Origin of the sequence: Flavobacterium sp. ACN2, assembly GCF_002303885.1 — a bacterium.
In the GTDB taxonomy this organism is placed as follows: Bacteria; Bacteroidota; Bacteroidia; order Flavobacteriales; family Flavobacteriaceae; genus Flavobacterium.
This window is the reverse complement of sequence record NZ_MRCM01000005.1, coordinates 1-115,343: the sequence shown is the minus strand read 5'-3', so window position 1 is coordinate 115,343 and position 115,343 is coordinate 1. Positions and strand designations below refer to the sequence as shown.

At 33.7% G+C, this 115,343-nt stretch carries 100 protein-coding genes and 9 tRNA genes; 42 read left to right on the top strand and 67 right to left on the bottom strand.

The genetic code is table 11. The features are described from left to right. Positions 1-343 precede the first annotated feature (343 nt). The 8 genes from BSF41_RS23655 to BSF41_RS07635 all read left to right on the top strand — a co-directional run bounded on the left by BSF41_RS23655 (position 344) and on the right by BSF41_RS07635 (position 10,851). Positions 344-460: transfer RNA gene (locus BSF41_RS23655), tRNA-OTHER, on the top strand. A gap of 241 nt (positions 461-701) precedes the next feature. Continuing rightward, positions 702-2,942 carry a hypothetical protein gene (locus BSF41_RS07665; RefSeq protein WP_095928907.1) on the top strand — a complete coding sequence of 747 codons (2,241 nt, stop codon included), beginning with the start codon at positions 702-704 and terminating at the stop codon, positions 2,940-2,942. Positions 2,943-3,356: 414 nt separating this feature from the next. After that, positions 3,357-4,778, top strand: a complete 1,422-nt coding sequence (locus tag BSF41_RS07660; protein ID WP_095928906.1) for an RtcB family protein — start codon at positions 3,357-3,359, stop codon at positions 4,776-4,778. A 420-nt stretch (positions 4,779-5,198) separates the two neighbouring features. Beyond that, complete coding sequence (locus tag BSF41_RS07655; protein ID WP_095928905.1) at positions 5,199-5,996, top strand: TatD family hydrolase; 798 nt, start codon at positions 5,199-5,201, stop codon at positions 5,994-5,996. A 197-nt stretch (positions 5,997-6,193) separates the two neighbouring features. Further along, positions 6,194-7,981 carry an ATP-dependent endonuclease gene (locus BSF41_RS07650; RefSeq protein WP_095928904.1) on the top strand — a complete coding sequence of 596 codons (1,788 nt, stop codon included), beginning with the start codon at positions 6,194-6,196 and terminating at the stop codon, positions 7,979-7,981. Then, the gene (locus BSF41_RS07645; RefSeq protein ID WP_172426865.1) at positions 7,971-10,043 is read left to right on the top strand and encodes a UvrD-helicase domain-containing protein; all 2,073 of its coding nucleotides are present in this window, start codon (positions 7,971-7,973) and stop codon (positions 10,041-10,043) included. The genes BSF41_RS07650 and BSF41_RS07645 overlap by 11 nt, the downstream gene beginning before the upstream one ends. Before the next feature lie 4 nt (positions 10,044-10,047). Next, positions 10,048-10,269 (top strand): hypothetical protein, encoded by a 222-nt coding sequence (locus BSF41_RS07640; RefSeq protein ID WP_095928902.1) that lies wholly within the window; start codon positions 10,048-10,050, stop codon positions 10,267-10,269. Between the two features lie 303 nt (positions 10,270-10,572). Further along, the gene (locus BSF41_RS07635) at positions 10,573-10,851 is read left to right on the top strand and encodes a hypothetical protein (RefSeq protein WP_095928901.1); all 279 of its coding nucleotides are present in this window, start codon (positions 10,573-10,575) and stop codon (positions 10,849-10,851) included. A 600-nt stretch (positions 10,852-11,451) separates the two neighbouring features. Here the strand turns inward: BSF41_RS07635 and BSF41_RS07630 are convergent. From BSF41_RS07630 to BSF41_RS07615, 5 genes are all read right to left on the bottom strand, one after another. Beyond that, the gene (locus BSF41_RS07630) at positions 11,452-11,838 is read right to left on the bottom strand and encodes a hypothetical protein (protein ID WP_141248128.1); all 387 of its coding nucleotides are present in this window, start codon (positions 11,836-11,838) and stop codon (positions 11,452-11,454) included. A gap of 209 nt (positions 11,839-12,047) precedes the next feature. Further along, positions 12,048-13,421, bottom strand: coding sequence for a DUF2235 domain-containing protein (locus BSF41_RS07625; RefSeq protein ID WP_095928899.1), 1,374 nt, complete (start codon positions 13,419-13,421; stop codon positions 12,048-12,050). Positions 13,422-13,423: 2 nt separating this feature from the next. Beyond that, on the bottom strand, positions 13,424-14,470 hold the full coding sequence (locus tag BSF41_RS07620) for a DUF2931 family protein (RefSeq protein ID WP_095928898.1): 1,047 nt from the start codon (positions 14,468-14,470) through the stop codon (positions 13,424-13,426). A gap of 127 nt (positions 14,471-14,597) precedes the next feature. Then, entirely contained in the window at positions 14,598-14,747 is a 150-nt protein-coding gene (locus tag BSF41_RS23700; RefSeq protein WP_172426864.1) for a hypothetical protein, read from the bottom strand. A gap of 11 nt (positions 14,748-14,758) precedes the next feature. Further along, entirely contained in the window at positions 14,759-16,561 is a 1,803-nt protein-coding gene (locus BSF41_RS07615; protein ID WP_095928897.1) for a type VI secretion system Vgr family protein, read from the bottom strand. 567 nt (positions 16,562-17,128) lie between these two features. On the opposite strand from BSF41_RS07615, the gene BSF41_RS07610 reads away from it, so the two are divergent. From BSF41_RS07610 to BSF41_RS07510, 23 genes are all read left to right on the top strand, one after another. After that, positions 17,129-17,563, top strand: a complete 435-nt coding sequence (locus tag BSF41_RS07610) for a hypothetical protein (protein ID WP_095928896.1) — start codon at positions 17,129-17,131, stop codon at positions 17,561-17,563. Positions 17,564-17,676: 113 nt separating this feature from the next. Beyond that, positions 17,677-22,743, top strand: a complete 5,067-nt coding sequence (locus BSF41_RS07605) for a DUF4132 domain-containing protein (protein ID WP_095928895.1) — start codon at positions 17,677-17,679, stop codon at positions 22,741-22,743. A 146-nt stretch (positions 22,744-22,889) separates the two neighbouring features. Next, positions 22,890-23,606 carry a DUF434 domain-containing protein gene (locus BSF41_RS07600; protein ID WP_095928894.1) on the top strand — a complete coding sequence of 239 codons (717 nt, stop codon included), beginning with the start codon at positions 22,890-22,892 and terminating at the stop codon, positions 23,604-23,606. A gap of 54 nt (positions 23,607-23,660) precedes the next feature. Further along, on the top strand, positions 23,661-25,040 hold the full coding sequence (locus BSF41_RS07595; protein ID WP_095928893.1) for an SDR family NAD(P)-dependent oxidoreductase: 1,380 nt from the start codon (positions 23,661-23,663) through the stop codon (positions 25,038-25,040). A gap of 77 nt (positions 25,041-25,117) precedes the next feature. Beyond that, positions 25,118-25,190, top strand: a tRNA-Trp gene (locus BSF41_RS07590). Positions 25,191-25,312: 122 nt separating this feature from the next. Beyond that, positions 25,313-25,386: transfer RNA gene (locus tag BSF41_RS07585), tRNA-Ala, on the top strand. 109 nt (positions 25,387-25,495) lie between these two features. After that, positions 25,496-25,566, top strand: a tRNA-Ser gene (locus BSF41_RS07580). 893 nt (positions 25,567-26,459) lie between these two features. Further along, a tRNA-Arg gene (locus BSF41_RS07575) sits at positions 26,460-26,533 on the top strand. Positions 26,534-26,553: 20 nt separating this feature from the next. Then, a tRNA-Asp gene (locus BSF41_RS23650) sits at positions 26,554-26,626 on the top strand. Positions 26,627-26,683: 57 nt separating this feature from the next. After that, positions 26,684-26,755 (top strand) — tRNA-Pro (locus BSF41_RS07570). Positions 26,756-26,877: 122 nt separating this feature from the next. Further along, a tRNA-Leu gene (locus BSF41_RS23645) sits at positions 26,878-26,963 on the top strand. Positions 26,964-26,990: 27 nt separating this feature from the next. Continuing rightward, positions 26,991-27,563, top strand: a complete 573-nt coding sequence (locus tag BSF41_RS07565) for a hypothetical protein (protein WP_095928892.1) — start codon at positions 26,991-26,993, stop codon at positions 27,561-27,563. Between the two features lie 56 nt (positions 27,564-27,619). Further along, positions 27,620-28,246: a 3'-5' exonuclease gene (locus BSF41_RS07560; RefSeq protein ID WP_095928891.1), complete on the top strand. Its 627-nt coding sequence runs from the start codon at positions 27,620-27,622 to the stop codon at positions 28,244-28,246. Between the two features lie 12 nt (positions 28,247-28,258). Then, on the top strand, positions 28,259-29,044 hold the full coding sequence (locus BSF41_RS07555) for a hypothetical protein (protein WP_095928890.1): 786 nt from the start codon (positions 28,259-28,261) through the stop codon (positions 29,042-29,044). A gap of 767 nt (positions 29,045-29,811) precedes the next feature. After that, a complete protein-coding gene (locus BSF41_RS07550; protein WP_095928889.1) occupies positions 29,812-30,909 on the top strand; it encodes a slipin family protein in 1,098 nt (365 codons plus the stop codon). A 322-nt stretch (positions 30,910-31,231) separates the two neighbouring features. Then, positions 31,232-31,735: a hypothetical protein gene (locus BSF41_RS07545; protein ID WP_095928888.1), complete on the top strand. Its 504-nt coding sequence runs from the start codon at positions 31,232-31,234 to the stop codon at positions 31,733-31,735. A gap of 65 nt (positions 31,736-31,800) precedes the next feature. Further along, positions 31,801-32,367, top strand: a complete 567-nt coding sequence (locus BSF41_RS07540; RefSeq protein WP_095928887.1) for a metallophosphoesterase — start codon at positions 31,801-31,803, stop codon at positions 32,365-32,367. A gap of 22 nt (positions 32,368-32,389) precedes the next feature. Further along, a complete protein-coding gene (locus BSF41_RS07535) occupies positions 32,390-32,935 on the top strand; it encodes a 3'-5' exonuclease (RefSeq protein ID WP_095928886.1) in 546 nt (181 codons plus the stop codon). A gap of 239 nt (positions 32,936-33,174) precedes the next feature. Continuing rightward, positions 33,175-33,801 carry a hypothetical protein gene (locus BSF41_RS07530; RefSeq protein ID WP_095928885.1) on the top strand — a complete coding sequence of 209 codons (627 nt, stop codon included), beginning with the start codon at positions 33,175-33,177 and terminating at the stop codon, positions 33,799-33,801. Positions 33,802-33,836: 35 nt separating this feature from the next. Beyond that, a complete protein-coding gene (locus tag BSF41_RS07525; protein ID WP_095928884.1) occupies positions 33,837-34,967 on the top strand; it encodes an AAA family ATPase in 1,131 nt (376 codons plus the stop codon). 1 nt (position 34,968) lies between these two features. Continuing rightward, positions 34,969-35,667 (top strand): hypothetical protein, encoded by a 699-nt coding sequence (locus BSF41_RS07520; RefSeq protein ID WP_095928883.1) that lies wholly within the window; start codon positions 34,969-34,971, stop codon positions 35,665-35,667. 7 nt (positions 35,668-35,674) lie between these two features. Then, positions 35,675-38,215: a ribosomal protein L7/L12 gene (locus BSF41_RS07515; protein ID WP_095928882.1), complete on the top strand. Its 2,541-nt coding sequence runs from the start codon at positions 35,675-35,677 to the stop codon at positions 38,213-38,215. Next, entirely contained in the window at positions 38,205-40,010 is a 1,806-nt protein-coding gene (locus BSF41_RS07510; protein WP_095928881.1) for a hypothetical protein, read from the top strand. Before BSF41_RS07515 ends, BSF41_RS07510 begins: the two co-directional genes overlap by 11 nt. 58 nt (positions 40,011-40,068) lie before the next feature. Here BSF41_RS07510 and BSF41_RS07505 read toward each other — a convergent pair whose 3' ends face one another. The 6 genes from BSF41_RS07505 to BSF41_RS07480 form a co-directional block, all read right to left on the bottom strand. Beyond that, positions 40,069-40,983 carry a phytanoyl-CoA dioxygenase family protein gene (locus BSF41_RS07505; RefSeq protein ID WP_095928880.1) on the bottom strand — a complete coding sequence of 305 codons (915 nt, stop codon included), beginning with the start codon at positions 40,981-40,983 and terminating at the stop codon, positions 40,069-40,071. A 143-nt stretch (positions 40,984-41,126) separates the two neighbouring features. Then, positions 41,127-42,905: a long-chain fatty acid--CoA ligase gene (locus tag BSF41_RS07500; protein ID WP_095928879.1), complete on the bottom strand. Its 1,779-nt coding sequence runs from the start codon at positions 42,903-42,905 to the stop codon at positions 41,127-41,129. Between the two features lie 177 nt (positions 42,906-43,082). Then, on the bottom strand, positions 43,083-43,514 hold the full coding sequence (locus BSF41_RS07495; RefSeq protein WP_095928878.1) for a hypothetical protein: 432 nt from the start codon (positions 43,512-43,514) through the stop codon (positions 43,083-43,085). 143 nt (positions 43,515-43,657) lie between these two features. Beyond that, positions 43,658-46,066, bottom strand: a complete 2,409-nt coding sequence (locus BSF41_RS07490; protein WP_095928877.1) for a TonB-dependent receptor domain-containing protein — start codon at positions 46,064-46,066, stop codon at positions 43,658-43,660. A 329-nt stretch (positions 46,067-46,395) separates the two neighbouring features. Further along, positions 46,396-50,049, bottom strand: coding sequence for a phosphoribosylformylglycinamidine synthase (gene purL, locus BSF41_RS07485; RefSeq protein WP_095928876.1), 3,654 nt, complete (start codon positions 50,047-50,049; stop codon positions 46,396-46,398). 568 nt (positions 50,050-50,617) lie between these two features. Next, the gene (locus BSF41_RS07480; protein ID WP_095929095.1) at positions 50,618-52,129 is read right to left on the bottom strand and encodes a hypothetical protein; all 1,512 of its coding nucleotides are present in this window, start codon (positions 52,127-52,129) and stop codon (positions 50,618-50,620) included. 263 nt (positions 52,130-52,392) lie between these two features. Between BSF41_RS07480 and BSF41_RS07475 the strand changes: the two genes are divergently transcribed. The 4 genes from BSF41_RS07475 to BSF41_RS07460 all read left to right on the top strand — a co-directional run bounded on the left by BSF41_RS07475 (position 52,393) and on the right by BSF41_RS07460 (position 54,850). Then, complete coding sequence (locus BSF41_RS07475) at positions 52,393-52,824, top strand: PaaI family thioesterase (RefSeq protein ID WP_095928875.1); 432 nt, start codon at positions 52,393-52,395, stop codon at positions 52,822-52,824. Between the two features lie 2 nt (positions 52,825-52,826). After that, positions 52,827-53,891: a chorismate-binding protein gene (locus BSF41_RS07470; RefSeq protein WP_095928874.1), complete on the top strand. Its 1,065-nt coding sequence runs from the start codon at positions 52,827-52,829 to the stop codon at positions 53,889-53,891. 89 nt (positions 53,892-53,980) lie between these two features. Continuing rightward, positions 53,981-54,697 carry a bacillithiol biosynthesis deacetylase BshB1 gene (gene bshB1 / locus BSF41_RS07465; RefSeq protein ID WP_095928873.1) on the top strand — a complete coding sequence of 239 codons (717 nt, stop codon included), beginning with the start codon at positions 53,981-53,983 and terminating at the stop codon, positions 54,695-54,697. Positions 54,698-54,776: 79 nt separating this feature from the next. Next, a tRNA-His gene (locus BSF41_RS07460) sits at positions 54,777-54,850 on the top strand. 191 nt (positions 54,851-55,041) lie between these two features. On the opposite strand, the gene BSF41_RS07455 is transcribed toward BSF41_RS07460, so the two are convergent. From BSF41_RS07455 to BSF41_RS07425, 7 genes are all read right to left on the bottom strand, one after another. Beyond that, a complete protein-coding gene (locus tag BSF41_RS07455; protein WP_095928872.1) occupies positions 55,042-55,896 on the bottom strand; it encodes a neutral zinc metallopeptidase in 855 nt (284 codons plus the stop codon). A gap of 140 nt (positions 55,897-56,036) precedes the next feature. Then, entirely contained in the window at positions 56,037-60,089 is a 4,053-nt protein-coding gene (locus BSF41_RS07450; RefSeq protein WP_095928871.1) for a PAS domain S-box protein, read from the bottom strand. A gap of 90 nt (positions 60,090-60,179) precedes the next feature. Continuing rightward, complete coding sequence (locus BSF41_RS07445; protein WP_095928870.1) at positions 60,180-60,977, bottom strand: hypothetical protein; 798 nt, start codon at positions 60,975-60,977, stop codon at positions 60,180-60,182. A 121-nt stretch (positions 60,978-61,098) separates the two neighbouring features. Beyond that, positions 61,099-62,427: an aldehyde dehydrogenase gene (locus BSF41_RS07440; protein WP_095928869.1), complete on the bottom strand. Its 1,329-nt coding sequence runs from the start codon at positions 62,425-62,427 to the stop codon at positions 61,099-61,101. 77 nt (positions 62,428-62,504) lie between these two features. Then, a complete protein-coding gene (locus tag BSF41_RS07435; protein ID WP_095928868.1) occupies positions 62,505-63,194 on the bottom strand; it encodes an RluA family pseudouridine synthase in 690 nt (229 codons plus the stop codon). Positions 63,195-63,370: 176 nt separating this feature from the next. Continuing rightward, complete coding sequence (gene panB / locus BSF41_RS07430; protein ID WP_095928867.1) at positions 63,371-64,189, bottom strand: 3-methyl-2-oxobutanoate hydroxymethyltransferase; 819 nt, start codon at positions 64,187-64,189, stop codon at positions 63,371-63,373. Between the two features lie 247 nt (positions 64,190-64,436). After that, complete coding sequence (locus tag BSF41_RS07425; protein ID WP_095928866.1) at positions 64,437-65,864, bottom strand: L-serine ammonia-lyase; 1,428 nt, start codon at positions 65,862-65,864, stop codon at positions 64,437-64,439. A gap of 292 nt (positions 65,865-66,156) precedes the next feature. On the opposite strand from BSF41_RS07425, the gene BSF41_RS07420 reads away from it, so the two are divergent. From BSF41_RS07420 to BSF41_RS07405, 4 genes are read left to right on the top strand one after another with little or no spacing between them, the layout of a single operon-like run. Continuing rightward, positions 66,157-68,304: a cation:proton antiporter gene (locus BSF41_RS07420; protein WP_095928865.1), complete on the top strand. Its 2,148-nt coding sequence runs from the start codon at positions 66,157-66,159 to the stop codon at positions 68,302-68,304. A 12-nt stretch (positions 68,305-68,316) separates the two neighbouring features. After that, a complete protein-coding gene (locus BSF41_RS07415) occupies positions 68,317-68,775 on the top strand; it encodes a DUF4348 domain-containing protein (RefSeq protein WP_095928864.1) in 459 nt (152 codons plus the stop codon). Between the two features lie 47 nt (positions 68,776-68,822). Continuing rightward, the gene (locus tag BSF41_RS07410; RefSeq protein WP_095928863.1) at positions 68,823-69,698 is read left to right on the top strand and encodes a hypothetical protein; all 876 of its coding nucleotides are present in this window, start codon (positions 68,823-68,825) and stop codon (positions 69,696-69,698) included. Between the two features lie 57 nt (positions 69,699-69,755). After that, complete coding sequence (locus BSF41_RS07405) at positions 69,756-70,121, top strand: glyoxalase (protein WP_095928862.1); 366 nt, start codon at positions 69,756-69,758, stop codon at positions 70,119-70,121. On the opposite strand, the gene BSF41_RS07400 is transcribed toward BSF41_RS07405, so the two are convergent. The 38 genes from BSF41_RS07400 to truA all read right to left on the bottom strand — a co-directional run bounded on the left by BSF41_RS07400 (position 70,092) and on the right by truA (position 99,232). Beyond that, positions 70,092-71,228 carry an acyltransferase gene (locus BSF41_RS07400; RefSeq protein WP_095928861.1) on the bottom strand — a complete coding sequence of 379 codons (1,137 nt, stop codon included), beginning with the start codon at positions 71,226-71,228 and terminating at the stop codon, positions 70,092-70,094. The genes BSF41_RS07405 and BSF41_RS07400 overlap by 30 nt on opposite strands. Positions 71,229-71,344: 116 nt before the next feature. Beyond that, positions 71,345-72,028, bottom strand: a complete 684-nt coding sequence (locus BSF41_RS07395) for a 2'-5' RNA ligase family protein (protein ID WP_095929094.1) — start codon at positions 72,026-72,028, stop codon at positions 71,345-71,347. 7 nt (positions 72,029-72,035) lie between these two features. Further along, positions 72,036-72,935, bottom strand: a complete 900-nt coding sequence (locus BSF41_RS07390; RefSeq protein WP_095928860.1) for a TlpA disulfide reductase family protein — start codon at positions 72,933-72,935, stop codon at positions 72,036-72,038. 40 nt (positions 72,936-72,975) lie between these two features. After that, the gene (locus tag BSF41_RS07385; RefSeq protein ID WP_095928859.1) at positions 72,976-73,344 is read right to left on the bottom strand and encodes an iron chaperone; all 369 of its coding nucleotides are present in this window, start codon (positions 73,342-73,344) and stop codon (positions 72,976-72,978) included. A gap of 230 nt (positions 73,345-73,574) precedes the next feature. Then, the gene (locus BSF41_RS07380; RefSeq protein WP_095928858.1) at positions 73,575-74,042 is read right to left on the bottom strand and encodes an SRPBCC family protein; all 468 of its coding nucleotides are present in this window, start codon (positions 74,040-74,042) and stop codon (positions 73,575-73,577) included. Positions 74,043-74,148: 106 nt separating this feature from the next. Next, positions 74,149-74,730: a TIGR00730 family Rossman fold protein gene (locus BSF41_RS07375; protein WP_095928857.1), complete on the bottom strand. Its 582-nt coding sequence runs from the start codon at positions 74,728-74,730 to the stop codon at positions 74,149-74,151. 129 nt (positions 74,731-74,859) lie between these two features. Further along, complete coding sequence (locus BSF41_RS07370) at positions 74,860-75,324, bottom strand: GNAT family N-acetyltransferase (protein WP_371610956.1); 465 nt, start codon at positions 75,322-75,324, stop codon at positions 74,860-74,862. A gap of 138 nt (positions 75,325-75,462) precedes the next feature. Then, positions 75,463-76,587, bottom strand: coding sequence for a lactonase family protein (locus BSF41_RS07365; protein WP_095928856.1), 1,125 nt, complete (start codon positions 76,585-76,587; stop codon positions 75,463-75,465). A 156-nt stretch (positions 76,588-76,743) separates the two neighbouring features. Then, positions 76,744-77,847: an MBL fold metallo-hydrolase gene (locus BSF41_RS07360; protein WP_095928855.1), complete on the bottom strand. Its 1,104-nt coding sequence runs from the start codon at positions 77,845-77,847 to the stop codon at positions 76,744-76,746. Position 77,848: 1 nt separating this feature from the next. Beyond that, positions 77,849-78,271 (bottom strand): DUF1801 domain-containing protein, encoded by a 423-nt coding sequence (locus tag BSF41_RS07355; protein ID WP_095928854.1) that lies wholly within the window; start codon positions 78,269-78,271, stop codon positions 77,849-77,851. A 5-nt stretch (positions 78,272-78,276) separates the two neighbouring features. After that, positions 78,277-79,317, bottom strand: coding sequence for a serine hydrolase (locus BSF41_RS07350; RefSeq protein WP_095928853.1), 1,041 nt, complete (start codon positions 79,315-79,317; stop codon positions 78,277-78,279). A gap of 110 nt (positions 79,318-79,427) precedes the next feature. Continuing rightward, complete coding sequence (locus BSF41_RS07345) at positions 79,428-79,796, bottom strand: nuclear transport factor 2 family protein (RefSeq protein WP_095928852.1); 369 nt, start codon at positions 79,794-79,796, stop codon at positions 79,428-79,430. 79 nt (positions 79,797-79,875) lie between these two features. After that, complete coding sequence (locus BSF41_RS07340; protein WP_095928851.1) at positions 79,876-80,088, bottom strand: ArsR family transcriptional regulator; 213 nt, start codon at positions 80,086-80,088, stop codon at positions 79,876-79,878. Between the two features lie 4 nt (positions 80,089-80,092). Beyond that, positions 80,093-80,503, bottom strand: a complete 411-nt coding sequence (locus tag BSF41_RS07335) for a hypothetical protein (RefSeq protein ID WP_095928850.1) — start codon at positions 80,501-80,503, stop codon at positions 80,093-80,095. Positions 80,504-80,546: 43 nt separating this feature from the next. Next, positions 80,547-81,461 (bottom strand): AraC family transcriptional regulator, encoded by a 915-nt coding sequence (locus tag BSF41_RS07330; RefSeq protein WP_095928849.1) that lies wholly within the window; start codon positions 81,459-81,461, stop codon positions 80,547-80,549. Positions 81,462-81,473: 12 nt separating this feature from the next. Then, positions 81,474-82,370, bottom strand: a complete 897-nt coding sequence (locus BSF41_RS07325) for an NAD(P)H-binding protein (RefSeq protein WP_095928848.1) — start codon at positions 82,368-82,370, stop codon at positions 81,474-81,476. Between the two features lie 102 nt (positions 82,371-82,472). Beyond that, positions 82,473-82,958 carry an SRPBCC domain-containing protein gene (locus BSF41_RS07320; RefSeq protein ID WP_095928847.1) on the bottom strand — a complete coding sequence of 162 codons (486 nt, stop codon included), beginning with the start codon at positions 82,956-82,958 and terminating at the stop codon, positions 82,473-82,475. A 105-nt stretch (positions 82,959-83,063) separates the two neighbouring features. After that, positions 83,064-83,504 (bottom strand): hypothetical protein, encoded by a 441-nt coding sequence (locus tag BSF41_RS07315; protein WP_095928846.1) that lies wholly within the window; start codon positions 83,502-83,504, stop codon positions 83,064-83,066. Positions 83,505-83,528: 24 nt separating this feature from the next. Next, on the bottom strand, positions 83,529-84,122 hold the full coding sequence (locus BSF41_RS07310) for an NAD(P)H-dependent oxidoreductase (protein ID WP_095928845.1): 594 nt from the start codon (positions 84,120-84,122) through the stop codon (positions 83,529-83,531). Positions 84,123-84,201: 79 nt separating this feature from the next. Continuing rightward, positions 84,202-84,408, bottom strand: coding sequence for a helix-turn-helix transcriptional regulator (locus BSF41_RS07305; RefSeq protein ID WP_057116634.1), 207 nt, complete (start codon positions 84,406-84,408; stop codon positions 84,202-84,204). Between the two features lie 10 nt (positions 84,409-84,418). Continuing rightward, complete coding sequence (locus BSF41_RS07300; RefSeq protein ID WP_095928844.1) at positions 84,419-84,961, bottom strand: DUF2975 domain-containing protein; 543 nt, start codon at positions 84,959-84,961, stop codon at positions 84,419-84,421. A 135-nt stretch (positions 84,962-85,096) separates the two neighbouring features. Beyond that, entirely contained in the window at positions 85,097-85,777 is a 681-nt protein-coding gene (locus BSF41_RS07295) for a DUF4919 domain-containing protein (RefSeq protein ID WP_095928843.1), read from the bottom strand. Between the two features lie 220 nt (positions 85,778-85,997). After that, positions 85,998-86,372 carry a YdeI family protein gene (locus BSF41_RS07290; RefSeq protein WP_095928842.1) on the bottom strand — a complete coding sequence of 125 codons (375 nt, stop codon included), beginning with the start codon at positions 86,370-86,372 and terminating at the stop codon, positions 85,998-86,000. Positions 86,373-86,472: 100 nt separating this feature from the next. After that, on the bottom strand, positions 86,473-86,865 hold the full coding sequence (locus tag BSF41_RS07285; protein ID WP_095928841.1) for a DUF1801 domain-containing protein: 393 nt from the start codon (positions 86,863-86,865) through the stop codon (positions 86,473-86,475). 40 nt (positions 86,866-86,905) lie between these two features. Beyond that, positions 86,906-87,319, bottom strand: a complete 414-nt coding sequence (locus BSF41_RS07280; protein WP_253251776.1) for a GNAT family N-acetyltransferase — start codon at positions 87,317-87,319, stop codon at positions 86,906-86,908. 14 nt (positions 87,320-87,333) lie between these two features. Beyond that, entirely contained in the window at positions 87,334-87,672 is a 339-nt protein-coding gene (locus BSF41_RS07275) for a n-acetylglutamate synthase (protein WP_095928840.1), read from the bottom strand. Positions 87,673-87,685: 13 nt separating this feature from the next. Beyond that, positions 87,686-88,333, bottom strand: a complete 648-nt coding sequence (locus BSF41_RS07270) for a suppressor of fused domain protein (RefSeq protein ID WP_095928839.1) — start codon at positions 88,331-88,333, stop codon at positions 87,686-87,688. Between the two features lie 108 nt (positions 88,334-88,441). After that, the gene (locus BSF41_RS07265) at positions 88,442-88,948 is read right to left on the bottom strand and encodes a YgcG family protein (protein ID WP_095928838.1); all 507 of its coding nucleotides are present in this window, start codon (positions 88,946-88,948) and stop codon (positions 88,442-88,444) included. 166 nt (positions 88,949-89,114) lie between these two features. Continuing rightward, positions 89,115-89,864, bottom strand: a complete 750-nt coding sequence (locus BSF41_RS07260) for a DUF2314 domain-containing protein (RefSeq protein ID WP_095928837.1) — start codon at positions 89,862-89,864, stop codon at positions 89,115-89,117. Between the two features lie 323 nt (positions 89,865-90,187). Then, entirely contained in the window at positions 90,188-90,778 is a 591-nt protein-coding gene (locus BSF41_RS07255) for a hypothetical protein (RefSeq protein ID WP_095928836.1), read from the bottom strand. A 164-nt stretch (positions 90,779-90,942) separates the two neighbouring features. Further along, positions 90,943-91,326, bottom strand: coding sequence for a DUF5367 family protein (locus BSF41_RS07250; RefSeq protein ID WP_095928835.1), 384 nt, complete (start codon positions 91,324-91,326; stop codon positions 90,943-90,945). Then, positions 91,323-92,165 carry an SDR family oxidoreductase gene (locus BSF41_RS07245; RefSeq protein ID WP_095928834.1) on the bottom strand — a complete coding sequence of 281 codons (843 nt, stop codon included), beginning with the start codon at positions 92,163-92,165 and terminating at the stop codon, positions 91,323-91,325. Before BSF41_RS07245 ends, BSF41_RS07250 begins: the two co-directional genes overlap by 4 nt. A gap of 70 nt (positions 92,166-92,235) precedes the next feature. Next, entirely contained in the window at positions 92,236-93,114 is an 879-nt protein-coding gene (locus BSF41_RS07240) for an AraC family transcriptional regulator (RefSeq protein WP_095928833.1), read from the bottom strand. A 192-nt stretch (positions 93,115-93,306) separates the two neighbouring features. Continuing rightward, positions 93,307-94,695, bottom strand: a complete 1,389-nt coding sequence (lpdA, locus tag BSF41_RS07235; protein WP_073416603.1) for a dihydrolipoyl dehydrogenase — start codon at positions 94,693-94,695, stop codon at positions 93,307-93,309. Between the two features lie 396 nt (positions 94,696-95,091). Then, entirely contained in the window at positions 95,092-95,676 is a 585-nt protein-coding gene (locus BSF41_RS07230; RefSeq protein ID WP_095928832.1) for an NUMOD4 domain-containing protein, read from the bottom strand. A gap of 444 nt (positions 95,677-96,120) precedes the next feature. Continuing rightward, complete coding sequence (locus BSF41_RS07225) at positions 96,121-96,411, bottom strand: ubiquitin-like protein (RefSeq protein WP_253251775.1); 291 nt, start codon at positions 96,409-96,411, stop codon at positions 96,121-96,123. 180 nt (positions 96,412-96,591) lie between these two features. Then, positions 96,592-98,346, bottom strand: a complete 1,755-nt coding sequence (locus BSF41_RS07220; RefSeq protein ID WP_095928831.1) for an ABC transporter ATP-binding protein — start codon at positions 98,344-98,346, stop codon at positions 96,592-96,594. A 151-nt stretch (positions 98,347-98,497) separates the two neighbouring features. Beyond that, on the bottom strand, positions 98,498-99,232 hold the full coding sequence (truA, locus tag BSF41_RS07215; RefSeq protein ID WP_095928830.1) for a tRNA pseudouridine(38-40) synthase TruA: 735 nt from the start codon (positions 99,230-99,232) through the stop codon (positions 98,498-98,500). A 217-nt stretch (positions 99,233-99,449) separates the two neighbouring features. Here truA and BSF41_RS07210 point away from each other — a divergent pair, with 217 nt between their 5' ends. After that, complete coding sequence (locus tag BSF41_RS07210; RefSeq protein WP_095928829.1) at positions 99,450-99,944, top strand: metallophosphoesterase; 495 nt, start codon at positions 99,450-99,452, stop codon at positions 99,942-99,944. On the opposite strand, the gene BSF41_RS07205 is transcribed toward BSF41_RS07210, so the two are convergent. The 3 genes from BSF41_RS07205 to BSF41_RS07195 form a co-directional block, all read right to left on the bottom strand. Continuing rightward, positions 99,945-100,850 (bottom strand): sensor histidine kinase, encoded by a 906-nt coding sequence (locus tag BSF41_RS07205; protein WP_095928828.1) that lies wholly within the window; start codon positions 100,848-100,850, stop codon positions 99,945-99,947. Between the two features lie 11 nt (positions 100,851-100,861). Next, positions 100,862-101,521 (bottom strand): response regulator transcription factor, encoded by a 660-nt coding sequence (locus tag BSF41_RS07200; protein WP_095928827.1) that lies wholly within the window; start codon positions 101,519-101,521, stop codon positions 100,862-100,864. Between the two features lie 150 nt (positions 101,522-101,671). Further along, positions 101,672-102,082 carry a DUF4293 domain-containing protein gene (locus BSF41_RS07195; RefSeq protein ID WP_008468670.1) on the bottom strand — a complete coding sequence of 137 codons (411 nt, stop codon included), beginning with the start codon at positions 102,080-102,082 and terminating at the stop codon, positions 101,672-101,674. 181 nt (positions 102,083-102,263) lie between these two features. On the opposite strand from BSF41_RS07195, the gene rho reads away from it, so the two are divergent. After that, entirely contained in the window at positions 102,264-104,120 is a 1,857-nt protein-coding gene (gene rho, locus BSF41_RS07190) for a transcription termination factor Rho (RefSeq protein ID WP_095928826.1), read from the top strand. Between the two features lie 181 nt (positions 104,121-104,301). Here rho and BSF41_RS07185 read toward each other — a convergent pair whose 3' ends face one another. The 4 genes from BSF41_RS07185 to BSF41_RS07170 all read right to left on the bottom strand — a co-directional run bounded on the left by BSF41_RS07185 (position 104,302) and on the right by BSF41_RS07170 (position 107,687). After that, entirely contained in the window at positions 104,302-105,318 is a 1,017-nt protein-coding gene (locus BSF41_RS07185) for a M28 family peptidase (RefSeq protein ID WP_095928825.1), read from the bottom strand. Positions 105,319-105,323: 5 nt separating this feature from the next. Continuing rightward, positions 105,324-106,298 (bottom strand): DUF3667 domain-containing protein, encoded by a 975-nt coding sequence (locus BSF41_RS07180; RefSeq protein ID WP_095928824.1) that lies wholly within the window; start codon positions 106,296-106,298, stop codon positions 105,324-105,326. A gap of 54 nt (positions 106,299-106,352) precedes the next feature. Further along, positions 106,353-107,126, bottom strand: a complete 774-nt coding sequence (locus tag BSF41_RS07175; protein WP_095929092.1) for a dienelactone hydrolase family protein — start codon at positions 107,124-107,126, stop codon at positions 106,353-106,355. Positions 107,127-107,234: 108 nt separating this feature from the next. Next, a complete protein-coding gene (locus BSF41_RS07170; protein ID WP_095928823.1) occupies positions 107,235-107,687 on the bottom strand; it encodes an Lrp/AsnC family transcriptional regulator in 453 nt (150 codons plus the stop codon). 224 nt (positions 107,688-107,911) lie between these two features. On the opposite strand from BSF41_RS07170, the gene rocD reads away from it, so the two are divergent. After that, on the top strand, positions 107,912-109,165 hold the full coding sequence (gene rocD / locus BSF41_RS07165; RefSeq protein WP_095928822.1) for an ornithine--oxo-acid transaminase: 1,254 nt from the start codon (positions 107,912-107,914) through the stop codon (positions 109,163-109,165). A gap of 139 nt (positions 109,166-109,304) precedes the next feature. Here the strand turns inward: rocD and BSF41_RS07160 are convergent, their stop codons facing one another. The 4 genes from BSF41_RS07160 to BSF41_RS07145 form a co-directional block, all read right to left on the bottom strand. Continuing rightward, entirely contained in the window at positions 109,305-111,236 is a 1,932-nt protein-coding gene (locus BSF41_RS07160) for a family 2A encapsulin nanocompartment cargo protein cysteine desulfurase (RefSeq protein ID WP_095928821.1), read from the bottom strand. Then, entirely contained in the window at positions 111,220-112,140 is a 921-nt protein-coding gene (locus tag BSF41_RS07155) for a family 2A encapsulin nanocompartment shell protein (RefSeq protein ID WP_095928820.1), read from the bottom strand. Before BSF41_RS07155 ends, BSF41_RS07160 begins: the two co-directional genes overlap by 17 nt. Positions 112,141-112,202: 62 nt before the next feature. After that, positions 112,203-113,087, bottom strand: a complete 885-nt coding sequence (locus tag BSF41_RS07150; RefSeq protein WP_095929091.1) for a serine O-acetyltransferase — start codon at positions 113,085-113,087, stop codon at positions 112,203-112,205. A 579-nt stretch (positions 113,088-113,666) separates the two neighbouring features. Next, positions 113,667-115,319, bottom strand: a complete 1,653-nt coding sequence (locus BSF41_RS07145) for an arylsulfatase (RefSeq protein ID WP_095928819.1) — start codon at positions 115,317-115,319, stop codon at positions 113,667-113,669. Between the last annotated feature and the right edge of the window lie 24 nt (positions 115,320-115,343).

Below are 115,343 nucleotides of genomic sequence, written 5' to 3'. Positions count from 1 at the left end.
CATCATCAAAGAGCTATAAATATTTCGTCCCGCTGGGACTTACGCGCTTTTTTCAAATTAATATTTACTCAAATTTAAAATTCTTTTTTTACTGCGCAAAATAATTGCGTAGTAGTTTTGAAATCTTTGCTCAGGAAATAAAACAAATAGTATTTCTAAAAAATGAAACAAAATTTTTACTACGCAAAATTACTGCGCACTAGTTTAGAAATCTTTGTTCAGAAATAAAAACAAACGTTCATAGAAATAAAAAAAAGAATAAAACAGGTCAAGTTTGAGTTACTTCGAAACACTTTCCACGTACACACTTACACCATTACCTTTTTATTTTATAATCATAATTGGGGCAGTAGCTCAGTGGTAGAGCAGGTAGTTTTGAAATTATCAATTAAAGGTCAATCAAAATTTACTTCTTACACTTTTAATGTCCGTGTCGTGGGTTCGAATCCCATCTGCTCCACAATTAATGGTCAATTGAAACTTACTTCAGAAAATTGGTACTACGGTTCGAATTCGGCAAGTTTTAAAATCATCATTAATAAAAAAACGAGGGTCAAGATTAACTTACTTCTCGGGGAAACCCACCAGATAAACTCAGTTAATCAATTATCGTCAAATTTCAGGTCAAGTGTTTCTTACTTCAAAAATCTTTTAGGTAGAACTCAGAAACACCATTATCTAAATTTTAAAAAATTGAAAAAATGAAAACAAGAGAATTATTAAAAATCAGTTTACGCCAAAATGCTATTTTCATTCCATCAGAAATGATTAAGAATGACGTTAAAAATTTATCAGGAACAACATCCGTTTTGTTAGCGAATGTTTCTAAACTTGGATTTACATTTTCTGAGTCATTATTACATGCTTTAAATAATGTCAACCCAAATTATAAAGTTGAGGTTTTAGAAGTTCTGAAAGCAATTTTAGGAACAGATAAAAACTGGACGCCATTGGTAAAAGAATGGAACGTTCCAACAGGCGAATCTGTTGTAGATCATATTATCACGTATTTCGGAAATGTTTTTAAAACTAAAAACGGAACAACTTTACAATGCGGTCATATTATCCCAGATAATACTTTTCCATTAGAAAGATACAACGGTTGTCCGTTCTGCGGAACTCCGTTTGAATTTGGAAAACTGGAAAATATCGGTCAAGGAAGCAAATTGAAAATGCTGGAATTATGGACAGAAAAAGATTTAAATGATTTCTATATCTCGTTATTGCAATCTAAAACCGCTTTAGACGCTACTCAGGTAGATAGTTTAAAAATGGCGATGCAATATTTGCCTTTACCAAAAACAGAAGTAGCAATGAAGGAAACTTTAATGCTGGTGATTGACCTTTTGATCGAAAACGGTAAAGAAGACGAAGCGTCTCAGTTTTTAAAAACGCCAACAGATATCTTGCGATACTTATGGTATAAAAACACAGGAATGCTTCAAATTATCGAGCCAAAAGCGATTATCAAAAGAACATCAAAAAATGCACAACATTTCCATAATGTTTTAGATACAAGCGTTCAGGCGAGAATTGCTTCTCAAAAAGATTTGAAACTAAAATATTCCCGAAAAGAATGTTTAATGGTAGCAAATTGGTTGAATAATATGAATATGGAAGTGGAGGCAATGTGCGAAACCATGCATCCAAAACGCGGAATGTGGGTTCGTTTTATCCGAGCGCTTCGTTTGGCAGAATACAGCAAAAGAAAAGGATTCGAGAAATTGAATTTTTTAATGGATGTATTTTACAACCAAGTGTATGATGTTTGGCAAAGCAAAGTAGATTCGTCAAGATTGAAATTTGATGCCGATAAAACATTTGCGTTATTAAAACAACGCCCAGGATTGTTTGCACGTTCGTTATTTTCGAATATGCTTTGGTTTGGTGCGGAAGAAACGATTGCCCATTTTGAAGAAATCATCGATAAAGTTCCGGCTCGATTGGTGTTTACTTTAAATATGTATGCTCAAAATTACTTTGATAAAAACATGCAGCGAAGTGTGAAACCTTTGGGCGGAACAAACAAAAGAATTGAACCAAACGGTTTATTGAAATTGTATGATGATGTGCAGTTGGAAGCGATGAAAAACCAAATCGAAGAATTGTGTCTTTTGGCCATGAAAAAACGATTTACAAAAATTGCGAACACCAATAAAACAATGTATATCGATCCGCAATTGTTTAACATTCCGGTTTCTATAGGAGATCGAAGCGAAACCGTTCAGGATTTGCCGGTTGCTTTAATGGGAACACGTTTCCCAGTTGAAGGTAACGAAGTGCGATTGTTTATGCAATGGGGTAAAGATTTGCCAGCGCAACATTTAGATATGGATTTAAGCTGTCATATCGCTTATGAAGATAAAGCCGATATTTGTTCTTTCAGCCGATTGACAACTACAGGTTGTCAGCATAGTGGAGATATCCGAAGCATTCCGAATAAAATTGGAACTGCCGAATATATCAACATCAACATCGACGAATTGGCGAAAGCCAAAGCGAAATTTGTAACTTTTACTTGCAATGCCTACAGCAACGGAAGTATTACGCCAAATCTAGTTGTAGGTTGGATGAACAGCAAACACCCGATGAAAATTTCAGAGAAAACTGGTGTAGCATACGATCCGTCGTGTGTAGATCATCAGGTTCGTGTGACGCAAAATGTTGCCAAAGGTTTGGTTTTTGGAGTGTTGGATGTAGCCAAAAGAGAAATCGTTTGGTTAGAGATGACTTTCGGAGGTCAGGTTGTAGGTGGATTGGATTTCAAAGGCGTTCAGGCGTTGTTGGCAAAACTAAACAGCAAATTGAATATTGGTAGTTTGTTACAGCTTAAAGCGGAAGCTCAAGGTTTAACGATTACTGAAAATGAAGTTGCCGATGAGGTGTATACAGCACAATGGGCGATGAATCCAGCGGTTGTGACGCAATTATTGGTGGATTAAGTTGCAAAGTGACAAAGTGACAAAGTGACAAAGTAATAAAGGTTTGTAGAGGCGCACTGCTGTGCGTCTCCGCAAAGATTGGTAAATTTAATCTCGCAAAGGCGCAGAGACGCAGAGTTTTTTTAAGTTTTTTATTAAACGTACTGTTTGTCATCCTGAGGAACGAAGGATCACACAAGAAACTCGACAAAGATTGGCGATTCTTTTTGAGGAATATTGGATGTGATCCTTCGTTCCTCAGGATGACAAAAAATGAAAAAAAAAATCATTTTAATCCTCATAATCTGTGGCTTAAAAAAGAAAAACCTTTTCGACTCTGCTCCCGATAGCTATCGGGATTGCGAGAAATAAAAAACTACGCAAAATAACTGCGCAGTAGCAATTAACCTTTGTACTATCAAAATAGAAAGACAAATGAAAACACAAATAAACGGTACAGATATATTAGAATTAGGATTTCCTGAAGGAAAAATAATTGGGATTGCCTTAAAAATAAACAGCAAAAGAAACGGATTCACAAGAGACGAAATGATCACAAATTTCAAAAACGTCTTAGAAACTCCGGAGAATTATATAGACGATAAAATCTTCAGCAAACTGGCTGTGGCTTTAATCGAAAAATCGAATGAAAAACCAGAAGATTTCATTGCGTTAAACGAAAATCCAAATGCATATTCGGCTTACGGATTGGATCATATCGAAGACGGAGCCAGAAAACAAATGGAAGTTGCCATGAAATTGCCTGTTACGGTTGCGGGAGCTTTAATGCCAGACGCACACCAAGGTTACGGATTACCGATTGGCGGGGTTTTAGCCACAAAAAATGCCATTATTCCGTATGGTGTTGGAGTTGATATTGGGTGTAGAATGGCGTTGTCGGTTTACGATATTCCAGAAGATTTTTACTTTGAAAACGAAGCCAAATTCAAAAAAGAATTAATTGCAAATTCGATTTTTGGAGCAGGTCACGGATTTCATGGTCAGTACAAATCAGATCATGCGGTTTTGGAGAACGAGACTTTTAATATGAATCCGTTTGTGAAGAATCTGAAAGATAAAGCCTGGTCGCAATTAGGATCTTCGGGTGGTGGAAATCACTTTGTGGAATTCGGGATCATGGAATTTGCACAAGACGATGCGGTTTTGAATATTCCAAAAGGAAAATACGTCGCTTTGTTAACGCATTCTGGTTCACGTGGAATGGGTGCAACCATTGCAGGACATTATACTAAAATCGCCAAAGATGAATGCAGACTTCCAGAAGTTGCCAAAAACTTAGCGTATTTAGATATGAATTCACAATTAGGACAGGAATACTGGTTAGCGATGAATTTGGCGGGAGATTACGCTTCGGCTTGTCACGAAATTATCCATAACAAAATGGAACGCGCTCTAGGGGCGACGATTTTAGCCAAAGTCGAAAACCATCATAATTTCGCTTGGAAAGAAATCTGGAACGGCGAAGAAGTGATCGTACATAGAAAAGGAGCAACTCCAGCCGGAAAAGGCGTTATGGGAATCATTCCGGGAAGTATGACCGCACCGGGATTTTTGGTGAGAGGAAAAGGCGAGGAGAACGCCATTAATTCGGCTTCGCATGGAGCAGGAAGACAAATGAGCAGAACCCAAGCCATCAAAAACATCACACAATCCGAAATGAAATCGATCCTGAGAGATCATGGCGTTACGCTTATCGGAGCGGGTCTAGACGAAGCCCCAATGGCGTATAAAGATATCAATCAGGTGATGGAAGCGCAACAGGATTTGGTTGATGTTGTTGCGAAATTTACTCCGAAATTAGTGAGAATGGCAGATGATGGAAGTAAGGAGGATTAAGTTTTTTAGTTTTTAGTGTTCAGTCGCGGTCGCAGTTTTCAGTGTAGAGGCGAACTGCAGTGCGTCTAACGCCCAGTTTGTCATCCTGAGGAACGAAGGATCATACAAGAGACTCTACAAAGATTGGCGATTCTCTTTGAGGAATATTGGATGTGATCCTTCGTTCCTCAGGATGACAAACTGTGTGATTAAAGATTTTTTCGCGCAGATTTCGCAGATTGTGCAGATTTTTTTTTAATCCTTTTAATCTTAATAATCTGTGGCTAAAAAAAACTTAGCGACTCTGCGACTTTGCGAGATTAAAAACAAAAAACTTTGCGCCCTAGCGCCTTCGTGGCAAAAAAATAAATAATTTAAGGCAACAGAGAGGAAAAAACCTTAGCACCTTAGCCTCTCAGAACCTTAGCAACTTTAAAAAAAATGAATTATATAGACATAGGAATTAACCTAACAAACAAACAATTCCAAAACGACATAGACGATGTCGTACAAGACGCGCTCGATGCCGATGTATCGCAAATGATACTCACAGGCACCAGCGTACGAAATAGTGAAGAATCGGCGAAGATTGCGAGGCAATATCCGGGCGTGTTGTATGCAACGGCGGGAATACATCCGCATGATGCGAAGAGTTTCGATGCGCAGAGTATTTCGAAACTGAAGAAATTATTAGAACTGAAACATGTAGTTTCGGTTGGCGAATGCGGACTCGATTTTGATCGTGACTTTTCGCCCAGAAACAAACAGGAAGAATGTTATAAAGCCCAATTAGAATTGGCGATTGAAGTTCAGAAAACTTTGTTTTTGCACGAAAGAAGCGCTTTTATTTCGTTTATGAATATTACCAAAGACTATTTACCGCAATTGCCAAAAGCCGTTGTACATTGTTTTACAGGAACGTTGCAGGAAGCTAAAACCTATCTCGATAACGGTTTTTATCTGGGTTTTACGGGAGCGATTTCAGATGCCAAGCGTTTCAGTCATTTAAAAGAAGTCATTCAGTACGTACCGCTCGACCGAATGATGATTGAAACCGATGCGCCGTTTATGCTTCCTAAAAATGTCCCGAACAGCCTTTTAAAGAAATACCACGAACGCCGTTGCGAACCTGCTTTTCTGCCGTATGTTGCCGGAACAATTGCACAGTTTAAAGGAATTACTTTGGATAAGGTTGCGGAGGAAACGACGAGGAATGCTAAAAGCTTTTTTGGGATTTAAAATATTAATTAGAAGATTATTTGTTGGCTTTTAAATTAGGTGTTTGTACTTGGTTTGAAGGCTTTTTGTTTGTATATATTTGAACATAAGGGTGTATTAAAGATTTTATATTGATTTATGGAAATCCGTAAAAATATTTGTAAGATATGATGCACCTTTGAATTAAGGTATATTTAAAAATTTAATAAAGTAAAATTATGTATTTATCTGAATTAAGGCTTTGGAATTTTAGAAAATATGGTTCTGAAAACCCATTTGATTTGAATAAACCAAATTTAATTGTTTCATTTAATAAAGGTCTAAATGTTTTAATTGGGGAGAATGATTCAGGTAAAACGGCCATTATAGATGCAATTAAATTAGTTTTAAAAACTCATGCCTACGAATGGATTAAAGTTGAAGAATCTGATTTTTATAAAAATTCTGACAAATTAAGAATTGAACTAGAATTTAAAGGCTTAAAGCCAAACGAAGCTAAAAATTTTATTGAATGGCTTGGATGGGAAGGTATTGGTAAAGAGGCGGAACCTATTTTAAGATTGATTTATCAAGTTGAAATTAAAGACGATAGAATTCAAGTAACAGATGTTAAAGCTGGTATGGATGAAACAGGTTATCCGTTAAATGCAGAAGCAAGAGAATATTTGAAAACTACTTATTTAAAAGCGTTACGAGATGCGGATAATGATTTAACAGCTAAAAAAAACTCAAGATTATCTCAAATTCTTAGAGAACACGAATCTTTTAAAAAGAAATCTAAAAGTGATGTACATCCTTTTGAATCTGAATTTAAGGAATTGAATTTAAAAATTGAAAAATGGTTTAAAACTGATGGAAATGAGAAACTTAAAAAAATTATTGACGATTTTTTAGTTTCATTCACTCATAAAGATAAAACATCGCGTATATCACTTGGAGACAGTGATATTAAAAGTATTTTAGAAAAAGTTTCTCTAGGAATATTAAACCAACAAAATCTTGGTCTAGGAACAATGAATCGATTATATATGTCGGCTGAATTGCTACACTTAAAAAAAGATAATTGGAACGGTTTAAGATTGTGTATGATTGAAGAATTAGAAGCACATTTACATCCACAAGCACAAATGAAAATTATTGAAGCACTCCAACAAGAAACGGAAGTTCAATTCATATTATCTACTCATAGTCCAAATTTAGCTTCAAAAGTTAAGTTGCATAATTTAATATTTTGTAATAACAATCAAGCTTTACCTTTAGGAGAAGTACCTAATGAAGAAAACGAAAGAACTAAAAAAGATAAGTATACCAAATTGGAGAAAAATGATTATAAATTTTTAGAACGATTTCTAGATGTGACGAAAGCTAATTTGTTTTTTGCCAAAGGAGTCATCTTAGTTGAAGGTTGGTCAGAAGAAATAATTTTACCTGTTATTGCTAGAAGATTGGGATATGACTTGACAGAGAAGGAAATCTCGATTGTTAATGTTGGTTCTACAGCTTACTTAAAATTCGCAAGAATATTTTTAAGGCAAAATCCAATCGAAAAATTAAATATTCCTGTCGCAATAATAACGGATTTGGATAATAGGCCAGATAGTAAAGACAATTCATTTTGCGCAATTAAAAAAGAAGAAAAAGAAAAGAAAATAGCTGAATTAGCGGATAGTTTCAAAAATACAAATGTGTTATTATCCTCTACAAGTGATTGGACTTTAGAATGGTGTTTATATAAATCAGAAACACTTTCTAAATTTTTTAAAGAATCTGTTTCTGAGATTCATTCTGGTACAGATGAGTTTAAAGATGGAAAATTCGAAGAGACTAAGTTTATATCTAAATTAAGAAAGGATAAAGGACATAGTCCGATAGATAAGGTTGAAGTTGCTTCTTTGTTAGCAGAAAAAATCGAAAAAGATTTGTCGCTAACAAAAGAGAATTTATCTAAAGATAAAAAAATGGAGTATATTATTAATGCAATAAAACATGTTTGTAATGAAAGTTGAAATAAATGATATACATATTAGAGAAGCGGAACATATCTTTATTGATGGAAATGAATTTGATAAAAAAGAAAGGATTCCATTTATTAAAAATCTACAAACTAGTGATCTTTTAGCTGTTCCAGGCAGTGGGAAAACAACTGCTTTAATGGCAAAACTTTATTGTCTTTCTAAACAACTTCCATTTAATGATGGTTCAGGTATTTTAGTTTTGGCTCACACTAATTCAACCGTTAATGAAATTGAAAAAGAATTAAAAAAGCATTGTCCTAATTTATTTCAGTATCCAAATTTTATAGGAACTGTTCAAAGTTTTGTAAATAAATTTTTGGCTAACCCTGCAAATTTTTTAAAATATGATTCCTATATAGCTAAAAACGATGATGATATATATAAAAAAGAAGTTGCGGATTTTTTTAATTATAAACTTAAATGGAAGCAGAATGGAGATACTTTTCCAAAACTAAAGAATCTCTTGTATGGTAAAGCAAATCACAATAGGACAAATCTTTCTCCAAATGAGAAGAATGAAAATACTATTGATTTTATTTTTTATTTAAAATTCGATTTAATTAGTAGAAAAATATTGTATGGTGAAAAAAGCAAAACCCTATATAAATTTGACGGAACTGCAAAAGATCATTATTTAGAAATTGAAAATTGGAAAGAAAGTTTGTTTAGAAATGGAATTCTGTCATATAGAGATTCCTTTTCATTGGCAAATTGGTATTTACATAATTTTCCTAATGTTAGAGAACAACTTCAGCATCGTTTTAAATATGTTTTCATTGATGAAATGCAGGATTTAGAAGAATATCAAATAGATATAATTGATAATATTTTTTTTACTGAAAAATCTAAAACTATAATTCAAAGAATTGGTGATCCAAATCAGTCAATTTACAATAGAGTTAAAGATGAGTGTGATTGGAAGCCAAGAAACGCTAGCTATTTAAATGGTTCAAACCGCTTAAGTTCTAAAAATGCTGAATTAGTAAATTATTTTACTTTTAGAAATGAAGAAGAAAAATTCAATGTTGTGGGAGAAAGAAAGCTTTTACAAAATGAAAAAGAGATTAATCCTCACTTAGTTTTATTTACTAAAGAAACCAAAGAACGTTTAAAAATTAAGTTTGAAGAAATAATAAAAAGCCATAATCTCCATAACATTGAAGAAAAGAAAAAAGGGTTTAAAATTATTGGTTGGACAGGAGAAAGAACAAACGAGAGTGATGGTAATTTATGTCTTCATACAGTTTTTGGCTACAATAAATTGAGTAAATCAAAAAAAGAAGATTTTGATTCACTGAGTAAATATCTTCAACTTTTTGATCAAGAGAAAGAAACGTTAGAAGGAGTTAGAAAATCAATACTAAATGCTCTAATTACTATATTGAGATTTGAAGATAAAAAATTAGTAAAGATAATTAGAGGTAGAACCGTTGAGCGTTTTTATACAAAAAGTGATCTAATTGAATACATTAAAGCATGCTCTAATAATGGGATTTATGAAGATTTTAAAGCTAAATTATTTGATTGGTGTTTTGATTTAGTTTCTACAAAAAACTATAGGCTTGTTTTTAATTCGGTTAAAAAATTCATTGAAAATGAATTTAAGGAATGGTTTGATTTAGAATTAAATCGTAAAACGCAGTTTTTTATTTTTGAATTTAATGATGAAATGAGAATTAAGAATAAAAAAATAGTTGAAGATAATTTAGGAATTGAAGTGACAACAGTTCATGCTGTAAAAGGCCAAACACATTGCGCTACAATGTATGTCGAGACGGCATATAAAAAGCCTATTTATGAAACTTTAAAGTTAAAAGAGGCTAGTTTAAATACATCAATAAAAAAACAAAAGTTAAAAACAATTCCATTGTACAAGCAAAAACAAAGTTGTGAAACCCCGACTGGTATAGAAGCTTTAAAAATGATGTATGTAGGTTTTTCTCGCCCAACTCATTTGTTATGTTTTGCAGTATTAGAGGAAAATGTAAAAGACGATTTAGATAAGTATAGAAATTCTGATTGGATTATTAATTCTGATTTAGTAAAAAAATAAAACTATGATAACAAGAAAGCAAATTGAAGAGTTAAGATTTGTATATAAACAAAGACTTATCAGTGGACAACTAGAGTTTGTAAATGATGAAATAAAAACAATGATAACTTTATCATTAGAGGGAACTGTTGGTGTTATTTGTAGAAATTATAAAAAAAGTTGGGGGAATATTAATTCAATTAATGAGGTCGAAAAGATTATTGAAAGTATTAAAAATAAAATTTAAGAAAACAGGTATTACTCAAATTAAAAATTACATCCATCAACAATAATTTTATCTTTGCTTTCAATCTTTACATTTGGCATTAAAATTTAAAAAAAAAATAAAAAGTAAGTCATTTCTTTCTTTTTGAAATAAAAGAATATCTTTGTAATGCAAAACAATCAAAGGAGTAATCCTTAAACTTTTTAAAAGTTAACATAAACGAATACCTCGTCACGGTGAAGGAACAGGAAACTGTCCTAAATCATTCCTTTGAATGTTTTGCACACCTAAAGCGAGGTATTCGCGCATCTAAAATTTTCTATTATGCAAAAAGAAAATCAAAAACCAACACATCGTGATGTAGTGCCATCCGTACTTAATTTCCTTTCAGACGAATTGTTTGAGGGAGATTACAAAGAACAGCCCCTGTATTTGCAGGAAATCTTCGAGCTTTTAATGCATACAGAGTTTGGCGACGATATCAATTTAAGGCAAAAAATCCTGAGCTGTTTAAGAACCAGCCGAAATCTGGCAGAAACTTTATCGCCATTTTCAGAAAAGCAGATTTATAAGGCTTGCGCCAGTTTAAAAGTAAATCAATAAAAATAGAAAGCCCTGCAGATATTTATTTGCAGGGTTTAAATTTTTAGATTTCCAACGTTGGCGCTTTAAGCTTAATTTAATTCCGGCGCGAAACTTAGTGTTCTCGAGCGGGACACTCGCGTTAGCAGGGGATAAATTAATAATAAATAAATAGTCCCATTTTTATAATAAAAAGAATAAAAAATATTAAGAAGAAAAGCCAAAATATTTTTTTATTATTATAGATAGCTATAAAAAAGAGATAGGAACTTGAACCATTTCAAAATAAGATTCTAATAAATATACCAGATTAGATAAAACATTTAGATAATTAATATGTATGTTAATTAAATCTGATAATATTGGAATCATAAATAACATGAGTGTTAATATACTTATGAATAAATTTATTCTCCAAAATAACTTCATATGTTTTAATATTTTAGTTTTTCAAAAATGTCCTTTGTTTTTTCTATTAATTCTTCACTTTTTCTATATATTTTATTAGTTGTACTTTCTTCAGGATTAAGAGATTATTTCTTCATTACAAACAAGGATATTACACTTAAAGGCATTTTATAAGTTTTAAAGAATTTACTTTTTCCTGTATTGTTTTGTTTATTATTGAAAATACTCTGTTATCTTTTTTCCATTCTTTTTATTAATTATTATAAATTTACATGGACCGTTTGCTGGACAACCACTTCGAAACAGTAACTTATTTGAGTAATCTTTAATTAATTGATAGCCCAATCGATATGTATAGGGGTAGAGATTTACATCTACTTCATTAATTGTAATTTTAAATTTATTAGGTTTCTCTAGGGTTAACCATATTCTATCGCAATTAAATTGCCAATAAAGATTATAATTTTTCTTTAGTTTTATCGTATCACAGTTTATATTGCTTTCATTCATTAATTTATTTTCGTTACAAAAGCAATTTTTATTCTGTGCTGAACAACTACTAATTTGAAGTATTATTAAAAATAATATATTTTTTATCATTTGATATCTTCTTTAGGTTTTGAGATATTAACTTCTTTCCAAAATATAGTAAGGCCATATTGAGCTGTCGACTGTAATCTAATTTTGTTTTTATTTTTCATTCCTCCATAATTCCTTTGTTGGAGCGAGTACATAAACTTAGTGTTCACGAGCGGGACGCTCTCGCTAGCAGGGGGAAGACACAGGAGTTTAAAAGTGAAGAGAAAGACCTAAAATGTTTTACGTTTTCGATTTTTTGTTGGCTCCATTCCTAAAGAACCATTATCAGCTGACCAATGCAGGCACTTATTACGAAGCTCCCTTAAATCTTTTTGTTCTTGTATTTCCTGCTTATATGTTTCAAAGAGTATATTTCCATCTTTAATACCTTTATATTTTGCATGAATTTCATCATACCATTTAAAATCATAAGGGTTTGCATCACCAAAAACATATTTTCGCAAACGCTTTTTTACTCGCATAAGCAAAGCATCCTTAGAAATACTGTATTTTTTTATTTCTAATTTTTCCATGTTAAATGGTACTTTTTGTGCTATGGCCGATTCTGCCATAAAATGCAATGTAATATAGCTGTAAGTGTTTTTTAAGTTCCTTACGCCTTTTAATTCGTGTTTAGGGCCAAAGAAAGAAATTTGCAGCTGATCATCAAGATACCAAGATTCGGCAATCAGCTTTTCTGAAAGTTTATTAAGCACTTCTTTAAAATTTTTCTCAATGATTGCAACTGTTTCAACGCCATTATTATAACTGCCGCCGATGTCTGAGTGCACGCCAGGAAATTCTTTCTCTTTTCCTATAGTAGTTTTGGTAAGCGAAAAATTATTACGGTGTTCATCAGTTGCAATAAAATGCATTACAGTATTCGCTTTAGACAGATTATTTAAAGGTATCTCCGTTTTGTCATTCTCGAAATTAGGTTTTGCACTTGCCAGTGCTGAATAAGACGAAACCGTATCAAAAAGCCCCAAAAAACGTACTTTTATCAGACTTACTTTGATACCGTTTTGTGCCAGATAATATCCCAAATACCCTGCTTTGTTTTTTTGATTGACAGATAAAGGCATAGCTTTTTTGCTGATTTCATTTAGAAAGACTCTGGCAGCGGCTGCACCACGACTGAAACCAAAAACATCCAGATAAAGTACAGGCACTTCTTTGTTTTTACTTTCTTTGTCGATTGTTGCAGCCAACTTTTTACAGCCTTCTTGTACTTTAGCTAATATGCCTGTATCTCCAGTACCAAAACCAGCACCTAATAGTTCATCACTTTTTTCTTTTACGGTACCGATTCCGTCAACATATACCGCCAAATTATCTGGATATACGTCATGAAGTCGTGCTACATTAGACCAAGCATTATAATAACTGCTGCTTTCATGATCTCTGCCATATCTTCTATAAGCTTCTGCCGAAATTTCTTCTTCGGGCGTTAATTTTTCGCCTCTTGCTCTTTTATCATAATATTCCTTGGCTTTGGTATTGTTTTTATTGTTATTGGTTCCATCAAAAAAAACTCCTATAGTTAAATCTTGTGTTTCATCCTCTTTTTCAGGCGGCGTGTAATCTCCAAATATTATACTCATAATCAATTCAATTTACCTGTTCGCGTTACTCTTTCTCTTATAGGATATTGTTTGCCTCCTTGTTCAATATACAAATCAGTAACTCGTTCTGACTTATTTTCAAGATCAGGGTTAATTTTTATAACCATTTCTGCGGGTTTGTTTTTATCAATATGCTCCTTAAACAATTTCCTAATTTCGTTTTTATCAAAATCCATTGGGAATTCATCATATCCGCTTATTTCAAGGTATTTTGCCCAATAATACTTATCTTGGGTGAAAGCAATGCGGGATACAAACTCTTGTTCTTTTTTGCCGTTTGTAACAGACCAAAAAATTTGAAAAGCACAAGGAATTGCCCTATGCCTTTGGTCAGTTGGTCTGTCGAAAGGGTCTTCGAATTCTCCATTGGACATTTTAATGTACAATCTACTAATTTTCGAACCTTCTGGTAATATTACTTTTGGTCTCCATAGGTATTTTTCCCTATAGGCTTCGTAAACCTCTGCTGGCGGATATCCATTTTGGCTTATATATTCTCTTAATTCTTTGGAAATTGTGCCATCATATGTTAGCATATCCTTGGCATAGTTTTTTTCAAACATATACTTTTCCTCTTCGGTAATCAGTTTGGGATCTAAAATAGTTTCATGAGCTTGAAACCTCGCTACTTCTACCTGCTTGTCTGTTCCTGCAACCCAAACCACCACCATTCCTTTTGGACCTAATCCAATGTTTATGCAATTATAAGGTTTTGTTTCAGCTTCCGGACCTTTTTTAGAATAATAGCCTTCATCAAAAAGTTGCTGTATTTTTTCAACAGGAAGCTTCCATTCTCCTTTATAACATTTATCGTCTACATAAGACAGCCATGTCATATCTAGTCTATGAGGCACGGGAGCTTTGATGTCCGTGTCACTTATACTACGTCCCCATCCAGCATTACTAAAACCTCCCATTTGACTAAAAAAATAACCTCCTGCTGCTCCCGTATAGACTTCAACCGGATATTCTTTTGGGGCTGAAATATGTGCAGACCACTCATATTTTTTTTCTATATATGAACTCATTGTTATTATTACTACAGTTATTACTACTATGATTATGAAACCTAATAAAATGTTATATTTTCTGACACTATTTTTTCTCACCTCTAATGGTTGTTATTTTAAGATTGTTTTTCTTCGCCATGAGCTATTATTTTTTTCCACTTATTAAATTTAAATCTCCTTTTGTAGCTTCAAAATTTAATTTGTTGGAATCTTTTTCAAGTTTTCCTTTAACAACTAATTGATAGTCCTCTATAACTTTTATTTTAATATTTTTTGCTCGTTTAGTTATTCCCATAATTTAAAAAATTAAAAAAGATTAGATTTTTCAGCACTATTAATATGGACTTGTTTTCCACTTTGTATAGTCATATTTTCTTCATTACTATAGAGGCTTACTTCTGAAGCTATTTCATTTGAGATGTCTGAAGTGCGACTAAAATCCTTTTCAACAAGTTCAGTTCTATTATCTGAGCGCTCCAGAATAGTGCCTTCCGCATTTATAAAAATATCATTTCCTGCTTCTTGCGTCATATTGTTGCCTGCACTCATATCAATATCAGTTCCTGCTTTTACCGTAATGCTTTCGCTAGCCTCAAAAACAATATTTTTAGCGCGTATTGTAACTGTTTCAGGAGAGGTCACATTAATGCTTTTTGTTTCTTCATTCATATGCAATTCATTCCCGCTTGGGTCAGAAAGCCAGATGCCCACTTTTTCAATAAACTTGAAAAGCTGTCCAAAAGGGAGTTTCCATCCTTTTATTCGGTTTTCGGCATCAAAGAAATCGGGCATTTCTTTTCCGTTGTAATAGGTGCCAGAAACATACGGGCGTTCTGCATTGCCGGCTTCAAAGCTCACCTGAACTTCTTCGCCAATTTCGGGCCTGAAGTAAAGCCCTTTTCCAGAACCGGAGTAAGGCTGAACCACCCGCATCCAATCGCTTTTGCTTGTCCAGCCATTCCAGAAAAAATCCACTTTTATGCGTCCCATTTTTTCAGGGTCGTTATTGTCAATTACTATTGCGGGCTGGCTTTCGGCGGTAGCAAATACATTTACGTCTGTGTAGTGCGGCGCTGCCACATCGGAGGGAATTGCTTTAAATTTGCAGGTATAATTTCCGTTTACTTCAGAGCGGTGTACAATTTCAACAGCCAATAAATGGTGCTCTACGTTTTTGTTTTCAATAGAAAAAGTCTGTCCCAAACCTATAGGCAGATAAGAGGTGCCGCTGTAAAATATGCTGTTGGCATCGCGTGCAGCGGTCTGCATTTTCACCATTTCGTCAATTTCCTCTTTATTTTGGGCGTTGCTGGTATACGCGCCGTTTTCAAGTCCGGGTCTTACAATGTAAGGCTGCTTAAAGACGGCAAGCGATGCAAATCGGTCTTGGCTTCCTTCGGAGGTTTTTTCTGCACCATTTTTTATGCGTGAAGCGCTATTGTAGTCATAGCTGCTGAACGAGGTTTTATGCGAAATCAAGCTGGCCTCGATGCTAAAGTTATGGAGCGATGATTCGTTTATAAGCTTAATATCTGTGTTTTTAATCTGGCCAAACTGCATGCGCATTCCGTCAAAATAAAACCATTGGGCGTAGCGTGAAGAAAGGCGTTTAAGAAAATCAAAGCTTGTTTCGTTGTACTGGGTTTTAAAACTGAATTCCTTTGTATAAGTTGGAGTAATGGCTTCCCTCTGGTAAAATTCTCCTGAACTTTCTTCGGCAAAAATCTCCAGTCCGATCTGCTGGAGGCTTTTCTCGCGAAAGATTCTGGATTTTGGCATATCATCAAGAGCAATGGTATGGCTTATTCCTGTAACGTGCAGTCCGGCAGGGCTTCCGTTCTTATCGATAGAGCCCAATTTTGTAATTCTCCCTTTAGACATTAAGCGGATGCCTTTTACCTTAAAGGTAAAAATTACCTCGCTGCCAATGTAACTGCTAATAGCTTTTTCCTGATCCTGCGGAGCAATGATAGGTTTTCCGGTGTATTGCCAAAAGAAAGAAAAATGATGGTGGTCTGCCATTTTTTGGGAAAGCTCAAGATTGTAATAAATCACATTTTGGGTAAAGCCTTCTATGGTGATATTTACCTGTTCGGAGAATTTTGACATTTTTTAGAAATTTAAATAGTGTAGTGATTGGTTAAATTGAAATCTATTTTTTAAAGAACTTGGCATTGCCGAAAACCGATTCTTTGGCGGTCAGTTCTATGGATAAGAGCATTAGAATTTGCTCATGCTGTTACATTCTTCTTCGTTGATTTATAGTTTGCTAGAAAGCTCATGCTGTTAATTTTAAGGTTAATGAGATGCAGTAGTTTTGTGATCCTTTATTCTTATATAGAGAAGGATAGGGGGATTTCTAGATGTAATTGGGTTTACTGCTGGTATATTCGCAGTACTTTTAGTGTGGTATTTGGTAAATATATAGTGAAGGGATAAATAAAGAATGCCTCTAAAAGACAAAAGAATAGCAGAATAAGGTTTTTGTTATGTGATTTAAGGTCAAAACGCTACAAATAAAAACCCAAACCCTGCCAATACCAATTGGCAGGGTATTTTTTTACAATCAAATAGTACTTTTAATTCCTAGATTTTTTAACATTTAAAAGACATTATTTTAAGGCCAAATCACTCTAAAATTCTTACATTACCCTTTTAAAATAAAAGCCGATAAAGATGAATATAAACATCTCAGTTAAACAATTAGGAAAAAAACATCCGCTACTTCAGGAAAAGAATATAGATCTAGCAGTAGAAAATCCTATCATTACTACACAAAAACTCATAGAATCGATTGTTGACCATCAGGTACAATTGTTACGTTCTTCATCCTTTGAGTTTGAAGACGAAGACAAAATCCATCTTCCCAAAGAAAATTATTTACCCATTCTTACCGATACCGGAAAAGTAGGTTTTGGCGCGCTGTACAATCACAATCAAGTAGATTTGGCCAAAGCGCAGGAAAATGCCATTGTAGCTTTCGAAGACGGTTTGTATGCTATTTTCTACGGAGACGATCAGCTGGAAATGTTAACCGAACAAATCGATTTATCTCAAAACAAATCCATCACTTTTATCAGGCTGACTTTCTTGGCGGGAAGCTACTGGTAATTAAAATTCCAAAAAATAAATCCCAAATTCCAAAATTGTTTGGGGAAATCCTTCTACTTCGCTCAGAACGACAAAGTGAAGTAATCTAAAATCAGAAATCTAAAATAAACAATATGACAATTGAAGATTTATTAAAAAGTAAAGTAATCGAAAATCCAATTAAGAGATTTAAAAAAGAATTGGAAGAAATTGTAAACAGTAATCTGGTTACTAAATTATTTTCTAAAACAAAACTAAAAAAAGAAGTGGCGGAGTTTGGTCTAGAACTCGTAAAACTTCAGGACAATTATTACAGCAATTATATTTCGCTGGGTTCTACAGAAGCCGAAAAGTTTGCGACTTTGGTAAAAGAGAATATGTGGGAAGATCAAAATTACTACGATCTTTTGCTTTACTTTTTTGGCGAAGAAAACGCCGCCTACGTAAAAGAAGCTTGGAGCAGATTGCCTCAAAAAATGTATCAGACAGGTTATACGCGAAGAGCATTTAGGGCACCAAATCATAAAAGTTATTTGCTGGTCAATCAGATTAATTTTCTGCGTTCTTTGCTAAACGGACCTTACAAATACAATTATCAGGACAGCACCACTTTTTATTATGATTTTAGTATTGAAGATGAAATTCGTTACGATACCGAGATTTCAAATACCATTACTAAATTCATGGTTTGGTCTGCTGCATTGGATTCTGGTAAGGAAGGACTTTTCCAATTATTTGAAGACATTATTTTCAATAAAGATCCGTACGGAAAAGTGTCTAGAAATATCATCAAAGCCCTTTTAAACAGCGAAAAGCAGGGAAACTGGGAGTTGGTAGAAAAACTGCTTTTGGCGGCTCAACGTCAGGAAGGTTTGCGCCAGACGATTCTGGAAGCTTTAGACGAAACAAGCATTGGCGCTTTGCAATACATGATTAAAGTGCTTATTGATAATAAACTGACTCGTTTTTCATCGGTTGTAAGAGCGATTGATACGTGGACAGGTTTGGGTTGGGATTCTGAAAAAGAAACTACAGTTCGAAATATTATCGAGTTGGCTTCGGGTTATTTTTCAAAACCAGAAACGATTGCGACTGGCGTAAAAAGCAAAAATAATAACGAAGTCTATATGGCGCTTTGGGTTCAAGGTGTTTTGGATGTCGAGAAAACAGTTCCGTATCTGCACGAATTATTAGAAAAAAGTTCGGTCGAAAAGAAATCGCTGGCATTGAAATTTGCGGGAGAAACCAACGATCCTTATATCGAAATGCCTCTTTATTTTAAAGCGTTAGAAGATGAGAATCTGCAGGTTTTAGCGTTTGCCGTTCCGAGAATGAATGCTTTGTTGGAAGCCAATACAAAGTCGAAGTTTTATATCGAAAATGCAGATTATCCGAACTTCTTTGATAAAGTTTACAATCTTGCACAAAGCATTGCCGAAAAAGAAAAAACTTTTGAAGGAAAAGTATTTTCGTGGTTAAATGTAAAATTCGAAAGAGATACGCTTTATGCCGCAGCGATTAATTTGGTGGGCGATAATACCGAAAGATTAGAAGCGGTTTTGCAACATTTTGAAGGCTTCTCGATCAATTTAAGAGAGAAACTGACCAGAAATTTATTGGGAAGTTTTTACAGCTATTCGTATTACAGCAATCAAAACAATTCAACCAAAACAGAACCGACTGAATTTCAAAGAAATTTTGCTTTGCGAATTTTAAAAGACAGAGGAGAATCTCTTGTGGCTTCTGCGGTTAATGTTTTAAAAGATTTGAGTTTAACCGAAGAGGAATTGGCTGTTTTTCAGGAATTATTTAAACGTAAAAATTCTAATTTAAAAAAGAATCTAACAGCGATTCTGATTAAACAAGAAGATCAGAAAGTAGTCAAATTTGTTGATCAGACCGTAGAAAAAGGCGATTTGGAACAGCGTATGTCTATGTTGGACGTAATGCTGCAGCTTCAGAAAAACAATAAACTGACGGATAAGGTTAACGATTGGGTAAAAGATTATCTGCAAAGGCCAAAAATTACAGAGAAAGAAACCAAATTTATTGAGCAGTTAGAACCTTCAAAAAAGAAAGATCTTTTAAGCGCAGAAAACGGTTACGGATTTTTTACGCCAAACGAAATTTCAGTTTACGAATTGCCAAAACCAAAAGCAGATTCTGTGTATGCAAAAGCGGTAAAAGAACATCAGTACGGTTTTTCCAAATCGATGTCGCATATTAAAGACGAAATTGCGAAGCTTTATAAATTGTTTGAAGAAAACAGAAATTACGAATACGAAATTGAAAACTACGATAACAGCAAATCGACTGTTTTATTGGGGAATTCTTTTAGACCATTAAAAAATCTAAAAGACGATAAGAATTCAGAATTGGCTGCAACCAATTATCCGTTGTATGAAGTTTGGGAAGAATGGTTTAAAAATTCAGGTTTAGTAGAACGTGATTTGTTTTTGCTAACGTTTGTAAGCAATTGCGATCGAAAAATCTGGAGAGATTTTCTAGAAAAGCATGTTTTTTATTATAAAGAATTACTGCCACACCCAAACAAAAGAGGTTACGATTGGGATAATGCGATTCTGAATATTCTGAATGCGTTGCAAGTAAAATATGCTTTTGAAGAAAAAGTAGATTTCTTAATTGACGCTAGTAGCGCTTTGTATGCAGATCTTCCAGAGTCTGTAAAAGAGTTTGAATACGTGCCAGGTAAAAATGAATATTATTACAATAACAACAACGGAAACGGTTGGCAAAGCCAGAACTTTTTTGATGTTTATCTAAACAGAATCGACTTAAGAAATGTAACTACAGAACAAGAAATTAAGATATGGAATCTGTACAGATGGAGACAGTTAAACGGACTGGAAAAAAATATTTCGCACTGCAAACCTTTTGTTCAGTTATATAGTGCTGCATTTGAACAAAAGTTAATTACCGAAGGTGAATTGTACGAAGGTATTTTGGAACCAGAAAGAATTTCATTTTTAACGGGCGGAACCAGAAATTATAGAAATCAAGGAAGCGAAGACTTATTGGTTAGATTTCCGTTCCTAGTTTCGATGATAGATAAAATTCGCGAAACATTTTTGGATGTTGAGGTTAAGAGAGGAGATTCTAATACTTCGGTAACGCATTTGGTACAGAGTTTCCAGAAGATTTTTGGTGCCAACCGTTTGGTCGAATTGATTACAGCGCTTGGTAAAGCAAGTTTATACAAAGGGTATATTTATTCTTGGAGTTATACCGATTTAACGAAACAGAAATTATTTAGCTTCTTACTGAAAAGATGTTATCCGCTAGAGACAGATACACAAGAAAGCTTTAATGCTTTAATTAAAAAAGCTAAAATCTCTGAAGAAAGACTGATTCAGACTGCTATTTATGCGCCTCAATGGCAAAAGTTTATTAGCAGTTATTTAGATTGGAATGGTCTGGACGAAGGAATCTGGTGGTTTCATGCGCATACCAAAACAGCATCTTACAGTGCTACAAATTCGGAATTAGAAAGTGAAGCGGCGAGATTTTCGACTTTAGATTTGCAAGATTTTAAAGATGGTGCCGTAGATAAAGATTGGTTTACATCGGCTTACAAAAAACTTGGAAAAGCAAAATGGGAAATGCTGTACGAATCGGCTAAATATGTAACAGACGGAAACGGCCACCGTCGTGCGCGTTTATATGCAGACACGATTACAGGCGATTTGAAAATCAGGGAAGTTACGGCCAAAGTAAAAGACAAACGTGATCAAGATTATTTGCGCGTTTACGGATTGGTGCCTTTAAGTAAAGCAAGTCCAGAAAAAGATATTTTGGCGCGTTACGAGTATTTACAGCAGTTTAAAAAAGAAAGTAAAGAATTTGGATCGATGAAACAGGCGAGCGAAGCTTTGGCGATTCGTGTGGCATTGGAAAACTTAGCCAGAAATGCAGGTTATCCAGATCCAGTTCGTTTGACTTGGGCAATGGAAACCAAGCAAGTTCAAAATATATTATCAAAAGAAACCGAAGTGGTTTTAGATGATGTAACCATAAGTTTGGTCATTAATAATGAAGGAAAAGCCGATTTGGTTACCTATAAAGCAGGAAAAGAATTAAAATCGATTCCGCCGAAATACAAAAAAGACAAAGGAATTCTAGAACTGACGAATTACAGAAAAACGATGCGCGAGCAATGGACACGTTCGAGAAAAGGTTTGGAAGAAAGTATGATTCGCGGAGACGAGTTTTTATTCGCAGAAATGCAAAACCTTTTTGAGCATCCCATTATTTCAAAACATCTAGAGAAATTGGTTTTTATTTCTAATGACAATCAGATTGGTTTTTATGTTGATGGAAGTTTAGTGACCGGTTTAGGAGAAATAATTTCGTTGAATCAAAGTCAGACTTTCAGAATTGCACACTGTTTCGATTTGCATAAAAATAATGTTTGGGTAGATTATCAGAAATATTGTTTTGACAATAAATTGCAACAGCCATTTAAGCAAGTTTTTAGAGAATTGTATGTTCCAACGCCAGATGAATTAAAAGAGAAATCGGTTTCAAGACGTTATGCAGGGCATCAAGTACAGCCGAATCAAACTTTGGCTTTATTGAAAACAAGAGGCTGGAAAGTAGATTATGAGGAAGGATTGCAGAAAGTTTTCCATAAAGAAGGCTATCAGGTAAAAATGTATGCAATGGCAGATTGGTTTTCGCCAGCAGATGTAGAAAGTCCGACTTTAGAAACTATCGAATTTCATTCTTTAAAAGATTATAAAAACATTGCTTTTGAAGATATCAATCCGAGAATTTTCTCAGAAGTAATGCGCGACATTGATTTAGTGGTAAGCGTTGCCCATGTTGGCGGAGTTGATCCTGAAGCGAGTCATTCTTCTATAGAAATGAGAGCAGTATTGTTAAGAGAAACACTTCGTTTATTTAAAATTAAAAATGTTGAAATTACCGGAAACCATGCCATCATAAAAGGACAATTGGCAGAATACAGCGTACATTTAGGAAGCGCGATTGTACATCAGGTTCCGGGTAAATATTTATCGATATTGCCAATTCATTCGCAACACAGAGGACGTTTGTTCCTTCCATTTGCAGACGACGATCCGAAATCGGCTGAGGTTATGTCTAAAGTTTTATTGTTTGCGAAAGACAATGAAATTCAGGATCCAACTATTTTAAGTCAGATTGATAAGACGTATGCTTAAATTAAAAATAGAAAAGGCTGTTCAATAGTAGAACAGCCTTTTTTAAATTCTAATTTTTTTTAAGATAAAAGATAAAAAGGCGAAGTAGTTGTAGTTGGTAACAAAAAAAGAACGTTACTTTATCAAAGCTTTAACTTCAATAAAAAATGACAAATCTAAAAAACCGGGGAAAAGAAGCCAGCGATGATGCGCTCTTCGGAACTTTAAAAATGCAACAGAAACTAAAAGAAGCTGTTGCAGATATGCACTACTTTCTTAGCAGAGGTTATGGCGAAAAAGCAACATTGGTTTTGGTTGGAAATCGCTACCGTTTAAATGCGCGTCAGCAACAAGCTGTTCGTGGAATGAGTGCTTCTCAAAGTCAGATTGTAGACCGAAAATCAAAGGAAATTCAAAATAAGGATCTAGAGGGGAAAGAAATTGTTATTGATGGTTTTAATGTGTTAATTTTGCTGGAAAGCATCTTGTCAAAAGCCTATGTTTTTACAGGATTAGATGGTTATATAAGAGATTTGTCAAGTGTTTATGGAACTTATAGAAAGGTAAATCAAACTTCGCAGGCTATTGATATAATAGTGGATTTTTTTAGAAACGAAAAAGTAAAAACGGCGCATTGGTTGTTTGATAAACCCGTTTCTAATAGCGGAAAATTAAAACAGATAATTGAAGAAATCGCTTTGAAAAATTGTTTAGATTGGAAAGTCGAACTAGTCAATAATCCTGATAAAGTTATGGCAGAAAGTAATCAAATTGCAATAACATCTGACGCGTGGATTTTAGATCATGCTTTGGCAAATTTTAATTTGATGAAATATGTTTTGACTCATCTCAATATAACTGAAACTATAATTTGCAGTGAATAAATAAAAAAATAATGTTCTTTTTAATGAGGTCAAAGCTGTAATTCTTTAAAAATAATGAAAGAAAACAATAACAACAATACCTATATTTTTAATGATGAAGAATGGAAAAGCTGTATAAAGGTTTTACAGGCTTTAAAAGACAATCCGTTGGAGAATCCTGACAACGATTTATTTGCGGGTTTGATTACCAAAATTCATAAAAATGCAAAAAAAAATATCCGAAGCGTCAGTTATACTTCAAAAAAGCAACAGGATTTTCAGGTTAGTATAAACGCGACTATAGTATCAAAAGCTTTAAAAGGAGAAACATTATTTTCAGAAAAAGAAAATCCAGAAGAACAACAATTTACCGAATTAAATCTGCCTAAAAATTGTTATGCCTGTAATCGATCTTATAAGTTGGCCCATAGTTTCTACACAAGACTTTGTCCAGAATGTGCAGAAGAAAACTATGAAAAACGTTTTCAGAATATAGATTTAAAAGGAAGAAACGTAATTTTAACTGGCGGACGAGTAAAGGTAGGTTTTGCAACAGCTTTAAAATTATTGCGAAGTAATGCCAATGTTGTACTTACAACCCGTTTTCCTGCGCTTGCGTTAGAACAGTTCAAACTTGAAGAAGATTTTGATCAATGGGGAGAAAATCTGATTATCTATGGTCTGGATTTACGAAATCTAAATGCTATTAATGAATTTGTATCATTTTATAAATCCAAATTTGACAGTTTGGACATTTTAATAAATAATGCGGCTCAAACTATAAAATATCCAGATGAATATTATGTTCCATTAATTAGAAAAGAAGAAAACCTGCTTGGAGAATTTTCGGTAAATGTCCATCTGATTGCCAATAAAACTCAAGTAACATCAGAAGTAAAAGCTTTAGAGTATGGTTTTGAAGAACAAACTGAAATCGCAATTTCGCGTTTTGGACAACCTGTTGATAATCGGGATAAAACCAGTTGGAATTCTACTTTGGAAGAAATTAGCATGTATGAGCTTGTTGAGGTTAATCTGATCAATCAAATTGCGCCTTATTTCCTGATAAAAGAACTTAAACCATTATTTTTAAACTCAGCATTCGATGAACGTTTTATTGTGAATGTGACATCTTCTGAGGGAATATTTAGTTATACTAACAAAACGATTTTTCACCCTCATACTAATATGACAAAAGCAGCACTGAATATGATGACACTTACTTCTGCCAAAGAATTTGCAGAAGATGCCATCTTTATGACCAGTGTAGATGTTGGCTGGATTTCGACCGGAGCAAAAGAAAGTCTGCGAAAAAAGCAGTTTGAAGAAGGATATATTCCGCCGCTAGATTCTGTAGATGGAGCCAGCAGAATTTTTGATCCAATCGTGCAGGGTATTAAAGGAAAAAGTATATTTGGGGTCTTGTTGAAAAACTACAAAGTTTCCAATTGGTAAAAGTTAGGATAGTAGTTTAATTGGAAAAATATTCCCCCCACAGGAAAAGTTTTGGGTTCGAGTCCCAACTATCCACTAGGGTGTTAGCTCAATTGGAAGAGCGTTCCCCACCACTGGGAAAGGTACAGGTTCGAGTCCAGGTGCACCCTTTTTTTTAAAGTTGCAAAGGTTCAAAGAGACAGAGTGACAAAGGTTTTTGTTTCTTAATTTTTGCTTCAAAACTTTTAAAAAAAAACTTTTTGTCTTAGCGCCTTCATGGCAAATAAAATATAAAGGTGTTAGCTCAATTGGAAGAGCGTTTACCCAGCAGGTAAGAGGTTGCAGGTTCGAGTCCAGGCACACCTTTCTTTTTTAAGTTACAAAGACGCATAGTTTCAAAGTGACAAAGGTTTTTTTGCTTCAAAACTTAAAAGAAAACTTCGTGTCTTAGTGCCTTCGTGGTAAATAAAAATACAAAGGTGTTAGCTCAATTGGAAGAGCAACTGTTTGCTAAACAGAAGGATGCAGGTTCGAGTCCTTGCACACCTATTTTTTATTATGCATTTTCGCGCTAATAAATTCCTAAAATATGCATTTCCATTTATCGAATTATATATTATTGAATATCAGTGTAATTAGATTAGTTTTAAAAAAATATGTTAAAATTAATTTCATTGGGCAATTTAAATTATGACAAAATATACTACATTTGTGGCCATAATTAAATATTTAAAATACATATGACACTTTCAATCGCAAAATATTTTGACCACTTAGCAGGAGAACTTCCGGCTAAAGTATCAGGATGCAATATGTATTTTTATGAAATTAAAATGTAAAATTTAGAGTCAAACTCATCATAAAACAGAAAAGCGTCCTCAAAGTAGGGCGCTTTTTTTGTTTTTAACCACTTCGACTTCGTTCATTGTGACAATAAAATGGAATAGAAAGACAATAAAATGATAGAATATTAAACCATAACTAAAAAAACTAAAAAAATAATTGACAAAATGTTTAATGATTAAACCAAATAGCGAAATATAATCTTGAAAAGTAATCTGATGAGTAACAGTCATTTGATAAAAAGAGAAATCTGCACCAGTTTGCGGACAGGGATTTCTTTGGTTTAATTTTAGTATAACTAATTGATAATCAGAAAAATAAACTTAAAAAATATTTGGAAATATGATTTTTTCGACATTATCTTTGCCGAACAAAATTGAAACACATCGTTTCAAATAATAACAAGAATTTAAAATATAATACAGCATACAAAATGGCTTTACAAAATAAAATATCATACGGATTACCACTAAACGCAAGATTCGATCTTGGACGTTTGACAATGCAGGTGCATCAATATAGGCAATAGGATAGTTATATCACGTTGAATTTTGTAAAGCACCTTTGATCGGGTGCTTTTTTTATGCCCAAAAAAATGATTTTGTAGCTCAGTTGGATAGAGCGTCTGCCTACGGAGCAGATGGTCGAAGGTTCGAATCCTTCCAAAATCACTTGTTCTCTAGAAGGAACTGGCTCATTGGGGTTACTGGCTAACCTTCCCGACTGTCTCTCGGGAGAAACGGGTTCGACTCCCGTATGAGCCGCTTTTTTAAAGTTTCTAAGTTTCTGAGATGCTAAGATTCTAAGTTACATAAATAGACCTGGGAAGATAACGGAGGTTGTTTACCCGCTTTGGATGCGGGAGGTCGCAGGTTCGAATCCTGCTTCCCAGACAAATGAAATGGTTTTTAAAGTTGCTAAGATTCTAAGCTACTGAGTTGCTGAGATTCGGATTTAAAAGTTTAAAAAACGTAGTCCCTTAGCATCTCAGAACCTTAGAAACTTAATTAAAAATGCAGGAATGGTGAAATGGTAAACACGGCTGATTTAGAATCAGTTTCCTGAGAGTTCGCCCCGATAGCTATCGGGACTCTTCCTGTACAAAATGAAGATTTAAAAAAATATACAATGAAAAAGATAAGCACATTATTCGCCAAAGATCCTAATGATTTAGGAAGGGTTATAGATAAAATTAATATTGAAAACAAATGGGTTTTTGAAGGAGAAGCTATTGCAACCAGAAAATTTGACGGTACATCTGTCGCAATTATAGAGGGTGAAATATTTAAAAGGTTTGATGCTAAAAATGGAAGAACAATTCCGTTGGGAGCAATTCCTTGCCAGGAAGCAGATCTAATTTCGGGACATCACCCACACTGGTTAAAATGTGATCGTTCAAAATCAGAGGATAAACATTTCTTTGAAGGTTTTGATGGATTAGAAAATAAAGTTGATGGAACTTACGAATTATGCGGACCTAAAGTACAAGGAAACCCGGAAAATTTTGAGAAACATACATTGGTAAAACACGGAAGTGAAATACTTGATTTTGTAAGTCTTGATTTTGAGGATTTAGAAATATTCTTATCAGAGAATGACATTGAAGGTATTGTTTTCCATCACATTTCAGATGAGCGAATGTGTAAATTAAGAAAATCAGATTTTGGTATTAAACGAATGGAAGTGATGCTTAATGGATAGTAATAGTAAAGAGTTATTAGAGATTAGCAGTCCGTCAGTTCGGGTATTTTTATGAGATGCGAACAGCAATTTCAAAAAAAAGAAAATACCGGGAAATTATATATTTAATAATAATAATTAAGAATTTAGAAATCATGGTGTTATATGATAAAATTATAGTGATTGATATTGAAGCAACTTGCTGGGAATCTAAGGAGGAAACACTCTTAAATCAGAGAGAAATTATCGAGATAGGAGTATGCAAGTTAATATTATCGTCTGGAGAAATTGAAGATAAACAAAGTTTTTATATCAAACCAGAAGTTTCTCAAGTTTCTTCTTTTTGTAGCCAATTAACTGGAATTACAAATGAAAAACTACAGATAGAAGGAACTTCTCTTGAGAAAGCATTGAAGAAAATTAATTCCAAATATTCGGCAAAGTATAGAACATTTGCCGGTTATGGCGATTTTGATAAAGAAATATTAGAACAAGAATGTAAATCAAAAGCAATTGAAAACCCATTTAGAAATGACTATTTGAATATAAAGACACTTTTTAATTTAGTTTACCTTCAGGAGAAACCTAAAGGATTATTGAAAGAGCTAGAGTTAATAGGAGAATCTTTTGAAGGAGAGAATCATAATGGAGCGGATGATGCTTACAATGCAGCCAAATTGCTGTATAAAGTTTTAAAGAAATAAAAAATTAAAAAAATGAAAGAATTATACAACCGAATAGCCCTTGTTGGAATTGAACAAGAAGAGTATGATGTAATAAAAGCCAATTATTCAGGACATATTATTTGGCATCAGTCTATTCCTAAAATCGTAGTAAAAGATGAAGTGCTCTATATGGAAAAAGCCAATGGAGTTGGAATGCTTCCAGTTGATAAAGTGGTTTATTATGGAATTTACGATAATGATTTCGATTTTATTACTGGTTTAGCAATTTGGCGAGGAGACTGTTATCCGAATGCGGCAGCAATGTTGGATTGCCGATTTAAGATTCCGTGCCTGGTAAAAGCATTATCTCTTTCGAAATTTAGTGCACCTCGTGGGTTTATAAGTGCTGGAGCTTCTGTAACTATTGCAAATGATACGGTTGCCAAATGGGGTAATTGGCATTGCGGCGAGAATAAACATCGTTTTACAGGAGAATGGGAAAGCCAATTTACGGCTACAATTGAACCTTATTATGAAGGAGAAGCCGTTCGTATCATGATGATTGGAGATGTTTATTGGCAGATTAAATTAGAAGGAGACGATTGGTTAAAATCTATTCATCCTGATAACGCAGGTTTTATGCCTGTTGATGAAGATTTACTAGCAGATACAATTTATATCAAAGAAACTTTGAAGATGGATATGATTGGAAATGATTATATCGTTGGAAAAGATGGTTCTAAATATTTGTTAGAAGTAAATCATATTCCGAACATAACTCGATTTGATGAAGTAAGAGAAGCTTATTTATCGACGGTTATAGAATGGATTAATTAAAAAAAATATCCTGCGCAGAATAATTGCGCAGGATCATTTGAATCTTTGTTTTAGAAACAAAAAACGTTCTTAAAAAAAAAAATGAATATCAAAGGAGACTTTGATTAAAAATATCAAACAAGCCTTGTTGGGTGTTTCTGTATAGCACCATTGTAGCAGACTTTTCGCGAAAGCGTATTATGTTTTTCTATGCAGCTTGGTTTGGAGGTTTTGATGGTTTTCCAAAAAATTATCGCACAAGGGATCTAAGGGTTGTGGGTTCGAATCCCATTCACAGTAATGTGGTAGCTCAATTTGGATAGAGCATTGGATGTGTTATGCAGGTTCGAATCCTGCACCGAACACGTTTCGGTTGGACGAATTGGTTAGTCGACGGGTCTCAAAAACCTGTAACAGTAGAGACCATCACTCTTAAAAAGATGACCATTAGAAAAAACTAATTTGTCTTTGTCAGTGAAATTAAGATTTTAGAATCTGATGTTTCACACTCTGATAAAGCCAGTGCGAATCGAAATGTGTTTTGAAAAGTCTGTTTTCTTTTTGATTTGATTGTTAAGAGAATTTGGGGATTCTTTCAATAAAATAGAATCAAAAACAACTCAGACAGACAAAGAACAAACTATTCGTCCGTTTTTCTTGGAGGAGAAAGACAATGAGGTTTTTTTATTAAGAAGAGAATAGAGAAAAGAGAATAGAGAAAAGAATAAAGAGTATAGAGGTTTAAGATTTTGGAACATGAAACTTTAAACCTTAAACAAAAAAATATTATGATAAAAAGAATTAAAATCGAGACTTACCAAGTAGGCTTGGTGTTCGAAAATAGAAAATTAATAAAAGTATTAGAAGAAGGATTACACTGGATTTTTGGAAACAAAAACATTATGATTTACGATCTAAACGGATCTTTTCAGGCTCCTTTTGAGTTGGATATTTTATTGCAAAATGAAGTGTTAGCATCTCTTTTGGAAGTTGTTGAAGTTGCCGATAACGAAATTGTGTTGCAATTTGTAAAAGGAAATTTCAAAGAAGTTTTGGTGCCAGGAAAGTATGCTTTTTGGAAAGGAGTTGTAAAAAATGAATTCATTAAAGCAGATTTGTCTAAAATTGAAATTACAGAAAATATTCCAGTAAACTTATTGGAAAATGTTAAGATGAGATACTTCACAAGAAAATTTATTGTAGCAAGTAATGACAAAGCTTTATTATTTGTGAATGGAACTTTTGTGAAAGAATTGAAATCAGGGACACATTATTTCTGGAATAACGCCATTACAATCGAAGTGAAAACGGTTGATACTAGACAGCAACAATTGGAAATTTCTGGTCAGGAGTTGTTGACTAAAGATAAAGCAGGATTAAGAATCAATTTTTTTGTGAGATATCAAGTGGTTGATATTATGAAAGCTTTGACTGAAAATAAAGATTTTGAAAAACAATTGTATGTCGCAATGCAACTGGCTTTAAGAGCTTTTGTTGGCGGATTAACTTTAGATGAATTATTGTCAAAGAAGGATGCGATTGCCGATGCTATTTTAGAAGAAGCAAAAACTAAGATCAAAGATTTAGGTTTAGCAATTTCTGATGCTGGAATAAGAGATGTAATTCTTCCAGGAGATATGAAAGAAATCATGAATCAGGTTTTGGTTGCTGAGAAAAAAGCGCAGGCCAATAGCATTATGAGAAGAGAAGAAACTGCAGCAACAAGAAGTTTGCTAAACACAGCAAAGCTGATGGAAGAAAACGAAATGTTGTGGAAGTTGAAAGAGATGGAATACGTTGAAAAAATCGCTGATAAAATTGGCGAAATCACCATTTCTGGAGGTGGAAACGTAATTGGTCAATTAAAAGAAATCTTCGTAAAGTAAAAGAACCATTAGCAGTAAATGTTGATCGTTTAAGTTTAATAATAAAAATTTAAGGATGAATCAAGAAATAGGATTTGCGTCGGGCCATAAAGGTCAAACGGATACAGTGGAGTTAAGTGAATCTTCGTTTGCCTCAATTAAAGGAGCAGATTTAGAATGCATTAGCCTATGGAATGAAAAGGTAAATTTTCGGGAAACCCTATATATCATTTAGAGATATTTCTCTAGTAAAGCAAGCGTGCTTTTAAACTTTGTGATATTGGATTTCCCAGAAAAGCCTTTGATTTCCTGAGATTTCCAAGAATTGCAAAAGAAAAATATCATGCAAAACAATACACTAGAAAAATATAAAAAAGCAATTAGAAATAAATACGAGATAGAAAAAGGCGGCAAATACTTTGATTATTTGTACAAGCCTTCTCGTGGAAAACTTCGTGATTTGTGCTGGCTTATTTTCGAAAATAACCCAACTCAAGATGATTTAAATGTTTTTAAAAACCTATTAGGGCTAGATTTCGATCATGCGAAAAAGAACAAGTTTAAGGAAAAGAAAGACAAGTTCAGACCTATCGAAACTTTCTTAAAAGGAGAAACAGATCCATCCAATATTGATGCTATAAATATGGCAGCTATTTTGGTTGATTTTGAGCCACGTCCTTTCAAAAAGTTTTATGAAACTTCTAAAAAAGAAGAGATAAAACCAGTTAAAAAGCTTGAGAAAGCTAAAGCTGTTTTTGAAAAGAAGAATGCTGTAAAAAAAGAAAAGTCTGAAAAAAAGTCTAAGAAAAGAAGTTTCTTTCTAGATTTTAAAAGCATGTTTTTCTGATAAAAACAGAGAAAACACAACAGAAACCATCAGTATAAAATTGGTGGTTTCAAATTAAAAAATTAATGAATCAAAAAATATTTTTTACGTCTGATCATCATTTTGGTCATACGAATATAATTAGGTTTAGTGAACGACCTTTTGCCTCGGTAGAGGAGATGGATCAGGAACTCATTAAACGTTGGAATGAAAAGGTGAGTCCGAGAGATATTGTCTATCACTTAGGTGATATTTCTTTGGCGAGACCAGAACGAACAAAAGAAATTTTAGATCAATTAAATGGTTCTATTTTTCTCGTAAAAGGCAATCACGATAAATCGGCGTTGAGTTACGCTAAACGATTTGAGTGGATTAAAGATTATTATGAATTAAGTGTTGAAGATGGAGATGCACCAAACGGAAGGCAGAAAATAATCTTGTTTCACTATGCAATGAAAGTTTGGAGAAGTTCATTTAGAGGAACATGGCACTTATACGGTCACTCTCACGGTCATTTATTTGATGATGAAACTTCTCGCTCGTTTGATGTTGGTGTTGATTGCCACAATTATGAACCTCTTTCTTATGATGAGGTAAAGGCCCGCATTTTAGCGAAAGCTTGGAAAGCTCCTTTTGGAGATAGGGAATTGTAAATTTTAAAAAAAAATTAAAAAAATGAAAACTACAGATAAAATTATTATTATCGATTTAGAAGCCACATGCTGGCAAGGCGCGGTCCCGAGCGGGCAGCAAAATGAAATTATAGAAATTGGTTTGGCTGTGTTGGACACAGAAACGGGAGCAATTTCTAAGAATAAAGGGATATTGGTAAAGCCGCAACGCTCAACCGTTAGTTTGTTTTGTACAGAATTGACCACCATTACTCAGGATTTACTTGATAAGAGCGGAGTTAGTTTCGAAGATGCTATTAATGAGCTTATCGACGAATATAATCCCGATTTCTACACTTGGGCAAGTTACGGTCAGTACGATTTGAATATGCTGAAAAAACAATGTAAATCGTTTGGTGTTTCCTATCCAATGGGAGAGGAGCATATCAATGTAAAAGAGCATTTTGCCGAAAAGTTTGGCTTGGTTAAACCAACAGGAATGAATGGTGCGCTTGCATTGCTGAATATTCCGTTAGAAGGAACACATCACCGCGGAATTGACGATGCCAAAAACATCGCAAAGATTTTGAATTGGTGCCTTAAAAATTAGAATTTAATTTGTTAATAATAGCTATCAAAATGCATGGTTGATAGCTGTAGAAGGAAACTGCAGTTGTTGCAGCTGTAGTTTCACTTTCTTGTTAAAAACAATTGCAAAAGCTAAAACGAATATTTGCGCAAAGGTTCGGATTTAATAATATATTTGTTAATGTACAATTTTTCGTATGAGACGGAAGATTGTTCTATTAAGAAATAAAATCCGATTCAGAAAGGTATAATTATAATACTATGGAAAAAATAAAAACGCCTTTTTTGGATACTATTTATCATCTCAGAACCATTGAACAGGTTATTTTGTATGATAAACTAATTACAATAGCCCAAACAGAGGAAAAAGAAGCCGTTTTGTTTCTGGAAACAGAATATGAAAAGGAAATTTTAGAATATCCAGGAACTGCCCCCGACTTTAATGGAGAAGCTGCTTTATGGTCTGCCAGAACGTTATATTTGGCCACGCAACTTTTATTGCACAGAGAGCATAAAATGAGTGATGTAAAAGAACTTTTACCTTTTTATAAAGGCACAATAGATGCTTCGGCAATTATTTCATCAGATCTTTGTCTGCGTTTTTTACCTCAGATTATAACAGAAATTAGGAAGATTGATCCAGAAGATTTGATTATTGATATTTTAGAAAAACATTTAATTCAATTTCATTATTCTGCTATTGGGTCTGATCTGGATTCGGAAAATGTAAATTTTGAGATAATCGCAGAAAATGATTGTTTACTGCAACTTTATATTGACCGAGTGGTGCAAAGAAAATCTATAAAATGGGCACAGTCTGATTTTATAAAAAAACAATTGGAAATAGGGTTTGGAGACTACCAAAAGCTATTCTGGGCTCAACTTTAAAAACAAACGAATTATTAAAAAATAGAAGTAAAATAATGAATGCTACAGCTAAATTAAATGCCGTTTTAAAACATATCAAAGAAACTTTTGTTGGTAAAAATGAAATTATCGATCTATTAGGAATTGGATTACTGGCACGAGAAAATGCTTTTTTGCTTGGACCTCCGGGAACTGCAAAAAGCGCCATTGTCAGATCGCTTTCTAAAGGAATCGAGGGCGACAAAAATTTTGAATATCTGTTGACCCGTTTTACAGAACCTAATGAGATTTTTGGACCTTTTGATATTCGAAAACTAAAAGAAGGAGAATTGATTACCAATACTGACGGTATGATGCCTGAAGCTTCTATGGTTTTCCTAGATGAGATTTTTAACGCCAATTCGGCTATCCTGAACAGTTTGTTGATGGCGCTTAACGAAAAAATCTTTCGCCGTGGTAAAGAAACTAAAAAATTGCCAGCATTGATGTTTGTAGGTGCAAGTAACCTTATGCCGGAAGATGAATCGTTAAACGCTTTGCTTGACCGTTTTTTGATTCGTATCAAATGTGATTATGTAGAACCAGATTTATTGCATCAGGTATTGCTTGCTGGATGGAAACTGGAAAGCTCGGTGACTGAAGAAGTGCCAACTATTTCGGCAGATGAGGTTCGCGAATTGCAAAAACTTTGTCGTCAGGTAGATTTGAGTGCTACACGAAACGAATATGTAGATATTATTCATAGTCTTCGAAATACTGGCATCAAAGTTTCAGACCGACGTGCCGTAAAACTTCAGAACCTTGTTGCAGCAAGTGCGCTAATGTGCGGAAGAAAAGAATCAATTGTGTCAGATTTTTGGGTGTTGAAATATATCTGGGATAACGAAGAGCAAATTGAAATTCTGGAAGGAATCATTAATAAAATTATCGAAAAAGATACTTCTACAGAAGCCCACCCGCAAGCGATGTACAATAAGACGCCGGATGCTGAAAGTGTAATGAAAGAAGTAAATTATCTGATCGAGAAATGGCAGGATGATAGCCTTTCTTTTGAAGAGCAAAACGTGATCAAAGATAAATTGAGATATATTCAAACCCGCTGCGATTGGATCAAAGATGCAGAAAAGAAAAAATACATTCAGGAACATATAGAATCTTTGTGGCAAAAAATTCTTCAAACTATTTAACATGTACTTTTTAGAAATTAACAAAGAGCATAAAGATTTTCTTGGAGCAATACGACATTGGGAAAATCTCAAAATAGCTTTTGAGACCAATACCATCTGGATAAAAGAGTTCACGGACGATCAAATAGACTCTACTGAACTTCTACAGATTCCGTATATCAAAATATATGAGTTAAAAGAAAATTTGTTGTTCGAAAAAGGAAAACAATTACCTACCAAAAAACTGCCTTCGGGTTTATTATGGTCGCCGGTTTTGAGAGGTTTGCCTATTTCACTGCCAAATTTCAATCATAATTTTTTTGGTATAAGTGATACACTGCAGATTGCATTAAAACGATCGGAAGATGTAAAAGAAGCATACGCTTTATTGGTAGAATATCAGGAACTGAAATCCTATATCGAATTTGCACCAAAATTTAGACTTGAACCTTTGCAATGGGTTGTAATCAATAATAAAGCATTGATTATCGGGAAGCCTTTATTGCCTTTAAAAGGAAATACATTTTGGTCTAAGAATGATTTTTTAATCCCTACAGGGTATGATTTTGAATGGCCTGTTTTGACCCAAACACTTAAGGATAAATTAAATCCTTTCGATAAAAATATAATACTATGGAATAAGGATAATAGTTATTCTTCTATTCCCAAACAAAATGTAAAACCACTATCAATTAGTTCATTTCGCTTAACTTTTTCATAAATTAAAAATGGAATTTCAAAGATATTTTCAATCGTTTACAGACTATTTTTGGGAATGGGAAAATCAGGTATTTTCTCCAGATAGCGTATTTGAGACGATCTCAATTCCGAATGGACAAACTATCGGTTATGAGAAATTTGTCTTTGAAATTTTAGAAGCGCTTTCTGATAGTAATTTTCCACCATTCGGAACTCTTTTATTAGCCATTACTGCTACCAATAATGATAGTAAAGAAGCTATTGACAGAATTCAGGAGTGGGCAAAAGGCATAGAAATAACCAAATCATTTCCTATAGAACATTCGTTTAGATTAGGCGCCAGTATTGGTTTTATGAGACAGCTTTCCGCTTTGCCAGATGAATATAAAACTGGTGAAAAAAGGATGAAAATGTTTCAGACTATTTTTGATGGATGTCATAACAGAATTTCTACTGAAAAGGCCAAAAAGATTCTCGAGGAATATAAAGATAAAAGACATCATTTGGTACGAGCTGGTGTAAAAGAACCCTTTAATGATGCCAATTTTATAAAAGATTTTAGAACGCTGGCTTTACTAAAAAAGAATTTTCCAACTGTGGAGTCCATTTTGCATGCCATGGAAAATAATCCGCATGAGGATTTAAAGGAGAAGCTGCAAGAGGAAATTTTAGAAGAGGAAAATCTTATCGATGCAGCAACTTTTGTGGAACAACTTATAAATGATGATCGTACGTTTCATGTAGGAAGTCTTATCAAACGACTTTGGTCAGGGCTTCATATTCCGTTGCACCACAATCACCCAAGCGAACAGCCTTTGGGAGGAATTTCGGATTTGACAAACAAAGGCGACTTTGATAAATTGGTAATCTCTGAATTTGCGTATGACGATGACGTTTTTATGTCCAGAATAGCCAATAACGAAGCGCTTTATATTCAAAGAGAAGTTCCGCCAGAAGCAGATAAGTTCGAACGTATTTTGATTATCGACAGCTCATTAAAAAATTGGGGAAATCCTAAGATTCTGTCTTTTGCTTCGGCAATTGCGATTGCTAGACATCCGAAAACCGATATTAAGTGCAGAGTTTTTATAGCAGGTCAGGATTTTAAAGAAGTTCCATTAGGTAATGTTCATGATGTAATTGAGGCGTTGAGCGAGCTTAGCGGTAAACTGGATTGTTCGCAAGGACTTGAATCATTTTTTCAGCAAAATAAAATTAGCAGTAAAAATCAGGAAGTATTTCTTTTTTCCTCAGAAGACAGTTTGAAACTGACGGCAATGAAAAATGTGATAAGTACTTATTATACTGAGATTAAGTATGTTTTTGAAATGGAGATAGAAGGCATCAAAGTCTATAAAAATCAGAATAAAGGCAGAAAAATGCTTCAGCATATTATAATGCCACTGGATGAACTGTGGGAAAAAGAAAAGCGAGATTCTCCACGCCGTAAGTATTCAGAAACAGACTTAGATAATATACCGCTTTTATTTCCATTAGAAAGAAGCTATCAGAATATCTTTTATTATGGTACCGACTTTTATACCTATCTAAACGGAAATTTATTCTGGTTTGTCAGTAATGAGTTCAACAAAGGATTTAAAAGAATAGATTCAAATCTTCCTTTTGACAAAGGAGAATTTGCTATAAAAACCAATGGCAAAGGCGAGAGATTTCTGTTGTGTTATGTAAGCGATTCGATACCAAAAATTAGTATTTATAATATTGATAAACAGGAGTTAAAAAGTAATTTGGTTTCTAATGAAGAATTTAATGATTTAAAAGTTAATGTTTTTGGATATAAGAATGAGTTTTATTTGACTGATGGTACAAGCTATTGGCGTGTCGATGATGGTTTAATAAAAATGAAGTCTGAATTTAGTAATTTGATTAATGATGCTTTTGTGAACTATAGCATGAAACAAAATTCTTTTGTTAGGGATTTTATGAATAGTAAGTTCAAATACAGCGTCATAAAAAAACTAAAAGGATTGTCAATTGTAAATGATAGTATTGAAATTAACGGATTTAACTTTACGCACTTAGAGTTTTCTAAGAGAGGTTATTATTCTACTGACTGGAAACACCCAGCAATACAATTTTACGAAAAAGTAAATCTTATTTTGAAAAATAGGGGAGCATCAGCTATTAATCTTGTTAAAATAATAAAACAAAATACAGGTAAATCTTTACTTGAAAGTAAAGCTGTTGTAGATGAGGATTTTGGAGTTGTTTTAAATGATGTAACAAGACAGGAGGCTGAAGTATTGAAGAATACTATAGAAAGTAACGGTGCTGTTTGTTATATAGAAACCTTGTGTTTTGAGTCTAAGGACGGAAGTAGAGTAACTAATAAGGATGGAATTCTAATATTTGAAAGCAGTAAGGAGGACATCTCCAAATTTTATATTCCTTTTATTGTAAACGGCAGAACAATTATGGCCTCCGAAAGTGAATATTCTGGTAACGATTATTTTATAACAGATTCTTTTCTGACGAGTGTAAAGGAGAAAGATTTTTTGGAAAAATATCTGGATCCGTTTATAAAAAATGTAAGACAAAATGGAACTTAAACTTAGCATAAATTCTAAAAATACATTTCCTAAAGGAGGTGTTTTCATAAAAAGCAGATTGCCGAAAGTATGGCTTCAGGAAATTCAGAATATGGGATTAGCATTCCATTTGGTCAAAACTTTCCCAGTTCCTGCCGTAAGGGCAAATGAGTTGTTTGGATGTATGTTGGTTTTTGATCAGAGTCTGATTAAAACGGATCGTATCGGAAAGAATTATTTCTGCCAATTGATAGAAAATAAATTATTTATTCCCGAAAATACAATTGTGACCCCTCAGCTAACAAAGGCTGAGTGGCACAATTTGTTTTCAGAGCACTATCATTTCATGCATCCAGATATTGGATTAGTAGAGTTAAAGGAAGAAGTTTCGTGGATCGATTTAATTGAAGTGCCAGTTTTAAAAGAAATCGATATACTGGAACCTTCCAAAACAGTTCATATTCCGCAGTATATATCATCATTACGTTACGAAGCAAATACAGAAGATATTCTAGAAGCGCTTGAAAAGCCATTTTCACAAGAAGATTTACCAGATGAATTACCATTTGATATGGAGGAATTAATGAAGGGAAATCAAAAGGAAATGGATAAGTTTTTGGCCTTTCTTGATAAAAATCCTGAAATGGCTTTACAATTGGCTATTCCTCTAGATACTTTAGGAACTGCTAGAGGAGGATTTGATGGAAAATTTTCTTTTGAAGGAAATGGCTCAGGTTTCTCTGGAGGTCGTTCTTTTTCAGGAGGAAGCAGAAATAAAATGGATGAATCTGAATTTGATGGTAAGCCTTTTTTAATTGTTTTTAAGATAATTTTTGTACTGATCATTCTATTTAATCTGAAGAGTTGCAATTTCAGCAATACAAATCTGGGAACTAATTCGTCTCTAGCTTTGATTGTGATTGTGTTTGCAATTGGTCTAATAATAGCACTGGCACTTTTGAATAGCAGTTCTTCGAGTTCTTCTTATAGTTATTCACCACCACGTCAGCCATCACAATCTGGAGGAGGAGGCTCGGCTCTGATAGATTCGGAGCGTTTTTCTACAATACAAAGCAGATATGAAAAAATGGCTGAAGAATTTAAAGAAAAGAAAGATTATGCAAAGGCAGCCCATGTGTATATGAAACTGCTTAAAAATCATTACAAAGCTGCAGATGTTTTGGAAGAAGGGGAGTTGTACAGTGAAGCAGCAGCAGTCCATCTTAAATATTGTAATAATAAAAACAAAGCGGCGGAGTGTTATGAAAAAGGACATGTATACAGACAAGCAATTGAATTATACAGAGAACTCAATCAAAACGAAAAAGTGGGAGATTTGTATACGATTCTAAAAGACAAACCGGAAGCCGATAAGTTTTATGGTAAAGTGATAGATGACTATAAAGTAAATAATCAATACGTAAAAGCATCTTTTATTTATAAAAATAAAATTAAGAATATAAATGGAGCACAAGAGGTATTGATAACGGGATGGAGAAATAATAAAGATGCATTCAATTGTCTGAATAATTATTTTGCAAATATTGAATCGACAGAAAAATTATCTGGAGTCATAACCTCAATTTATGAATCGGATGTTTCGGCGGAGAATTCAGAGTTGTTTTTGCAGGCCATGAAACACGAATTTAAAAAGCATGAGGATTTAGAAGAAATTACTAAAAATATTGCTTACGAGATTGTAGCCGATAAAATTATGATTAAACCTGATATAGCATCAGAGTTGGTTGCTTTTAATGAAAAAAACAAATCAATGCTTAAAGATGTTATGAAATATAAATTAAAAGGAAGAAAGTAAATCTAAGTAAAATGGGTATATCATTCAATTGATTATGCCCATTTTTATTTTGAATTATTCAAATCCATTCTCCAGCAGCATTGTAATCATCTGGAAGATAAGTAAGATATTGAACCATTCTTGGGCTTTCTCCTCTATTAGGTGTTGCGCAGTGTGGCAATGTATTGTGCCAGATTATAAAATCGCCTGCATCTCCTGTAATTGGTTTTGGTTGTAATGTTTTTAAAGCTTTTTCTCTTGGATTTTCATGTGGTTCAAGTTCGTCGAGCCATTCATCGATTTGATTGTGAAAACCTGGAACGCAATGGAAAGCTCCATCATTTTCTCTGCATTCAGTTAAATAAAATAACCCTTGAAGACCATAAGTAAGCGGTTTTTTTAAGCTCATATCCCAATGAAGCGGACTTCCAAGAAAGGTGAAATGATCTGTTTCGGGCGGATTAAAACTTACTTTGTCTATAGTTTTGTAGATATTCGTAGTTCCATAAAGCTGTTCGTAAGCCTTTTTTACTCTTGGCGAAAAGCGATTACGATTTAAAGTTTCATGATCCGAAAAATTAAGCATAAGTCCTTTTTGTTCTTCGTGACGCTTGTACCAGCTTTCTTTTTCATTCGGATTCATTTTTAAATATTCCCAAATGGCTTTTTGTGTGGCTTTGCAATCTTCTTTTGAAATAGCATTTTTAACCACAACATAACCGTTCCGATTCCAAAATTCAAGATCCTGCTTAGACAAGACATTTACAGTTAAATCCTCAATTTCTTGATCAGTATTTCTTTTTCTATTATTAATCCATGTTTTGAAAGTTTCAAAATCTGGTTTTTCAGAATATAGAAAATACAAAGTATCTTCCATGCCAATGCCTAATTGATATAGTGTTTTAATCTGGTTATCCCAATTGGTATGGTCTGAATTCGCATTTTTGGAATCTAAAGTACGTTTCCATAATTGTTCGAGAACTGTCCAAGGCATATTATTTTGTTTTAGATAAAAGAAAACCTAAAAATACGCGATTTATAGTTTGGTATTTAAAGTAAAAATACCCTTTTTGTAATAGTAAAAAAGGCTATCTCAATGAGACAGCCTTTTCACTTTGGTTATATTATCTTGATTTATTAATTGTTTCCGTAGATTTTTGCATAAAGATCTTTGTAAATTTCTTTGATGATTTTACGTTTCAATTTTAGAGTAGGAGTAAGCTGTCCGCCGTCAATTGACCATACATCTGGTGTAAGTTCAAAACGTTTTACTTGTTCCCAATGTCCGAATTTTTTGTTGATTCCTTCTACTTCTTCATCGATTCGTTTGATAACATCTGCATTAGCGCTGATTTCTGCATCAGAACTTCCTAAAGTAATTTTATGGATTTTTGCCCATTCTTTTACAAATTCAAAGTTTGGCTGAATAAAAGCACCTGGCATTTTTTCGCCTTCACCAATAACCATTATCTGTTCAATAAAACGAGATTGTTTCATGGCATTTTCGATCATTTGCGGAGCAATATATTTACCCCCAGAAGTCTTGAACATTTCTTTTTTACGATCGGTAATTTTTAAGAAACCTTCGCTGTCAATTTCTCCTATATCTCCCGTATGAAAATAACCGTCAATTACAGCTTCAGCCGTTTTCTCAGGATCTTTATAATAGCCTAACATTACGTTTGGCCCTTTTAATAAAATCTCTCCGTCCTCAGCGATTTTAACTTCTACGTTACGAATCGGCTTTCCAACAGTTCCAATTTTAAATCCTTTGTTTCTTTGGTCGTTTACAGCAATTACCGGAGAAGTTTCCGTTAAACCGTAACCTTCCATTACCGGAATTTCTGCTGCAGCAAAAACTCTTGTCAAACGCGGCTGTAAGGCAGCACTTCCAGAAACCATTAAATCTAAGTTTCCTCCCAAACCTTCTTTCCATTTACTGAAAATTAGTTTACGTGCAATCTTTAATTGGAATTCATACCAAGCACCATTTGCTCCGTATGGTTCATATCTTAAACCTAAATCGATAGCCCAGAAAAACAGTTTTTTCTTGATACCAGTTAATTCAGCTCCTTTCGCATAAATTTTATCGTAAACTTTTTCTAAAAGTCTTGGTACAGCTGTAATTACAGTTGGACGGACCTCTTTTAAGTTATCGCTGATTTTATCAATAGATTCTCCAAAATAAACCGATACACCATAATATTGATAGATATACAAAATCATTCTTTCAAAAATATGACAGATAGGCAAGAAGCTTAATGCGGTGCTTTTTCCTGGATCAAATGGGATTCTTGGTGAGCTGTCTAAAACATTTGACACAATATTTTTGTGCGAAAGCATAACTCCTTTAGGTCTTCCTGTTGTTCCAGAAGTGTAAATAATAGTAGCTAAATCATCTGTTTGAATGCTGTCTTTTTTAGCTTCAACTTCGCTTTGATTGCTATCATCTTCGCCTAAAACCAATAAGTCTGACCAATGTTTACAGCCATTAATTTCATTAAAAGAATATACTTCTTTCAATGTAGGTACATTGGCTTTAATTGCATTTACTTTCTGTAACACTTCATCATCAGAAACAAAACAGTAAATACTGCCGCTGTGGTTTAAAATATATTCGTAATCTTCTTCTGCAATAGTTGGATAAATTGGAACATTTTGCGCACCAGTCTGCAAAATACCAATGTCCATTATATTCCACTCGGTACGGTTATTTGAACTAATTAAAGCAATTTTATCATCTTTCTGAACGCCCATACGCAATAATGCTCTCGAAATAGCATTTGCTTTTGCAATATATTCTTCACTGGATGTTTTTTCCCAGACTCCATTTTTTTTGGTTGCGAGAGCAACTGGAAGGTTGTAAGTTTCTTGTTGATAATAGGGAAAATCAAAAAGGCGTGTGATTGAAACCATGTTTAATATATTGAATTTTATTGCAAATTAAATAAAATTTGGGTATGATTTTCAGTTTTATAAAATTTAATGGGAAAATTTATAAAGACTATTAAAAATCAACGAAAACGTTTTCTTTTTCGCCGTTAAATTTCTAAAAAATCAAGAAAAATTTAATTTGAAGACGTTTTTTAAAGGCTATTGTACGTTATAATCTTCGTATACTTTTACTCTTTCGCCCATTAAAAACATTTTTTTCTTAGCAAAATGAATAGAGAATTGAGAATAATACCATTCATTACTGTCATTTGGTCTGTACCAGAATGTGTAAGAAGCACTATTGAATCCTTCTTTAAAAACAGGAACACCTTCTTCAGTACATTCAATTCCCCAATTTATTTTTTGTTTGCTTAAATCTTCAGCTTGAATAAAACCGGTTCCGTCTGGATTTAAAACCGTAATAGGCTCTTTTTGGTTTAAAGGAGCATAAGTTCCAGGCACTGGATAGCCAATTGTAGTAGTAATATAACGCTCTTTTGAATTATGGGTAATCTGATCAACTTGAACTTGCGAATGCGATTGAAAGGCAGTAAAAAATAGTGTTACCACTAATAAATGTAATAATTTCATTCTATGTAGGATTAAGTGTTTTTGGGCTTAAGAAATCTGTCGAGCTAATTTCTTTTGGCGAATATAATCCAATTTTTTAATAGAATTATTGCTTGAAAATACAAGAATGAAATTTTTACATTTTTATCATTTTAGGTCCGTTTTTATTCTGTTGAAAACTGATTTTCTAGTAGTTTTTCTTTAAAATCAGATCTAAACGTATATGCAAATGTAACCATCAAAGCTCTTGTGTCAGATTTTGAAGTTCTGCTGTTTTTAAATAATAAGGTATTGTTTTTATAACCGCTTTCTAAAGTGTCAAATATATCGGTTACAACCAAACCTAAACGGGCATTTCCTTTTCCTAATTTCTGTTGAAATCCCATATCAACATTATAAATCGGAATTCTTTTTCCTTGCGGAGTGGCAACGGCCGAATTATAGTTTCCGATAATCTGAAGTTTTCCGCCTTTCCAAGGAACAAAGTTGTTAATCACTTTTCCGTACCAGCTGAAGGCACTGCTTACAATATCATCGGCCTGCGGTAAATTGTCAGCATTGATGTTTTGCTGAAAAGCGGTTAAACTAATATTAGCATCATAAAAACCAACTGGTTTAAGAGTGAAAATGGTTTCTAAACCATAAGTAACCGTGCTTCCAATGTTTTGGGGCTGAAGTAAAACCACTCCATTGTCCAAAAGTTGTGCATATTGTCTAATTGCGTCAGTTGCATTTCTGTAAAAAGCATTGGTCGAAAAAGAGTAGTTTTTCCAGTTTTTATTATAACTCATTTCGGCAATATGAATGATTTCGGGTTTTAAATACGGATTTCCTCCATGCGGATTTAACGCATCGGTAATGTCAATAAACGGATTTAAATCATCCAGATCAGGGCGGTTAATTCGTTTGCTATATCCTAACTTTATAAATTCATCTGGTTTTAAATTCAATTGTAAGGAAGCTGACGGAAAGAGTTTTAAGTAATTGTTGCTAAATCGGTCGCTATTGTTTTGTGTTGCCCCAGTATTGGAAACATTTTCTGCACGCAAACCTAAATTGTATTTCCATTTTGGGTTTTCGCTATCGCCAATAGAAGAATTCATCAGACCATAAACGGCATTTATCTGTTCGTTAAATTTGAAACTATTACTAGCTAACGGATTCACGATATATTCACCATTAATTAGATCAGCACTTTCAAAATCAGACTTAAAAAATCGGAAAGTTCCTTTGTAACCTGTTTCTATAATCGATTTTTCTGAAATTGGAAAAGCGTAATTTACAATGGCATTCGAAATATTCTGATTTTCATAATTGTGTGTTCTCTGCAGTAAAGCCTCACCAATCTGCTGCTGATATTCATCGTAATTATAAGTGTCAATATCAGTGTTTTCTTTATGTTTTCCAAAAGAAGATGTAATAGAGGTGTTTAGATCTTTTCGCTCGTCATCAAATTTACGATCATAGGTAAAAGCAAGTTCGCCAACTTTTGAACGTTCCAGTTCTAATGAATGTCTTCTATTATTGGAGAAAAAGGCATTGGCACTTGTGTTTACCTGCGTGTATAAAGTCTCGTCATTGTCTTGAGTTTCTAGATTTCCAAGTGCTTCAAATGAAAAGCTATTTTTGTCATTTGGAGAAAAATCAATATTTAATTTCAGATTCTGAAGGCCTTCAGTTCGTTCATCGTTTCGATTTTGATGAATATAATGTTCTTCATCAATAAAATAATTGGTTCGGTCGGCATTTATTTTCTTTGTTCTTCCAGCAAAGCGATTGTCATAGCCTAAACCAAAATTCCATTTTTCTGTTTTATGATTGAAAAGAACAGAACTATTTACTCTTCCTTTTGCACCAAAACCTGCGCCCAATGCTACAGCACCATTTGTACCGCTGAGGTTGTTCTTTTTGAGTTTTATATTAATGATACCGCTTTCGGCATTTGCATCATATTTAGCCGTAGGATTACTAATTACTTCAATACTTTCAATACTGCTCGCAGCAATCTGATCCATATTGGTAATAGCCGAATTTTTTCCGTTGATCAAAATCATTGGCGATTTTCCTCTTAACGTAATACCGCCTTCGGCATCGACGGCAACAGTCGGAATGCTTTTTAGCATATCTGTAGCAGTTCCGCCCGTTTGCGAAATATTCGAAACAGCATTAAAAATAAAGCCTTCGTTTGTTTTCTGAATCTGTTTTTTCTGTGAGTTTACCACTACAGTATTAAGCTGGTTGGCATCTTCTTGCAAAGTGATCGTTCCAAGTGAAATAGCTGTACCGGTATATTTTATTTTTTTAGTATTGGTTTTAAAACCAATTAATTTAAACTGAAGCAGATATTCTCCAGAAGTTACATTTTCTAATGAGAAATTTCCAGAAATATCTGTAACGGCGTAATTAGCAGTTTTGGTTGAATCGGCTGTGTTTTTTAAAATTACATCAACAAATTCTATAGGATTTTTTCCGTCTGTGATGGTTCCTTTTATAGCTGTTTTTTGAGCAAAAGAAAATTGGCTTAAAGTAAATAAGAGGATTGCGAGGTATATTTTGCGTATAATATTTTTCATGTAGCAAAGATATTTACCAGAATGTTTACGCTTGCTTAAGCTGTCTTAAGATACCATTAAATTAATCTTAGAATAGTTTTAAATAGTTTTTTATCCTCCCAATAATAATTAAGATAAAGTTTGTCATTCCGAGGAACGAGGAATCTCCACAAGTAGCTCCGTCCAGAAAAGTTGACAATCTTTGTGGAGTCTCTTGCGGAGATTCCTCGTTCCTCGGAATGACAAGATTGCGTAAGAGTTGGAAATAAGCTAATTAGTAAAGATTAGCGTAATTCGTGGCTAAAAAAAACGCCCGATATAATTCGGGCGTCTTTAGTAAAAATATATTTTTAGATTTTCTCAATCCATTTTCTCGCGTTAACAAAAGCTTCATGCCAAGGCGAAACTTCGTCGTTTCTGTCTTTTGGATAATGAGCCCAGTTCCATTGGAAAGTCGAACGCTCAATGTGAGGCATCATAACCAAATGTCTTCCTGTTTTATCACACATCATAGCCGTGTTGTAGTCAGAACCATTCGGGTTTGCAGGATAACCTTCGTAAGCATATTTAGAAACAATGTTGTATTGGTCTTCTGCATAAGGTAATTTAAATTTACCTTCTCCGTGAGAAACCCAAACTCCTAAAGTGCTTCCAGCTAAAGTCGATAACATAACCGAATTGTTTTCCTGAACTTTTACAGAAGTAAAGATACTTTCGTGTTTGTTACTTTCGTTATGGTGCATTTTTCCGTGAACTTCGTGTTCTGGATTAATCACTTCCAATTCCATAAACAATTGGCAACCGTTACAGATTCCAACAGATAAAGTATCTTCTCTTTTGAAGAAATTGTCTAGAGCTGTTTTTGCTTTTTCGTTGTATAAGAAAGCCCCAGCCCAACCTTTTGCAGAGCCTAAAACATCAGAGTTAGAGAATCCTCCAACCGCGCCAATAAACTGAATATCTTCAAGCGTTTCACGACCAGAAATTAAATCCGTCATGTGAACGTCTTTTACATCAAAACCTGCTAAGTACATCGCGTTTGCCATTTCACGTTCAGAATTACTTCCTTTTTCACGAATAATAGCCGCTTTTGGTCTTGGTTTAGAAGAATCGATTACAGGTGCTTTTCCAGTAAAATGTGCAGGGAAAGTATAATTTAAAACCTGATTTTTATAGTTTTCAAAACGTGCTTGAGCTCTTCCGTTTTTAGATTGTTTTTGATCTAATAAATAAGAAGTCTCGAACCAAACGTCTCTATAAGTTGGAATATCTAATTTGTAATCTCCAATTTCTAAAGTTGCAGTATTTTGAACTGTACCTAATTTGAAGAATTCGATATTATTAGCTTTCAATTTAGCTTCAACAGCTGCATCAGATTTAGCCTGAAATACGATTCCGATGTTTTCAGCGAAAAGGATTTTCAATAAGTCTTTTTCCGCGAAAGCGCTGAAATCAATTTTAGCTCCAAGATTTACATCAGCAAAACACAATTCTAATAAAGTAGTGATTAAACCACCGCTTCCGATATCATGTCCAGCTAAAATTTGGTTTTCACCAATTAATTCCTGAACTGTATTAAAAGCATTTTTGAAGAAAGAAGTATCTTTTATAGTAGAAGTTTCGTTCCCGATTGTGTTTCTAATTTGTGCAAAAGATGAACCTCCTAATTTGAAATCATCCTGAGACAAATTGATATAATAAATAGAATCTCCATTTTTCTGTAAAACCGGTTCTACTACTTTTCTAATATCTGTACAGTTACCTCCAGCTGAAATAATAACCGTTCCCGGCGCGATTACTTCGTCGTTTGGATATTTTTGTTTCATCGAAAGTGAATCTTTTCCTGTCGGAATGTTGATTCCTAATTCGATTGCAAATTCTGAACAACCTTCAACTGCAGCGTACAAACGAGCGTCTTCACCTTCGTTTTTACAAGCCCACATCCAGTTTGCAGATAATGAAATTCCTTTTAACTGATCTTTAATTGGAGCCCAGATAATGTTTGATAACGATTCAGCAATAGCATTTCTACTTCCTGCAACAGGATCGATCAAAGCCGCGATAGGAGCGTGCCCGATAGAAGTTGCAATTCCTTCTTTTCCTAAATAATCCAGAGCCATAACTCCAACATTATTTAAAGGCAATTGTAAAGGTCCTGCATTTTGCTGTTTAGCAACTTTTCCTCCAACACAACGGTCAACTTTGTTTGTTAACCAGTCTTTTGAAGCAACTGCTTCTAAACGTAAAACGTCTTTTAAATATGATTCAAAATCTCCTGCGTTGTAAGCAACGTCAGCATATTTTCTATCGATAGTTTTATCTGTCATAACCGTTTTTGGAGAACTTCCGAAGAAATCTTCTAAAGCATAATCCATCGGTTTTGAACCATTTGATTTTGATTCAAATGTAAAACGGTGATCTCCCGTTACATCTCCAACCTCGTACATAGGAGAACGCTCTCTGTCGGCAATCCTTTGTAACGTATCAATATCTTTTTGACCAATAACCAATCCCATTCTTTCCTGAGATTCGTTACCAATAATTTCTTTTGCAGAAAGTGTTGGATCTCCAACTGGTAATTTGTCTAAATCGATTAATCCTCCAGTTTCTTCCACCAATTCAGAAAGGCAGTTTAAGTGTCCTCCAGCTCCGTGATCGTGAATAGAAACAATTGGGTTATTGTCGCTTTCTACTAAACCACGAATCGCGTTTGCTGCACGTTTTTGCATTTCAGGATTTGAACGCTGAATCGCATTTAACTCGATTCCTGAACCAAAAGCTCCAGTATCTGCAGAAGAAACCGCAGCACCACCCATTCCGATTCTATAATTTTCTCCTCCAAGAATTACAATTTTATCACCTTCTTGTGGTTTCTTTTTGATAGATTGATCTAGTTTTCCGTATCCAATTCCACCCGCTTGCATGATTACTTTATCGTAACCAATTTTACGGTCGTTTTCTGAATGTTCGAAAGTTAAAACTGAACCTGTAATTAACGGCTGACCAAATTTATTTCCGAAATCTGAAGCTCCGTTTGAAGCTTTGATCAAGATATCCATTGGCGTTTGGTACAACCATTTTCTTTCTTCAACAGCATTTTCCCATTTTCTATCTTCTTTTAAACGAGAGTATGAAGTCATGTAAACGGCAGTTCCAGCTAATGGCAATGAACCTTGTCCTCCGGCTAAACGGTCACGAATTTCTCCTCCAGAACCTGTTGCAGCTCCGTTGAAAGGCTCAACTGTTGTTGGGAAATTGTGTGTTTCGGCTTTTAATGAGATAACAGAATCAAATTCTTTTATTTCGTAAAAATCAGGTTTGTCTGCCGATTTTGGTGCAAACTGCTGCACTTTTGGTCCTTTTACAAAAGCAACGTTGTCTTTGTAAGCAGACACAATATCGTTAGGATTTTCCTGAGATGTTTTTTTGATTAATTTGAAAAGAGAAGTTTCTTTTTCTTCACCATCAATAACAAAAGTTCCGTTGAAAATTTTGTGACGGCAGTGTTCTGAATTGGCTTGTGAGAAAGCAAAAATTTCAGAATCAGTTAACTTTCTTCCTAGTTTAGTCGAAAGATTGTTTAAATATTCTACTTCTTCTTCGCTTAAAGCTAAACCTTCTACTTTGTTGTAAGTTGCAATATCATCAATCTCCAAAATTGGTTCTGGCTGAATGTTGATAGTGAAGATTTCTTGATCTAATTCGTTGAATTTTTGAGAAAGCATTGGATCAAAATCAGTAAAATCTTCCGTTGCAGGATGAAATTCTTCGATTCTGATAATGCCAGAAATCCCCATGTTTTGAGTAATTTCTACAGCATTTGTACTCCAAGGTGTAATCATGGTAGCGCGAGGACCAACAAAGAAACCTGTCAATGCAGATTTTTCGATCTTATTCGCGTCGGCAAAAAGCCAGTTTAATTTTGAAATGTCTTGAGCTGAAATTTCGTTTTGCGTTTGTACTGCAAAAACAGTTTTGCTTTGGTTTTCAAAGAAATGGATCATTTGTGTAGTTTGTTGTATTGAGGTGCAAATTTAGTCAATCTAAACCGAAAAAAAAAGCAACAATAAACGCCTTTTTAATTATTTATTTTTGCCCTTTTTTGCCCTGAAAATGCAATTTTTTTGCTAGTTAAAGCGTCCAAAATTTAACATTTTTAGATCTTTAATTTTTGCCTGTAAACGTTTGTTGTTTTTCAAATTTCAATCAAAAAACTACTTCATAAGAACAAGGGAATTCTTAAAATTTAATTACAAATTTTTCTAAAGGAAATCCGAGAAATTTGCAGAATGGGTAAAATTTAATCTCGCAAAGACGCAAAGTCGCAAAGTCTTTTTATATGAACGGTAAAGATTTTCGTCATTTTTTTGTCATTTCGACGGAGGAGAAATCTTCGCAAGTAGCTCCGCACAGAAAGTCGCCAATCTTTGTAGAGTTTCTTGCGAAGATTTCTCCTCCGTCGAAATGACAATCTATGTGGATACTTTGCCAAAAAAAACTTGGCGACTTTGCGTCTTTGCGAGCAAAATTCAAAAAAAATGTGTCTTAGCGCCTTCGTGGCAAAAAAAAAAGTTACTTAGGAAAATCTTGACTCTGATAAGCTCCCAAATCTGGTGGCGAAGTTCTTGTAATTCCTAAAATGTCGGTTGGAATCATAAAGACGGGATCTCCTTTCGCGAAAGCGGCAGAAGTTTTATCAATATTAAATTTATTCTGAGACACATTATAAAATTTCGGATTTTCATTCAGAATTATATTCGTATAATGTTCGGTGTCGGTCTTGAATTGATAATTAGGATCTTTAGTCGAACTGCTGAATTTCAGTAGGCAATTATTTAATTGATAGACAAATGGCGCATTTGGATTTTTGTCCAAATTGAATTCGTTTGTAGCCGAACCATAAATAATGCAATTATTAAAAATAGCATTGGTTAAAGGATTGGTTTCTGGAGTTGCTCCAGCTAAATAGTTACTTAAATTTACTGCAACTTGAGAACTGCTTGACCAATTGTTGTTAAAGGTGCAATGCGTAAAGTTGTAATTTCCACCATAAACGCAGGATAGAGAAGCTAAACCTGCATAGTTTATGACAATATTGCTAGCAATAACATGAGTATCTCGAGCTAAAATTCCGTATTCGGCACAATTATAAATTTGAGTGTTTTTAATTTCGAATGTATTATAAGGACTTTGCAAATCCAAACCAATAACCGCATTTTTCAAAGTTAAATGATTGATGGTGTGATTGGCACTTCCATTAGAAAAAATAACCGATTTCCATTGTCCAGGAATATCAGAATAAAGTGATTCTAAACGATCCCCTTCAAAAATCACTTCATTTTCAAGTTTATCAGTTGTAGAGGTTGTTCCGTTAATTTGTAGAGAAGCGTTATTGCCAACATACAATCCAGAATTGGCATGAAAATGAACTCTTGCGCCAGCTTCAAAAGTTACGGTTTTAAATTCTGGAACTCCTGCGTAGCCATAAATTACGTATGGTTTTTCATTTGTAAAAAGAAGTTCATTTCCGTTTGCAGGATCATTTTCGTTTAAATAAAATCCGTCAACATCTTTGCCATCAATTTTAATTTTTTCTTTGGTTCCGTCAGGATTTTGATTTGGATATAAAAACACCGCATCTTGAATTAAAGTAACCAAAGCTACTTCTTGCAAATTTGCTCCACTGTCAAACTGAATTTCGTCGGTATATAAAAAATCATCGGGATTCGCATCTGTAATATCTGCCGTGGTTTCTATAAAAATGTACAAACTGTCTTTTGCTAAAAGTGTAACATCTTTAAAAATTTTCCCGTTGTTGCCCGTCATTCCGTCAACAGTCATTCTATATTTAGAATCCAAGCCTTTTTTAAATTGTACAACCGGAATCGAAATATCATTTTTACTCTGATTGTATATTTTTAATTGGTAAGTGCTTGAACCAATGTTTTTAAAAACAGTATCCAGATAAACAGTGTCTTTCGAGAACTTTAAATTTCCAGAACTGGCAACAGTATCAAAATCAGTTCGGCAAGAACTAAAAACTAAAATTAAACCAATAATGGAAAGTGCAAAGTATTGACGCATTTGAATGTTTTTTTTAGCCACGAATTCACGAATTTTTATTTGAATTAATTCGTGAATTCGTGGCGAATAAATTGTACGATGACAGATGAAAATCTTTTTAATCTGTGTAATCTGTGGCAAAAAAAAGCCAAAAATTGATTTTGATTGTTTTTGTAAAAATAGCAAAAAACTGACAAGTTCATAATTGATTTTTAATTTTAGAATCCGATTTTTAGATTTATGTCTTATCTTTCTTTAATTTTACGATTTTAAAGTTTATTTTAATGAATTATACAAAAGAGCAGATTTTAGCGCGCTGTAATGAGTTTTCTAAAAACACATTGATGGAAACGTTAAAAATAGAATATATCGATGCCGGAGAAGATTTTTTAACTGCAAAAATGCCTGTAAATCCAAGTGTTCATCAGCCAATGGGATTATTGCACGGAGGTGCTTCTGTAGCTTTGGCAGAAAGTGTTGGGAGTGCAGCTTCTTTCTTTTTTATCAATCCGAAAGAACAGGAAGTGAGAGGTATTGAAATTTCGGCAAATCATCTAAAAAGTATTCGCGAGGGTTATGTTTTCGGAACAGCTCGAATTATTCACAAAGGAAGAAGTCTTCATCTTTGGGAAATCAAAATTACCGATGAAGCAGGAAATTTGGTTTCACTTTGTAAACTGACGAATATGGTTTTGGATAGAAAGAAAAGCGAATAAATATGAATTCATTTTTCTTAAAAATTAAAAATCATAAAGAACAAAATTTACCTTTTGTACTTTATTCAAAACCCAATACAGAAATTTATGTTGCGATTTTACAGCAAAATAATATTTTAAATACCGTTTCGGATTACAGCGAAAAAGGATTTGTTTTTGCTTCTTTTGATGAAAAACAATTAATTTTAATTCCTGAAAATGAGTCGGAAATTATTACGGTTCAAAAAGAAAAGACTTCATTTGAACCCATTGAAATTGACGATTTGAGTTTTGATGCTGAAGCTAAATTTCAATATGAATATCTAGTAGCGCAGGGAATTCAAGCCATTAAAAATGAAGAATTCAAAAAAGTGGTTTTATCACGAAGTGAAGAAGTTCCTTTGTCTAAATTTGATTTTATCGAAACTTTTCAGCACTTGGTTCAGCTATATCCAGCCACTTTCTGCTATTGTTTTTTTCATCCGAAAATTGGACTTTGGATGGGGGCGACTCCAGAAAAACTGCTAAAAGCAAACGGAAATGTTTTTGAAACTATGGCTTTGGCAGGAACACAAAAAGATAATCAAGAAGTAGAAATCGTTTGGCAGCAGAAAGAAAAAGACGAACAGCAATTTGTTACTGATTTTATTGTAAAAAGACTTCGAGAATTTACAGCTTCTGTTGTGGTTTCTGAGCCTTACAGTTTAAAAGCAGGATCGATCTGGCATATTAAAACAGATATTTCTGGAGTTTTAAAAGATAATTCGACTTTAGAAGAAGTAATAGACACGCTGCATCCAACACCTGCTGTTTGCGGACTTCCAAAAAAGAAATCGAAAGCATTTATTTTAGAAAATGAAAATTACAATAGAACTTTCTACACTGGTTTTCTAGGTGAATTGAACAGTACTTTTGAAGGAAATAATGCTAGTTCTGATTTATTTGTAAATTTACGATGCATGCAGATTCAGGAAGATAAAGCGATTTTATACATGGGCTGCGGTATTACCAAAGAAAGTATTCCAGAAAAGGAATGGGAGGAAAGCGTCAATAAATCAATGACGATGAAACGGGTTTTGAGAAAATAGTTTATAAAATTGTTTCAAGTTTCAGGTTTCAAGTTTCACGTTCTGTTGACAACTTGAAACCTGAAACTTGAAACTTGAAACAAAAAATAATGAAATTAGACATATTGGCCTTTGGGGCGCATCCAGACGATGTAGAATTAGGTTGTGCTGGAACAATTTTAAAAGAAGTTTCCCTTGGGAAAAAAGTAGGTATTGTAGATTTAACGCGTGGTGAATTAGGAACACGCGGGACAGCAGAAATTAGGGATCAGGAAGCAAAAGATGCAGCTAAGATTTTAGGAGTTGTTGTGCGTGAAAATTTAGCAATGCGTGACGGATTTTTCGTTAATGATGAAAAACATCAATTAGAAGTCATTAAAATGATTCGTAAATACAAGCCAGAAATTGTGTTGTGTAATGCAATTGATGATCGCCATATAGATCACGGAAAAGGAAGCAAATTGGTTTCGGATTCTTGTTTTCTTTCAGGGTTAATGAAAATTGAAACTTCGATTGATGGAGTGCCACAAGAAGCGTGGAGACCCAAAGTGGTTTATCATTATATTCAATGGAAAAATCTAGAACCTGATTTCGTTGTAGACATTACAGGATTTGAAGAAAAGAAGATTGAAGCGATTATGGCGTACAAAACTCAATTTTACGATCCGAATTCAAAAGAACCTTCGACGCCAATTACGAGTAAAAACTTTTTTGAAAGCTTAAATTATCGCGCGCAGGACTTAGGAAGGTTAGTTGGGAAAGATTTTGCAGAAGGTTTTACGGTTGAAAGGTGTTTGGCAGTCAATAGCTTAGAAAATTTGATTTAATTTTTATGAAAATTTTTCATTTTTTTCTTTGTAGAACTCAACCTTTGTTCTATATTTGCACTCGCTAAGCAGAAAAATGGTGGTTGTAGCTCAGCTGGTTAGAGTAGCGGTTTGTGGTGCCGCGGGTCGCCGGTTCGAACCCGGTCAGCCACCCAGATAAGAAGCCTTGAAGAAATTCAAGGCTTTTTTTGTTTTCGTCAGAAAACAAAAAAAGCAAAATTCCAATAAAAAAAATCCAAAAGTAGAACAACTTGGAATTTGGAATTTTTTATTGGAATTTCATTAAAAAAGCCCAACTGCTAAGTTGGGCTTTTTTTGGTGGTTATTATATTTGGTTTTATGTATTATCGAATTTCTTCAAATGTATTGCCTTGATTTATATCTCCGGTTTTGAAACCTTTTTTAAACCAATACATTCTTTGCTCTGAAGTTCCGTGGGTAAAAGAGTCGGGAACAACGTGTCCTTGCATTTTACTTTGTATTGCATCATCTCCAACTGCATTTGCTGCACTTAAAGCTTCATCAATATCTCCAACATCAAGATCTTTTTGATTATCATGTGCCCAAACTCCAGCATAAAAATCAGCCTGTAATTCTAATGCTACAGATAATTTATTAGCTTCGGCATCACTTTTTCCTTGCTGCATCTGACGCATCTTAGAAGATGTTCCCATTAAAGTTTGAATGTGATGGCCAATTTCATGCGCAATAACGTATGCAATGGCAAAATCGCCTCCTTTTGCACCAAATTTAGTTTTTAATTCTTCAAAGAAATCTAAATCCATATATACTTTGCGGTCACCTGGACAGTAAAAAGGGCCCGAAGCAGATGATGCTCCACCGCAGGCAGTTTGTACAGCGCCTTTAAAGAGAACTAATTTTGGCTTTTCGTATGTCATTCCATGCTCAGCAAAAATCTTAGTCCACGTATCTTCATTGTACGCTAACAAAGTTCTTACATAATTACCCATTTCTTCATCTTCCTTGCTTAACGGAGCTGCAGCTTCAGTCTGTTGTCCTTGTCCGCCTTGCATTTGTTCTAGTATTGGCGCTATTTGCTGACCTGTTTCGCCGCCAAAAACATTTAGAAGCAAAACAATGATCCCAATAACTCCTCCGCCAATTATTGCTTTTCCTCCACCAGAAATTGATCTTCTGTCTTCGACATTATCACTTTGCCTTCTGCCTTGCCATTTCATATTGAATTGTTTTTTAACTTGTTATTTAAAACGTTGTACGAATTTATATATTTTTTATGATAAATTTTACAATTGAAAGGTTTATGTTTTGTTGTCAGTCGCAGTTTTCAGTTTCAGCAAACAATCTGAAACTAAAAAAATCACCCTAGCCATTTAACTAGTGCTTCTTCAACACTTCCTTTCATAATTGGTTTAGAAATATAATCATCCATTCCGGCAGAAATACATTTGTTTCGTTCTTCTTTTTCCGCGCCTGCTGTCACGGCAATAATAGGAACATCACGGCCCTTCTTGGTATTTCTAATTGCTTTTGCAGTTTCATAACCATTCATAATTGGCATCTGAATATCCATAAAAATAATGGTCGGATTAATTTTTTCAAATTGCTGAATGGCTTCATATCCGTTTTCGCATTCGAAAATGAAAGCATTATGATATAGATTTTTTATAATTGTTTTTAGAAGAAGCATGTTTACCTTATTATCTTCTACAATTAAAAAAGTAATATTGTTGTCGTTTGTCTCAATTTCGTCAGAATCTAAGTCAATATTCAAACTTTTAAGCTCGGCATTATATTTATCATTAATGCTGTGATTGCTTGTTTTTAAATTTAAATCAAAGAAAAAAGTACTTCCTTCGTCAATTTTACTTTCTAGTTGTAAACGGCTTTCCATTAAAGCAAGCAATTGGTTAGATATGGTTAAACCTAATCCTGTTCCTCCAAATTTTCTTGTTGTTGAGCTGTCTTCTTGCAGAAAAGCTTTGAATATTTTTTTTTGATTTTTTTCAAGAATTCCAATTCCGGTATCAATTACAGCAAAACGTAGAACACAATTGTTGCTATGGTTCTTTTCTAAAACCGAAACATTTAGTTTGATAGAACCTTCTGTTGTAAATTTAACCGCATTTGAAAGCAGGTTAATCAAAATCTGTTTGAGACGAACAATATCTGTCCAGATATATTTGGGAACATCGGGATCAATATTCAATTCCAGTTCCAGATTCTTTTTATTGGACTCATATACAATTAAATCGAAAACTTGTCCTAAGATTTTTTTTATGTCATATAGATCAATAAAAAGCTCTAGTTTTCCTGCTTCAATTTTTGAGAAATCCAAAATATCATTTATAATTTCAAGAAGGGAATGAGCCGACTGGTTAATTGTGGTCATGTATTTTTCTTGAATTTCCTCCAAATCCGTTTTCATTAATAAGTGTGTAAAACCAATAATTCCGTTTAGAGGAGTTCTGATTTCGTGCGACATATTAGCCAAGAAGTCCGATTTTGATTTATTTGCCGCTTCAGCAAGCTGCTTGGCTTTTATCGCATCTTCTATTTCTTTTTTACTTGTAATGTCAAAATAGATTCCGCCCACAAATTCAATTTCATCGTCTCGCTTAATTACATCTCCAAATTCTTCTATCCAAATAAATTCGCCACTTTTGCGCTGAATGCGATACACATTGTGTAAAGGCATTCCGTGCTGTAGATTATCGATTTGATTGTTGATTACTTCTTCTTTATCATCTGGATGAATTAACGATAGAAAAGACAAATTATTTTCAATAAATTCAGATTTTGAATATCCGGTAAGATTTAAAACTTCATCGTTTAAGAATATTTTGGTCGAGAAAGCATCAAATTTTGATAAATAAACGGTTCCAGGAATATTGTTTGCAATCAGTTTAAATTTCTCTTCGCTTTCAATAATCTTAGTTTCATTTCGGTTTCTTTCTAATGCCGATGAAATATTATTTGCCAATACCTGAAAGATGTTTATTTCATCTTCAGTCCATTTTCTTTCGGTTGTACAATCATCAAAACCAATAAAACCTGTAAAAAGATCATTAATGTAGATAGGTAAAATTAAGATAGATTGTATTTCATTGTCAATGAGAAGTTTTTTGAAGAAACCATCATTAAGATTTCTTGTAAATATATTTAGGATTTTTCTTTGCGATGCGACATCATATATTTCTTGAAGATTTTCTTCTGTCATATGATGCAAAGGCGTAATTTGATGGACAATACCCTCTCGTGACCATTTGTATTTTTGGCTTACAGTATTATAGATCGCATCTTTTTCGTAATAATACATATGATCTACTTTGGCTGCTTTTCCTATAATATTGAACGTTTCCTGAAACATTTGATGAGTCGTTTTGCTGAGCAGAAACTTCTCTGTACATAATGAAAGCGCGGATAAAAGCTGGCTTTTAAGTTCCAATTTTCTTTCTGCCTCTAAGCGCATTTGCGAAGAAATGGCAAGAGAAATCACATCAGATATGGTTCTCGCATAATTAATGTCTTCATTGTCCCATTCTCGCTTTTGTTCTGTGCTTTCAAAACAAGCAACACCTGCTAATTGGCCTGTTAAAAAAATAGGCACATCTAGCATTGATTTGATATTGTTTTTTGTAAAATAAAGCTTTTGAAACTCAGATGTTTCCAATTTGTTGAATACGTCTGGCGCGTTAATAATTGCCTTATTGTTTAAGGTTTCAAAATAAATAGGATAGGACTCTTTATTTAAAATGTTTTTGTCGCTTAAACTTTGATTGTCAAGGCTAAAAAGATTTTTGCAAGTAATTAAATCATCGTCATATTTCCAAAAACTTACGCGGTTAGTGTTGCTTATAGAAGCAGCTTCTTTTAATATTAAATCGATAACAGTGTTTAATTCGTTGTATTTGCTAAAATCTGTCGTGGATAATTTTTTGGTTGAATTGTTATAGGCTTCAATTTTTTTAAGACGTCTTTTTTTCTCGTTTTCGATATTTTTTTTCTCGGTAATATCTCTTGCAATTCCAGAGAAGCCAATTGTTAATCCTAATTCATTTTTACGAACAATAATTTTTTGAGACATCCATATTTCTTCACCATTTTTCTTCAAAATAGGAATTTCAATAATGGGATAATTGTTTTCATTGAGAACCAAATTTTCGTAAAAATCTACGGCACTATTGATGTAATTATCATGAATAAAATTGGAATAGTGTTTTTTGATTATTTCGTTTTGAGAATATCCAAGAGCAGAAATACCAAATTCATTTATAAAAGTAAAATGACCTTCTGCGTCTATTTCAAAAATAATATCGGTGGCAGTTTCAATTAAGTTTTTGTATTGATCCTGAACGATAACTTGTTCGGTAACATCTTGCCCAATGCTAATAATTAAATCGTCTGAAAACTTTTTATCTTTCCACTGAATGTATTTGTATTCGCCGTTTTCTGTTTTTAATTTTCTAATATAAAGTTTGTTTTCTTGATCTCGAACAGGATTGAATTTTTCTTCTGATTCTAAATCATGGGTTAATTCCCAGAATTTCAAACCCATAACTTGATCGGGTTGATATCCTAAAATAGGAGTTACGGTTTCACTACAGAAAAGTATTTCACCTTTTTGATTGGATGCTATTGTAAGTGAATTTCCTTTATGGACGATTTCGTTTGCAAATCTAAAATTGTCGCGATTGTTTAATAAAACTGCATATTTTACTTGATTTATAATAAAAATTAGAATGCAGAAATTAAGCAGTAAGATGGAAGATTTTATTGGAATAAGTTGAAGTGTTAACGTCGTAATTAGAAAGGTAAACGTTAAAGCAACAAAGGCCCAATAAATCTTTATAGGTTTAAGGATGTTGTACGAAAAGAAAAAAGAAATAAGGAAAACAATAATGGGCACAACATCATTTTTTAGCGTAACAATGTTGTAGGCTACGTAACTGATGTAAATAAAAAAGCTGGAAATAAAAATCTGCTGGATTTTATCTCTTATCCATTTAATTTTATCTGTTATCGTATAAATGACAAGTACCAAAACCCCAATTGAAACATTTACAATTAAGAGGCTTTTGGGTCTTATTTTGAAAATTTCATTTATGATTTCAATTACAATTACCGCAATGCCAAAAAATAAGATATAAAGCTGGTATTCTCTTCCAACGGCATCTTGTTCTTTCTTCTTTTCGATGAAATATCCGATTTTAGCTTTAATTCTAAAAAATTGATAAACCAAGAGCGAAAGGAAGGCAAAAAGCGATAAACCTAAAACAAAAAGTTTATGGTTGTTATAGTAAATAATATCGGAATTAAACACATACCATCCAGTCATAATTGATTCGAAGGCACTCCCAGCAGTGGAAATTCCTGAAATAACCGAATTGAAAAAACTATAGTTTGCGACCATAGAATTTGGGGTATGTTGGTTTAGTAAATAGTCTTTTGAAAATTCTTAAAAAGAAGTGGTTAAGTTCTCGGTAAATAAGAATTTTCGGTTTTAATCTACATTGTATTTTCCGATTGAATCAATTGAATCTTCTTCCTCAGATTGTGTTCCAAAAATGGCGAAATAAGTCGCGTAAATCATAGAGCTGTTAAAAACAACCGTAAATATGATTCCGACGCAACAGCCAATAAAACCAACCATGGAACCAAGGAAACCTATGATAAAAAAAGCAAATATGTTAAGCGGATTTTTTGTAACGATAATGATACTAGATTTTATAGCATCTATAGCTTTAAGGTTTCCAAAAACAATTAATGGAATAGAAAGATACATAAAGTAAGAAACCATAAACGAAATGATGTTTCCAACAAATACAATTCCTGAACTTTCGATTAAATTGGCAATGGCAGTTCCTAAAATTGCTGGAATAAAAGCAGCAACAAAAATTTGTGCAAAATAGGGTGCTTTGTAATAAGAGAAAATAGTGGAAACATTAAACTCAATATCTTTGTCTGCAGAATCGGCCATTTTTAGAAAACCAGCACCAAAAGGAGCTGTAATTCCTGCAACCACAGAAACAGCAACGGTTTGAATTACGAGTTGGATTGAAGTGAATTGTTGATTCTCAAAATTTTGAATGAAATCTTTTGTCATTGCCTCGGCACCAAAATAGGCAATCATTATACCCATAAAAGCGACGGCTGCAATAATTGAAAAAACTAGGATGATAAGTCCTGAGTAAAGTGCTATTTTTTTGTAATTTTCGAAAGCGTGATTAAAAACTGTAGCAAAATCAAGGGAAAAGCCATTTTTTTTAATGTCCTCAATTTGGTTAAGTGTAGATTTCATTTTTATGTAAGATTGTTTTATAGACTTGTAATATTTGAAAGGTATCTTGACGTAAATATAATATTTTTAATCAATTCCATATAAAAATCTACAAAACATTCCGAAATGTTTTTAACCGCTGTTACAGCCAGTCTAAAATTCGCTTTATGGGACCCAATTTGTCTTTGTAAGGTGCGTAGCGCATAGGCAAATCAAGCCAATTTCCTTTTTTTACAATTGCTTTATGATGAGAAAATGTGTCGAAGCTTCGTTTACCGTGATAAGCACCGATTCCGCTATGTCCGACACCGCCAAAAGGCAGTCTCTTGTTAGAGAAATGAATTACGGTATCGTTGATGCATCCGCCTCCGAAAGAGTATTTCGAAATTAATTTCTTTGCAAATGAATTATTTTCGCTAAAAATGTAAAATGAAAGAGGTTTCTCATAACGGCTCACAACATTTTCGATGTCATTTTCATTTTCGTAAACAAGAATCGGTAAAATAGGACCGAAGATCTCTTCTTTCATAACGGCACTGTCCAAATCTGGTTCCTCAAGAAGAGTAGGCGCAATATAAAGTTGGCTGGCATTGCTTTCTCCACCAAACAAAATGTGCTCACCTTGAATCATATTGGTCAAGCGATACCAGTTTTTTGTATTTATAATTCGCGCAAAGTCAGGAGATTTGTCAATTTTCTTTCCGTAGGCTTTTATGATTTCTTCAATCATATAAGAAATGAAATTGACTTTCATGTTTTTCTGAATTAGAATATAGTCGGGTGCAATGCAAGTTTGTCCTGCGTTGATAAATTTTCCCCAGACAATTCGTTTGGCAGCCAGTTTTAAATTAGCTGTTTCATCAATAATACAAGGATTTTTTCCGCCTAATTCAAGAGTAACCGGAGTTAGATTTTCGGCTGCCGCTTTTGCAATAATTTTACCAACAGAAACGCTTCCTGTAAAAAAGATATAATCCCAGCGTTGCGCCAATAGTTTATTAGAAACATCAACACCGCCTTCAAAAACTTCTACGTGCTTAACGTGAAACGTTTTTTCTATAATTTTTGCAATTATGGCAGAGGTATGAGGGGTAAGTTCAGATGGTTTTAAGACGACTCTATTTCCTGCAGCAACTGCAGCCACTAGAGGACACAAAGCAAGCTGAAAAGGGTAGTTCCAAGGAGCAATGATTAATACATCTCCATAAGGTTCTTTATAAAGATAATCGGAAGAGGGAAAATTAAGCAGAGATGGAAAAACACGTTTTGGTTTTGCCCATTTATTCAGGTTTTTAATCGTATCCTTAAGTTCCGAAATAACGTAATTAGTTTCGGTTAAAACAGCTTCGAACTCTGGTTTTTTAAAGTCATCATATAAAGCTTTTACAATTAAATCTTCGCTTTTTTGAATATTATACAATAACTTTTTTAGAGTTTCCTTTCGATATCCGATGTCGCTTTTAAAGTCCATTTTTTTCGATTTGCTTGTTTTTTCTCTATGCAAGTTAATCGATAAAATTTAAAAAATTAACAATTAAATCATAAAAATCAGACAGCATTCCAAATAGGATCATCTGGAGTAGGGGCAATAATTGTGATATTCTCTTTTGAAACAGGATGAACAAAAGTTAGTTTTCTTGCATGAAGATGGATTCCTCCATCGGGATTGCTTCGGTCTGCGCCATATTTTAAATCTCCTTTAATTGGCGATCCGATGGCGCTTAATTGTGCACGAATTTGATGATGACGCCCCGTATGCAAATTGACTTCCAGAGCGGTATAATTCTGAAGTTCTTTTATTATAGTGTAATCTAAACTGGCTAATTTGCTATCTGGCACTTCTTTTAAATGTGCTTTTGAAGTGTTGTTTTTTTCGTTTCTTTTTAAATAATGAACCAATTTTGCTTTTTCGTCTTTTGGTTTATTTTTGACAACAGCCCAATATGTTTTTTGGGTTTCGCGATTACTGAACAATTCATTCATACGCGATAAAGCTTTACTAGTTCTAGCAAAAACAACAATTCCGGTTGTAGGTCTATCTAGACGATGGATAACACCCAAGAAAACATCTCCAGGTTTATTGTATTTGGCTTTAATATATTCTTTCACAACATCAGACAAAGGTTTGTCGCCCGTTTTATCACCTTGTACAATATCGCCCACACGTTTGTTAACCACAATAATATGGTTGTCTTCGTGAAGAATTTGGAGATTGTTTTTGTCTGAAATAATTTTCATTTTGAAGTGAAATTTTAAATTGAAAAAGTTTGGCTAAAGCCTTTAACATGTCTTAAAAATAAACCTCCAGCTTTAGCTGGAGGCAATTTATAAAAATCTCTGAACCTTTGTTGCTTTGTCTCTTTGAGCCTAAAAACTTAGAACCTTAGCAACTCAGAACCTTAGTATCTTAAAAATTAGTATTGTTCCTTTTCGTTAGGAAAATCACTAGCCTTAACATCTGCAGCGTATTGACCAATTGCTTTAGTCATTTCGTCGTAAAGATTTAAGTAGCGACGTAAGAAACGAGGGCTGAATTCATTGTTCATTCCCAACATATCGTGAATTACTAAAACTTGACCGTCAACACCGCCTCCAGCTCCAATTCCGATTACTGGAATAGAAATGCTTTCAGCTACTTTTTTAGCCAGATCTGCTGGGATTTTTTCTAAAACAACAGCAAAACAGCCTACTTTTTCAAGCATTTGAGCATCTTCAATCAATTTTTCAGCTTCTTCTTCTTCTTTAGCGCGAACACTGTAAGTTCCGAATTTGTAGATAGATTGAGGTGTTAAACCTAAGTGCCCCATTACAGGAATACCAGCATGTAATATTTTTTTAATGGATTCTTTAATTTCTTTTCCGCCTTCTAATTTTACAGCATGAGCCCCACTTTCTTTCATAATTCTGATAGAAGAACGCAAAGCTTCTTTTGGGTCAGATTGGTAACTTCCAAAAGGCAAGTCAACTACAACTAAACCTCTTTCTACAGCGCGAACTACAGAAGAAGCATGATATATCATTTGATCTAAAGTAATTGGCAAAGTCGTTTCGTGACCAGCCATTACATTTGATGCCGAATCACCAACTAAAATTACATCGATACCAGCGGTATCAACAATTTTTGCCATTGTATAATCATACGCAGTAAGCATAGAGATTTTCTCTCCGTTGCTTTTCATTTCAATTAATGACTTTGTTGTGATTCTTTTATAATCTTTTTTTGCTACTGACATTTTAATGTTTTTTTGATGTTGTAAAAGTATTGAATAATTGTAAAAAGGGAATTAGCAATTATAGAATATTTCGAGAGAAAATGGTTTTCGGTCTTTAAATCCTAATAGAAATGGACTGTTTCCTATTACAATAGAGTAATTGTGTAGTGATTTTAATATTTTTTGCCACGAATTTCTCCAATTTTCACGAATTACTTTTGTATTTAAATTAGTGCTAATTCGAGGAATTCGTGGCAAACTTTAAATTTTAGCAATCAGCCATGTTTACAGCAATTGCAAGACCTCCTTCAGAAGTTTCTTTGTATTTTGAATTCATGTCTTTTGCTGTTTCCCACATGGTGTTAATCACTTTGTCTAATGGAACTTTAGCATTTTTAGAATCGGTTTCTAAAGCTAATTCAGCAGCGTTTATGGCTTTAATGGCACCCATTGTATTTCTTTCGATACATGGAATTTGAACTAAACCGCCAATAGGATCGCAGGTTAAACCTAAATGATGTTCCATGGCAATTTCAGCAGCCATAAGAACTTGAGCAGGAGTTCCGCCCATTAATTCGCAAAGAGCAGCCGCAGCCATCGAAGACGAAACGCCAATCTCAGCTTGACATCCGCCCATTGCTGCAGAAATAGTAGAACCTTTTTTAAAGATACTTCCAATTTCACCAGCCACCATCAAAAATTGTTTGATTTCTTTTTCGCCTGCATTATGGTTTTCAATAACCATGTAGTACATTAAAACAGCAGGAATTACACCAGAACTTCCGTTGGTAGGAGCAGTAACCACACGGCCTAAAGATGCATTTACTTCATTAACGGCAAGGGCAAAACAGCTCACCCATTTTAAGATTTGACGGAATTTAACTTCCGTTTTTCTAATTTCTTCCAACCAGCTTTCCGGGTCAGTGTAATTAGATAATCCAATTAAGTTTTGGTGCATATCAAAAGCTCTTCTTCGTACGTGAAGTCCGCCAGGAAGAATTCCTTCAGAATGGCAACCAATGTACATACATTCCAACATCGTATTCCAAATACGCATTAATTCCGAATGAACTTCAGCTTCTGGACGCATCGAAATTTCATTTTCGTATACAATTTCAGAAATTGATTTATTTTCAGTAACGGTATAATTCAATAATTCTGCCGCGTTTTGAATGGGATAAGGAAAGGCACATTTTATAACCTCTTTCAGTTTGGCATTTGTACGTTCTTCTTTTACCACAAAGCCACCACCTATAGAATAAAAAGTCGATTCGTATTCTGAATCGTCAGATTGGTAAGCCGTAAATTTCAGTCCGTTTGCGTGAAACGGAAGAAAGTCTTTATTAAAAACAATGTCTTGAAGAAAAAAGAATGGAATCACTTTTTGGTTACCCAAATTGATTTCGTTTGTGGTTTCGATTTTTTTAATAATTCCTGCAATATCCTCTACAGGAATATATTCAGGATCTTGTCCGCTTAATCCTAACATTACCGCAAGATCTGTTGCGTGGCCTTTTCCAGTTAAAGAAAGCGAGCCATATAAATCGACTTTTACCCTTGTAATATCGTCTAAAATTGCTTCTTCTTTCAATTCTTCTAGAAAGCGTTCCGCAGCGCGCCAAGGACCCAAAGTGTGTGAGCTTGAAGGGCCAACGCCAATTTTAAGCATATCAAAAACAGAGATACATTCTTCCATTGTTCATTTTTTGTTAAGACAAAGATAATCGAATAATGCAATGATGATTTCTTTTTTAATGTTAATCTTGCGTATTTGTTAAAATAAATATTAAAATTTAATAATTCGGCAACGAAATAAATTTAAAACCTTAATATGCAGTTTCCGTAAAAAGTTCGTGTTTTTTCGGTATTTTTGTAGATGAACGAGTTATATTACTCGATTCTTTATTATTAATACTTCATGGATTTTGTTTTAATTCTGAAAACGTCTTTTTACAAATAATAATGCCACAAGAAGATAAAGTTACCCTATGATAGAATTTTTCAGACATCTATTACAAGAATTCGAATTACCACTAAGCAATCCAGTATTGATTTTTTCATTAATACTATTTATAATCCTGCTTTGTCCCATTTTACTAAAAAAAATAAACATTCCTGGAATTATCGGACTTATTATTTCTGGGGTTATCATTGGTCCGCACGGATTAAATATTCTGGCTAAAAACTCTGCGGTAGATTTATTTTCTACAATCGGGCTTTTATATATCATGTTTATTGCAGGTTTAGAATTGGATATGAACGAGTTCAAGGCCAATAGAAATAAGAGTTTGCTCTTTGGCTTTTTCACCTTTATTCTTCCGCTTTCAATAGGATTTCCAGTTTGTTTTTATTTGTTGAAATATGATTTTAATGCGAGTTTCTTAACGGCAAGTATGTTTGCTACACACACTTTGGTCGCGTATCCGATTGTGAGTAAATTAGGAATTGCTAAAAATCAAGCTGTTGCCATTACCGTTGGAGGAACTATTTTGACAGATACCGCCGTTTTAATTATTCTGGCAGTAATTATGGGAAGCAGTCAGGGAAATCTAAATCAGGCATTTTGGGTTAAATTGATCATTTCATTGGCAATTTTCTCTGCTATAATGTTTTTGATTATTCCTCGTGTAGCAAAATGGTTTTTTAAGAAGTTAGAAAGTGAAAAACACGCCCATTATATTTTTGTACTTTCTGTCGTTTTCTTTGCTGCCTTTTTGGCTGAAGTGGCAGGAGTAGAGCCCATTATTGGAGCTTTCGTTGCAGGTTTGGCTTTGAATCCGCTGATTCCGCATTCTTCGGCTTTGATGAATAGAATTGAATTTATGGGGAATTCGTTATTTATTCCGTTTTTCCTAATTTCTGTTGGAATGCTGGTTGATGTAAGCGTTATTTTGAGCGGACCAACAGCTTTAATAGTGGCAGGAACTTTGAGCGTTGTAGCGATATTTGGAAAATGGATTGCAGCGTTTTTTACTCAAATTGTTTTTAAATATACCCGAACAGAAAGACAGCTTATTTTTGGATTGAGCAGTGCGCACGCCGCGGCAACTTTGGCTGTAATTTTGGTCGGATTTAAAGCAAAAATATTAGATGAAAATATTTTAAACGGAACCATTATCCTAATTCTGATTACGTGTATTGTAGCTTCTTTTGCCACTGAAAAAGCGGCGAAAAAAATTGCCATCTGCGAAGAAGAAATTTCACATGAAGACGCAGACAGAGATCAGATCTTAGACGAACATATTTTGATTCCGTTGGCAAAATCGTCTGCTGCAGCAAGTTTGTTGGATTTTGCGCTTTTGATCAAAGATAAAAAATCATCAAATCCGGTTACTTTATTGACGATTGTTCCAAACAATAATCAGGCGGAAAAGAACATTTTAAAATACAGAAAAGCCGCCGATAAATTTGTAATCCAAGGATCGGCTTCAGAAGTGAAAATTAATACTATTGCCAGAATCGATCACAATCCTGCTAGCGGAATTGCAAGAACTTCTAAAGAAATCATGTCGGATATCGTGATTGTCGGCTGGCCAAGAAAGACCGGATTTATCGATAAAATTTTTGGAGAAAATGTAGATTCGATTATCAATAATGTAGATAAGACTTTGTTTATCTGTAGGTTTCAAAAGAATTTTATTGAAGAAAAAAGACTGGTTTTTATTTGTCCGCCATTTTCAGAAAGAGGAATTGGTTTTCATTTGCTAATGCAAAAAGTGAGCCGTTTGGCACAGGAATTAAGTATTCCGATTGTGATTTACGGCGAAGAAAGAACCTATCAGGCTATTCAGCAGATTGCTTCTAATTTAAAACTGAACAGCAAATTTGGTTTTAAAAATGTTTCGGATTGGGAAGATTTTGAAAGCATTTCTAATGAAATAAAACCAACCGATTTAGTGGTTGTCAATTTATCTCGTAAAGGTTCTGTTTCGTATCAATCTATCTTTGATAAATTACCAACGAAGTTTGAAAAATATTTCGACAGCAATAATGTAATGCTTGTTTATCCGCAAGATGATAGAAAAGAAAGTGCAATGGATGCTTACGAAGATTTTACCGCATCGCCTTTGGCAAAAGGTATCGAAGCAATAGAACAAATTGGACGTGGTTTGGGAAGTATTTTGAAGAAAAGCTAAAATCTAATCTTCATGAAAATCGCTACTATTTTGCCTGTTTTGGCTTTCGCTTTTATTGCTGTAAATTGTAATAAAATAAAAGAAGAGACGAAATCAAACTCTGAAATTGCTATTAAAAGTGATAGCATTGCAAAACCTGTAAAAAAAGAATTGCCTGAGAATTTTGACGAGTTCAATAAAAAATTCCATTCTGATTCTCTTTTTCAAGTTTCAAGAGTTGATTTTCCGATAGAAGGTAAACATGTTTCTGGTTTTGAGCAATATAATTGGACAAGAAAGAATTGGCAGTTTCAAGTTATTCCTGTTGCTGAAAAAACAGAAATTGAAGAATACCAGCATTCATTAGTAAAAACAGACACTTTAATCACAGAAAAATTTTGGATTCCAAATAGTGATTTTGAAGTAGAAAGACAATTTAAACTGATCGATAATAAATGGTTTTTAATTTATTATAACGACATAAACTTGTAATCTTTATAAAACAAATAAGTTTTTCAATAATATATCAGAAAAATTAAATGAAAGATAAAATAGTATTAATTGCATTGTTGTTTTTGTCAGGTTATACTTTTGCACAAAACAACTTTACTCATAAGGTTCGGTTGCCATCTGATTTTACAACACCTTCCAGTTTAAAAGATGGTAAAATAGCTACACTTACAAAAAATGATAGTGTAGAATTAATTGGAAAATGTAAAAAAGGATGCGATTTTAATATTATTAAACTTAAGAAATATAAAGGTGAGTCTTTCTCAGTAACACAAGTTAGGTCATTTGATAAAGAAGTCGTGCTAGAGATTTTATTTGATAAAAACGATGTTTATAATTTAGCTACGCAGCAAAATTACTTATTGAGCGATACGCTCGATACAAGTAATTATAAAAATATTGATTTTGTAATTCCAAAAGGAAAGAGAATAGAGTTATTGAAAAAAGGAACTAATTATTCAAAAATTGCTGTATTTAAAGACAAAAGCTGTTTTATCGGATTTGTTGAAAATGGAGCAATAAAGGATATTGAATTTGCTAATAAATCTAAAGTTGCCTCTGTAGATTGTAGGGATAACTCATTAGTAAGAAAAGAAATGTATGACGATTTTGTTGAAGGAACTTACAAAGCAGTTGTGGATTTTGGAAATCAAGTAATACAGGAAACACAATTTGACGTAAAATATGATCAAAATTTGCTTAAAGTTAAAGGCTTAGTTTTTAACGAATTTTACAAAGAAAAGAAAACAGATAATTCTTCAAAATATGATTCCTTTATTTCCATTCTAATTTACGATAAAAAAGACAAAACTTTAAAATATAATGATTTTGTTTACCAATTTGGTACTTTAAATGATAGAGAAACGAGAGACGGTTTAAAATATAATATTGTGAAAATTAAATAAAAGGTTTTTGAAATTCTTTTTAACTTACCGAAATAAGAATCTTAAATAAATAGTGAAATGAATCACAACGCTAAATCAATCAGACCTTTTATAGGTGCTAAGAACTTTGAAATCTCTAGAAGTTTTTATCGCGATTTAGGATTTGAAGAAACGGTTTTAGAATCTAATTTTTCGGTTTTTAAAACGAGAGAAATCGCTTTTTATCTTCAAGATTACTACGATAAAAATTGGATTGAAAATACTATGATTTTTCTGGAAGTGGATAATGTCGAATATTATTACAGCGAACTTTTGGCTTTAAATCTTCCTGAAAAATATGAAGGAGTAAAACTGACTCCAATAAAATATTTAGATTGGGGAAGCGAATGTTTTCTACACGATCCGTCTGGAGTTTTATGGCATTTTGGGAAATTCAAGCAATAGTTTTTTCTCACTCAAAAACCTTGTTCTCCATTTCATAAATGGCTTCTCAATTATTTGATGTAGCAAATATGCGGCTCCTACACAAGTAATAATGCAAATTAGCATTGAAAATGTACTACTGGTATCAATGTTTAAAGAAGCGAGAAATTCCTGAGTAATATGAATAATTCCTTTGTGCGTTAAATAAATTCCATACGAAAGCCCTGCAATAAAAGTAGTTTTTTTAGAATTCCATTTGTATAAAACGCTTTCAGGAGATATTGCACCCATAACCACAAATCCGTAGCCGAGCCCAATTACTGGAAACCCGAAAAGCGATGCGTAAAAAGATCTTTCTTCGACGCAAAGAATATAAGCTCCAACCAATATTAGAAGTCCAATAATCAGTAAAAGATTTCCGTATTTTGAGATTTTTTTCCAAAATTCAGGTAGAAATTGATAAAAGGCAGCAATTGCAACCCCAATCAAAAGTCCGTCCAAGCGATTGTATGTTGGGTAGTAAATATACTTGTACCAATAAAGCCAAGAATTATCATTTTCAATAAGCGGAATATATAATTTTTCCCAGCTATAAAATCGAAAAACAAAACCTAAAAATATAAAGATAATCAACAACCAATAGGATTTGTTGAAGAATTTCGTGTTGAGCAAAAAGTACAGAAATAGAGGTAAAAGAAGATAAAAATGTTCTTCTACACAAAGTGACCAAGCATGCGAAAATGTACCAAAATCTTGAAGGTTTAAATCGAAATTTTGAGTAAAAGTGAGTAGTTTCCATAAAGGAGGAAGCGCTTCTCTTTCTCTAAAAAATGGAAAAAGATAATAGATCGCTGTGACAAACCAAAAAGCGGGAAGAATTCTAAAAAAGCGTTTTACAAAAAAGTCTTTAAACGAAATTTCGATGTCATTTTTAATTTGAAAAAACAGCTGAGAAGAAATTAAAAAACCGCTTAAAACAAAAAACAAATCGACTCCTGTCCAGCCAAATTTAGCAACTGCAGGAAGCCATTCTGGATAATCAAAAACGGGAACTTGATAATGAAATAAAAAAACAAAACAGATTGCAAAAGCACGTAAATGATCTAGGCCGTAAAGTTTTTTATCCACCGTTTTAAGTTTGTTAAATTTGGTTATTTTGAACTCAAAGGTAGATGTATTTTGTAAAGCTTAAATCTTGAAAATAGAAGTTTTTATTAACAAAATTTATTCTGGTTTCAAGTAAATTATCTCAAACAAAAATCACCTAAAATACGCGTTGTATTTTTGCGTTGGTACCAGTCATTGTAAACCAATTCTAGATTTTTGACTTCGAATTCTCCGAAATTATAATCACGAAATTTTGCTGCGATTTCTGTTAGTTTTTTCGGATCATGGAGCTTTTCTTGAAAACGCATTATAGTTGAATGCGCTGTCGATATAGAATAGCGGCTATCTATGCTTTGCTGTAATCCTGAATTTTTGAAATTTTCGCGAAGTCTGTTTCTTAAATTATTCAAGGTTTCATCACTTGGAAAACCTTGAATCATAATTGCGGAAGGGGAAGCAGTTATACCTTTAAAATGAATTTTGATTTTCTCCACATCTACAAGACTTCTGCAGATTACCTCAATATATTCATTTGGCGAAATTTGATCTAATGTAAAAGCTGAAGAACAAGAAATAATCGACATAACGGTAATATGAATGTCTGAATCTGGGTAAAAATATTGCTCAGGTTCGGCTTTTTTCAAATCGTTTAGGAAAGATTGAATATTAGCTTTAATTTCATCATTTGGGCGAATAAGTAATGTTATTCCGAAACGGGAATCAGATTCGTTTTTAAGTTCAGAATCAATAGAATATTTGCCTCCTGAAATAATTTCAGAAGATGTTTTGTAAAGCTGGTTATAATGTTCGGTTAAATTCATTTTAAAATTATTTGGCTTCAAAAATAGACTTTAAGAGCTGTTGCAAATCATGTTTATTGTTTTCTCCGCTGCCTTTCCATTTTCCAATAATAACGCCATTTTTGTCAATCAAAATTTTATGCGGAATTCCGTTAACGAAATAATCTTTAATAATAGTTCGATTATCTTCAGATGTAAAGATATGTCTCCAGTTTTCTATTTTTTCTTTTGCAATGGCTTTTTTCCAAAGATCTGGTTTATCATCTTTTGCAACGCTTATTATTTCAAAACCTTGCTGATGGTATTTTTTGTACAATTCTTTGATATACGGAAGTTCTTCTCTGCAAGGACCGCACCAACTTGCCCAAAAATCAATCAGAACATATTGTTTTCCTTTAAATTCATCAAGTGAGATAACTTTTCCATTGCTATCTTGTAAAGTGAAATTTGGCGCTGCACTACCTACTTTACTTTGCTTGAAGTATTGAAGATTTTCTGCCATTTGTCTTCCTTTTTCAGAATTTCTAATTTCTGGAGTAAAGTTTTGAAAAACTTCTTCGTAAGTGTCATAAAAATTCATGCCGATAAAACGATTGACATTCATTCTAACTAATTGTAATGCTGCGAGTGAATTTAGGTGTTTTTTAGCGAAAACAAAATCTAGTTTCAACTCCTCTATTGCATTCTCATCGTTGGCGTTTTCTAAAGTATCATAACGAAGTTTTAACTGCTCCTTAATAATAGAATCTTGCTCAATTTCAATTTTAGAATTGACTTCTTTTTGCAGTTTAATTATAGAATCCCGAATCTTTTTTGTTGGTTTATGAAGTTCAACAATCATTTTCTCAATTTCTTCATCGCTTTGGGCATGAGTAAAATTACTTAATAAAACAAAAAGAACAATAAAAGAGGATTTTAGGATTTTCATAGAAAGTGGTTAGGTAGTTTAAAATACACAAGGAGTAAATTTATTTCTTTTTCACTTTTTCGAGATTTTCTTTCACTCTAAACTTAACAATTTTGGTAATCAAATCATAAGGTATTTTTTCTTTTAAAGGAAACTGAACAGAACCTTTTCCAGATTTGTATTTAGAAAGTTCTGTTGCAAAAGCTTCGTGACCAGTAGGCAAAGCATAAAGTCCGATATGGTTTTTAAAAGCAGCAAAATAAACAACAATTCCGTTCTGTTCAAAAGCTGGCATCGAATAACTGATTTTCTCTTGAGCATCTGGCGCCGCCTTCTGAATCGTCATTCGTACTTTTTCCAGAATTTCTTGTACATCATTAGGAAATGCTCCAATGTATTGGTCTATATTTTCAGGTTTCTTTGTTTCCATTTTTTTTATTTTTTCAAGTTCCTATTGGAGTACAAAATTTAAAAAGTGTCTTTCATTTTTACCGCAAAGTTCGCTAAGGTGTTTTAATTAAGAACCTTAACAGAATCTATATTTTAAGTTCGCAAAGCTTTATCGATACAAAGCTTTGCGAACTTTTCATTTTAATAATTCTTAAAAAAACTTCGCGCACTTTGCGTAAACCTTTGCGTTCTTTGTGGTTAAAATAAAGATTACGCTAGTCCCTTTGGAAAACGATCCAATACCAAATTCAATTGTAAATTATGCTCTAAATAAGCTTTTGCTCCAGCCAAAACCAAAGTAAAACCTTCAGTCGAATTACGAACCTGATCAATAATTTTATCGGTGTCTCCATGAAAACCAGAATTGGTGATACTCACAAAAGTTTCATTTTCATTCAGCGGACTAAAAACCCATTCTACCAAAGTGATTTCATCTGGATTTCCCCATTCAATTACAATCTTTTTGTTTTCTTGAAGAACAAGTGTAGTAACCGAAAGCGAAAAGCCATACATTTCCCAAGTCCATTCTGTTTTTTTATTTTCTTCTAATTTTCCAGATCCCTTTGTAAACCAAAATTTACTTGTAATATGAGGATCAATAAAAGCCTGAAAAACTTCTGAAACAGGTTTTCTTATCAGCATTTCGGCCTTTGCATATTTGTTGTTTTCTGTTTTCATTTTGTTTAAAGTCAATTAGTTGTGTATAAAGAAGGAAATGTAAATATAACTCTAAATTTTGTAGTTTTTATTCCGAACGCATAACTCTTAACTCATAATTCACAATTCATAATTTTTTCTTGTCAATCCATTTTCCGACAGTTGGCGCAGTGTAATTTTGCATTTGATGCAATAAATCATCAATCGAATCACTAACTAAAAGCATTTTCTGATTAACCTCTTTCAGTAATCCTTTTTCTGTCATGGTTTGCAGTAATGCGATAAGCGAATCGTAAAAACCATTTATGTTTAAAATAGCGATTGGTTTTTTATGCAAACCTAATTGCGCCCAAGTCAGCATTTCGAAAAGTTCTTCGAGTGTTCCAAATCCTCCAGGAAGTGCAATTACACCATCACATAAATCGTTCATTTTGGTTTTTCTTTCGTGCATGCTTTCTACCAAAACCAATTCGGTTAAACCTAAATGAGCAATTTCTTTAGATCTTAAAAAGTTTGGAAGCACACCAATCACTTTTCCTCCAGCATTTAAAGCTCCGTCTGCAACAGCGCCCATTAAACCTACATTTGCGCCACCGTAAACTAATTCTATATCTTGTTCGGCTAATGCCTTTCCAACTAAAATCGCTTGTTCTTCGTAAATTTTTTCAGTGCCAAAACTAGAAGCACAGAAAACGGTTATTCTTTTCATTTTTGTTTTTTTTTAATTTTGAGAAGTAAGAAGCAAGAGACAAGAAGCAAGAGAAGTTCTGCATTTTTCTTGCTTCTCGTTTCTTTCCTCTATATTCTATATTCTATATTCTTTTCTCTTAAGAATCTCTCATTCTTTCTTCAATTCATATTCAAAGTAAGGCACTTCAAGACCATTAACAGTAAATGTCAGCTCGTTGATTTTTTCTGCTCCGAGTTTTAAAACGGCTTTTTGCGAACGGAAATTTTCTGCTCCAATATGAAAAAGTACCGAATTAACATGCTGAAAAGCATAATCAATCATTAATTTTTTGTTCGATTTATTATAAGGCCCGCCCCAATATTTTCTGGTAATAAAAGTGTAGCCAATTCCAACGCTCGATTTTTCTGGATTGTAATCGTAGAAACTCGTTGTTCCCATAATTTCGTTGGTTTGTTTGTCGAGAATTAAGAACGGACTTTTTGTAATTATCATATCAAAATAAGCTCTAAAAACATCTCTTTTATATCGATCTTTGGCTGGGTTTTGTTCCCAAATCAAGGGATCAGAAGCGGCTTCAAATAATGCCTCAAAATGTTTTTCTTCTAACGGAATTAACTTTGAGATTTAATTTTCTAAGAAATCGGGCTGTAAATTGAAGTTATTTATTGTCATATTTTTTAATTATTTAATAATTGATAACACAAAGTTCCTCGAAATAACAAGATTATCTATAATATACTTATAAGAAAATCAAATCTGTTTAATCTGAACACAAGAAACGTTTTCCATTTTAATCTCTTTTCCTATTTTCTTTAATAACCCAGTTTTAGAATCTCTTTTAAAAACAACAACATTGCTGGTCAATACATTTGATGCAACTAAAAATTTTCTGCTTTCATCAAGAGCAAAAATCCTCGGATGTTTTCCTAAAGTAGATTGGTAACCAATGTTTTTAAGTAATCCGTTGTAGTCAATAGAGAAAATGGCAATATTGTTTTCTTTTCCGCGATTTGTAGCATATAAAAATTTACCATCGGGTGAAATATGAATATCAGAGCTTTCAAAACCCTCTTTTATTTTATCGGAATGCGTCGCAATACGCTGAATTTTATTTAAAACACCATTTTCGTAATTGTAAACGCTTATTTGCCCAGCCATTTCTTCAATACAATATCCCCATTTTTGATTGGGGTGAAAAGTAAAATGTCTTGGACCAGCTTCTAAATCGGTTTTGGTAAACGGATTTTTAGTTTCGATTAAAGGCTTTTTTAAATTTTCATCAAAAGCATAACAGCGAATTTTATCGGCTCCTAAATCGGGTAAAAACAAATAATCGCATTCAGGAGAGAATACTGCCGAATGAACGTGAGATCGAGTTTGTCTGTCTTTATTTACGCTTCCGTCCCTATATTGAAAATTCTGAGCAATCGAATCGATTTTACCGTTTTCCAAGAGCGGATAAACCGAAACACTTCCTTCGGTATAGTTGGCATTGGCAAGCCATTTTCCGTTTTTATGAACACTTACGTAAACGGGATTTTCGCCACCACTTCTCTGACTGTTTAAAAAAGTCAATGTTTTTGCCGACGGATTAAATTCAAAACTGCTTACGCTTCCTGCATTTGGAGTTTTGGTGTCTGTACAGGCATAAATGTATTTTCCGTTTGGCGAAACCGTTAAATAAGACGGATTTACAACATTTTTAACCGAAGTAAATTTGGTCAATTTTCCGCTCAATGTATCCAATTGATAAACTTGAATAGCTTCAGCTGTTTTATCGCGATTATACGATCCTAAAAACACGTAGGTATTTTGGGCGAATAGATTTATTGTTAATAGAAAGGTAATTACGAAATAGTATATTTTTGGTTTCATTTTTTTGTTTCAGGTTTTAAGTTTGAAGTTTCAGATTTCAAGTTTTAAGTGCTGGGCTCGTTGTCAGGCTGAGTGAAGTCGAAGCCCAAGTGCCAATTGGAGCGCCCTTCGACTTCGCTCAGGGTGACATTACAATTAGCAATTAACTATTCATAATTAATTAACCCCTTTCCACCACTGCTTAAACTCTTGTTTATCATTTTTCAATTCAACCGCTTCGCCAATCATTGGTGTAATTAAAGGAATCGGATTTTCAGACAAACTATTCAATTCGGTTACTTTTTTCAAAGGTTCATCCCAAGCATGAAGCGATAGCGAAAACTTAGAAGAATGCACCGGAAATACGCGTTTTGCTTTCAGGTCTTTCATTGCTTTTATTACATCTTCAGGCATATTATGAATATATTTCCATTTCTCATTGTATTGACCGTTATCCAATAGAGCGATGTCAAATGGACCATATTTTTCACCAATTGCAGCAAAATGAGAATCGTAACCGCTGTCGCCACCCAAATACATCTTAAAATCTTTAGTTTCCAAAACAAAAGAAGTCCAAAGTGTATTGCATCTTTTAAAACTTCTGCCAGAAAAATGTCTTGATGGCGTAGTATGAATCGTCAGATTTTCATCTAATTTGATGGTGCTGTACCAATCTTTTTCGATAATTTTTTCTGATGGAAATCCCCAAAACTCAAAATGTGAACCCACTCCAAGAGCCGTGATAATCTTTTTTGTTTTAGGTTTTAATTTTAAAATCGTATCGTAATCCAAATGATCATAATGATCGTGTGTAATCAATAAATAATCAATTTCTGGAAGATCATCGACGGAATAAATATCAGAACCTTTGAAAGATTTTGTTGTGCCAGGAATAGGAGAGGCGTTTCCACTAAAAACGGGATCAATTAAAAATCGTTTTCCTTCCAACTGAATAAAATATGATGAATGTCCAAACCAAACTAAAATATCTTGATCGAGAGAAAGTTGATGCAAATTGGTTTTTACAGACGGAATCAAATCGGTTGGAATTTTTCTTTCTACTTTTTTGAAGAAAAATTCAAACAAAACCCCAGCCATACTTTCTCCTTCTGCAAGATCGGGTGTAAAAGATTGATTTTCGAATTTTCCGTTTTTATATTGAGGAGAATTTTGAATCAAAGTTAATCTTTCGCCAGAAGGAGCTTTTCCAAATTTTGGATGCTCAAGAAATCTGTAAAGGGCAAATAGTATTAAAAATGCTAGAATTAAGAATGTAATCATTTTATTTTGAGGGATATAATTTTTGAGTGTATTGTTTAGAAAGCAAAATTATCTTTTTTAAGATTTCGATATCGACATCAGCTAATTTTTTGATGTAAATGCAAGCTTTCGAAGAGGTGTGTTTTCCTAGTTTCGATAAAAGTTCTTCTCTTTTTTCTTCTGGTAAATAGAAATAAACGGTCAATGCTGTTTTTCTTGGCGAAAATCCAGCTAATGGCGCATCGCCTTCATGTCCGCTGTCATATTTATAGTGATAACTTCCAAAACCAATAATGCTAGGTCCCCACATTTTGGGTTCAAAGCCTGTTGTTTCCTCTATTATTTTAAGAAGTTCAAAAGCATCGTTTCTTTTAGCTTCATTTTCGACAGCGTTAATAAAATCAGTAACACTGTTTTGAGTTTCTGTAGTTTTATTTTTTGCCATTTTGTTTACTTTTTACTTAATAAATTGCTTTTTAGAAGGATGTTTTTGATTTTGAATTCAGAAGCATAAAACAAATTGGCATCTTCGGGCATTTGATTTTCTAGAATAATCAGACTAACATCACTTTCTGGGAAATACAAATTTACGCCAGAAAATCCGTCTCCTAAGCCTGTATGTCCAAGATATTTAACTGATTCTTCTTCTACAATTCGAATTCCGTATCCATAAGGCTTTTTTTCTTTTCCGAAGAAATTATGCTGAGATAAAATGGTGTTTTTAGTTAATAACTGATACGATTCGGGTTTTAATATTTTTCCTTTATGAAGATTATTGTTCCAAATAGCAAGATCAGAAACGGTTGAAATAATGCCGTCTGCACCTAAAGTTTCATCTGTAATTTGTCTTGTGGTATCAGTCTCCAGCTGATTTTTTACATTATAATAACCCGTTGCCAGATTTTGTTCTTTATCTTTTGAATAACAAAAAGTGTGATTCATTTTTAATTTCTTAAAAAGCGATTCAGCAACTTCTGTATAACTTTTTTTAGAGCTGAATTCGACAATTTTTGCGACCAGATTAAAACTTAGATTTCCGTATTTAAAATCGGTTCCCGGTTTAAAAGCCAATGGTTTTTGTAAATCGATAATTCCGTGCGAGTGGTTTAAAAGCTGATGAACTGTTACAGAATCGGCCCAAGTTTGTGTCAGTTCTGGTAAATACTTTTTGATTGGCGTATTCAAATCTACTTTTCCTTTTTCTACTTCCAACAAAAGCAAAACGGCGGCAATTAATTTACTGTTGGACATGATTTCAAATTGGGTATTCATTTTCAAAGGTGTTCTAGTTTCAAAATTAGAAAAGCCTTGCGCTTTAGAATACAATGTTTTTCCATTTTGAGAAATCAAAACCACACCATTAAATTTTGGATTAGAATTTTGAAGTATACTGTCGATACTTTTTTTATAATCCTCTTTTTTCTGTGCCGATGAATTGCTAGAAGTGAAAATTAGAATTGTTAATAAGGAAATTTTGGCGATAAAGTTCATTGGTTTATAATGGTGAATTGTTAATGGTTAAATGTTAGGATATGATTTGACAGTGTTTTATAAGCTTTATTGTTGAATTAATAATTGATCATTAATAATTCACCATTAATTTAAAACATTCCATTTGTATTAATAGAATCTTTTGGAACGGGTTGGCCTAAATCCCAGAATTCCACGATTTTGTCGTCTTTGAATTTTAGAATATGCACAACGGCAAAACCAATGTCTGAAGGCGTTTGTTTAAGATGTGAATGCACAGCAACCAAGTTTCCATCTTCTAAAACATGATGAATTTTAAAAATCTTATTCGGATTTGTTCTAGCAGATTCTTCCATGGCAAGCATTAAGGTATCTGCATCGCCTTTGAAGTAGGCGTTGTGATGTTTGAAATTCTTTCCGACATATAATCGAAAACCTTCGTGAGAATGTCCTTTTGCTGCCAGTTTCAGGAAGTTTTTAGCGATTTCTTTCTTAGTCATGATTCAAGATTTAAAAGCAAACTAAGTTATGAAATAAAGTGCTACAAATTTTGTAGAAAAGAAAAGGAAATTTATAAAATTAAATGGCTTCCGATTTGATTTTGCTAAGATCAATACCAAGTTGAGCAAATTCTTTTTCACCCAATTCTGTTATGTAAAAATGCTTCTCTTCGGGATTATTTTTGGCAATCCATTTTTTGTCGGCAAAAGTTTCTAGAAGCAATTCTCCCAATTTACCCCCAAGATGTTCATAGCATTTTTTGGCTGGTTTTATCTTTTTTTGATTTTCCATGATTTCATTTTTTTACAGCAACTTTAGAAGCTAAATACGCCATTGGAATATAAGCAAAAACTAAATCGACTAAACCAAACCAAAGAGGAGTAGGTAAAGTGAAAATTGTAACAAGACCACCAAATAAAAAGAAACCTCCAATGCCGAAAGCCAGTTTTGTTTTGTGTGTAATTGCAGCAACAGCGGTTGTCAATGCTCCTGCAAAAGTTCCGATGGCGTGCGCCAAAAATGGAAAAAGAAAATGCTTTGGCTCAAATAAATGCATGGTTGCTTTTAAACCTTCAGTAGTAGTAACGTCTGCACCATTTGGTGCTGGAATTATAGAGCCGCTTACTAAAATGATGCTCATATTAACAATACTGCCAATTACAAGACCTGCAATTACAGCCAAAGTATTTCTTAAAAATGGATTCATGATTTTCGTTTTTTACCTAACGAATGTATGAAAAATAAAGCAATTAGTTAAATGATTGTCTGAATTCTAAAGGTGAAGTGTTTGTCTTTGTTTTAAATAATTTACTAAAGGATTGCTGGTGCTCAAAACCCAATTCAAATGCAATTTCGCTGATAGATAGAGTAGTGGTAGAAAGCTTTTCTTTTGCCTTTTCAATCAATTTATTATGAATATGCTGTTGCGTGCTTTGACCCGTATGCGTTTTTAATAATGCGCTGAGATAATTGGGAGAAACATTTAGGTTTTCGGCAATAAATTGAACTGTTGGAATCCCTTTTTGTTTTAAAGTGTCGTCGGTAAAATAGTCTTCCAAAAGTTTTTCTAATCGTGCGAGAATCTGATGACTGCTTATTTTTCGGGTAATAAATTGTCTGTTGTAAAATCGTTCTGCATACGTGAGAAACAATTCAATTTGTGCAATAATAACGTCTTGACTGAATTTATCGATATTAGATTGGTATTCCTGCTGAATATTTTTAATAATATCAATGAGCATATTCTCTTCTTTATCAGAAAGATGTAGCGCTTCATTGACCGCGTAACCAAAGTAGTCGTATTGTTTGATTTTATGAGCAAGCGGCGTATTCCAAAGAAAATCAGGATGAATCAATAATGACCATCCTGTGTGTTGCATTTCAGCATTTCCTTCAATAGAAAAAACTTGTCCTGGCGAAAGAAAAATTAAAACACCTTCTTTAAAATCGTATTCCTGTTGGCCATATCGCATTTTTGCGTTGGCATTTCTTTTTAAAGCAATCGAATAAAAATCCAGCATTAAGCTTTTTGGTTCTTCGTTATTTAGATATTTTAAATCTTCAAAATTGTAAACGCTTACCAAAGGATGTTCGGGTTTTGGCAAATCTCTAAAATCATGAAATTCGCTTATTGTCTTAAATCGAAGTGGTTGCTGATTTGCCATACTACAAGGTAATTAATTTTGATTGAAAACGGCAGCAAATTCTTTTGCATAATCTGCCAGTTTTGTTTTTCCTAAAACGGCAGGACGATTTTGGTAATAATCTTCACTTAGCAAACCACTGTAAAGTGCAGCATACATTTCTACCAAACCTTTTGCGATTTTAGGTTGCATCCCAACAGCAATTAATCCGTTTAGTGTTTCTTCGTCAGATATTAATTTCCACTTTAAATCTGGATTTCCGATGGCGTGACCTAAAATTTTCGCCGTTTCATCTCCAGAGACTTCTTCGCTCGCAACATAACGTATTTTTTTTCCGTCAAGCGGAGTTGTAAGTTCTTCTGCAATTGCTTCGGCTATATCGTTTGGAGAAACCCACGGAATCAATTGGTCCGCTCCATAATTAGCAGCTATAATGGCTTGGTTTTTAATCATCGGGATATAAGCCAGCAAATTGTAGTAAAAAGAAGTCGGACGCATAAATGTAATGGAAACATCTGAAAGTTTATTCAAAACCGCTTCGATTTCATTATAACGCTGAATAATTCCAGAACCTTGTTGTAAATGTGCACCAATACTGCTTAAAAAGACTACTCGTTTTACGCCAGATTTTGCGATAGCTTCTGCATAATTATTTCCAATTGTACGCGTAAAAGCATCTAAATCAAGATTTGGATCAAAATAATTCGCGCGTGGAATCATGCAATATACGGCATTTGCACCTGTAAAAGTTTGAGTTAAAAAATCGACATCATTTACAGATCCAATTGCGGCTTGAGCTCCAAGATTTTCGATTTCCGATTTTCTTTCGCTACTGCTTGCAATTATTGTAATTTGATGGTTTTCTTTTAATAAAGCTTTCGCTAAAGGCTTGCTAATGTTCCCTAGAGAACCTGTAATTATAATTTTCATACTATTATTTTTTTGTTGATACAAAGTTGCGAAGCATTAGCAAAAGAGATTTAGCCAAATCTATGATTGACGTAGTCTAAAATAATAGTATGAAATGTGGTTTTATTTTTCGGATAATTTTCTTTCGGTTTCAATTTGCGGTTTTCCAGTAGCATTTGGCAGACCTTTTCCTGTTTCAATTAGTTTTTTCAAACTATTCTCAATGTAATTGGTCCATCCTGCTTGGCAAACTTCAAAACATTCATATTCTGGCACTAAACCCACATGGGTAAAAACTAGTTTCGTTTTGTCATTTTCTTTCGAAATGTCAAAAACAGCAGTAGTATTGGTCCATTCGGTATCGTCTTGGGTGAAGCTGAAATAATTTTCCTCAATCAGCCAAACGATTTTCTGATTCGGAATTACTTCAATTAATTTGACTTTACAGCGATGAACGTCCTCATAATGGTATTTAAATTCGTCTCCTTCATTTGCTGTTTTTCCTTCAATTTCTTCAGACCACCAGTCTTTAACGTTTTGTATGGCTTTAAAGACTTCTTCTGGCGATTGAGTGACAAGTATTGTTGTGGTAAAATCTTGAGTATTCATAATCAATTGATTTTTAAATTAGTAAAGTAAATTTACAATCTAAAAATCAATTGATTAAGGTGTTTAAAAGACAATTTTAAGGGGTGTTTCAGACAAGAAAAATTATTAAGCATTTTCGGTTAATAAGACTACACTAATTATGATTCCGAAAAAAACAATGATGCTTAACAAACCAATCAAAGTGACTCTCCATCCTCCAAAAGTTTCACCTCCATTTTGAATATGTTTTTGAATATTCTGTTCTTGGAATTTTTTCAAAAAATAAGAAGAGACCGTTAAATAAAGTAACGGAAAAAGGAAACTAGGAAAATTATCTGGAATAATAAAAATAAGCGGAATAATTGCAATCATGGATATGATGGTTATAATCCAAGTGTTTTTGGCTTTTTCAAAGTCATTAAAAACTTTAAAATTTTCTGAAATGCAATACCCAGCAACTAATGGACCAGCAAAAAATGTTCCTATTCTTATGGCTTTTTCTGAGTATATTTTTTCTGTTGGGATTTCTTCAAAAACTGATTTTTCTGCATTATTTTCTAGTTCCATTTTTTATAAAGTAAAATTTAAGGTTTATAGTATTGCTTTAATTTTTTGAGGAATTTTATTTAAAAGCTCAAAATGTATTGACATAACATTTTCTAGCTCCAATGTTCCGCCTAGAATAATCATTTCTTTATGCGTAAAACGTTTTCCAAGTCGGTCTTCCAGCATAATTTTTTCCATGCTTTGTGCAATTTCAATTTCATGCAAGAATTCATTCGGATGACCCGCTGTGCAAAGTACAAGACCGTACGGAATGGTTTTCATTTTTCTAGCCGTTTCGCTTTGTCCGTACGCATATCCAACAGAGTAAACACGATCAAACCAACCTTTTAATTTTGCAGGACAATCGCTCCACCAAACAGGGTACAGAAAAATAATGCAGTCTGCTTTTTCTATTTTTTCTTGTTCTGCTAAAACATCTGTAGAAATAGGAAGTTCTGTTTTGGCAAAACCTTCTCGTTCGTATTCTTCCTCAGACATATCACCCACAAAATTAGACGCATATAAATCGGAGATTTCTACATTCCATTTTTCAGTATTCAAGGCTAGTTTCAATCTTTCTAAAACTTGAAAAGTGTACGATTTTTTGCTCGGATGTGCGTAAACAATGAGAATGTTCATTTTCAGATTTTTTAGATTTATAATTGTTTTGAAATTTCAATCTGATTTACACGAAAATACAAATTAAATCGAAATGAAATTATTCTTCAGAAAATTCTAAAATATCGCCGGGCTGGCAATCAAGAACTTTACAGATAGCTTCTAGCGTACTGAAACGAATTGCTTTTGCTTTGCCAGTTTTTAGAATGGAAAGATTAGACAAGGTTAAATCTACTTTTTCTGAAAGTTCGTTTAATGACATTTTTCGTTTTGCCATCATGACATCTAAATTTACTATAATGGGCATAATTTTTTGTTTAAATAGTTAAGTCAATTTCAGATTGAATTTCGATTCCTCTTTTAAAAATCTGTCCCACAACAAACATTACAATAGCCATAAAGATCCAAATGCTGTGGCCTTCAAGATTAAGTGATTCCAAAGAAGGAAGTTTTACGCCTTTAATAATTAACCAATTGTTGAATTTGAATGCCCAGAAGGAAAACAAACCAATTCCGAAAGCGAGATAAGAAAGATAAGATATAAAACGGCCCATTTCGGCAGTAAAAGGCTGTTCGATGTTTAATTTTTTCTCATGTAACATTTTTACAATCAGATAAAACATAATGGCTTTTAAGATTGCCACAATGCTGATAAAGCATATTTCTTGAATATAAAAACTAGGACTGTAATTATATAAGTCAAGTAAATGAAGAAATCGAGCATTGTAGGAATTTATCGTCATAGTATAAATTCCGTTAAAAAGATACATGCCGGCTTCTACGCATAAGCCAATAAAAATAATCCATGACACGATATTCAGGATTTTTAGAATCTGTGGTGTTCCAATTTTAATTTCCATGCTATTCAAGATTATAAGTTATGCTGCTAAAATAATAAAAATTTATTGATAAACAATAAATAAATAGTTTTTATCAAAAAAAAGCTTCAACATTAAAATTTGCTGAAGCTTGAATGTTTTGTTTTTTAAATTCTATTATCGAAGCATTTTCTTTTCGTTTTCAAGCATTTTTTCGATGTTAAAATAAATACCGTCTACATTATAAACGCCTTTCTCGAAGCTCAGATAATCGCAATTATCAACGAGCGATTGTCCTTTAGATTCAATTTCAAAAAGATTGAGCAAAATGTATTCGTGTTCGACCATTATGACATGAAAACCAGTTTCGCATTTTTTTCCGTCGCCAGAAGAAAGTATGACATTCATAATGCTGTGAAATCTAAAAGAAGCAATTTTTGCAGATGCTTCGTCTCCTTTTAAGTGATAAACGTAAGTAAGGAAATTGAGCTGTTTTAAGTCAAATGGGAATTCGCTTAAGGTATGATTGGACAATTTGATTATTTCATCGTAATCTGAAGCTTCGAGTTCTTCTTTGTCATAATATTTGCGAAGCTGTTCCTCGTCTGGCGATTTCCAAAAGGCATTGTATTTGGGTTGAAAAACATAGCCTAAATACAAATGGCGGTATTCGTCATACGATAAAAGCGTATCATTTTTCGTGAGTCTTTCCATTAATTTAGGATAGAAAAATTTTGAATTTTTGTCGTTGATTTCTTTTTCAATGGATTTATAATCTGGAGTTGTAAAACCAATTTCTTGTGAATGCACTTGAATTCCGAAGCAAAAAATAAGAAGGATAAAAATTTGTTTTAGCATGATGTGGTGTGTTTTTGGTTGTAGTTCTGATCTTACTAATGTACAAATTATATAAGAACAAAAGTGTTCTTATGGATGCCAGATGCGTGAAGGATGAGAGCGGCATCTCCCGATTTAGAAAAACAAGGCTTTTTAGCCGTAGTTTTTGTTAATCGGGAATATAGCGGACAGCCTGACCCGGAGGGACACGCCCTAGTAAGTAAGAATTTTATTTTCTACATTATTCGGTAATCCATTTTCCTTTTTCTTTTGCAATATCGATTGCTTTCTGACCGTGTTCTGTCATTAAATTTTGCTGAATCATACGTTCGGCTCTTTCAATATTGGGTTTGCTCCATTTGCTGGTTTTCGGATTTCGGTGTGAGAAGGTAAGATAATAGCTTTCGGCATCGCGTTTTTTGCAGAGACTGTCAATCCAACCAAAACAAAGTGCTTCTTCGGTTGCTTCGATTAAATTTACGCTTTCTGTCTGACTTTTTTTATGATATAAGATTAACCAAACCGATTTTTCTGTCTGGCTATTTGTCTCAAGCCAATTGCGCCAATCTTGTCTATTTTGGGCATAAACGGCTAATTTTCCATCTTTAGTTTCCATTTTTTTAGTTTTATTTTATAAAGGTAAAATGCCTTTGTGACAACAGTATGTCAGTAGTAAAATTAAAGATAAAATATTGAAAATTAGATAATTGATTTTTTTAAAGTGGCTTTATTCGAAGCAGTTCGCCTTTTCGTTTGACAATGTTTTTATAATCCCATTGAATTTCTCTGCTTTTTTCTAGCCAGCGTTTTAAGTCTTGTTCGTTTATTTGATTGCTATTTGTGTAGCGCATTTCGGCAGCTTTAAACGAACCTTCGTTTTGAAGTTTTTCTTCGTCAAAAGATTGTCCGCTCCAGAAAAGCAATCGAACTGAATCTTTTAATTTGCTATAACCCACAATCGGATTTCCGTCTAGGAACCAAACAGGATGCGCATGCCAGATTTTGCTTTCGGCATCAGAAAGATTTTCATTTATAATCGCCAAAAGAAGATCGCAGATTTCTTTGTTTTCTGCTGTCTGAGAATTGTTGTAATCTTGAATCGGGCTCATGTATTCAGCATTTTAGGGTTATTTTACCTCTTTGGTCAACTCAAATAAAATATAAGTTCCGTTGCTCGAATTTCCTCTCGATTTTTCTACAAATCCCTTTTTTTTTATAAAATTCAATTGCTTTAATGTTGCTTGTAAGGCATTTTAGGGTAATTGGAAATGAGGTTTTTAAGATGGCTGCTTTTAATAATTCTGTACCAAGGTTTTTTCCTTGATGTTTAACATCAACGTAAAGATGATGAATGAAATTGTTTGGCCTCCAGATCGAAATAAATCCGACCGGAATATTGTTTACAAGAGCCGCTAAAATATATTCGCCTTGCGTTTGCTTGTCAAAATCGTCTAATTCAAATTCTGACAGATCTTGTTCTGTAAATGTGCGCCGTCTTTCGTTTAAGAATAATTCTCTTAAATGAGGTAAATCGCTATCTCTTGATTCTCTTATAATCGTCATTTTAGAAATTGCATTTATTGTTCTTCAAGTATAGAATTTCCCTTAGATAAATCTCCAGAAGTCCATTGCCACGTTTCGTGAAGCCTAATTTTTCCGCTTGCTAAAATTTCAGGTTTAGAAGTGCAGAAACCAGTCATTAATTGGCCTTTTTCATTCACTTGATGATATCTCATTTCGATATTTCCCGCGCCGTCAACCAAACCAATTAAATGACCTTTAACGATTTTTCCTCCAGAATATTCAGAAGTTAAAATGTTTCCTTCCTGTATATAATGAAATGCAGTTTCACTAGAGGTTTCTCCGTTTTCGCTGTTGCTTACAGGTTTGAAGATTTTGTTATTGTAATTAATCATTCTGGTTTGCAAATTAACTTTTTCGATTCAAATCGGTAATTAATAATGGATTGTGTTCTTTTAATTTATGGACTAATGCTTCAACCTTTTCTGGGTTTTCCTTAATGTGTTCATATTCAGCAGAAGTTATGCCGACGATTTGTAAAAATGAAACTTCGCCATGTGGCGTTTGTTTTTTAGGAACTTCCGGATCATTTACAAAAATTAATGCCGTAATATCGGTTTCAGTGTCTAGTCGAATTGGTCCGTTTGCTGGCATGTAATGAAACTCTTCAAACCAATTTCCACTGTCAAATACATATTTGGCTATATTTTGAAGCAAAGCCACAGCCCAGCTCGGATTTCCGTTATCGGCTTCATAAGGTTTTAATCTAAAAGTAAGTTCAAATCCCCATTTGCTAAATTCTCCGTTTGCTTTTTCTTCATTATAATACAATTCAGAAAAGCCGTAAGTAATAAAATGGTAATGATCTTCTTGATTTTTGCTTTTGTAATAGCTTACGCCGTCAAGCGGATGTTCTCCGCCAAGCATATAACTAATTGCTGGAGCAAAATGTTTGGGTTCCTGATTCGGATAAAGACGTTCAAATTCTTTATCAATTTCTAACCAGCCAACAGCGTCATCTTCGGTAAATTCTTTTTTGTATTGTTCTAATTCCATTTCTAGTAAAACTTATTTTTACACTAAAATAAGTCTTTTTCTAACTATTAGTTTCTACACATTAAAAAAAAATCCGACTTGGATTTCGCAAATCGGATTTTGATGTATTTATTGCTGTAGCAATTTTTTCATGAATTCATTTGAAGCCTGTTCTAAAGCTTTAAAATAGTTTCCTTTTTTAAGTTCGGGAATAGAGTAGGTGCTGATTATGTTTTGTGTGTCTTCAGCATTTAACTTGTATTTTATAAAATCGACGCTTAGAACCTGAATTTGCCTTAATGTTTTGCTGACAACAATTAAAAGGGTTGGATCTAATCGCGGGTCTTTTGATAAAAATTTGTCAAGATCTACTGCAAATTCGTCAAAAGATTTAAAAGGTTCAACAGAAGGAGTTGTTATGACTACAATTTTGTAAAGGTGTTTTTTTTCGAAAGCGTTAAGGGTAGTGTTTAACGATTGAAGTTCTGCTGGTTTTAAGACTTTTTCGAAGTCATTGACACAGTCTGTAGATTGGGAAAAAGTGCTTTTTAAACGGGAAGCAAAATCGGTGTCGGTTTTGGTTTGGGCAGATAAAACTGAAGATAACAGTATAAGCGTAAAGAATAATTTTTTCATTCTATGGCATGTTAGATTTGGTGCTGCAAAAGTAGCACATTCTTTATTGTAAACAGATGAAAAAATGATCAGTTTTGATTTTAAAATGAAAAAATATTCTTTTTTGAAAAGCAGTTTCTTAAATAAAAATCCGATCTACTTTTGGTAAATCGGATTTTGAAATTTTTTATTGAAACAAAGGTATTAAATGATCCCATTTGAGTTCTTTGGCAAAATCTAAAGCTGTTTTTCCGCTATTGGTTTTTGCATTTGGATTTGCGCCAGCTTTTAAAATGAGTTCTACAGAAGTTTGATTTCCAGCAATAGCTTCACGATGCAAAAAAGTGTAGCCTAAATCGTCTTGCGCTTCTATTTCTTCTGGATTGTTTTTTAAGAATTCGATGAGACTTTCTTTCATATTGATACTCATCGGATGCTCTACCAAGTTTTCTGGTTTGTCTTTCTGATTTGTAACAACCAGAATATCATTGTAATCTCCAAACTCTAAGCCCCAAGCGTCGTCGTGGTCTTTTCTTTCGTCTTCGTCCATTTCTGAGCGCATGGCATGTATTGTAAAAGCCCCGTATGTTTTTCCTTGACTTGCAAATAACCAATCACTGATTTGATTGATCGGAATTGCAATCTCGTCTCCATTATTGACATTGGTTAAGTCATTGGGATCGTTTACTAAAATCCCGTATATCATTTCGCCGTCAAAGTTTACGTCGTTAATCCACATATGTTCTACGATCGTTTCGTCGTCTATATCTTGAGTGAAAGCTAATTTTACACAAGCAACATCCAATCCTGGAACTATTCTTCTGTATTCCCAAGATAATTCTCTCCAGAAATATTTAAAGGTTTCTTGTGCTCTTTTATAAGCTTCGATCATTTTTGGATCTTCTCCGTCGGCGTAGAATATTTTTGTTTCTTCCATAAAAAAGGATATTTATAATGATTTATAAAAGTAATCTTTTTATGACTTTAAGGAAAATGATATTTAATTATTTTGAGGTTTTAATTTAAAAGTAAAGCTTTTTTAAGACAAAGCATTGTCATTTCGAGCGAAGGAAGAAATCTCCGCAAGAAACTCCGAAAAGTAAAGTTATTTGCAAAGATTTTATTAATCTTTTTCGAGCTACTTATGGAGATTTCTCCCTTCGGTCGAAATGACAAAAAAGGGGGGGATTCTATTTATTACATAAAAAAATCCGATCTGTTTTCACAAATCGGATTGTATAAAAATTAGAAGTTAATTTCTTAAAAAGTATAGCCTATTCTCAAATGAAAATAAAGCAAGAATTGTTCCTTTGTGTAATCAAAATTATCTACACTTTGTGCATTTCCAAAATTAGAATTTGCTTTAATAAATACCATTCTATATCCTATTCCTGCACCGGCTTCGTAAGTAAAATGATCTCCAATTGCTCTTTTCATTCCCCATGTTGGTGTAATAGATAAATCTGCATTTTTAGTGATATTATCATCTAAATTAATGACAAACCAATCTGGATGGTAACTTGTTTTAAGAGAAATATAATTACCACTATTATTTGAAATGTTTTTTCCTCTAGCGTTTCTTTTTTTCAGATTGAAATAAAATTTTGGCTCTGCTGTAATTACGGGTTGTAATATAAAACCAGCTTCATCATAATGATCTCCAACTGCAAAATCATGTTCGATACCAATTTCGCTTCTTAAAGCAATTGAATTAGCAAGTTTTAATTCGTTGTTAAGCCAAATTCCGGCAAAACCTGTTTGTGCCGAAAAGATTGATTTTTCTACGCTAGCTTCTTGAGCCTTAGCATTAATAGTTATTCCTAAGATTATAAATAGGATTAATTTTTTCATACAAGTATTTGTTATTTTGTAATTGGTTAGATTAATTTTGGTGCGAAAATAGTATTAAAATTTTAAAATCCTAATTTGCAAAAACTATAAAAGTTTAAAGAGAAAAAGGAAAAAAAAATCCGACTTGCTTTCACAAATCGGATTATCTAAAATAAGTTTATGTTTTATTTACTTTCAAATCTCTTTTTCCAATAAAAATAAACCGTTAAAACATTTAAAACGGCAAGAATCCACAACAAAGGATTACTGAAAAAATCCTGATAACTATGTCCTTTTGGAATTTCTACAAATGGAACAAAGATTAAAATATCTAATAAAATAGCAGTTAAAGACATTATGAATCCAATTGGAATTCCTGATGTCGAAATTCCTTTTTTATAATAAAATGAAGCTCCAAGAATAGCGTAGAAGACAATTAAAATGCAGATTAATGCTGTTTGTATGTTTAAAGAATCTTTTACAATAGGTATGTGTTCTAGAATAAAAAAGGTTAAAGCTATACAACTCCAGAGTATTATGCCCGATAAAACTGCTCTCCGATAATTCATGACAGCTGGTTTACTTTGTTCCAAATTCCAGTTTTTGATGTTTTTAAAACATATTCGGTAAAATCTATTGCTTTTCGGCCTAAAACTTTTTCAATATCATTTGTAATATAAGAATTTCGTCCGTCCAGTACTTCTGTAAATAAATAATTTACAAGCCAGATTTCATCTTCAGGAACCTGATATTCGCGAAGCATCTTCACATAATCCTCAAGTTCTACTGCTTGGAAAATAATTTCTCTTTTTGTAATTTTTGCTATTTCAGAAACAGCTTGTTCAAAATTAAGCAGGCGAGGACCAGTTAATTCATAAGTTTTACCATTATGTTTTTCGTGTAAAAGTGCTTCTGTGACTACTTCCGCAATATCATCCGCATCAGTAAAAGGCTCGAGAACATCGGCTTTTGGGAGTGCCACAAATCCAGCTGAAACAGGTTCTAAAAAAATACTTTCGCTAAAATTCTGATTGAACCAAGATGCTCTTACGATCGTCCAATTTTTGGATGTTTCTTTTACAATTTCTTCACAAACTTGCGCTTCTCTTTCGCCTCTTCCAGAAAGAAGAACCATTTTTTCTACTCCATTTTGTGTAGCAAGAGTTGTAAACTTCTGAATGATTTCTGGTGCTGTTGGTACTGCTAGATCGGGTTGAAATGTGATGTAAACAGTATCAATGTCTTGCAGGGCATTTAACCATGTTTCTGGTTTTTCCCAATCAAAAGGAATTGTGGCAGATCGCGAACCAATTCTCACTTCTACGTCTTTTTGTGTTTCTAATAATGCTGCAACTCTGCGACCGGTTTTTCCGTTGCCTCCCAGTACTAAAATTTTCTTTGTTTTCATGATTAATGATTTTAATTAATGATGATACAAAGTTGCACACATCAACATGAAAAGATTTGTCTGAAAGGAATTAAGATTTGTTTGAAAAGAATTGTTTTTTGACTTCGTTTGGTCTTGATCCAAATTTTTTCTGAAAAGCGTTAGAGAATGAACTTAAGCTTTCGTAACCCACTTCCCATGCAGTTTCTTGTACTGTTTTTTCGCTGTTGCAAAGTAATTCGTAAGCTTTGTTGAGCCTTTCTTCGTGAATGTATTTGTAAACTGGAATTCCAAAAAGTTCTTTAAAGTTCTTTTTGAGTTTACTGCTGTTCAAACCAATTAGTTTAGATAATTCTGTAATAGTAGGTGGTTTTGAATAGTTTGTGCTAACGATATCTTTTGCCTGAAAAAGTTTTTCTTTGTCTTTTTCGCTTAAATCTGTTTTCTTTTCTGTAGAAAGCAGTGCAAAATAATGCGCCAGTAATTCATTCACCTGACTTTTTAAAAATAATAATCTTGTATTGCCAGAATACGTGGTATTGAATATTTTTTGAACGGCCAATTGCATTTCGAGTGTCATAAAAAGCGTTGGGCCTTTTACAAAATGTGCCGATGGATGTACTAATTCAGGCAGTTGTTTTTCAAAGATTTCTCTTTCTTCTTTTGGTAATGTCTGCAGGGTTTTCAGCTTCGCAAAAATGCTGATAGATTGTAAAGGTTTTTCGGGAGCAATTTTATGCGAAAAAGAAACTTTTTGATTTCCAAAGAAAGAAATTGCTAAGCCAGTTGTGTTTGTTAGATATTTTGTTTGATCGTTGTGTTTAATTTCCAATTCTACATTTCCAGAACCATAAAAAGCAAAACCTACTGCATCACCATCAATCTCGCATTGTTGCACAAATTCTTTGTCAGAATTGGATTGTTCGATGAGGACAATGAAATTATTTACTTCTATGATATCGGTGGTCATTTTTAATTAGTCAATTAGAAAATTAGTCAATTAGAAAATTTTTAAATGCTTAAATCTAATCAAATATACAAAACTGACTTTGCTTTAAATGTTTTTATCTTATAGAGCGTATTAAACAAAAAAATCCGATCTGTTTTCACAAATCGGATTTATTAAATTGAGAATTATATATAACCGTAAAACGGTATATTTTTACAAGTGAATTACTTCGCCGTAAGCATCAGCTACAGCTTCCATAACAGCCTCGCTCATTGTTGGGTGAGGGTGGATAGATTTAAGGATTTCGTGACCTGTAGTTTCTAGTTTACGAGCTACAACTGCTTCAGCAATCATATCTGTAACACCAGCACCAATCATGTGGCATCCTAACCATTCTCCGTATTTAGCATCGAAGATTACTTTTACGAATCCATCAGCATTTCCAGCAGCTTTTGCTTTTCCAGAAGCTGAGAATGGGAATTTACCAATTTTTAATTCGTAACCTTTTTCTTTTGCTTGTTTTTCTGTTAAACCTACAGAAGCGATTTCTGGAGTTGCGTAAGTACAACCAGGAACGTTTCCGTAATCGATTGGGTCTACGTGTAAACCTTTAATTTTTTCTACACAGTTAATTCCTTCAGCAGAAGCTACGTGAGCTAAAGCTTGACCTGGAGTAACGTCTCCAATTGCGTAGTATCCTGGAATGTTAGTTTCGTTGTACGCGTTTACTAAGATTTTATCTCTATCAACAGCAATTCCAACTTCTTCTAATCCGATGTTTTCAATGTTTGTTTTGATTCCAACTGCAGAAAGTACGATGTCAGCTTCTAAAACTTCTTCTCCTTTTGCCGTTTTAACAAAAGCTTTAACTCCTGCACCTGTTGTGTCAATGCGCTCAACAGAAGAGTTAGTCATTACTTTAATTCCTGATTTTTTCAAAGAACGCTCAAATTGTTTTGAGATATCTTCGTCTTCTACAGGAACTACGTTTGGCATAAATTCTACGATAGTAACATCTGTTCCCATTGAGTTGTAGAAGTGAGCAAACTCAACTCCAATTGCTCCAGAACCCACAATGATCATAGATTTTGGTTGAGTTGGCAATGTCATTGCCTGACGGTATCCAATTACTTTTACACCATCTTGAGGTAAGTTTGGCAACTCACGAGAACGAGCACCAGTTGCGATGATAATGTGATCAGCGCTGTATTCTGTAACTTTATTGTCTTTATCAGTAACGTCAAGTTTTTTTCCTGGTTTTAATTTTCCAAAACCTTCGATAACGTCAATTTTGTTCTTTTTCATTAAGAATTGAACACCTTTGCTCATTCCTTCAGCTACACCACGGCTACGTTGAATAACTGCAGGGAAATCTTTATCAAATTCAGAAACTTTCAATCCGTAGTCAGAAGCGTGTTTAAGGTAATCAAAAACTTGAGCAGATTTTAAAAGCGCTTTTGTTGGGATACATCCCCAGTTAAGGCAAACTCCACCTAGATTTTCTTTTTCTACTACAGCAGTTTTAAAGCCTAATTGTGAAGCTCTAATCGCTGTTACATATCCTCCAGGACCACTTCCTAAAACAATAACGTCGTATTTCATTTTTTTTGCTTTTAGTATTAACTATCGAAAATGAAGTTTGTATTTCCGAAACTCATCTTTCGATTTTTTCTTTGTTATTTGTGATTGCGAATTTAAGGATTTATTTTATATGAACACTTGAAATTTTGTTTTTAAAGACATAGATTTTGGTCTTTTCACAGAAAGCGAACTAATTGTGAATTGTAAATTGTGAATTATGAAGTGATTTTTAAGATTTAGTGATTAGTTCTTAGTAATTAGAGACAAGTGCCTTAAAAAAAATAAAAAATAAGCCACAGATTATTAGGATTAAAATGATTTTAAAAAATCTGTGTTAATCTGTATAATCTGTGGCTTATAATTATGAGTTATGAATTAATAATTTACCATTCACAATTTACCATTCACAATTAAAAACTAAATCTTAACGTGTCCCCAGTTTTCTCCGCTGGCAATTCTTCTAATTTGCATTTCGCTTACGCCGAATTGTTTGGCAATCATTTTAAGACGTGTTTTTTGTTCAGGTCTTGCAAGGATTTTTTTAATTAACATCACTTTTGTGGTCGTTAATTTTCGTCCGTCTGCTTTAAGATTATGTTCAATTAAGTTCTTTTTTGCCTGAATAACGCGCGGGCTTTTACGGCTGTGCGCCATCATTTCCTGTTTGGTTGCCCAACGAAGATTACTCACATCATCGTTTGCTCTGTTGTAATCTAAGTGCAAAACATAGGTTTGATCTTCAGAATCTTTTGGAATAAAGTACTGAGCCACTAATTTATATAAGAAGAGATATTTATTTACGATTTTATCGTCTTTTTTAACCTTAAAACGGAAAGTTGGATATCCGTCGCTTAAACCTCCTTTTAAAATGCGTCCGTTTTCAATATCGTCGGTAAAACTGATTAGTCTTCCTCTGTTCGAAATGGCATATCTTAATTGTAATGAGGCATTTATTTCTATTTCTTTGAATTTTTCATCAGGATAAAATCTATTTTGTGGCATTGTCTTTTACATTTGATTTCTATACTCTCAAAGATAAAGAATAAACCAAAAATTTTTGCTATCTAACTGATTGTGAAAGGGCAATTTTATGATTTCTATAACGCTAATTTAACGTTTTAAAGCGTTTTTGATAGTTTTTAGTCGGATTTTAAATCACAATTTATGAATACTGCAGTTTTTTAATTTAAGAAACAAGCATCAATTTATAGCTAAATAATTATTAATTTACTGGTTTAGCCAATTTTTGAAATTATTAAGGTCCTTTTAACTGATAAAAATTGTGTCAGATTGGGCTTGAAGTAAAATCAGAATTAATTTTTACTGTATATATGAAAAAGGATTTGACTTTTTTTAAAGTCAAACCCTTTTATTGTAGTAGTGTATTGAAAGTTATTTTTAAAATCTAATCAATACAATTTTATTTTTTTAATAAATTAATTAAAATTACGGACAAGGGTAAGTTATAACTGCATGTATTGTGCTTTCTTTTGGGATGTTATAATCAGATAGTGTTCTACCGTCTTCAAGTTGTTTTCCTGCAAATATTAATCTTATGCACTCAGGTTTAATTCCTTCTTTATCGAATATTTTAGCTTTAAGATTATCAATAGTGTCTGAACTTTCAATCTCAATTGTTATGATTTTTCCAGTCAAAGTTTTTACAAAAATTTGCATCGAGAACGCATTAAGCGAAAATGCTAAAAAGAAAACGATAAAAAGTAATTTTTTTTTCATAGGATTTTTTAAAAATGATTATTTATTCCTCAAACTTACTTATTTATTTGTAAGAATACAACTAAAATTGTTTACAGGTGATAAATTCATTTTTTCTTAAATACAATGAATAATCGTGTTTTTATTGATTTAATTTTTTGTAAGATTTTGAAAATTAAGTATGTAAGTAATTTCTCAAGGCTAATTAGCTACTGAAAATTGTGAATCGTACAGGTTTTTGTAATAGCCATCTGTTTTATTAAGTAGTTCTTGATGTGTGCCTTGTTCGACAATCAAACCTTTGTCCATCACCACAATTTTATCGGCATTTACAATTGTTGCTAGTCTGTGTGCAATAATAATCGAAGTTCTTCCTTTTGTAATTGTTTCTGTCGCACGCTGAATCATTTCTTCAGAATACGTATCGATAGAAGAAGTTGCTTCGTCCAAAATCAAAATACTTGGGTTGCTCACATAAGAACGTAAAAAAGCAATAAGCTGACGCTGTCCAGACGAAAGCATAACGCCTCGCTCTTTTACATCAAAATCGTAATTATCAGGCAGATTCATAATAAAATCATGAACTCCAATTTTTTTTGCTGCATCAATTACTTTGTCTCGAGTAATTTCTGGATTGTGTAAAGTAATATTATTATAAATCGTATCGGCAAACAAAAATACATCTTGCAAAACAACAGCAATTTGCTTTCTTAAAGAAGCCAAAGTGTAGTTTTCGATATTTTCTCCATCAATGCAGATTGTTCCGCTATTGATTTCGTAAAAACGATTCAATAAATTAATAATAGTAGATTTTCCTGCTCCTGTAGAACCTACAATCGCCACGGTCTGTCCAGCAGAAACCGAAAGATCAATACCTTTTATGACTTCTTCTTCTGGAATATAGCTGAAACGAACGTCTTTGAAATCAATTCTTCCATCAAAAACAGGCGCTTCAATGGTTCCTGTATCTTGAATGTGATCTTGTGTATCAATAATGTCAAAAACACGATTGGCAGCAATCATTCCTAATTGCATCTCGTTAAATTTATCCGCAATTTGTCTCAATGGATTAAACAGCATTCCGATAAACATGGTATACGAAAACAAATCGCCAAAAGTCGTAAAATGATCTCCATTCAAAATTCTGAATCCGCCATAAACTACCACCAAACCTAAAGTAATAGACGAAATAATATCGGCAATCGGGAAGAAGATGGAGTTGTATAAAATCGTTTTAATCCAAGCAACTCTATGTTTGTTGTTGATTTCTTTAAAGTTTTCAGCTTCAATTTTTTCGCGGTTAAAAAGCTGTACGATTTTCATTCCCGTCACGCGCTCTTGTACAAAAGAGTTCATATTGGCAATCTGCGTTCGAACTTCTTCAAAAGCCACTTGCATTTTACGTTGGAAAATTCTGGTAATGTAAACCAAAATAGGCATTGCAACTACAACGATCCAGGTTAGTTTCCAGTTCATATAAAACATGAAAATAAGTACCACGACCATTTTCATCAAATCGCTTATAATCATAAACAAACCTTGACTGAAAATACGGGCAATCGATTCAATATCCGAAACAGCGCGAGTAACCAGCTGGCCAACTGGAACTAAATCGAAATACTTCATTCTGAAACTCAAAATGTGTTTAAAAAGTTTAGTTCGAATATCTTTTACAATATCTTGTCCGAGCCAGTTGGCCCAATAAACAAAGTAAAATTGAGAGAAGACCTCCATCAGTAAAACTACTCCCATTAAAACGATATACATCAGCAATCCCATTTTATCATGAGTTTTGATGTAGCCATCGACCGTTTCTTTTAGTAAATAGGGGCGAAGTGCAGCGAAGATAGACAGCGAAATGGCAAATATGATTACGCCATAATAACGCCATTTATAAGGTCGTGTGTATTTTAAAATTCTTTTGAATAATCCTGTATCGAATGCTTTTGCTTTCATTTGTTTTTAGGAGCTGTTTCCTGCTTTCCGTTACAAGTTTTTCTCAAAAATATGTTTTTGTTTAATTTTTATAAAGCTTCCGTTGGTCGCTCCATAAAAATTACAAAAACTATATTTTTTTCAAAAAAGCTTTTCACTTCAATCAGGGCTATTAAATGTAATCGTAATAAATATTGGTCAAATATAAACCATGTGCCGGAACCGAAAATCCTGCTTTTTCCCTGCTTTTGCTGGCAATGATATTTTCAAAATCAGCTAAAGTTATTTTCTTTAAACCAATATTGATCAAAGTGCCCACAATAGCGCGAACCATATTTCTTAAAAAACGATTTGCTGAAATGGTAAAAATCAGTTTTTCGTTTTCTTGTTTCCAGTATGCCTCAAAAATCGTGCAATCAAATGTGTTTACATCAGTGTTAACTTTTGAAAAACATTGAAAGTCGGTATGCTTCAGTAGCAACTGCGCTGCTTCATTCATCAGAGCAACATCCAACTTTTGTGTAAGATACCAGCTCAATTCCTGTAAAAACGGATTTTTTACTGTATTGATATGATATTCGTAAGTTCGTTTTGTAGCATCAAATCTACAATGCGCATCATCGTGAACTAGAATAATATTAAAAATCGCAATATCTTTTGGTAAATAAGAATTCAGTTTGTGAATTAAAACCGGAATGTCTAATTTTTTTTCTGTATCAAAATGGCCGAACATTTCGCTTGCATGAACACCAGTATCTGTTCTTCCAGCCCCCATAATGCTGATGCTTTCATTTAATAAAACCGAAAAAGCCTTATTTAAAGTTTCTTGAACTGAAGAAGCGTTTGGCTGTATTTGCCAGCCATGATAATGTGTTCCGTTATAAGCGAATTGAATAAAATATCTCACTGTTGAGGTTCAAAGGTTCAGAGTTGCAAAGGTATGAAAAAGATACTAAGGTTCTGAGGCGCTAAGATTCTAAGTTTTTTCTATAGGAATGTTATGATGTTTTTGATATTTGTTATTTGCTAATCGAGTTTTAGACGCACAGCAGTGCGTCTCTACAATTTAAATGCTAGAAAAACTTAGTATCTTAGCACCTCAGAATCTTAGCCTCTTAATAAAAATGACCAAAATTCTTCTCCTTTCCGATACCCACAGTCACATCGATGATACTATTTTAAAATATGTTGCTCAGGCAGACGAAGTTTGGCACGCTGGAGATATTGGAGATTTGGTAGTTACAGATGCGATTAAAAAACTAAAACCTTTACGAGCGGTTTACGGAAATATCGACGATGCAAAAGCAAGATTAGAATTTCCGTTAAATAATCGTTTTTCATGTGAAAATGTTTCGGTTTGGATTACTCATATTGGCGGTTATCCCGGAAAATATAATCAGAATGTTAGAGAAGAATTAGCTTTGAATCCGCCTAAATTGTTTATCTGTGGACATTCGCATATTTTGAAGGTCATGTTTGATAAAAAGAATAATTTATTGCACATGAATCCTGGCGCGGCAGGAAAAAGCGGTTTTCATAAAGTAAGAACCATGTTGCGTTTTGTAATCGATGATGATAAAATCAAAGATTTGGAAATTATAGAGATAGGAGAGAAGTAATTAATGCGGCAACGGAATCTGAATCTTTATTTTGGTTCCCTGATTTTCTTTTGAAGTTATCGATAAAGTTCCTTTATATTTTTTGATTCTAGCTCTAATTCTACTTAAACCGAACCCTTCAGCGTCTTTTAATTTTTGAGTTTTAAAACCAATTCCGTCATCGTGAATGTGGAGGATTAGTTGGTTGTCTTTTTCTGCTAAAGAAAGTTTTGCTTTTTGAGCATTGCTATGTTTGGTAATATTGCTGAACAATTCACTAACTATGAAATAGATTTTCATTTCAAATTTTTCAACATATCTTCTACTGGTCGGAATAGTGCTTGAAAATTCAAATTCAATTGCAGAGTTTGAGTTTTTCTCGCATAGATCTTCCAAAGCATAAATTAATCCAAAACGAACCAAAAGCGACGGAACAAGATCATGAGACATATCGCGTAAAAGTTCATGCACTTCTGATAGAATTGCTTTTGCTTTTCGTATTTCTTCCGATTTTACATCGTTTTGAGCTGTAAACGTATTTAGGTGTAATCCCGCAGAAGACAATAATGAATTGATATTGTCATGGAGAAAAGAAGCAATTTTTTTACGCTCTACTTCTTGAGAGTCAATTCCAGAATTGATAATATTGAGAAGGATTTTCTGTTTGGTGTCTTTTCGTTTTATTTTCTGTTTTAGTTTGTTGTTTTGGTATAAAAAGTAAAACAAAAGAAAAATGATGACAGTAAGTATAATGGTTAAACTGACGATTTTTTTATTTCGAAGCTGTTCTGATTTACTAAGATGATTAACGGTCGTTTGGTTGTTTGCCGTTTGTGAAACTTTTGCTGTATCCTTTGATTGTGCGATACTATTTCCTTCAAAAGAAAAAAGTAAAAGAAGAAATAGAATGAATTTGAAACGAAACATAAAAGCAATCTTTAAGGATTAATCAAATTGTTTTTAAGAGCGTATTTTACCAGACCTATTGTGCTTTTTATATTAAGCTTTTTCATGATGTTTTTTCGATGCGTCTCGACAGTATGTGAACTGATAAAAAGTTTTTTGCTAATTTCTGTACCGCTGTATTCTAAGGCAATTAAAATAATGATTTCAATCTCACGCGGACTTAAAATTGGGTTTTCTATAATTGCGTTTTGATTTAATTTGGGATTGTCTCTAAAAGTATTGAAAATTTTCTCTCTAACGCTGTCGCTAAAATATTCCTGCCCTTGATAAACGGCTTCGACGGCTTCAATAATATTTTCTCCTGCGCAATTTTTTAGCAGATAACCCTTTGCGCCTAATTTCATAACTTCTTTAATGATTTTTAGATCATCGTAACTGGATAAAATAATGGCTTTGCAAGGCATTTCTTTTTCATTAAATTCTTTCAGTACCTCTATGCCGTCTTTCTTTGGCATACTAATATCTAGAATTAAAATATCGGCTTTGTCATTCATGACATCATCATAAATGGTGGTGCCGTCTAAAGAAGTTCCGACTAATTCAAAATTTGAAACAGTTTGGAGCAGGTTTGAAAGACCATCAATTAATACCTGATGATCGTCTGCAAGATGGATCCTTATTTTTGGTGTCATGATTGTATTTGAATTCGAAAATGCAAATTTATCATGTAAATCACATATCTATAATGCCCTTTAGGTCTGATTTATGATAAAATAAGGCATAAAAAAAACCCGAATAAAAATTCGGGTTCTTCTTCGCACAAATAAACTAAGTTTATAGGTTTACCTCAAACGATCAACAGATTTTACAAGATCTTCGTCCTTTTTGATGGCCTTATTAGCTAAAACTAATAACACGATAGCAACAATCGGCATGAACATCCCAATACCTTTCTCAGAGACCTCAGTCCCTCCAGATAAATTTAGTGATCGATATACAAATAATCCTAATAAAATTAAATTTAATATTATATTCAATCTGTTTAATACAAACTGATTTTGTCTCTTTTTGAATGAAATGATACTGATAATACTAAGCATAGTCGTTAAGCCTAATAAAACAGTATAAAGCTGATCCTGCATAAAAAAGAATGGCTTTCCTGCACTAGTTGTCCAAAGCGGAACAAAAAGCATTAAAATGCCAGTTGCAGCAAAAGCTAGAAATAAATATACAGTCTGAATTCTTTGTATCATGGTCTAAAAATGTTTTACAAAAATATATTTTCTTTTTTTAAAATACTATTGTATGATAAAATTTTATTCGTATTATTGCATCATAATACCGTAAGCACTTCATACTGCGGTCAATTCAAATTAATTATCTACCTATTCTTTTTACAGTATTCCTTAAAATAATTAAATTCATAGAACATTCATGTTTGATATTTCTGCATTAAAAGAAATGAAGCTTTCTGAGCTTCAAGAAATAGCTAAGTTAGCTAAAACAATAAAGATTACTGGTGTCAAAAAAGAGACTTTAATTAGTCAGATTTTAGCACACCAAGAGAGCTCTAATGCGCCAGCTCAAGCTTCTCAAACAGAAGTAGTTTCTGATGCTAAAGAAGATAAACCAAAGCGTGCCAGAATTGCTCCAGCCAAAACAAAAGCAGCAAATACCAAAAATACTCCCGTTTTAGAATTTGATAAAGTAGAGGAAACTGTTCAAAAAAACGATAGTGTAGATACAATTGAGCCAATTGCAGAAACGGCGGCTGTAGAAGCACAGGAAAACAAAGAGCCAGCAGCAAAAAAAGAGCCTAAAGTTGTAAAATTCAGCAAATCGGCATACGAGAAAAAAGTAGCTCTTAAAAAAGAAAAAGAGGCTGTAAATGAAGTTCCTGCAGAGGAAAATGTAGAAGCAGCCCCATCAGAGCCAACTACTTCTGAGCCAACAGCCGAAACAGCTGAAAAAACTCCTCAAACTGCTCCTGTTAAAAAGATCAATCCGAATCAGAATAAAAACCAGAACCAAAATCAAAACCAGAACCAAAATCAAAACCCGAATCAGAATCAAAATCAGAGTGGGAATGGCAATGGAAACGGAAATCACAATAATCAAAATCCTAATCATAAAAATAAAAAGAACAACAATAATTTCAGAGATTCAGATTTTGAATTTGACGGAATTATTGAAAGTGAAGGTGTTCTAGAAATGATGCCTGATGGTTACGGATTTTTACGTTCATCAGATTATAATTATTTAGCTTCTCCAGATGATATTTATTTATCAACTTCACAAATCAGATTATTTGGTTTAAAAACTGGAGATACTGTAAAAGGTGTGGTTCGCCCGCCAAAAGAAGGAGAGAAGTTTTTCCCTTTGGTTCGTGTATTAAAAATTAACGGACACGATCCGCAAGTTGTTCGCGATAGAGTTTCTTTTGAACACTTGACGCCTGTTTTCCCTTCAGAAAAATTCAAACTAGCCGAAAAAGGCAGTTCTATTTCAACCAGAATTATAGATTTGTTTTCACCAATAGGTAAAGGTCAGCGTGGTATGATCGTTGCCCAGCCTAAAACAGGTAAAACAATGCTTCTTAAAGATATTGCAAATGCAATTGCAGCAAACCATCCTGAAGTTTACTTAATTGTTCTTCTGATTGACGAACGTCCTGAGGAGGTTACAGATATGCAGAGAAGTGTTCGTGGAGAAGTTATTGCTTCAACTTTTGATAGAGAGCCACAAGAACACGTAAAAATTGCTAACATTGTATTGGAAAAAGCAAAACGTTTAGTAGAATGCGGTCACGATGTTGTGATTTTATTAGACTCTATTACACGTTTAGCAAGAGCTTACAACACGGTTCAACCAGCATCTGGAAAAGTATTAAGTGGAGGTGTTGATGCCAATGCATTGCAAAAACCAAAACGTTTCTTTGGAGCTGCTAGAAATGTAGAAAACGGTGGTTCTTTAAGTATTATCGCAACTGCATTAACAGAAACGGGTTCTAAAATGGACGAAGTTATCTTCGAAGAATTTAAAGGAACTGGTAACATGGAGCTTCAATTAGACCGTAAAATTGCAAATAAACGTATTTTCCCTGCAATCGATCTTACATCGTCAAGTACACGTCGCGATGACTTATTATTGGACGAAAAAACATTACAAAGAATGTGGATTATGCGTAAATATCTTTCAGATATGAACCCAGTAGAATCTATGGACTTCGTAAACGATCGTTTCAAGAAAACAAAAAACAACGAAGAGTTTTTGATTTCAATGAATGACTAGTTAAAGTTGCTAAGGTTCTGAGATGCTAAGATTCTAAGGTTTTTAACTTTGAGAAAAAAAAAGCAAGCCAAAAAATATATAAAACAAAAAAAGGATGAGTAAACTCATCCTTTTTTTTATGACGTTCCTAAAAGAAACCTTAGAATCTTAGCATCTCAGCACCTTAGTATCTTAAAAAGAACTATTTCTTATCAACTACCGGTCTATTTTCTCTATTAGCTAAATCCCAAGCTACGACAAAAGCCAGTTTTGTTCTTTTAGTTAAAGCGTCGTATTCAATTTTTTGAGGTTCGTCGCCTTTTCCGTGGTAATCTTCGTGAACTCCGTTGAAGAAGAAAACAGCTGGAATACCATGTTTTGCAAAGTTATAGTGGTCAGAGCGCTCATAGAAATGGTTTGGATCTTTTGGATCATTAAATTTAAAATCTAAGTCCATTTTGATATATTTTTCGTTTTGAGCTACAACTGCATTGTGTAAATCAGAAGATAATCTGTCAGCACCAATTACATAAACGTAGTTGTTTGTATTTGAATGCTCAACATCACGACGTCCGATCATGTCGATGTTGATGTCTGCGATTGTATTGGCAATAGGAAATAATGGATTTTCAGAATAATAACGAGATCCGTGTAAACCATGCTCTTCGCCAGTTACATGAAGAAACAAAATAGAGCGTTTTGGACCGTGACCTTGTTTTTTAGCTTTAGCAAAAGCTTTAGCCATTTCGATCACCGCTACAGTTCCAGAACCATCATCATCTGCACCGTTGTAAACTTCGCCGTCTTTGATGCCCACGTGATCGTAATGTGCAGAAATTACCAAAACTTCATTTGGTTTTTCTGTACCTTCAATGTAAGCCCAGATGTTTTCTGAATCTGGAAGGTTTTGATTGCGTTTTGCATTCATAAATGCTGCAGGAACTGGCTGATAGAAGTCCGACGCTCCTTTTGGAAAAGAAATTCCGCTTTTTTTGTATTGCTCGATCATGTAAAGACCTGCTTTTTTCTGTCCTTTAGAACCCGTTTCGCGGCCTTCCATTTCGTCAGAAGCAATAGTGTAAAGCATTTTTTTAAGATCTTTTTCACTGATAGCTTTAACATATTTTGACGGATCCGAATTGTCTTTGGCTGTTGTTGACTGCGCAGTTTTACAAGAATACGCAGTAACAACTAAAAATAAAATGAGTATTTTTTTCATTCTAGTTAGTGTAAATTAATAAATGTGTAAAGAACGTATAAAGTCAGTAAAAATAGGATAAAAAGAGAATTTATTATAAACAATAAAAAGCTTTTTATAAAAGAGACTATTCTTGATTCGCCATAAAAACGGTGGTGTGCAGGATAAAAATAATAGCACATCCAGATGGTTCCTGCAAATGTTGTAATTGATGATATAAAAGACAGCGGACTATCTTCTCCAAAAAGACCAATAACCCTTTCTATGATAAACATGATGAGGAAAATCAGTAAAAGAAAAGAGAAATAATGGAGTGTAAAAATTCCGTGATCGAAATAATACCACCTTTTTTTATTATGAAAAAGCCATAAGAAAAAAGCAAAAAACGGCATGATTATAAATAGAATTTTAGGAAGATTGTGAAAGAACGATTCAACAAATTTTACATAAATTTCTTTTTTGGTGTATTTTTCTGTGACGTGTATTGCTTTTTCAGAAAACCAATAAGAAGAAGCATTTAGCTTCTCACTTTCTTTTCCATATTTTTGAATCGAATCAAGTTCTTTCATCGTTTTAAAATGAAAATACCTTTTGTCTTCCTTTCTGCTTATTCTTAAACTATCAGTAGCTTTAGAAATTTCTTTGTTCAGCGCTTCTTCGCTTTTATCAATTTTTTCACCTACATTATTTGGAAACATTGCAATAAGCAAAAATGTAATAAAACTTATAAAAATGTAAAGTCGAACCGGCGCAAGATAAGACAAACGTTTTCCCGAAAGGTATTCTTTAGTAAGCGTTGAAGGTTTAAAAAGAAGATTTTTTATTGTTTTCCAAAAAGCATTTTCATAGTGTGTTAAATCTTCAAAAAAGTGAATAAATAAATGATGAAAAGTTTTTCGGCTATCGCTATTTTCTTGTCCACAGTTGGGGCAGTATTTCTGCTCCACAACATGCCTGCAATTTAGACAAGTTTTGTCTTCTCTAATTTTGTTATGTGACATTGGTTTATTTTAATTGATTTGTTCTGGTAGTTTTTAGGTATTTGTTTTTTGAAATTATTTTTTCAGGACTTCGTTTAAGAAAAGCTGTAAATGGTCAAAAGATCTTTTTGCAGCCACAGCATTATACGCCGCACCTTTAGAATTATCACTTCCTGCTTCAGGATTAGTAAAAGAGTGGACGGCATTTGCATAATAAATCATTTCCCAGTCTGCTTTGCCATCACGCATTTCCTGTTGGAAAGCAGCGATTTCGTCTTTTGAAACAAACGGATCATCGGCTCCATGACAAATAAGAACTTTCGTAGCAATAGGTTCATTTTTTCTGCTTGCATCTTTTCCTAAACCACCGTGAAAGGAAGCAATACCTTTGACATTCAAATGTCCGCGGGCCGCTTCAAGAACACCGCTTCCTCCAAAGCAATATCCAATAGCTACAATATTATCGGCATTTGCGCCAGATTTTACTAATTCTTTCAAAGCAGCATCAATACGTTTTTGATACGCTTCGAAATTTGTTTTGTAAAAACCAGCCTGTTTTCCTGCCTCGCCAGTATTTTTAGGATAATTTCCTTCGCCATAAATATCAGCGATAAAGACATGATAGCCCAGTTTAGATAACTCTTCCGCGATTCCTTTAGAAGCATTATCAATCCCAAGCCATGCCGGTAGAAGTAAGATTCCTGGATTGTTACTGCTTTTTTTAGCAGATTTTATAAATAAGCCATTAAGTTGCTGGCTTCCTTCTGTATATTTTACTGGTTTTAATTGCGCATTCATAAGATTTGAGAATAAGATTGCACTGAATAAAATGATTATGGAGTTTTTCATAATTTCTTCAATTTTTAACAAATATCAGAAATATTATGTTACAAAAAAACCTCACAAGTAAATTCTTGTGAGGTTTGTAACCAATACTTTAAAAGAATGGTTTTCTTTTTATAAGGATATGTTTCGTTTAAAAGCGCAACCCAATTCTACAATAGAATCGGTTTTGTCAATGCCTGGAATTCCGTCGATTTTTTCGTAAAGAATACGGCGCATATGTTCGTGATTTGTTGCTATTATTTTTATGTAAAGCGTAAAAGAACCTGTTACGTAATAACATTCGGTAATCTCCGGAATTTCTTTAAGAGCCTCAATAATTCTTTCAGAATCAGAATCTTTGTTTAATGTAAGCCCAGTAAAAGAAGCCCAGTCGTAGCCAATTTTCTTTTCCTGAATAATAGGTTTTATCCCAGAAATTACACCTTGTTCAATCATTCTGTTAATACGTTGATGCACCATTGTATTTGATATTTTAAGATTAGTGGCGATAGAAGAAAAGGCCATTCTTCCATCTTTTTCTAATTCTTTGATAATGCTAATATCAAATTCGTCTAATAATTCCATTCAATAAAAATCGTTTAAAAATTGAGTCTTTTGTTATTTATAAAAGTAGTTCTTTTTTTTAATAAACAGACACATAATCGCATTTCGAAAAAAAATAATATGTCTTTTTAAAAGTGATTAAATTAAGTTTTTGACTTTTATTTTGTTATATTTAAGTCAAAATATCGTTTTGTAGGCGGTTATTTGTTTAATTTTAATATTTTTGTAGAAATAAAAAGCATATTATGATAAGTACAGAAAAAACACTTTCATCAAAATCAGAAGTTTTGATTGAAAAAGAAAACAAATATGGTGCTCATAATTACCACCCGCTTCCTGTAGTTTTAGAGCGCGGAGAAGGCGTATATGTATGGGATGTTGACGGTAAAAAATATTATGATTTTTTATCTGCTTATTCTGCGGTAAATCAAGGTCATTGCCATCCTAAAATTGTAAATGCAATGGTAGAGCAGGCGCAAAAACTGACTTTGACTTCTCGTGCTTTTTACAATGATAAATTAGGAAACTATGAAGAATATGTAACGAAATATTTTGGTTTCGATAAAGTTCTTCCAATGAATACTGGTGCAGAAGCAGTTGAAACTGCTTTGAAAATCTCAAGAAAATGGGCATACGAAGTAAAAGGAATTCCTGAAAATCAGGCACAGATTATTGTGTGTGAGAATAACTTTCACGGAAGAACAACTACAATTATCTCTTTTTCTAATGATGAAACAGCTCGTAAAAACTTCGGACCTTTTACAGACGGGTTTATCAAAATTGAATATGATAATTTGGAAGCGCTTGAAAATGCTTTAAATTCATCTAAAAATATTGCTGGATTCTTGGTTGAGCCAATTCAGGGTGAAGCAGGAGTTTATGTTCCTTCTGAAGGATATTTAGCGAAAGCGAAAGCACTTTGTGAAAAACACAATGTTCTTTTTATCGCCGATGAAGTTCAGACAGGAATTGCACGTACAGGAAAATTATTAGCCGTTCACCACGAAAATGTACAGCCTGATGTTTTAATTTTAGGAAAAGCAATTTCTGGCGGTGTTTATCCAGTTTCGGCTGTTTTATGTAATGACGAAATCATGAATGTGATTAAACCAGGACAGCACGGATCTACTTTTGGAGGAAATCCAGTTGCAGCGGCCGTAGCGATTGCAGCTTTGGAAGTGATTAAAGACGAAAAACTAGCTGAAAATGCAGAACGTTTAGGAGTTATTTTAAGAGACGGATTGAATAAAATCGCTGAAAAAAATAACTTGATTACGCTGGTACGCGGAAAAGGACTTTTGAATGCCATCGTAATCAATACAGATGAAGATTCTGATTTGGCTTGGGAAATCTGTCTGAAATTTAGAGATAATGGATTATTGGCAAAACCAACTCACGGAAACAAAATCAGATTGGCACCGCCGTTGGTAATGACCGAAGAGCAAATTAATGAATGTCTTGAGATTATTGAGAAATCTTTGGAGGAGTTTAAAAATTAATTAATTCTCCGTAACTTTAATGATATAAAAAGGCGACTGTAATGAAACAATCGCCTTCTGTTTATAATTACTTAAAATATCAAAAAAAGTAACTATTTCTTATGAGTCAATGTTTTTATAGCATTGACTCATTTTTATTTTAGAATCTCACTTTTTTCAATTCCCATAAGGTTTTAATAAAAGTATCTACATCCTGAGTTGTGTTGTAAAAGGCTAATGAAGGACGAACTGTAGTTTCAACTCCCATTCTGCGTAAAATAGGCTGTGCGCAATGATGTCCGGTTCTTACTGCAACTCCTTCTTTATTCAAAGCCTGTCCAACCTGATCGTTTGAATAGCCTTGCAAGTTAAAAGACAAAACGCTGGCTTTATCTTTGGCAGTTCCTATTAATCTAACACCTGGAATTTCTTTTAAAAGTCGGGTAGCATATTCGAGTAAATAATGCTCGTATTGTCCAATCGCTTCAATCCCTAGTTTTGTTACATAATCAATAGCAGCGCCAAGACCAATGGCATCGGCAATGTTTCCTGTTCCAGCTTCAAAACGATTCGGAGCTTTGTGGTATTTTATTTCCTCAAAAGTCACATCCTGAATCATGTTTCCACCAGATTGATACGGTTGCATTTCGTTTAGTAAATCTTCTTTTCCATACAAAGCGCCAATTCCTGTTGGACCAAATAATTTATGTCCAGAGAAAACCAACCAATCCGGATTTAAATGCTGAACATCTACTTTCATGTGCGAAACCGATTGTGCACCATCAATTAAAACTTTTGCTCCGGCAGCGTGTGCCATTTCAACTATTTTTTTGGCTGGAGTTACAGTTCCTAATGCATTCGAAACTTGTGTAAAAGCCACTAAACGAGTTCTCGAATTCAGCAGTTTTGCATATTCATCCAACAAAATCTGACCGTCATCATCAACAGGAATCACTCTTAGCTTCAAACCTTTTTTATCAGCAAGACGTTTCCACGGAACGATATTCGCGTGATGTTCCAAATTACTGACAATAATTTCGTCGCCCGAGTTTAAATTCTGATCGCCCCAAGTTGAAGCAACTAGATTTATTCCTTCGGTTGCACCTCGAACAAAAACAATTTCGTTTACAGAACTGGCATTCAAAAAGTTTTTTACTTTTTCGCGGGCAGCTTCGTATGCATCAGATGCGCGAGCAGCCAGTTCGTGTGCCGCACGGTGAATATTTGAATTTTCATGTTCGTAGAAATAGGCAATTCTGTCAATAACCGATTGCGGTTTCTGTGTCGTTGCGGCGTTGTCAAACCAAACTAGAGGTTTTCCGTTTACGGTTTCTCTCAGAATCGGAAAATCCTTTTTGACCAATTCGGCATTAAAATGATGTCCTTTGAAAAGATTAATTTCTTTACCATCAAAAGAATTTCCGACGGCAATATTGGTACTTTTTCTGTCAAACGCAAAAGGATTCTGGTCTAAAAAATAGTAGGATGTTGCCGTTTCATTTCCGTTTAACGGAAAATCTTCTCGTTTTTTAAATTGTGTATCAACAAAAGTCAAGGCTGCCTGCAATTCAATTTCAAACGAAGAGTTTTCTGTTTGAAACGGAAGATATTGATTGTTGAGCAACAATGGCGAAAAAGCAGATTCTTCATTCAGCTGCGGATTTCCATTATTTAAATTAATATCATGAAAACCAGTATGCGGATCATCCATGTTTAAATCATGATTTTCCTGTACCCCAGAAGAAGTGTTTTTACCCTTTGGATCAAATCCCGCTCCAGCATTTGGCGGTAAAGCAAAAGCTCCCGTGTTTTCGTAATTGGATACGGTAGGAGAAGCGCCAAATCCGCTAAAGGAATGTTGAACTGGCTGCACATTCGACGGAACTGCTAAAGGAATTTGATCTAATGAGCCAATGTTTCCTGTTTGCAAGAACGTTTCTGCAATCTTTGTCGCACGCGGATGCTCGGCTTTATCCGGACTTAACGATATTTCTTTTGGAAATTCATTCGGTAAAGCTTTGAACAACTCGTTTGCCAAATGCTGCAAATCATCGATTTTGGGTAAACCGTTGTTGTTAATATTTGTACTCATGATACTTTCCTATTTCTACATCTTCTAATACAGCTATGGCATCGTCAACCAAAATAGCCAAAGAGCAGTAAAGTGAAACCAAATAAGAAGCAATTGCTTTTTCGTTGATTCCCATAAAACGAACAGATAATCCTGGAGATTGTTCGCCTTGCAATCCCGGCTGAATTAATCCGATAACGCCTTGACGGCTTTCGCCTGTACGCAATAATATGATTTTAGATTTTCCTTTTACAATTGGCAGTTTATCCGAAGGAATAAGCGGAATTCCTCTCCAAGTTAAAAACTGAGATCCAAATAGAGATGTAGTAGGAGGAGGAACGCCACGACGAGTACATTCACGTCCGAAAGCTGCAATTGCAAGTGGATGCAGTAAAAAGAATCCAGGTTCTTTCCAAACCTTAGTAAGCAATTCATCCAAATCATCTGGAGTTGGAGCTCCCGTACGTGTTTTAATGATTTGTGAAGGCACAACATTGCTCAATAAACCATAATCTTTATTATTGATTAATTCGCTTTCCTGACGTTCTTTAATCGTTTCAATTGCCAAGCGAAGTTGTTCTGAAATTTGGTTGTAAGGTTTGCTGTATAAGTCGGAAACACGGGTGTGAACATCAACAATGGTTTGTACAGCTGCGAGATTGTATTCTCTTGGATTATCGATATAATCAACAAAAGTGTTGGGTAAAACTCTTTCGTCACGAGCAGAACAATCTACTTCGATGTGATTGGCATTTTTAACTTTGTTTAAACGAAATACACCCGATTCTACTGGAGTCCAATGTAATAAATGTGTTAGCCATCTTGGTGTTACGGTTCCGATTTGCGGAACGGTACGAGTTGCAATTGCGAGCTGTCTTGCTGCAACATCGCCTAATGCGGTCTGTTGTGGTTTTGTTTCGGCCATTTTTTTTGAGTTTTAATAGGTTTATAATTTATTTTTTGATTCCTTAAAGTTATTTATAAATTTTATTCAAACAGCTCATCTATAGATAAATATCTTTCTCCTGCGTTGTAATTGAACGTTAGGATTGCAGTGTCTTTTGGTGTTTCCTTTTTGTTTTCTGAAATTGTTTTAATTTTTATTTCGTTCTTATGATACACAATAGAATTTGGAAGAATACTGTTAGTAAGCCAGACATTGCCGCCAATAATTGAATTTTTACCAACAGTTGTCTGACCGCCAAGGATGGAGCTGTTGGCATAGATTACTACATTATCTTCAATTGTTGGATGTCTTTTTATAAAAGCATCTTCTTTTTTTACACTCAAAGCCCCAAGTGTAACGCCTTGATAAATTTGTACATCATTTCTAATAATTGTGGTTTCGCCAATTACAATTCCCGTTCCGTGATCAATGGCAAAATTATCTCCGATTTGAGCACCAGGATGAATTTCTATACTGGTTTTTATGTGTGCATATTCAGATATAGTTCTAGCAAGAAGTTTTAGATCCTGTTCCCATAATTGATGTGAAAATCGATAGATCGCAATAGCAAAAAAGCCGGGATAAGAATACAAGACTTCTTCAAAGGATTTTGCGGCTGGATCTTTTGTAAAAATGGTAAGCGCATCATTTATGGCTTTTTTGTGTAAATGCGGAATGGCTTCAAAAAAGATTTCAGTGTGTTGTCTTGAATCACTTTTGGGAGAAAAATCGGTGACTAGTTCATCAAACTGTTTTTCAAGAAGATTGAATTTATATCTTACAGATGCCTCAGTTTCATAAGTCTTTGTTGTATTTGAATACAGCAGAAGGAAGAAATCATCAATAAACTGATGGATAACTTTTTTTTCGGGAAGAATTAATAATTCCTGATGTTGTCGCGCTATTTCGTGATAAAAAGATTTCATAACAATTGGTTTTTGGTTTGTAATTGAAATTCTTACCATAACTGATATCTGAATCAAAACCTTTTAAATAGTATTTGATGACATAATAATCCTCTTGATGCAAAACAGCAAAGTGATTATAGGATTACAGTAGGAAAGTGTTTGGGAAATAAAGAGAATCGCTTTTTGGCTTCCATTTTTTTAAAATGGAAATCGCTAAAAAGAAAATAGTGAAGGGATTAACAACAGAAACACATACAACAAAATGTATTGTATGTATAATTTTTAGGAAAAATGTGAGACGATATTTTTTCTGCTGTTTTCAAAATGTAGTGCTTTAATTATTTAAATTCTACTAATTCTATAGACAAAGTTATATTTATTATGATAAAATCCAAATCTTTTTTGAAATTTATTTGATACGTTATGAAATTATTCTGTAATAAATAAAATATTTTGGCTTTAATGTGTTGTTTGTTAGTTGTTTATGTTTTGTTTGGGACAATAGAAAAGGGTCGAAAAACAAGTTTTTAAAACTCATTTTTCGACCCTTGAATACTTTTTAAAATTCAAAAAAGATAATTTTTTTAAAGCTTTGAATTATTTCTTAGCAGCAGCGCCCGGAATCGATTCTCCTTTTTGTTTGAATTTGCTGTATTCTACAACTCCAGTTTTATCTGCCCAGTCAAAATATTTGGCCGAAAGATCATTTACAATTCCAGCATTTTGTGCCGCAACGTTTGTTGTTTCGCCACGGTCTGCTTCAAGATCATAAAGTTCCCATTGGTAAGACGGATAAATAGAAACCAATTTCCATTTTCCTTCTCTAACCGCTCTGTTTCCAGCTCTTTCCCAGAATAAAGGAGCGCCACGGTTTACTTCGGATGCATTGTCAAATAAAACCGGAAGCAAACTTTTTCCAGCAAGCGGATTAGAAGTTACGCCATTTAAATTTTTAGGATATTCAATTCCAACCAATTCATAAAAAGTAGGAGCAAGGTCAATAATATGTCCCGTTCCTTTATCGATTCTTCCTGCTTTAATTTTTGATGGATACCAAGCGATGAATGGAGAACTGAATCCGCCTTCGTGCATATTGTTTTTATAATCTTGTAAAGGTGTATTAGAAAGATATGCCCAGTTTTGTTCCTGATAGTCAAAAGATCCAGAAGTTCCGATTGGTCCGTCATTACGAACTAAACCTCTTTTTAGTGGATTATATGTGTTGAAACCACCTTGAGCACCATTATCTGCAATAAAAATAATTAAAGTGTTTTTATCTTTCTTTAACGCTTTCAGTTTATCCAGAACCTTCCCAACGTTTTGATCCATGTTGTCTACCATTGCGGCGTACACTTCCATTTTAGCTTTCCAGAATTGTTTTTCGTCATACGTCAATTTATTCCATTCTGGAACTTCTGGGTCACGAGGAGCAATAGTTTGATTAGGAAGCAAAATGCCGTTTTCTCTTAATTTCTGAATTCTTTTTTCTCTTAAAGCATCCCAGCCCTCATCAAATTTCCCTCTGTATTTGGCAATATCTACAGGTTTTGCCTGTAATGGCCAGTGAGGCGCAGTAAATGCTAAGTATAAAAAGAAAGGTTTGTTTTCTTTGTTTTGTTCGTCTAAGAAAGTAACCGCGTTGTTTCCAATTTCATCTGTGAAGTAGTACGAATCGTCTTTTGGATGCAGTTCTTCATTATTGCGGATCATTTTCACTGGATAAGCCGTTTTCCCAAAAGGAAGCGGTTTTGTGTCGAAATAATTTGCTGCACCTTTTAAGATTCCGTAAAACTTATCAAAACCTCTTTGGTTTGGCCATTGTGCCTGATCTTCAGAACCAACGTGCCATTTTCCTGACATTAAAGTGCTATAACCTCCAGAACGGAAAACTTCTCCTAAAGTCAGAGATTCTTTGTTTAGATATCCTTGATAAGCTGGTAGTCCTAAATTTACATCAAAATAACCAACTCCCGCTTTGTGCTGATATTGTCCCGTTAATAAAGAAGCTCTTGTAGGCGCACAAATTGAGTTATTGTAAAATTCGCGCAGACGAGTTCCTTCTTTCGCTAAACGATCTAAGTTTGGCGTTTTTATCTCAGAGCCATAATTCCCTAAATCTGAATATCCCATATCATCGACCATAATTAAAATTACGTTGGGTTTAGATGATGCGGTTTGGGCTTCGGTCTTATAAGAACCAATTATTCCTGTCAATAAAACAGAAAATAAAATGTTTATTCTTTTATTCATCTTATTTATAATTTACTGTTAGTG

What these genes read in the sequence shown, in the direction of transcription:
- BSF41_RS07665 (WP_095928907.1), top strand. Translation starts at nt 702, where the DNA reads ATGAAAACAAGAGAATTATTAAAAATCAGTTTACGCCAAAATGCTATT.
- BSF41_RS07660 (WP_095928906.1), top strand. Translation starts at nt 3,357, where the DNA reads ATGAAAACACAAATAAACGGTACAGATATATTAGAATTAGGATTTCCT.
- BSF41_RS07655 (WP_095928905.1), top strand. Translation starts at nt 5,199, where the DNA reads ATGAATTATATAGACATAGGAATTAACCTAACAAACAAACAATTCCAA.
- BSF41_RS07650 (WP_095928904.1), top strand. Translation starts at nt 6,194, where the DNA reads ATGTATTTATCTGAATTAAGGCTTTGGAATTTTAGAAAATATGGTTCT.
- BSF41_RS07645 (WP_172426865.1), top strand. Translation starts at nt 7,971, where the DNA reads ATGAAAGTTGAAATAAATGATATACATATTAGAGAAGCGGAACATATC.
- BSF41_RS07640 (WP_095928902.1), top strand. Translation starts at nt 10,048, where the DNA reads ATGATAACAAGAAAGCAAATTGAAGAGTTAAGATTTGTATATAAACAA.
- BSF41_RS07635 (WP_095928901.1), top strand. Translation starts at nt 10,573, where the DNA reads ATGCAAAAAGAAAATCAAAAACCAACACATCGTGATGTAGTGCCATCC.
- BSF41_RS07630 (WP_141248128.1), bottom strand. Translation starts at nt 11,838, where the DNA reads ATGATAAAAAATATATTATTTTTAATAATACTTCAAATTAGTAGTTGT.
- BSF41_RS07625 (WP_095928899.1), bottom strand. Translation starts at nt 13,421, where the DNA reads ATGAGTATAATATTTGGAGATTACACGCCGCCTGAAAAAGAGGATGAA.
- BSF41_RS07620 (WP_095928898.1), bottom strand. Translation starts at nt 14,470, where the DNA reads ATGAGTTCATATATAGAAAAAAAATATGAGTGGTCTGCACATATTTCA.
- BSF41_RS23700 (WP_172426864.1), bottom strand. Translation starts at nt 14,747, where the DNA reads ATGGGAATAACTAAACGAGCAAAAAATATTAAAATAAAAGTTATAGAG.
- BSF41_RS07615 (WP_095928897.1), bottom strand. Translation starts at nt 16,561, where the DNA reads ATGTCAAAATTCTCCGAACAGGTAAATATCACCATAGAAGGCTTTACC.
- BSF41_RS07610 (WP_095928896.1), top strand. Translation starts at nt 17,129, where the DNA reads ATGAATATAAACATCTCAGTTAAACAATTAGGAAAAAAACATCCGCTA.
- BSF41_RS07605 (WP_095928895.1), top strand. Translation starts at nt 17,677, where the DNA reads ATGACAATTGAAGATTTATTAAAAAGTAAAGTAATCGAAAATCCAATT.
- BSF41_RS07600 (WP_095928894.1), top strand. Translation starts at nt 22,890, where the DNA reads ATGACAAATCTAAAAAACCGGGGAAAAGAAGCCAGCGATGATGCGCTC.
- BSF41_RS07595 (WP_095928893.1), top strand. Translation starts at nt 23,661, where the DNA reads ATGAAAGAAAACAATAACAACAATACCTATATTTTTAATGATGAAGAA.
- BSF41_RS07565 (WP_095928892.1), top strand. Translation starts at nt 26,991, where the DNA reads ATGAAAAAGATAAGCACATTATTCGCCAAAGATCCTAATGATTTAGGA.
- BSF41_RS07560 (WP_095928891.1), top strand. Translation starts at nt 27,620, where the DNA reads ATGCGAACAGCAATTTCAAAAAAAAGAAAATACCGGGAAATTATATAT.
- BSF41_RS07555 (WP_095928890.1), top strand. Translation starts at nt 28,259, where the DNA reads ATGAAAGAATTATACAACCGAATAGCCCTTGTTGGAATTGAACAAGAA.
- BSF41_RS07550 (WP_095928889.1), top strand. Translation starts at nt 29,812, where the DNA reads ATGATAAAAAGAATTAAAATCGAGACTTACCAAGTAGGCTTGGTGTTC.
- BSF41_RS07545 (WP_095928888.1), top strand. Translation starts at nt 31,232, where the DNA reads ATGCAAAACAATACACTAGAAAAATATAAAAAAGCAATTAGAAATAAA.
- BSF41_RS07540 (WP_095928887.1), top strand. Translation starts at nt 31,801, where the DNA reads ATGAATCAAAAAATATTTTTTACGTCTGATCATCATTTTGGTCATACG.
- BSF41_RS07535 (WP_095928886.1), top strand. Translation starts at nt 32,390, where the DNA reads ATGAAAACTACAGATAAAATTATTATTATCGATTTAGAAGCCACATGC.
- BSF41_RS07530 (WP_095928885.1), top strand. Translation starts at nt 33,175, where the DNA reads ATGGAAAAAATAAAAACGCCTTTTTTGGATACTATTTATCATCTCAGA.
- BSF41_RS07525 (WP_095928884.1), top strand. Translation starts at nt 33,837, where the DNA reads ATGAATGCTACAGCTAAATTAAATGCCGTTTTAAAACATATCAAAGAA.
- BSF41_RS07520 (WP_095928883.1), top strand. Translation starts at nt 34,969, where the DNA reads ATGTACTTTTTAGAAATTAACAAAGAGCATAAAGATTTTCTTGGAGCA.
- BSF41_RS07515 (WP_095928882.1), top strand. Translation starts at nt 35,675, where the DNA reads ATGGAATTTCAAAGATATTTTCAATCGTTTACAGACTATTTTTGGGAA.
- BSF41_RS07510 (WP_095928881.1), top strand. Translation starts at nt 38,205, where the DNA reads ATGGAACTTAAACTTAGCATAAATTCTAAAAATACATTTCCTAAAGGA.
- BSF41_RS07505 (WP_095928880.1), bottom strand. Translation starts at nt 40,983, where the DNA reads ATGCCTTGGACAGTTCTCGAACAATTATGGAAACGTACTTTAGATTCC.
- BSF41_RS07500 (WP_095928879.1), bottom strand. Translation starts at nt 42,905, where the DNA reads ATGGTTTCAATCACACGCCTTTTTGATTTTCCCTATTATCAACAAGAA.
- BSF41_RS07495 (WP_095928878.1), bottom strand. Translation starts at nt 43,514, where the DNA reads ATGAAATTATTACATTTATTAGTGGTAACACTATTTTTTACTGCCTTT.
- BSF41_RS07490 (WP_095928877.1), bottom strand. Translation starts at nt 46,066, where the DNA reads ATGAAAAATATTATACGCAAAATATACCTCGCAATCCTCTTATTTACT.
- purL (WP_095928876.1), bottom strand. Translation starts at nt 50,049, where the DNA reads ATGATCCATTTCTTTGAAAACCAAAGCAAAACTGTTTTTGCAGTACAA.
- BSF41_RS07480 (WP_095929095.1), bottom strand. Translation starts at nt 52,129, where the DNA reads ATGCGTCAATACTTTGCACTTTCCATTATTGGTTTAATTTTAGTTTTT.
- BSF41_RS07475 (WP_095928875.1), top strand. Translation starts at nt 52,393, where the DNA reads ATGAATTATACAAAAGAGCAGATTTTAGCGCGCTGTAATGAGTTTTCT.
- BSF41_RS07470 (WP_095928874.1), top strand. Translation starts at nt 52,827, where the DNA reads ATGAATTCATTTTTCTTAAAAATTAAAAATCATAAAGAACAAAATTTA.
- bshB1 (WP_095928873.1), top strand. Translation starts at nt 53,981, where the DNA reads ATGAAATTAGACATATTGGCCTTTGGGGCGCATCCAGACGATGTAGAA.
- BSF41_RS07455 (WP_095928872.1), bottom strand. Translation starts at nt 55,896, where the DNA reads ATGAAATGGCAAGGCAGAAGGCAAAGTGATAATGTCGAAGACAGAAGA.
- BSF41_RS07450 (WP_095928871.1), bottom strand. Translation starts at nt 60,089, where the DNA reads ATGGTCGCAAACTATAGTTTTTTCAATTCGGTTATTTCAGGAATTTCC.
- BSF41_RS07445 (WP_095928870.1), bottom strand. Translation starts at nt 60,977, where the DNA reads ATGAAATCTACACTTAACCAAATTGAGGACATTAAAAAAAATGGCTTT.
- BSF41_RS07440 (WP_095928869.1), bottom strand. Translation starts at nt 62,427, where the DNA reads ATGGACTTTAAAAGCGACATCGGATATCGAAAGGAAACTCTAAAAAAG.
- BSF41_RS07435 (WP_095928868.1), bottom strand. Translation starts at nt 63,194, where the DNA reads ATGAAAATTATTTCAGACAAAAACAATCTCCAAATTCTTCACGAAGAC.
- panB (WP_095928867.1), bottom strand. Translation starts at nt 64,189, where the DNA reads ATGTCAGTAGCAAAAAAAGATTATAAAAGAATCACAACAAAGTCATTA.
- BSF41_RS07425 (WP_095928866.1), bottom strand. Translation starts at nt 65,864, where the DNA reads ATGGAAGAATGTATCTCTGTTTTTGATATGCTTAAAATTGGCGTTGGC.
- BSF41_RS07420 (WP_095928865.1), top strand. Translation starts at nt 66,157, where the DNA reads ATGATAGAATTTTTCAGACATCTATTACAAGAATTCGAATTACCACTA.
- BSF41_RS07415 (WP_095928864.1), top strand. Translation starts at nt 68,317, where the DNA reads ATGAAAATCGCTACTATTTTGCCTGTTTTGGCTTTCGCTTTTATTGCT.
- BSF41_RS07410 (WP_095928863.1), top strand. Translation starts at nt 68,823, where the DNA reads ATGAAAGATAAAATAGTATTAATTGCATTGTTGTTTTTGTCAGGTTAT.
- BSF41_RS07405 (WP_095928862.1), top strand. Translation starts at nt 69,756, where the DNA reads ATGAATCACAACGCTAAATCAATCAGACCTTTTATAGGTGCTAAGAAC.
- BSF41_RS07395 (WP_095929094.1), bottom strand. Translation starts at nt 72,028, where the DNA reads ATGAATTTAACCGAACATTATAACCAGCTTTACAAAACATCTTCTGAA.
- BSF41_RS07390 (WP_095928860.1), bottom strand. Translation starts at nt 72,935, where the DNA reads ATGAAAATCCTAAAATCCTCTTTTATTGTTCTTTTTGTTTTATTAAGT.
- BSF41_RS07385 (WP_095928859.1), bottom strand. Translation starts at nt 73,344, where the DNA reads ATGGAAACAAAGAAACCTGAAAATATAGACCAATACATTGGAGCATTT.
- BSF41_RS07380 (WP_095928858.1), bottom strand. Translation starts at nt 74,042, where the DNA reads ATGAAAACAGAAAACAACAAATATGCAAAGGCCGAAATGCTGATAAGA.
- BSF41_RS07375 (WP_095928857.1), bottom strand. Translation starts at nt 74,730, where the DNA reads ATGAAAAGAATAACCGTTTTCTGTGCTTCTAGTTTTGGCACTGAAAAA.
- BSF41_RS07365 (WP_095928856.1), bottom strand. Translation starts at nt 76,587, where the DNA reads ATGAAACCAAAAATATACTATTTCGTAATTACCTTTCTATTAACAATA.
- BSF41_RS07360 (WP_095928855.1), bottom strand. Translation starts at nt 77,847, where the DNA reads ATGATTACATTCTTAATTCTAGCATTTTTAATACTATTTGCCCTTTAC.
- BSF41_RS07355 (WP_095928854.1), bottom strand. Translation starts at nt 78,271, where the DNA reads ATGGCAAAAAATAAAACTACAGAAACTCAAAACAGTGTTACTGATTTT.
- BSF41_RS07350 (WP_095928853.1), bottom strand. Translation starts at nt 79,317, where the DNA reads ATGAACTTTATCGCCAAAATTTCCTTATTAACAATTCTAATTTTCACT.
- BSF41_RS07345 (WP_095928852.1), bottom strand. Translation starts at nt 79,796, where the DNA reads ATGACTAAGAAAGAAATCGCTAAAAACTTCCTGAAACTGGCAGCAAAA.
- BSF41_RS07340 (WP_095928851.1), bottom strand. Translation starts at nt 80,088, where the DNA reads ATGGAAAATCAAAAAAAGATAAAACCAGCCAAAAAATGCTATGAACAT.
- BSF41_RS07335 (WP_095928850.1), bottom strand. Translation starts at nt 80,503, where the DNA reads ATGAATCCATTTTTAAGAAATACTTTGGCTGTAATTGCAGGTCTTGTA.
- BSF41_RS07330 (WP_095928849.1), bottom strand. Translation starts at nt 81,461, where the DNA reads ATGGCAAATCAGCAACCACTTCGATTTAAGACAATAAGCGAATTTCAT.
- BSF41_RS07325 (WP_095928848.1), bottom strand. Translation starts at nt 82,370, where the DNA reads ATGAAAATTATAATTACAGGTTCTCTAGGGAACATTAGCAAGCCTTTA.
- BSF41_RS07320 (WP_095928847.1), bottom strand. Translation starts at nt 82,958, where the DNA reads ATGAATACTCAAGATTTTACCACAACAATACTTGTCACTCAATCGCCA.
- BSF41_RS07315 (WP_095928846.1), bottom strand. Translation starts at nt 83,504, where the DNA reads ATGGAACTAGAAAATAATGCAGAAAAATCAGTTTTTGAAGAAATCCCA.
- BSF41_RS07310 (WP_095928845.1), bottom strand. Translation starts at nt 84,122, where the DNA reads ATGAACATTCTCATTGTTTACGCACATCCGAGCAAAAAATCGTACACT.
- BSF41_RS07305 (WP_057116634.1), bottom strand. Translation starts at nt 84,408, where the DNA reads ATGCCCATTATAGTAAATTTAGATGTCATGATGGCAAAACGAAAAATG.
- BSF41_RS07300 (WP_095928844.1), bottom strand. Translation starts at nt 84,961, where the DNA reads ATGGAAATTAAAATTGGAACACCACAGATTCTAAAAATCCTGAATATC.
- BSF41_RS07295 (WP_095928843.1), bottom strand. Translation starts at nt 85,777, where the DNA reads ATGCTAAAACAAATTTTTATCCTTCTTATTTTTTGCTTCGGAATTCAA.
- BSF41_RS07290 (WP_095928842.1), bottom strand. Translation starts at nt 86,372, where the DNA reads ATGGAAACTAAAGATGGAAAATTAGCCGTTTATGCCCAAAATAGACAA.
- BSF41_RS07285 (WP_095928841.1), bottom strand. Translation starts at nt 86,865, where the DNA reads ATGAGCCCGATTCAAGATTACAACAATTCTCAGACAGCAGAAAACAAA.
- BSF41_RS07280 (WP_253251776.1), bottom strand. Translation starts at nt 87,319, where the DNA reads ATGACGATTATAAGAGAATCAAGAGATAGCGATTTACCTCATTTAAGA.
- BSF41_RS07275 (WP_095928840.1), bottom strand. Translation starts at nt 87,672, where the DNA reads ATGATTAATTACAATAACAAAATCTTCAAACCTGTAAGCAACAGCGAA.
- BSF41_RS07270 (WP_095928839.1), bottom strand. Translation starts at nt 88,333, where the DNA reads ATGGAATTAGAACAATACAAAAAAGAATTTACCGAAGATGACGCTGTT.
- BSF41_RS07265 (WP_095928838.1), bottom strand. Translation starts at nt 88,948, where the DNA reads ATGAAAAAATTATTCTTTACGCTTATACTGTTATCTTCAGTTTTATCT.
- BSF41_RS07260 (WP_095928837.1), bottom strand. Translation starts at nt 89,864, where the DNA reads ATGGAAGAAACAAAAATATTCTACGCCGACGGAGAAGATCCAAAAATG.
- BSF41_RS07255 (WP_095928836.1), bottom strand. Translation starts at nt 90,778, where the DNA reads ATGAAAAAATTAATCCTATTTATAATCTTAGGAATAACTATTAATGCT.
- BSF41_RS07250 (WP_095928835.1), bottom strand. Translation starts at nt 91,326, where the DNA reads ATGAATTATCGGAGAGCAGTTTTATCGGGCATAATACTCTGGAGTTGT.
- BSF41_RS07245 (WP_095928834.1), bottom strand. Translation starts at nt 92,165, where the DNA reads ATGAAAACAAAGAAAATTTTAGTACTGGGAGGCAACGGAAAAACCGGT.
- BSF41_RS07240 (WP_095928833.1), bottom strand. Translation starts at nt 93,114, where the DNA reads ATGACCACCGATATCATAGAAGTAAATAATTTCATTGTCCTCATCGAA.
- lpdA (WP_073416603.1), bottom strand. Translation starts at nt 94,695, where the DNA reads ATGAAATACGACGTTATTGTTTTAGGAAGTGGTCCTGGAGGATATGTA.
- BSF41_RS07230 (WP_095928832.1), bottom strand. Translation starts at nt 95,676, where the DNA reads ATGCCACAAAATAGATTTTATCCTGATGAAAAATTCAAAGAAATAGAA.
- BSF41_RS07225 (WP_253251775.1), bottom strand. Translation starts at nt 96,411, where the DNA reads ATGAAAAAAAAATTACTTTTTATCGTTTTCTTTTTAGCATTTTCGCTT.
- BSF41_RS07220 (WP_095928831.1), bottom strand. Translation starts at nt 98,346, where the DNA reads ATGAAAGCAAAAGCATTCGATACAGGATTATTCAAAAGAATTTTAAAA.
- BSF41_RS07210 (WP_095928829.1), top strand. Translation starts at nt 99,450, where the DNA reads ATGACCAAAATTCTTCTCCTTTCCGATACCCACAGTCACATCGATGAT.
- BSF41_RS07205 (WP_095928828.1), bottom strand. Translation starts at nt 100,850, where the DNA reads ATGTTTCGTTTCAAATTCATTCTATTTCTTCTTTTACTTTTTTCTTTT.
- BSF41_RS07200 (WP_095928827.1), bottom strand. Translation starts at nt 101,521, where the DNA reads ATGACACCAAAAATAAGGATCCATCTTGCAGACGATCATCAGGTATTA.
- BSF41_RS07195 (WP_008468670.1), bottom strand. Translation starts at nt 102,082, where the DNA reads ATGATACAAAGAATTCAGACTGTATATTTATTTCTAGCTTTTGCTGCA.
- rho (WP_095928826.1), top strand. Translation starts at nt 102,264, where the DNA reads ATGTTTGATATTTCTGCATTAAAAGAAATGAAGCTTTCTGAGCTTCAA.
- BSF41_RS07185 (WP_095928825.1), bottom strand. Translation starts at nt 105,318, where the DNA reads ATGAAAAAAATACTCATTTTATTTTTAGTTGTTACTGCGTATTCTTGT.
- BSF41_RS07180 (WP_095928824.1), bottom strand. Translation starts at nt 106,298, where the DNA reads ATGTCACATAACAAAATTAGAGAAGACAAAACTTGTCTAAATTGCAGG.
- BSF41_RS07175 (WP_095929092.1), bottom strand. Translation starts at nt 107,126, where the DNA reads ATGAAAAACTCCATAATCATTTTATTCAGTGCAATCTTATTCTCAAAT.
- BSF41_RS07170 (WP_095928823.1), bottom strand. Translation starts at nt 107,687, where the DNA reads ATGGAATTATTAGACGAATTTGATATTAGCATTATCAAAGAATTAGAA.
- rocD (WP_095928822.1), top strand. Translation starts at nt 107,912, where the DNA reads ATGATAAGTACAGAAAAAACACTTTCATCAAAATCAGAAGTTTTGATT.
- BSF41_RS07160 (WP_095928821.1), bottom strand. Translation starts at nt 111,236, where the DNA reads ATGAGTACAAATATTAACAACAACGGTTTACCCAAAATCGATGATTTG.
- BSF41_RS07155 (WP_095928820.1), bottom strand. Translation starts at nt 112,140, where the DNA reads ATGGCCGAAACAAAACCACAACAGACCGCATTAGGCGATGTTGCAGCA.
- BSF41_RS07150 (WP_095929091.1), bottom strand. Translation starts at nt 113,087, where the DNA reads ATGAAATCTTTTTATCACGAAATAGCGCGACAACATCAGGAATTATTA.
- BSF41_RS07145 (WP_095928819.1), bottom strand. Translation starts at nt 115,319, where the DNA reads ATGAATAAAAGAATAAACATTTTATTTTCTGTTTTATTGACAGGAATA.